General features: G+C 71.3%; 100 protein-coding genes, 2 pseudogenes and 1 riboswitch (2 of these 103 running past the window's edge). Of the genes and pseudogenes, 50 read left to right on the forward strand and 52 right to left on the reverse strand.

Annotated elements, in window-relative coordinates; genetic code table 11:
• The 8 genes and pseudogenes from OO67_RS29580 to OO67_RS29610 form a co-directional block, all read left to right on the forward strand.
• On the forward strand, positions 1–915 hold the 3' portion of the coding sequence (locus OO67_RS29580) for an MFS transporter (protein WP_051709995.1). The gene continues 423 nt to the left of window position 1, outside the view; only the last 915 of its 1,338 coding nucleotides appear in the window; its start codon lies off the left edge, out of view; it ends in the stop codon at positions 913–915.
• A gap of 111 nt (positions 916–1,026) precedes the next feature.
• Positions 1,027–1,290, forward strand: a complete 264-nt coding sequence (locus tag OO67_RS29585) for a type B 50S ribosomal protein L31 (protein ID WP_033304820.1) — start codon at positions 1,027–1,029, stop codon at positions 1,288–1,290.
• A gap of 112 nt (positions 1,291–1,402) precedes the next feature.
• A pseudogene (locus OO67_RS29590) lies at positions 1,403–2,357 on the forward strand (carbohydrate kinase family protein).
• 46 nt (positions 2,358–2,403) lie between these two features.
• A complete protein-coding gene (locus OO67_RS29595) occupies positions 2,404–4,254 on the forward strand; it encodes an acyl-CoA dehydrogenase family protein (RefSeq protein WP_033305014.1) in 1,851 nt (616 codons plus the stop codon).
• Positions 4,251–4,421 (forward strand): hypothetical protein, encoded by a 171-nt coding sequence (locus tag OO67_RS40695; protein ID WP_167748682.1) that lies wholly within the window; start codon positions 4,251–4,253, stop codon positions 4,419–4,421. Before OO67_RS29595 ends, OO67_RS40695 begins: the two co-directional genes overlap by 4 nt.
• Positions 4,422–4,504: 83 nt before the next feature.
• A riboswitch (cobalamin riboswitch) is annotated at positions 4,505–4,691 on the forward strand.
• Positions 4,692–4,722: 31 nt separating this feature from the next.
• Positions 4,723–5,796: an ABC transporter substrate-binding protein gene (locus OO67_RS29600; protein ID WP_382056295.1), complete on the forward strand. Its 1,074-nt coding sequence runs from the start codon at positions 4,723–4,725 to the stop codon at positions 5,794–5,796.
• Positions 5,797–5,825: 29 nt separating this feature from the next.
• On the forward strand, positions 5,826–6,878 hold the full coding sequence (locus tag OO67_RS29605; protein ID WP_051710032.1) for a FecCD family ABC transporter permease: 1,053 nt from the start codon (positions 5,826–5,828) through the stop codon (positions 6,876–6,878).
• Positions 6,875–7,684 (forward strand): ABC transporter ATP-binding protein, encoded by an 810-nt coding sequence (locus OO67_RS29610; protein WP_033304823.1) that lies wholly within the window; start codon positions 6,875–6,877, stop codon positions 7,682–7,684. The genes OO67_RS29605 and OO67_RS29610 overlap by 4 nt, the downstream gene beginning before the upstream one ends.
• Before the next feature lie 81 nt (positions 7,685–7,765).
• Here OO67_RS29610 and OO67_RS29615 read toward each other — a convergent pair whose 3' ends face one another.
• The gene (locus OO67_RS29615) at positions 7,766–8,740 is read right to left on the reverse strand and encodes a PRC and DUF2382 domain-containing protein (RefSeq protein WP_033304824.1); all 975 of its coding nucleotides are present in this window, start codon (positions 8,738–8,740) and stop codon (positions 7,766–7,768) included.
• 243 nt (positions 8,741–8,983) lie between these two features.
• Between OO67_RS29615 and OO67_RS29620 the strand changes: the two genes are divergently transcribed.
• Together OO67_RS29620 and OO67_RS29625 are read left to right on the forward strand one after the other, a co-directional pair.
• On the forward strand, positions 8,984–9,706 hold the full coding sequence (locus OO67_RS29620; protein WP_033304825.1) for an adenosylcobinamide amidohydrolase: 723 nt from the start codon (positions 8,984–8,986) through the stop codon (positions 9,704–9,706).
• A gap of 46 nt (positions 9,707–9,752) precedes the next feature.
• The gene (locus tag OO67_RS29625; RefSeq protein WP_033304826.1) at positions 9,753–10,640 is read left to right on the forward strand and encodes an NAD(P)-dependent oxidoreductase; all 888 of its coding nucleotides are present in this window, start codon (positions 9,753–9,755) and stop codon (positions 10,638–10,640) included.
• Between the two features lie 4 nt (positions 10,641–10,644).
• On the opposite strand, the gene OO67_RS29630 is transcribed toward OO67_RS29625, so the two are convergent.
• The 4 genes from OO67_RS29630 to OO67_RS29645 form a co-directional block, all read right to left on the reverse strand.
• Complete coding sequence (locus tag OO67_RS29630) at positions 10,645–11,904, reverse strand: sulfite oxidase (RefSeq protein ID WP_033304827.1); 1,260 nt, start codon at positions 11,902–11,904, stop codon at positions 10,645–10,647.
• Between the two features lie 43 nt (positions 11,905–11,947).
• Positions 11,948–13,108 carry a homoserine O-acetyltransferase MetX gene (gene metX, locus OO67_RS29635; protein ID WP_033304828.1) on the reverse strand — a complete coding sequence of 387 codons (1,161 nt, stop codon included), beginning with the start codon at positions 13,106–13,108 and terminating at the stop codon, positions 11,948–11,950.
• Positions 13,105–14,466, reverse strand: a complete 1,362-nt coding sequence (locus OO67_RS29640; protein ID WP_078598353.1) for a bifunctional o-acetylhomoserine/o-acetylserine sulfhydrylase — start codon at positions 14,464–14,466, stop codon at positions 13,105–13,107. Before OO67_RS29640 ends, metX begins: the two co-directional genes overlap by 4 nt.
• Positions 14,467–14,668: 202 nt before the next feature.
• Complete coding sequence (locus tag OO67_RS29645; protein WP_033304829.1) at positions 14,669–15,541, reverse strand: RNA polymerase sigma factor SigF; 873 nt, start codon at positions 15,539–15,541, stop codon at positions 14,669–14,671.
• A 504-nt stretch (positions 15,542–16,045) separates the two neighbouring features.
• On the opposite strand from OO67_RS29645, the gene OO67_RS29650 reads away from it, so the two are divergent.
• From OO67_RS29650 to abc-f, 4 genes are all read left to right on the forward strand, one after another.
• Complete coding sequence (locus tag OO67_RS29650; RefSeq protein WP_078598355.1) at positions 16,046–16,888, forward strand: GNAT family N-acetyltransferase; 843 nt, start codon at positions 16,046–16,048, stop codon at positions 16,886–16,888.
• Positions 16,889–16,912: 24 nt separating this feature from the next.
• The gene (locus OO67_RS29655; protein WP_051709997.1) at positions 16,913–18,118 is read left to right on the forward strand and encodes a PP2C family protein-serine/threonine phosphatase; all 1,206 of its coding nucleotides are present in this window, start codon (positions 16,913–16,915) and stop codon (positions 18,116–18,118) included.
• A 415-nt stretch (positions 18,119–18,533) separates the two neighbouring features.
• Positions 18,534–18,815 carry a cytochrome P450 family protein gene (locus OO67_RS35840; RefSeq protein ID WP_051709999.1) on the forward strand — a complete coding sequence of 94 codons (282 nt, stop codon included), beginning with the start codon at positions 18,534–18,536 and terminating at the stop codon, positions 18,813–18,815.
• A 310-nt stretch (positions 18,816–19,125) separates the two neighbouring features.
• Positions 19,126–20,826 (forward strand): ribosomal protection-like ABC-F family protein, encoded by a 1,701-nt coding sequence (gene abc-f, locus OO67_RS29665; RefSeq protein ID WP_033304830.1) that lies wholly within the window; start codon positions 19,126–19,128, stop codon positions 20,824–20,826.
• Here the strand turns inward: abc-f and OO67_RS29670 are convergent.
• A complete protein-coding gene (locus tag OO67_RS29670) occupies positions 20,790–21,296 on the reverse strand; it encodes an NUDIX domain-containing protein (RefSeq protein WP_033304831.1) in 507 nt (168 codons plus the stop codon). The two genes, abc-f and OO67_RS29670, sit on opposite strands and share 37 nt — an antisense overlap.
• A gap of 291 nt (positions 21,297–21,587) precedes the next feature.
• On the opposite strand from OO67_RS29670, the gene OO67_RS29675 reads away from it, so the two are divergent.
• Both OO67_RS29675 and OO67_RS40200 read left to right on the forward strand, forming a co-directional pair.
• Positions 21,588–25,016, forward strand: a complete 3,429-nt coding sequence (locus tag OO67_RS29675; RefSeq protein WP_078598364.1) for a phosphodiester glycosidase family protein — start codon at positions 21,588–21,590, stop codon at positions 25,014–25,016.
• Between the two features lie 67 nt (positions 25,017–25,083).
• Positions 25,084–25,200 (forward strand): cellulose-binding domain-containing protein, encoded by a 117-nt coding sequence (locus OO67_RS40200; protein ID WP_244300345.1) that lies wholly within the window; start codon positions 25,084–25,086, stop codon positions 25,198–25,200.
• 66 nt (positions 25,201–25,266) lie between these two features.
• On the opposite strand, the gene OO67_RS29680 is transcribed toward OO67_RS40200, so the two are convergent.
• The 6 genes from OO67_RS29680 to OO67_RS29705 all read right to left on the reverse strand — a co-directional run bounded on the left by OO67_RS29680 (position 25,267) and on the right by OO67_RS29705 (position 31,050).
• Positions 25,267–25,677 carry a PTS-dependent dihydroxyacetone kinase phosphotransferase subunit DhaM gene (locus OO67_RS29680; RefSeq protein ID WP_033304833.1) on the reverse strand — a complete coding sequence of 137 codons (411 nt, stop codon included), beginning with the start codon at positions 25,675–25,677 and terminating at the stop codon, positions 25,267–25,269.
• Positions 25,674–26,291, reverse strand: a complete 618-nt coding sequence (gene dhaL, locus OO67_RS29685; RefSeq protein ID WP_033304834.1) for a dihydroxyacetone kinase subunit DhaL — start codon at positions 26,289–26,291, stop codon at positions 25,674–25,676. Before dhaL ends, OO67_RS29680 begins: the two co-directional genes overlap by 4 nt.
• Positions 26,292–26,327: 36 nt before the next feature.
• The gene (gene dhaK / locus OO67_RS29690; RefSeq protein WP_033304835.1) at positions 26,328–27,320 is read right to left on the reverse strand and encodes a dihydroxyacetone kinase subunit DhaK; all 993 of its coding nucleotides are present in this window, start codon (positions 27,318–27,320) and stop codon (positions 26,328–26,330) included.
• Between the two features lie 255 nt (positions 27,321–27,575).
• Entirely contained in the window at positions 27,576–28,328 is a 753-nt protein-coding gene (locus OO67_RS29695; RefSeq protein ID WP_033304836.1) for an SDR family oxidoreductase, read from the reverse strand.
• A gap of 126 nt (positions 28,329–28,454) precedes the next feature.
• Positions 28,455–29,651, reverse strand: a complete 1,197-nt coding sequence (locus tag OO67_RS29700) for a glycoside hydrolase family 26 protein (RefSeq protein ID WP_033304837.1) — start codon at positions 29,649–29,651, stop codon at positions 28,455–28,457.
• A 109-nt stretch (positions 29,652–29,760) separates the two neighbouring features.
• Positions 29,761–31,050, reverse strand: a complete 1,290-nt coding sequence (locus OO67_RS29705) for a cytochrome P450 (protein WP_033304838.1) — start codon at positions 31,048–31,050, stop codon at positions 29,761–29,763.
• A gap of 191 nt (positions 31,051–31,241) precedes the next feature.
• On the opposite strand from OO67_RS29705, the gene OO67_RS29710 reads away from it, so the two are divergent.
• Positions 31,242–31,715, forward strand: coding sequence for a tyrosinase family oxidase copper chaperone (locus OO67_RS29710; RefSeq protein WP_033304839.1), 474 nt, complete (start codon positions 31,242–31,244; stop codon positions 31,713–31,715).
• Between the two features lie 20 nt (positions 31,716–31,735).
• The gene (locus tag OO67_RS29715; protein ID WP_033304840.1) at positions 31,736–32,596 is read left to right on the forward strand and encodes a tyrosinase family protein; all 861 of its coding nucleotides are present in this window, start codon (positions 31,736–31,738) and stop codon (positions 32,594–32,596) included.
• Positions 32,597–32,702: 106 nt separating this feature from the next.
• On the opposite strand, the gene OO67_RS29720 is transcribed toward OO67_RS29715, so the two are convergent.
• From OO67_RS29720 to OO67_RS29760, 9 genes are all read right to left on the reverse strand, one after another.
• A complete protein-coding gene (locus OO67_RS29720; protein ID WP_033304841.1) occupies positions 32,703–32,984 on the reverse strand; it encodes a chaplin in 282 nt (93 codons plus the stop codon).
• A gap of 111 nt (positions 32,985–33,095) precedes the next feature.
• Positions 33,096–34,262, reverse strand: coding sequence for a GNAT family N-acetyltransferase (locus tag OO67_RS29725; RefSeq protein WP_033304842.1), 1,167 nt, complete (start codon positions 34,260–34,262; stop codon positions 33,096–33,098).
• Complete coding sequence (locus tag OO67_RS29730) at positions 34,259–34,927, reverse strand: YveK family protein (protein WP_033304843.1); 669 nt, start codon at positions 34,925–34,927, stop codon at positions 34,259–34,261. The genes OO67_RS29725 and OO67_RS29730 overlap by 4 nt, the downstream gene beginning before the upstream one ends.
• Complete coding sequence (locus tag OO67_RS29735) at positions 34,924–36,075, reverse strand: glycosyltransferase (RefSeq protein WP_033304844.1); 1,152 nt, start codon at positions 36,073–36,075, stop codon at positions 34,924–34,926. Before OO67_RS29735 ends, OO67_RS29730 begins: the two co-directional genes overlap by 4 nt.
• On the reverse strand, positions 36,072–36,842 hold the full coding sequence (locus tag OO67_RS29740; RefSeq protein WP_033304845.1) for a polysaccharide deacetylase family protein: 771 nt from the start codon (positions 36,840–36,842) through the stop codon (positions 36,072–36,074). Before OO67_RS29740 ends, OO67_RS29735 begins: the two co-directional genes overlap by 4 nt.
• Positions 36,832–38,421 carry a lipid II flippase MurJ gene (locus OO67_RS29745; protein WP_033305018.1) on the reverse strand — a complete coding sequence of 530 codons (1,590 nt, stop codon included), beginning with the start codon at positions 38,419–38,421 and terminating at the stop codon, positions 36,832–36,834. Before OO67_RS29745 ends, OO67_RS29740 begins: the two co-directional genes overlap by 11 nt.
• A 50-nt stretch (positions 38,422–38,471) precedes the next feature.
• Positions 38,472–39,785: an O-antigen ligase family protein gene (locus OO67_RS29750; protein WP_051710037.1), complete on the reverse strand. Its 1,314-nt coding sequence runs from the start codon at positions 39,783–39,785 to the stop codon at positions 38,472–38,474.
• A gap of 87 nt (positions 39,786–39,872) precedes the next feature.
• Positions 39,873–41,360: a sugar transferase gene (locus OO67_RS29755; RefSeq protein WP_033304846.1), complete on the reverse strand. Its 1,488-nt coding sequence runs from the start codon at positions 41,358–41,360 to the stop codon at positions 39,873–39,875.
• On the reverse strand, positions 41,357–42,532 hold the full coding sequence (locus OO67_RS29760; protein WP_033304847.1) for a glycosyltransferase family 4 protein: 1,176 nt from the start codon (positions 42,530–42,532) through the stop codon (positions 41,357–41,359). The genes OO67_RS29755 and OO67_RS29760 overlap by 4 nt, the downstream gene beginning before the upstream one ends.
• Positions 42,533–43,115: 583 nt before the next feature.
• Between OO67_RS29760 and pgm the strand changes: the two genes are divergently transcribed.
• On the forward strand, positions 43,116–44,762 hold the full coding sequence (gene pgm, locus OO67_RS29765; RefSeq protein ID WP_033304848.1) for a phosphoglucomutase (alpha-D-glucose-1,6-bisphosphate-dependent): 1,647 nt from the start codon (positions 43,116–43,118) through the stop codon (positions 44,760–44,762).
• A 221-nt stretch (positions 44,763–44,983) separates the two neighbouring features.
• On the opposite strand, the gene meaB is transcribed toward pgm, so the two are convergent.
• From meaB to OO67_RS29795, 6 genes are all read right to left on the reverse strand, one after another.
• A complete protein-coding gene (meaB, locus tag OO67_RS29770; protein ID WP_033304849.1) occupies positions 44,984–45,973 on the reverse strand; it encodes a methylmalonyl Co-A mutase-associated GTPase MeaB in 990 nt (329 codons plus the stop codon).
• A 10-nt stretch (positions 45,974–45,983) separates the two neighbouring features.
• Entirely contained in the window at positions 45,984–48,209 is a 2,226-nt protein-coding gene (gene scpA, locus OO67_RS29775) for a methylmalonyl-CoA mutase (RefSeq protein ID WP_033304850.1), read from the reverse strand.
• Positions 48,209–50,065, reverse strand: coding sequence for a methylmalonyl-CoA mutase small subunit (gene mutA, locus OO67_RS29780; protein WP_033304851.1), 1,857 nt, complete (start codon positions 50,063–50,065; stop codon positions 48,209–48,211). The genes scpA and mutA overlap by 1 nt, the downstream gene beginning before the upstream one ends.
• A 164-nt stretch (positions 50,066–50,229) precedes the next feature.
• A complete protein-coding gene (locus tag OO67_RS29785) occupies positions 50,230–52,620 on the reverse strand; it encodes an ATP-binding cassette domain-containing protein (protein ID WP_033304852.1) in 2,391 nt (796 codons plus the stop codon).
• A gap of 114 nt (positions 52,621–52,734) precedes the next feature.
• Positions 52,735–53,148 (reverse strand): VOC family protein, encoded by a 414-nt coding sequence (locus tag OO67_RS29790; protein ID WP_033304853.1) that lies wholly within the window; start codon positions 53,146–53,148, stop codon positions 52,735–52,737.
• Between the two features lie 10 nt (positions 53,149–53,158).
• The gene (locus OO67_RS29795) at positions 53,159–53,578 is read right to left on the reverse strand and encodes a helix-turn-helix transcriptional regulator (protein ID WP_033304854.1); all 420 of its coding nucleotides are present in this window, start codon (positions 53,576–53,578) and stop codon (positions 53,159–53,161) included.
• Positions 53,579–53,735: 157 nt separating this feature from the next.
• Here OO67_RS29795 and OO67_RS29800 point away from each other — a divergent pair, with 157 nt between their 5' ends.
• Both OO67_RS29800 and OO67_RS29805 read left to right on the forward strand, forming a co-directional pair.
• Positions 53,736–54,230 (forward strand): SHOCT domain-containing protein, encoded by a 495-nt coding sequence (locus OO67_RS29800; protein ID WP_033304855.1) that lies wholly within the window; start codon positions 53,736–53,738, stop codon positions 54,228–54,230.
• A gap of 107 nt (positions 54,231–54,337) precedes the next feature.
• Positions 54,338–55,132, forward strand: a complete 795-nt coding sequence (locus tag OO67_RS29805; RefSeq protein ID WP_033305020.1) for a tyrosine-protein phosphatase — start codon at positions 54,338–54,340, stop codon at positions 55,130–55,132.
• A 102-nt stretch (positions 55,133–55,234) separates the two neighbouring features.
• On the opposite strand, the gene OO67_RS29810 is transcribed toward OO67_RS29805, so the two are convergent.
• Both OO67_RS29810 and OO67_RS29815 read right to left on the reverse strand, forming a co-directional pair.
• Positions 55,235–55,795 (reverse strand): hypothetical protein, encoded by a 561-nt coding sequence (locus tag OO67_RS29810; RefSeq protein WP_033304856.1) that lies wholly within the window; start codon positions 55,793–55,795, stop codon positions 55,235–55,237.
• Positions 55,792–56,367, reverse strand: a complete 576-nt coding sequence (locus tag OO67_RS29815; RefSeq protein ID WP_033304857.1) for a hypothetical protein — start codon at positions 56,365–56,367, stop codon at positions 55,792–55,794. The genes OO67_RS29810 and OO67_RS29815 overlap by 4 nt, the downstream gene beginning before the upstream one ends.
• Before the next feature lie 229 nt (positions 56,368–56,596).
• Between OO67_RS29815 and OO67_RS29820 the strand changes: the two genes are divergently transcribed.
• Both OO67_RS29820 and OO67_RS29825 read left to right on the forward strand, forming a co-directional pair.
• The gene (locus OO67_RS29820; RefSeq protein WP_033304858.1) at positions 56,597–57,001 is read left to right on the forward strand and encodes a DnaJ family domain-containing protein; all 405 of its coding nucleotides are present in this window, start codon (positions 56,597–56,599) and stop codon (positions 56,999–57,001) included.
• A 46-nt stretch (positions 57,002–57,047) separates the two neighbouring features.
• Complete coding sequence (locus OO67_RS29825; RefSeq protein WP_033304859.1) at positions 57,048–57,530, forward strand: GNAT family N-acetyltransferase; 483 nt, start codon at positions 57,048–57,050, stop codon at positions 57,528–57,530.
• A 66-nt stretch (positions 57,531–57,596) separates the two neighbouring features.
• On the opposite strand, the gene OO67_RS29830 is transcribed toward OO67_RS29825, so the two are convergent.
• Positions 57,597–57,983: a VOC family protein gene (locus tag OO67_RS29830; protein ID WP_033304860.1), complete on the reverse strand. Its 387-nt coding sequence runs from the start codon at positions 57,981–57,983 to the stop codon at positions 57,597–57,599.
• Between the two features lie 308 nt (positions 57,984–58,291).
• Between OO67_RS29830 and OO67_RS29835 the strand changes: the two genes are divergently transcribed.
• Positions 58,292–58,873 carry a DUF6328 family protein gene (locus OO67_RS29835; protein ID WP_033304861.1) on the forward strand — a complete coding sequence of 194 codons (582 nt, stop codon included), beginning with the start codon at positions 58,292–58,294 and terminating at the stop codon, positions 58,871–58,873.
• A 4-nt stretch (positions 58,874–58,877) separates the two neighbouring features.
• On the opposite strand, the gene OO67_RS29840 is transcribed toward OO67_RS29835, so the two are convergent.
• From OO67_RS29840 to OO67_RS29850, 3 genes are all read right to left on the reverse strand, one after another.
• The gene (locus OO67_RS29840) at positions 58,878–59,705 is read right to left on the reverse strand and encodes a VOC family protein (RefSeq protein WP_033304862.1); all 828 of its coding nucleotides are present in this window, start codon (positions 59,703–59,705) and stop codon (positions 58,878–58,880) included.
• Positions 59,706–59,809: 104 nt separating this feature from the next.
• Entirely contained in the window at positions 59,810–60,724 is a 915-nt protein-coding gene (locus OO67_RS29845; protein WP_033304863.1) for a cation diffusion facilitator family transporter, read from the reverse strand.
• A gap of 136 nt (positions 60,725–60,860) precedes the next feature.
• Positions 60,861–61,199: a DUF6479 family protein gene (locus OO67_RS29850; RefSeq protein WP_033304864.1), complete on the reverse strand. Its 339-nt coding sequence runs from the start codon at positions 61,197–61,199 to the stop codon at positions 60,861–60,863.
• An 88-nt stretch (positions 61,200–61,287) separates the two neighbouring features.
• Here OO67_RS29850 and OO67_RS29855 point away from each other — a divergent pair, with 88 nt between their 5' ends.
• The 11 genes from OO67_RS29855 to OO67_RS29905 all read left to right on the forward strand — a co-directional run bounded on the left by OO67_RS29855 (position 61,288) and on the right by OO67_RS29905 (position 76,223).
• Positions 61,288–62,253 carry an LLM class F420-dependent oxidoreductase gene (locus tag OO67_RS29855; protein WP_033304865.1) on the forward strand — a complete coding sequence of 322 codons (966 nt, stop codon included), beginning with the start codon at positions 61,288–61,290 and terminating at the stop codon, positions 62,251–62,253.
• 147 nt (positions 62,254–62,400) lie between these two features.
• Positions 62,401–65,673: a formate dehydrogenase gene (fdh, locus tag OO67_RS29860; protein WP_033304866.1), complete on the forward strand. Its 3,273-nt coding sequence runs from the start codon at positions 62,401–62,403 to the stop codon at positions 65,671–65,673.
• Positions 65,670–66,581: a 4Fe-4S dicluster domain-containing protein gene (locus OO67_RS29865; RefSeq protein WP_033304867.1), complete on the forward strand. Its 912-nt coding sequence runs from the start codon at positions 65,670–65,672 to the stop codon at positions 66,579–66,581. The genes fdh and OO67_RS29865 overlap by 4 nt, the downstream gene beginning before the upstream one ends.
• Entirely contained in the window at positions 66,578–67,510 is a 933-nt protein-coding gene (gene nrfD / locus OO67_RS29870) for an NrfD/PsrC family molybdoenzyme membrane anchor subunit (protein WP_033304868.1), read from the forward strand. Before OO67_RS29865 ends, nrfD begins: the two co-directional genes overlap by 4 nt.
• A gap of 71 nt (positions 67,511–67,581) precedes the next feature.
• A complete protein-coding gene (locus OO67_RS29875) occupies positions 67,582–67,917 on the forward strand; it encodes a hypothetical protein (protein WP_244300353.1) in 336 nt (111 codons plus the stop codon).
• A 41-nt stretch (positions 67,918–67,958) separates the two neighbouring features.
• Positions 67,959–68,531 (forward strand): 2Fe-2S iron-sulfur cluster-binding protein, encoded by a 573-nt coding sequence (locus OO67_RS29880; RefSeq protein WP_033304870.1) that lies wholly within the window; start codon positions 67,959–67,961, stop codon positions 68,529–68,531.
• Entirely contained in the window at positions 68,528–69,517 is a 990-nt protein-coding gene (locus OO67_RS29885) for an FAD binding domain-containing protein (RefSeq protein ID WP_033304871.1), read from the forward strand. The genes OO67_RS29880 and OO67_RS29885 overlap by 4 nt, the downstream gene beginning before the upstream one ends.
• A gap of 32 nt (positions 69,518–69,549) precedes the next feature.
• Positions 69,550–71,643, forward strand: coding sequence for a xanthine dehydrogenase family protein molybdopterin-binding subunit (locus OO67_RS29890; protein WP_033304872.1), 2,094 nt, complete (start codon positions 69,550–69,552; stop codon positions 71,641–71,643).
• Positions 71,644–71,796: 153 nt separating this feature from the next.
• Positions 71,797–72,258: an ATP-binding protein gene (locus OO67_RS29895; RefSeq protein WP_033304873.1), complete on the forward strand. Its 462-nt coding sequence runs from the start codon at positions 71,797–71,799 to the stop codon at positions 72,256–72,258.
• Between the two features lie 148 nt (positions 72,259–72,406).
• Entirely contained in the window at positions 72,407–73,813 is a 1,407-nt protein-coding gene (locus tag OO67_RS29900) for an NADP-dependent succinic semialdehyde dehydrogenase (RefSeq protein WP_033304874.1), read from the forward strand.
• A gap of 22 nt (positions 73,814–73,835) precedes the next feature.
• Positions 73,836–76,223, forward strand: a complete 2,388-nt coding sequence (locus OO67_RS29905; protein ID WP_033304875.1) for a phosphoketolase family protein — start codon at positions 73,836–73,838, stop codon at positions 76,221–76,223.
• A gap of 63 nt (positions 76,224–76,286) precedes the next feature.
• Here OO67_RS29905 and OO67_RS29910 read toward each other — a convergent pair whose 3' ends face one another.
• Positions 76,287–76,715, reverse strand: a complete 429-nt coding sequence (locus OO67_RS29910) for a hypothetical protein (RefSeq protein ID WP_033304876.1) — start codon at positions 76,713–76,715, stop codon at positions 76,287–76,289.
• A 111-nt stretch (positions 76,716–76,826) separates the two neighbouring features.
• A complete protein-coding gene (locus OO67_RS29915; protein WP_033304877.1) occupies positions 76,827–77,942 on the reverse strand; it encodes a baeRF3 domain-containing protein in 1,116 nt (371 codons plus the stop codon).
• 138 nt (positions 77,943–78,080) lie between these two features.
• Here OO67_RS29915 and OO67_RS29920 point away from each other — a divergent pair, with 138 nt between their 5' ends.
• Positions 78,081–78,575 carry a DUF1269 domain-containing protein gene (locus OO67_RS29920; protein ID WP_033304878.1) on the forward strand — a complete coding sequence of 165 codons (495 nt, stop codon included), beginning with the start codon at positions 78,081–78,083 and terminating at the stop codon, positions 78,573–78,575.
• Positions 78,576–78,639: 64 nt separating this feature from the next.
• Positions 78,640–79,992, forward strand: a complete 1,353-nt coding sequence (gene glsA / locus OO67_RS29925) for a glutaminase A (protein WP_033304879.1) — start codon at positions 78,640–78,642, stop codon at positions 79,990–79,992.
• A gap of 5 nt (positions 79,993–79,997) precedes the next feature.
• Here the strand turns inward: glsA and OO67_RS29930 are convergent, their stop codons facing one another.
• Positions 79,998–80,807: an endonuclease I family protein gene (locus OO67_RS29930; protein WP_033304880.1), complete on the reverse strand. Its 810-nt coding sequence runs from the start codon at positions 80,805–80,807 to the stop codon at positions 79,998–80,000.
• Between the two features lie 212 nt (positions 80,808–81,019).
• Here OO67_RS29930 and OO67_RS29935 point away from each other — a divergent pair, with 212 nt between their 5' ends.
• The 4 genes and pseudogenes from OO67_RS29935 to OO67_RS29950 all read left to right on the forward strand — a co-directional run bounded on the left by OO67_RS29935 (position 81,020) and on the right by OO67_RS29950 (position 85,269).
• Positions 81,020–81,232 (forward strand): hypothetical protein, encoded by a 213-nt coding sequence (locus OO67_RS29935; protein ID WP_033304881.1) that lies wholly within the window; start codon positions 81,020–81,022, stop codon positions 81,230–81,232.
• 70 nt (positions 81,233–81,302) lie between these two features.
• A complete protein-coding gene (locus tag OO67_RS29940; RefSeq protein ID WP_033304882.1) occupies positions 81,303–82,460 on the forward strand; it encodes a methyltransferase in 1,158 nt (385 codons plus the stop codon).
• Between the two features lie 153 nt (positions 82,461–82,613).
• Positions 82,614–82,991 (forward strand): annotated as a pseudogene (locus OO67_RS29945) (oxygenase MpaB family protein); the annotation flags it as partial.
• 31 nt (positions 82,992–83,022) lie between these two features.
• Positions 83,023–85,269, forward strand: a complete 2,247-nt coding sequence (locus OO67_RS29950; protein ID WP_033304883.1) for a serine/threonine-protein kinase — start codon at positions 83,023–83,025, stop codon at positions 85,267–85,269.
• 3 nt (positions 85,270–85,272) lie between these two features.
• Here the strand turns inward: OO67_RS29950 and OO67_RS29955 are convergent, their stop codons facing one another.
• Positions 85,273–85,899, reverse strand: a complete 627-nt coding sequence (locus tag OO67_RS29955) for a DinB family protein (RefSeq protein ID WP_033304884.1) — start codon at positions 85,897–85,899, stop codon at positions 85,273–85,275.
• A 204-nt stretch (positions 85,900–86,103) separates the two neighbouring features.
• On the opposite strand from OO67_RS29955, the gene OO67_RS29960 reads away from it, so the two are divergent.
• Positions 86,104–87,678, forward strand: coding sequence for a phytoene desaturase family protein (locus tag OO67_RS29960; RefSeq protein WP_033304885.1), 1,575 nt, complete (start codon positions 86,104–86,106; stop codon positions 87,676–87,678).
• Positions 87,679–87,934: 256 nt separating this feature from the next.
• Here the strand turns inward: OO67_RS29960 and OO67_RS29965 are convergent, their stop codons facing one another.
• The gene (locus OO67_RS29965; RefSeq protein ID WP_033304886.1) at positions 87,935–89,314 is read right to left on the reverse strand and encodes a glycoside hydrolase family 10 protein; all 1,380 of its coding nucleotides are present in this window, start codon (positions 89,312–89,314) and stop codon (positions 87,935–87,937) included.
• An 889-nt stretch (positions 89,315–90,203) separates the two neighbouring features.
• Complete coding sequence (locus tag OO67_RS29970; RefSeq protein ID WP_033305021.1) at positions 90,204–92,048, reverse strand: serine hydrolase domain-containing protein; 1,845 nt, start codon at positions 92,046–92,048, stop codon at positions 90,204–90,206.
• Positions 92,049–92,357: 309 nt separating this feature from the next.
• Between OO67_RS29970 and OO67_RS29975 the strand changes: the two genes are divergently transcribed.
• From OO67_RS29975 to OO67_RS29985, 3 genes are all read left to right on the forward strand, one after another.
• Complete coding sequence (locus OO67_RS29975; protein WP_033304887.1) at positions 92,358–93,902, forward strand: fatty acyl-CoA synthetase; 1,545 nt, start codon at positions 92,358–92,360, stop codon at positions 93,900–93,902.
• A gap of 586 nt (positions 93,903–94,488) precedes the next feature.
• Positions 94,489–94,989, forward strand: a complete 501-nt coding sequence (locus tag OO67_RS29980) for a hypothetical protein (protein WP_033304888.1) — start codon at positions 94,489–94,491, stop codon at positions 94,987–94,989.
• Between the two features lie 92 nt (positions 94,990–95,081).
• Entirely contained in the window at positions 95,082–95,834 is a 753-nt protein-coding gene (locus OO67_RS29985; RefSeq protein ID WP_033304889.1) for a class F sortase, read from the forward strand.
• A gap of 54 nt (positions 95,835–95,888) precedes the next feature.
• On the opposite strand, the gene paaK is transcribed toward OO67_RS29985, so the two are convergent.
• Entirely contained in the window at positions 95,889–97,178 is a 1,290-nt protein-coding gene (gene paaK, locus OO67_RS29990) for a phenylacetate--CoA ligase PaaK (RefSeq protein WP_033304890.1), read from the reverse strand.
• 592 nt (positions 97,179–97,770) lie between these two features.
• On the opposite strand from paaK, the gene OO67_RS30000 reads away from it, so the two are divergent.
• Positions 97,771–98,883, forward strand: a complete 1,113-nt coding sequence (locus OO67_RS30000; RefSeq protein WP_033305023.1) for an alkene reductase — start codon at positions 97,771–97,773, stop codon at positions 98,881–98,883.
• 519 nt (positions 98,884–99,402) lie between these two features.
• On the opposite strand, the gene OO67_RS30005 is transcribed toward OO67_RS30000, so the two are convergent.
• From OO67_RS30005 to OO67_RS38780, 3 genes are all read right to left on the reverse strand, one after another.
• On the reverse strand, positions 99,403–100,047 hold the full coding sequence (locus OO67_RS30005; protein ID WP_033304891.1) for a dihydrofolate reductase family protein: 645 nt from the start codon (positions 100,045–100,047) through the stop codon (positions 99,403–99,405).
• Positions 100,048–100,296: 249 nt separating this feature from the next.
• Positions 100,297–101,466, reverse strand: coding sequence for a HEAT repeat domain-containing protein (locus OO67_RS30010; RefSeq protein WP_033305024.1), 1,170 nt, complete (start codon positions 101,464–101,466; stop codon positions 100,297–100,299).
• Between the two features lie 310 nt (positions 101,467–101,776).
• Entirely contained in the window at positions 101,777–102,175 is a 399-nt protein-coding gene (locus OO67_RS38780) for a hypothetical protein (protein WP_157841746.1), read from the reverse strand.
• Between the two features lie 767 nt (positions 102,176–102,942).
• Between OO67_RS38780 and OO67_RS30020 the strand changes: the two genes are divergently transcribed.
• The gene (locus OO67_RS30020; protein ID WP_033304893.1) at positions 102,943–103,182 is read left to right on the forward strand and encodes a hypothetical protein; all 240 of its coding nucleotides are present in this window, start codon (positions 102,943–102,945) and stop codon (positions 103,180–103,182) included.
• Positions 103,182–103,559, forward strand: a complete 378-nt coding sequence (locus tag OO67_RS30025; RefSeq protein ID WP_033304894.1) for a hypothetical protein — start codon at positions 103,182–103,184, stop codon at positions 103,557–103,559. Before OO67_RS30020 ends, OO67_RS30025 begins: the two co-directional genes overlap by 1 nt.
• 195 nt (positions 103,560–103,754) lie before the next feature.
• Here OO67_RS30025 and OO67_RS30030 read toward each other — a convergent pair whose 3' ends face one another.
• Positions 103,755–105,017 carry a DUF6357 family protein gene (locus tag OO67_RS30030; RefSeq protein WP_033304895.1) on the reverse strand — a complete coding sequence of 421 codons (1,263 nt, stop codon included), beginning with the start codon at positions 105,015–105,017 and terminating at the stop codon, positions 103,755–103,757.
• Between the two features lie 1,144 nt (positions 105,018–106,161).
• Here OO67_RS30030 and OO67_RS30035 point away from each other — a divergent pair.
• Entirely contained in the window at positions 106,162–106,989 is an 828-nt protein-coding gene (locus OO67_RS30035) for a hypothetical protein (RefSeq protein ID WP_157841747.1), read from the forward strand.
• Positions 106,990–107,330: 341 nt separating this feature from the next.
• Here OO67_RS30035 and OO67_RS30040 read toward each other — a convergent pair whose 3' ends face one another.
• Entirely contained in the window at positions 107,331–107,528 is a 198-nt protein-coding gene (locus tag OO67_RS30040) for a hypothetical protein (RefSeq protein WP_033304897.1), read from the reverse strand.
• Between the two features lie 64 nt (positions 107,529–107,592).
• Positions 107,593–108,210 (reverse strand): TetR/AcrR family transcriptional regulator, encoded by a 618-nt coding sequence (locus tag OO67_RS30045; protein ID WP_033305025.1) that lies wholly within the window; start codon positions 108,208–108,210, stop codon positions 107,593–107,595.
• A gap of 81 nt (positions 108,211–108,291) precedes the next feature.
• Here OO67_RS30045 and OO67_RS30050 point away from each other — a divergent pair, with 81 nt between their 5' ends.
• On the forward strand, positions 108,292–109,038 hold the full coding sequence (locus tag OO67_RS30050) for an SDR family NAD(P)-dependent oxidoreductase (protein WP_033304898.1): 747 nt from the start codon (positions 108,292–108,294) through the stop codon (positions 109,036–109,038).
• Positions 109,039–109,340: 302 nt separating this feature from the next.
• Here OO67_RS30050 and OO67_RS30055 read toward each other — a convergent pair whose 3' ends face one another.
• The 6 genes in view from OO67_RS30055 to OO67_RS30080 are tightly spaced (at most 39 nt apart) and all read right to left on the reverse strand, a layout consistent with a single transcriptional unit that may run on beyond the window.
• Entirely contained in the window at positions 109,341–110,105 is a 765-nt protein-coding gene (locus OO67_RS30055; protein ID WP_033304899.1) for an ABC transporter ATP-binding protein, read from the reverse strand.
• Positions 110,102–110,902, reverse strand: a complete 801-nt coding sequence (locus tag OO67_RS30060; protein ID WP_033304900.1) for an ATP-binding cassette domain-containing protein — start codon at positions 110,900–110,902, stop codon at positions 110,102–110,104. The genes OO67_RS30055 and OO67_RS30060 overlap by 4 nt, the downstream gene beginning before the upstream one ends.
• Positions 110,899–111,777, reverse strand: coding sequence for an ABC transporter permease (locus tag OO67_RS30065; protein WP_033304901.1), 879 nt, complete (start codon positions 111,775–111,777; stop codon positions 110,899–110,901). Before OO67_RS30065 ends, OO67_RS30060 begins: the two co-directional genes overlap by 4 nt.
• Entirely contained in the window at positions 111,774–112,739 is a 966-nt protein-coding gene (locus OO67_RS30070; RefSeq protein WP_033304902.1) for an ABC transporter permease, read from the reverse strand. Before OO67_RS30070 ends, OO67_RS30065 begins: the two co-directional genes overlap by 4 nt.
• Positions 112,739–114,256: an ABC transporter substrate-binding protein gene (locus tag OO67_RS30075; RefSeq protein ID WP_033304903.1), complete on the reverse strand. Its 1,518-nt coding sequence runs from the start codon at positions 114,254–114,256 to the stop codon at positions 112,739–112,741. The genes OO67_RS30070 and OO67_RS30075 overlap by 1 nt, the downstream gene beginning before the upstream one ends.
• A 39-nt stretch (positions 114,257–114,295) precedes the next feature.
• Positions 114,296–115,008, reverse strand: the 3' portion of a protein-coding gene (locus OO67_RS30080; RefSeq protein ID WP_033304904.1) for a DUF1684 domain-containing protein. It continues 28 nt past the right edge of the window; only the last 713 of its 741 coding nucleotides appear in the window; the start codon falls outside the window, past its right edge — the gene reads right to left on this strand; its stop codon occupies positions 114,296–114,298.

The raw sequence follows: 115,008 nt of genomic DNA on the forward strand, positions 1-115,008 counted from the left end.
GCCGACCTCCGTACGGGACTGGCGCGCGGCGGCGCCGCCTCGTCCGGCGCGCTCGCGCTCGGGGTGCTGCTCGGTGGCGTGCTGCCCTGGCTGCTCGGCCTCGGCCCGGACCCGGGGGCCCGGGTCCGGGCGTTCACCTCGGATCTCGTCGTGCCGCTGTCCGTCCCCGTGCTGCTGGGCGTGGCCGTCGAGATCGCCTTCGTCCTCTACGTCCTGACCGCCCTGACCGAGCCTCCCCGCCCGGCGGCCACCCTGCGCGGTGTCCTGCGGGGCGTGCCCGGTGCCGTCGCCGCCGGGCTGCGGCTCGGCGCCAAGGACATGCTGATCCGCCGCATCCTGCTGACCGCTGGCGCCGCCGGCACCGCGCTCGCGGCCCTCGAACTGCTCACGCCGGGCCGCGCCGCGGCACTGACCGGGACGGCGGAGTCCGGTGCCGTGCTCTTCGCCGGTCTGGCCGCCGCCGGGTTCGTCTGCTCGGCGCTGGGCAGTCAGCTGGCGCCGCTCGTCGCCCGGCTCGCCGGAGGCGGCGAACGCGCGGTCCTGGCAGCGCTCGCCGCGAGCACGGCCGGCCTCCTGGCGCTCGGCGCCACCGTGTCCGCCACCGGCGTACCCGCACTGACCGTGGCCCTCGCCGGATACGGACTGGTCTACCTGGGCCTGGGAGCCGCAGGGCCCAGCGAGAACGACCTCCTGCACCGACGCGTCGACGCCTCCGGAAGGGCGACCGCCCTCTCCGTCCAGTCCCTCGCCATGCAACTGGTCGGGGCCGCGGGCGGCGTGGTCGTCGGCGTACTGCCCGCAGGACCGCTGCCCTGGCTGCTCGGTGCCGCCGTGCTGCTGGCCGGGACACTGCTGTGGGCCAGGCGCGACGCCGTCGTCGCACCACAGGCCGGGCCCGCCCCCGTCGCCGAGTAGGGGCGGTGCCGACCAGCTGCCCCGTACGGACGCCCCGGATCGCGTCCGCCCCCGCCGTTCGGGAGGCTGGCCCGAAGCGGGACGCGAGATCCCCGACCTCCAGGAGCCGGCATGCAGCAGGACAAGCACCCGTCGTACCGTCCCGTGGTCTTCCGTGACCGCTCGGCCGGGTACGCCTTCCTCACCCGGTCGACGGCGTCGAGCGAACAGACCATCGACTGGGACGACGGCAACAGTTACCCGGTCGTCGATGTGGAGATCTCCGCCGAGAGCCACCCGTTCTTCACCGGCAGGGCAAGGGTGGTCGACACGGAGGGCCAGGTCGCGAAGTTCGAGCGGCGTTACGGGGACGAAGGCGGCAAGGACGCCCCCTGAACCCCGGATTCCCGGTGCTCCTGCGCACCGGGCAGAATCGGCGGCAGTGTGCCCGTGGCAGCAGTGCTCCGCCGGTCACCCCTGCCCGTGTTCCCCAGGAGACCCGCTCCCCATGCCCGACAGCCCCGCCCTGCTGGTCATCGGCGAATGTGTCGCCGACATCGTCCGGCTGCCGGAAGCGCCGGACCGGATCCATCCGGGCGGCAGCCCGGCGAACGTCGCGTACGGGCTGGCCAGACTGGGCCTGGGAACCACCTTGATCACCCAGCTCGGACCGGACTCCAACGGGCGGCTGATCGGGGAGCACCTCGCCTCGGCAGGGGTCCGCGTCCTGACCGACGGCAGCGGTGCGCCCACGCCGGCTGCCACGGTCGACCTCGACGAGGCGGGCCGGGCGGCGTACACCTTCGAGATCACCTGGACGCTGGGCGCGGTGCAACTCCCGGGGGAACCGCCCCGGCACGTCCACACGGGATCCGTCGCCACCGCCCTGGAGCCCGGTGCGGCGAGCGTCCTGGACCTCGTCCGGTCCTTCCGGCCGGCGGCGACCGTCAGCTACGACCCCAACGTGCGGCCCGGCCTGATGGGCGACCACGCCCGTGCAGTGCACCGGGCCGAGCGCTGCGTCGCGCTCAGCGACGTCGTCAAGGCCAGCGACGAGGACCTGCGATGGCTGTATCCCGACGAGGCCCCGGAGAAGGCCGCCGTCCGATGGCTGCACTCCGGACCCGCGGTCGTCCTGGTCACCCGGGGTGCCGGAGGGGCAGTGGCGTTCCTGCCCGGCGGTGCGACGGTGAGCATCGGGGCGCCCCCTGTAAGGGTCGCGGACACGGTGGGGGCAGGGGATGCCTTCATGTCCGGCACGCTGCACGCCCTGGCCTCGTACGGACTGCTCGGAGCGCAGGGCCGTGCGCGGCTGCGCTCCATGGACCCCGCCGTTCTGCGTGACGTGCTGCGACGCGCCGTGGCGTCGGCCGCCGTGACCGTCGCGCGGGCGGGCGGCCCTGCCTCCCGACGAGGCGGAGCTCGAACGGGCGCTGACCAGTGCGCCCGCCCCGGAGCGGTGAGCTCCTCCAGGGTGTCCTCGCCCGTACCCCGGTCGTTGATTTCGTTATGACCGTGACCCTTACCGACACCCTCCCACCGTCCACCACCGAACAGCTGACCGGCGTACTCCTCGGTCCGGACTTCCGTCGCGAGCACGGATTCTGGCAGCGGCTGATCAGCACAGAACCGTTCCGCCGCCCCGCCGGCGGAACACCCGAGGAACGACTGGCTCTCGCCTACGACCGGTTGCGGATCCTCAACCGGTCCCTCGACAGCGGAGCGCGCCTCGCAGCCGACCCGCGCGCGCTGGCCGCCCTGCACGCCTGGCTCGGCCCGGTGGACCCCGCGCTCACCACCGTCGCGGGCATTCACTACAACCTCTTCCTCGGCAGCATCCTCGACCACGGCTGTGCCGGTCGCCGCGACCTGTCGGACTACCTGACGATGCGGCGCATCGGCACCTTTCTCTGCACCGAGGTGGCGCACGGCAACAACGCGGCGGCCATGGAGACCACCGCGACCTACGACCGTGAACGCGACGGCTTCGTCCTGCACACTCCGAACGCAGGCGCGCAGAAGTTCATGCCCAACACCAGTCCGGCGGGCGGAGCCAAGTCCGGACTGGTCGCCGCACGCCTGGTGGCGGACGGTTCCGACCACGGGGTGTGCCTCTTCCTGGTGCCGCTCACCGACGACGTGCGGGCGCTGCCGGGTGTCCGGGTGCGACGGCTTCCCGCACGTATGGGCAGCCCGGTCGACCACTGCCTGACATCGTTCGACCGGCTCTTCGTGGGACGGGACGCCCTGCTGGGGTCCGGAGAAGAGGGCGACGGTCCGGGGGAGTTCAGGACAGGGCCCGGAGACAGGCGCCGGCGCTTCCTGACCTCGATCGGGCGGGTCACCCCCGGCCGGATCTCCATGAGCGCCTGCGCGGCGGGCTCGGCCCGCGCGACCCTGGCGGTCGCCGTGCGCTACGGCGGCCACCGGCTGATCTCCGGGAGCCGCGGCAAGCCGCCGGTCCCCGTCAACGCCCACCGGTCCCACCACGGACCGCTCGCCTCGGCCATGGCCACGGTGTTCGCCATGAGCCTGCTGTACCGCAGGGCGCAGGAGCGCTGGGAAGCATGCACGGACGAGGACGGCCGGACGGACGCGGGCAGACTCGTCGACGTCGCCAAGGCATGGATCACCTGGCGGGCCCGGGACGTCATCGTCGAGAGCCGTGAACGCTGCGGCGCGCAGGCGCTGCTGGAGAACAACGGCATGACGGAACTCGTCACGGGCGTGGAGGGAGCCATCACGGCGGAGGGCGACAACATCGCCCTCTACGCCAAGGCGGCGGCCGACATGCTCTTCGCCGCGGACCCCGGCCGTGAGGACGTCCCGGACCGGACCCCGCACCCCGGCGACCTGACCGATCCGTGTTTCCTGGGCCGGCTCCTCGCCTCCGTCCAGGACATCTGGTTCGCCAGGGCCAGGGCCCGGGCGCTGCGGGCGCCCGACGCCGACGCCCTCGGGCGGTGGAACGCGGCCTCGGGCCCCGCCCTGCGCGGGGTCGAGGCCTATGCGTACAGGCAGGCCGCCGAGGCGTACGCCGAAGCCCGGGCGGCCTTGCCCGAGGGAGAGGCGAAGGAGCGGCTCGGCGAGCTGGAGCGGTTGTTCGCCGTCGAGTGGGTGGCCCGCAACAGCGGTGATCTGCTGGCTGCGGGGCTCCTGAGCGGCGATCAGGTCGACACCCTCCCGGAGACCGCCGAGGATCTGGTCGCGGCCGTCGCCGCGCACGCCCCGCAACTGGCCGAGTCCTTCGCCCTGCCCGAGGAACTGCTCGCCGACTGGCCGATCGCCGGACCCGGTTACGCGGATGCCTACGACGATCCCCGCGGGCCCTGGAACACCGGAACGGCGGACGCCCGATGAGCGCAGGACGCAGGGGGCGGCCTGCGTGCGGCCGACTGGGCGAGCGCCTGGAGATCCTGGGCCTGCGCGTTGTCCTGCTGGCCTACTGGGGCACGACCTCCGCGCTCGCCCGCCGGAGCGGCAAGCCGCACAGGGACGGAGGCGAATCGGTTCACCCCAAGCGCTGACCCGCCCGACGGCCTGCCGGTACGGAGGGGGCGACCCCCTCGCCGTACCGGCCGACGGCACCCGCGGGCGCCGACACGCCGCGTGATAGCTTGCAGGCGCCAGTCACACTCCACGTGGAGTCAGGGAATCCGGTGCGAATCCGGAGCTGACGCGCAGCGGTGAGGGGGACGGGCGGGGCCACGGCCACTGGAACACCCTCGGGTGCTCCGGGAAGGCGCTCCGTCCGGACGAACCCGAGTCCGAAGACCTGCTGGCACCCGCTTCCATACCGGGGGCGGAACACCGTAACGGGCTTCGCGCATGAGCCCAGAGACGCCGAGGGACTCCGTGCCGCCCATAGCCAGCACCGTACGCCGAACAGCCCTGCTCATCGCGGGACTCGTCCTCCTGACCGCCTGCGGCGGAGGCGGGAGTGCCTCCGGTGGCGAGGCACGGGAAAGCGCCGCCGACGGCTTCCCCGTGACGCTGGAGAACTGCGGTCGTACGGTGACCGTCGACGCGGCACCGCGTCACGCCGTCTCCCTCAACCAGGGGTCGACGGAGATCCTGCTCTCCCTGGGCCTCGCCGACCGGCTCGCCGGTACGGCGACCTGGACGGACCCGGTGATGAAGGGGCTGGAGAAGGAGGAAGCCGGCGTGCCCCGGATCGCCGAGAACCAGCCCTCCTCCGAGAAGGTCCTCGCCGAGGAACCCGACTTCGTCAGCGCCTCGTTCGAGTCCACCCTCGGCAAGGGCGGTGTGGCGTCCCGCGACCAGTTCCAGGAGCTGGGCGTACCGACGTACCTCGCACCGTCCGACTGCACGGGCAAGGACAACACGGGCAGCAGCGACGGCTCCCGCACCGTGCCTCTGACCATGGACCCCGTCTACACCGAAGTGCGCGACCTGGCCAGGGTGTTCGGGGTCCCCGAGCGGGGCGAGAAGCTTGTCACGGCTCTCCGCGGACGCGTCGACAAGGCGACCGCGGACATCGACGCGTCCGACGCCACCCTGCTCTACTGGTTCGCCAACGCGGAGGCCCCCTACCTCGCGGGCTGCTGCGGAGCCCCCGGCATCATCACGGAGGAACTCGGCGCGAAGAACGTCTTCGACGACACGCACGAGGAATGGCCGCAGATCAACTGGGAGACGGTCGCCGACCGGAACCCCGACGTGCTGGTCATCGGCGATCTGACCCGTAGGTCCCAGACGGCCGAAAGCGCCGAGAAGAAGATCGAGTTCCTGGAGTCCAACCCCGCCACGAAGAACCTCGACGCTGTCCGTCACAAGCGGTACGTCCTGCTCAGCGGCCAGGCCATGAATCCGACCATCCGGACCGTGGAGGGCCTCGAGCGCGTCGCGGCGGGGCTGCGTTCGTTCGGACTCGCGGGGTGACGAAGACCGGACAGGTCCCGGGCGTGCGCGTGGTGCGGCCGCCCGCGGACCGGACGGCCGCCGGAGCGCGGCTCCTGCGCGACGGTCTCCTGTGGAGCGCCGGAGTCGCCCTGCTGCTCCTGTCCGTCGCGGTCGCCGTCACGATCGGGCCCGCCCGCATCTCCGTCCCGGACGTCTGGTCCGCGGTGGCCTCGCACCTCGGCCTCGGCGACGGACGGCTGACCCCGATCCGGGACGGCATCATCTGGAACCTGCGCATGCCCCGCACCCTGCTCGCTGCCGTCTGCGGGGCAGGGCTCGCGGTGTGCGGCACCGTGATGCAGTCGCTGTTGCGCAACCCGCTCGCCGACCCGTTCGTGCTCGGCGTCTCCTCGGGGGCGTCCACCGGTGCGGTCGTGGTCGTGGTCCTGGGCGTCGGCGGGGGAGCGGTGTCGGTCTCGGGCGGTGCCTTCGTCGGGGCCCTGTGCTCCTTCGCCCTCGTCCTGATGCTCAGTCACACACTCGGCGGATCCACCGACCGGGTCGTCCTCTCCGGGGTCGCGGCCATGCAGCTCTTCTCCGCGCTCACCTCCTTCGTCGTGATGACCGCCGCCGACGCCGAGCAGACCCGGGGCGTCCTCTTCTGGCTGCTCGGGTCGCTGAGCGGGGTCGGCTGGGGCGATGTCTGGATGTGCTCCGCCGTCCTGGCCGTGACTCTGCTGATCTGTCTCGGTCACGCACGTACGCTCGACGCCTTCGCCTTCGGCCAGGACGCCGCTGCGGCCCTCGGGGTACACGTGGCCCGCACCCGGATCGTGCTGCTCTGCACGACCGCACTGCTGACCGCGGCCCTCGTCAGCTCGGCGGGTGCCATCGGTTTCGTCGGACTCGTCCTGCCGCACGCCGCCCGGGCACTGACGGGATCGGGGCACCGGAGACTCCTGCCGGTGACCGCGCTCGCCGGAGCCGTGTTCCTGGTCTGGGCGGACACCCTCGCCAGAACCGTCCTCGACCCGCAGGAGGTGCCGGTCGGTGTGGTCACGTCCCTCATCGGGGTGCCCGCCTTCGTCCTGGTCCTCTATCGCACGAGGAGGAACGCGTGACCCGGGTGGGCGCCCCCGGCGACGGTTTGCGGGCCGCACGGGTCAGCAGGGAGGCCGGCGGACGGATCGTCCTCGACGACGTGAGCATCGCGCCACCGCCCGGGACCACCGTCGGACTCCTGGGACCGAACGGCTCCGGCAAGACCACGCTCCTGCGGGTGATGGCCGGCGTACTCGGCCCTGGAGCGGGTGTCGTCACCCTCGACGGCCGCACGCTCGCGGAGACCGGCCGGCGAGGGGTGGCCCGCCGCGTGGCCGTCGTCGACCAGCACGCGGTCACCCAGGTCGACCTGAGCGTGCTGGACGTCGTACGCCTCGGCCGCATCCCGCACCGGCGCGCCTGGTCGGCGCCCGGCTCCGAGGACGAAGCAGCCGTACGGGAGGCTCTGGCCCGCACCGGGCTCGCCGACCGCGCCGGGCAGTCCTGGCACACCCTTTCCGGCGGTGAGCGCCAGCGCGTCCAGATCGCACGTGCTCTGGCTCAGCAGCCGCGCGAACTCCTGCTGGACGAACCCACGAACCACCTGGACATCCAGCACCAGCTGGAACTCCTGTCCCTGGTCGCCGCGCTGCCCGTCACCGCCGTGGTCGCGCTGCACGACCTCAACCTGGCCGCGATGTTCTGCGACCGGGTCACGGTCATGAAGGAGGGCCGTGTGGTGGCCGGCGGAACGCCCTCGGAGGTGATCACCGAGGAACTCATCGCCGATGTCTACCGTGTACGCGCGGTGGTGACGCCTGAAGGGCCTGAGGGACGTCCCTCGGTGCGGTTCCTGCCGGGAGCAGCCGCCCACGGGCGGCCGTAGTACGACGAGTGGGCGGGCCCGTGAACTGCCCGGGTCCGCCCCTCGCTGCTGTCGTGCGGCCTTTCGCCGCTGTGTGAGGGGTCAGCGACGACGTCCCTGGCCGAACTCGCCGCCCATGTCCTTGCCGCTGCCCGTGTCCTTGCCGTCCGCGTAGTCGATCTTCTCCTTGCGGAGCTCGGCGGAGACTTCCTTCTGTTCGGTGACCCTGCTGGTTTCGAGGTGGACCCGCTCCACGGGGACCGCCTCCTTGCGGACGGTTGCTCGTTCGGCGTGCAGGGTGACCTCGACGTCCTGCTCGCCGAGCTCGCTCCGCCCCGTCATGCCCGCTCCCTTCTCGCCCGGCTGCACGGGTTCGCGCACCACGCGCACCTCCTCGTGCGACACCGGCACCGTCCGGGTGACGTTCTCGGTCACGACGTACTTGTGCAGGCGTGCCTTTCCGCTCTCGTACTCCTCCGTGCCGACCTGGAGCTGCTCCTCGGACCGGATCATCTCCTCCCGGCCGCCGGTGCCCGCGGCGGACCGCTCGGCTCCGGCCCCGGCGAGCGGGCGCGACGTGGAGGAGGTGTCCATGTCGCGGTGCCTGCCCGCACCGGCTCCGGTCCCGGTGGTCTTCGCCTGGCCGGCCGAGGCCGTGCGGGCGGTGCCTGCCGCACCGGCCGCACCCATGGCTCCCGTTCCGGTGCCGGACGTCGTGCGCGCGTTGCCGCCCGATCCGGCGGGACCGGTGCCCTTCCTGGTCATCCCGTAGTGCCGGTAGAGCTCCTCCTCCTCCGACACGGACAGGTGTGCGTCCGCGTCCACCCGGGGGGCGTCCTTGACGCGGTCCTTCGGGTGTGAGACGTGCAGGTCGGAGCCCACACGGCGGGCTCCGGCAAGCGGTACGAAGCTCTCCTTCATGCCGAACATGCCGGTCTTGACCGTGATCCAGTCAGGCTTGCCGGTGTCGTCGTCGACGTACACCCGCCCCACTGTGCCGACCTTCTCTCCGTCGCTGTCGTAGACGGTCAGACCGTCGAGTTCTCCGGAATCCGTGAAACCCTCAGCGGCTCCCATGGCCGATTCCTCCTCGCCCGGGCGCGTCCTGCGGATGGGTCCAGCAGGGGAGGCGCGTCCGGATTCCATCGCGCCTCACCCGCTTGGACGCTGCAACCTCCCGGTCCGGGAGGCGAGCGGCCCAGGCGACCGGGGAGGGGCGGTGGCCCCGTTCCGGGCGGATATCGGCCCGCCACACGCATTACGCCATTCGGGTGAGCACTCTCCCGGGTGCGCCTGGAGTACGGGCCCCGCCCCGCCCGTATGATCGACGCGCCGCTGCCGACCGCCGGCAGGCCTGTCACGGGGGTGTGCACCATCGGATCCGTAGGCATCAGCCTGCCCCGGCAGCGCGGCGAGCTGCTGGCCCGGCAGGAAAGCGGCCTAGCGCTGCACCATCTGGTCTGGCGGCTGGGACCCGGCTGGCGGGTGTGCAGCAGTGCCGTGCTCGGCGGCGGGATCGGCCCGCGTTCCTGGATCCTGAACGCCCAGGTGCCCGGCGGCTATCCCCGGCTGGACCCCGACTGGCACCTCGCGGAGATCGCGGCGGCCGAGGCGCTGGACGGCCCGGGAGCCGGGCTGATGACCGCCGCCGATGTCACCACGTACACCGTCGCGGACGACGGAGGCGTGATCGCGACCGTCACCAGCGGCCTCGGCGTACGGGGATGGGCCGCAGCCCCGGAAGAGGGCGCCGACGGCGCGCTGCCACCGGGCACCGTCAACATCGTCGTCACCCTCCCCGTGGCCCTCTCCGACGCCGCCCTGGTCAACGCGGTGGCCACCGCCACCGAGGCGAAGGTCCAGGCGCTCGTGGAGGCCGGGCTCGACTGTTCCGGGACGCCGACGGACGCGGTGTGCGTCGCCGCACCCGATCCGGGACGGCGGCCCGGGGAACCCTTCGCAGGACCACGTTCGCGCTGGGGCGCGCGACTCGCCAGAGCCGTGCACCGCGCCGTTCTGGAGAGCGCGCTGCGGCAGTCTTGAGAGCCACGGGTCTCGAGACCGTCCGCACCGACGAAGGGAACGCCCCATGACCACCGCACCCCCCGCCCCCGGCACGCCGACGGTAGCGGTCCTCGGTACCGGCATCATGGGATCCGGGATGGCCCGCAGCCTCCTCAGGGACCGGCTTCCCGTCCGGGTCTGGAACCGCACGAGGTCCAGGGCCGAGCCGCTGTCCGCCCACGGCGCCACCGTGACGGACACGGCCGAGGAAGCGGTGCGCGGAGCCGACGTCGTCCTCACCGCGCTGAACGACGGCCGGTCGGTGGCGGAGACCCTCACCGCCGCGGCGCCCGGTCTGCGCCCGGGGCAGGTCTGGCTGCAGAGTTCCACCGTCGGTCTCGACGCCACGACCGACCTCGTCCACCGGGCCGCCGGACTGGGACTGGTCTACCTCGACGCCCCGGTCTCCGGAACGAAGCAGCCGGCGGAGCAGGGCACACTCACCGTCTTCGTCTCCGGCCCGTCCGGTGCCCGTGCGACGGCGCTGCCGGTCCTGGAGGCGATCGGGCAGCGCACGGTATGGGTCGGTGAGGAACCGGGGGCCGCGACCCGGCTCAAGCTCGTCACCAACACCTGGGTGATCAACATGGTCAACAGCGTGGCGGAATGCCTCAACCTCGCCGAGGGCCTCGGGCTCGACCCGCAGCTCTTCCTGGACGCGATGAAGGGCGGCCCGCTGGACACGCCGTACCTCCACGGCAAGTCCGCGGCGGTGCTCTCCGGCGATCTCACCCCGAGTTTCACGCTCTCCACCGCGCTCAAGGACTCCCGCCTCATCCTCGACGCGGCCGAGGCGTCCGGAGTGAAGCTCGACCTCGTCGCCGCCTCCGCCGAGCGGTTCACCCGCGCGGAGACGGCCGGACACGGCGGCCAGGACATGATCGCCACGTACTACGCGGGCCGTCCCGAATAGCAGGTCAGACGACGGTCACCGGATGCCGCACCACCGCGTCGAACAGATAGCCCTGCGTGTTGTGGGCGGTCGTCGTCGGCTGGGTACGGCCCGAGCGGTCCGTCGCCCGCGCGAGCAGGACGCCCGGGCCCGTCTCCTCGGGAACCCAGTCGGCGGTCCAGCGGACCCAGCTCCCGGCCCTGGGCTCGTCCCGCAGCCGCGCGGGGCGCCACCGGGCGCCGCCGTCCGTGCTGACCTCGACCGAGCGCACCGGGGCGCCGCCCGACCAGGACCGGCCGGTGAGCAGATGCCTGCGGCGGGCGGCGAACGAGGCGCCGGGCGCCAGCTCGAACGCGCTCTTGAGCGTCTGACGGGTCAGCGGCGCGCTGCCCTCGGGCGGGTACCCGGGGCCGAAGAGCCGGTACAGGCCCGTGTTCCACGGGCTCAGCAGAGGCTCCGCGCTCACCTCGATGTCACCCACCCACTTGATGTTCGCGATGCCCACCCAGGACGGCACGACCAGCCGGACGGGAGCGCCGTGGTCGGGGGGCAGCGGCTCGCCGTTCATCTCGTACGCGAGAAGCACGTCGTCCAGGGCCTTCGCCACCGGAAGGGGTCTGCGCACCCGTCCGAGATTCGTTCCGTCGCTGATGACCTCCGCGTCCAGACCGCGCGGCAGGACATCGACCGCGTTCCGGCCGATTCCGGCCCGGCGCAGCACCTCTGCGAGCCGTACCCCGCGCCAGCGAGCCGTCCCGATAGCGCCGAGGGTCCAGGCGGTACCGCTGACCTGCTGGCCCTGCTGCGAGGCGAAGAAGCTCCGGCCGTTGCCCGCGCACTCGATGAACGCGGTACGGCTGACGGACGGCAGGGCGCGCAGTGCCTCGTACGAGAAGTCCACGGGTCCGCCGGTGAGTCCGCTGCCCCAGACCGTCAGCTTCCAGTCCGCCGTGTCGATGACCGGGGTCGAGGTGTGGTTGCGGACGAAGAAGCGGTCGGCGGGGGTGAGCAGCCCGGTGTCCCTCAGTGCCGCGAAATTCGTCTCGGCGTTGGTGCCGCGCACCGTGAACAGTTCCGGCGGCAAGGGCTTCACCACCCCGGCGAGCGACTGCGCCGCGTGGGCGGGGGACGCGGCGGCCGGGATCAGCGGGGCCGCGACCGAGGCCGCGGCGATCAGTCTCAGCAGATCACGACGGTCGATCCCTGCCATTCTCGCACGGCCGCGGGTCCACTGGCGAAGCCGCCTCCGGTCGTACGCGGCTTCGGACGGGAGTACGGAATTCATGGGCGCTCCAGAGGGAGAGGTCTGCGTTTCGGGTGGGTCCGGGTCAGCGTGCAGGGGGCAGCAACTCCCTCACAAGAGCGCCCACCTGGCCGGTCTCGATGAGGAACCCGTCGTGTCCGTACGGGGATTCGATGATGCGGAGGCGGTCGGCGCCGGGCAGCAGCGCCGCCGGCTCGGCCTGCTGCGCGGGCGGGTACAGCCGGTCCGAATCGATGCCGGCGATCAGAGCCGGCATGTCCGCCCGGCGCAGGGCCCGCGCGACACCACCGCGGCCCCGGCCCACGTCGTGCGCGTTCATCGCCTCGGTGAGCACCACATAACTGCCCGCGTCGAAACGACGCACCAGCTTGGCAGCGTGATGGTCGAGATACGACTCCACCTGGTAGCGCCCGCCCTGCGAGGGCAGCTCACCGGGCTGCGCCCGACGGCCGAACCGCGCCCCCAGCTCGGCCTCGCTGCGATACGTGACATGGGCGATCCGCCGGGCCAGACCGAGCCCCTGGTGCGGGCCCGAACCGGGCGGTGCGTCGTGGTAGCAGCCCCCTCGCCAGCCCGGGTCGCTCCGGATCGCCGCGATCTGCGTGCTTCCCCATGCGATCTGTCCGGCCGAGGACGCGGCGGGAGCGGCGAGCACCAGCAGCGCCCCCGTACGGCCGGGAAGGCCAACCGCCCATTCGAGCGCCCGCATCCCGCCCATCGAACCGCCGATCACCGCCGCCCAACGGCTGATCCCCAGGGCATCCGCGAGCAGTGCCTCCGCCGCCACCTGGTCACGCACCGTCAGGAACGGGAACGCCGAGCCCCAGGGGGTGCCGTCGGGCCGCCGGGAGGACGGGCCGGTACTGCCCTGGCAGCCGCCCAGAACGTTCGGCGCGACGACGAACCAGCGGTCGGTGTCCAGTGCCCGGCCCGGTCCGATCAGCGCGTCCCACCAGCCGGCCGACGGATGCCCGGGGCCGACGGGCCCCGCCGCGTGGCTGTCACCGGTCAGCGCGTGCAGGACCAGCACCGCGTTGGCGCCGTCCGGCGCGAGCCGGCCCCACGTCTCGTACGCCAGACGCACATCCGGCAGCGTGGCACCGGATTCGAGCCCCAGCGGACCGTCGAGCGCCACCCACGAACGGCGGCCGGGCGGATCCCCCTCCCGCCAGCCTCCGGCTGCCGGCGGAAGAGGGAGCGCGCGGGGCGGGGCGGCCCCGTTCAGGACGCCGCCTTCGCGGCGCGGAACCCTGCCTCCAGATCCGCCTTGAGGTCGTCCACGTTCTCCAGGCCGACGGAGAGCCGCACCAGCCCCGTGGTGGCGCCCGTGGCGGCGAGCTGTTCCTCGGTCAGCTGGCTGTGTGTCGTGGACGCCGGGTGGATGATCAGGCTCCGCACGTCACCGATGTTGGCGAGGTGGCTGAACAGTTCGACCGCGTCCACGAACCGTTTGCCGGCCTCCACCCCGTCCCTGAGCTCGAAGGCGAGCACGGCACCCGCGCCGCGCGGAAGGTAGCGCTGTCCGGCCTCGTACCAAGGACTCGACTCGAGCCCGGCGTAGTGCACCGCCGACACCTCGTCCCGGCCCTCCAGCCAGCGGGCGAGCGCGAGGGCGTTGGAGGTGTGCCGCTCCAGGCGCAGGCTCAGTGTTTCCACGCCCTGGAGGAGCAGGAAGGCGGAGTGCGGGGCGAGCGCGGGTCCGAGGTCGCGCAGCAGCTGGACCCGCAGTTTCACGGCGAAGGCGCCGTGCCCGAGGTCCGGCCAGTACCGCAGGCCGTGGTAGCTGGGGTCGGGGGTGTGGAAGTCCGGGAAGCGTTCGGTGTGTGCCCCGAAGTCGAAGGTGCCGCCGTCCACGACGACACCGCCGATCGTGGTGCCGTGCCCCCCGAGGAACTTCGTCGCGGAGTGGATCACGATGTCCGCGCCGTGCTCCAGCGGCCGCAGCAGGTAGGGCGTGGGCACGGTGTTGTCGACGATCAGCGGAACCCCCGAGGCGTGCGCCACGTCCGCCACGCCCCGGATGTCGAGCACGTCACCGCGTGGATTGCCCAGGGTCTCCGCGAACAGGGCCTTGGTTCCGGGCCGGATCGCCGCCCGCCACGCCTCGGTGTCATCGGGGTTCTCCACGAACGACACCTCGATGCCGAACCGGGGGAGTGTGTGCCGGAACAGGTTGTACGTACCGCCGTAGAGCGAGGCGGAGGCGACGATGTGGTCCCCGGCGCCCGCCAGCGTCAGCAACGCGAGCGTCTCGGCCGCCTGGCCGGAGGCGACCGCGACCGCTGCGACTCCTCCCTCGAGCGCGGCGATCCGCTGTTCCAGGACCTCCTGGGTGGGGTTGTGGATCCGGGTGTAGATGTTGCCGGGCTCCGCCAGTGAGAAGAGGTCGGCCGCGTGCTTGGTGTCCTTGAACACGAAGGACGTCGACTGGTAGATCGGCACCGCCCGGGCCCCGGTCGCGGGGTCGGGGACCGCGCCGGAGTGGATCTGCTTCGTCTCGAAGGACCAGGCGGTCACGGCGTCCTGCCGGTCGTGGTCCTCGGGGGTGTGTCCTGCGGTGACGGAGTCGACGGGCTGGCTCATGTCATACCTCGCACGGTCGTTCGGGGGATGACCGCGCGAGCACGGTGGCGGCGCGGCGGCGTACTGGTTACGGACCGTAGAGGCCGTCCGCGCCGGGACGGAAGCGGGTGGCGCACGTGGCCACGAAGCTGCAATGCCGCCGCAACAGACGCGAAAGGACCGGCCCCGCATCCCACGGAGCCGGCCCGGCGTCGGTCGCGCGTCAGTCCTGGGTCAGCATCCCGCTGCGCAGCTTGCGGAGAATGCGGCTGAGCAGCCGGGAGACGTGCATCTGCGAGATGCCGAGCTCCTCACCGATCTGAGCCTGCGTCATCTCCTGGCCGAAGCGCATGTCGATGATGCGGCGCTCACGTGCGTCGAGCTCGCCCAGCAGCGGGGCGAGCGTATGGAGATTCTCCACCGCCTCCATCGCGGGGTCGGGCTCGCCCAGCACGTCGGCGTAGGAGCGCACGCCCTTCGCGCGGCCCGCCGGTGCGGTCGCGTCGGCCGGCATGTCGAGCGAACCCGCCGTGTAGCCGTTGGCCGCGAGGATGCCCTCGGTGATCTCCTCCTCCTCGAGACCGAGGTGCTCGGCGAGCTCCCGCACCGTCGGATCCCGGTCGAGACCCGCCGCCAGGGTCTCCTTCGCCTTCGCCAGGTCCACCCGCAACTCCTGCAGCCTGCGCGGCACATGCACGGACCACGTGGTGTCCCGGAAGAAGCGCTTGATCTCACCGACGATGTACGGCACGGCGAACGAGGTGAACTCCACCTCACGGGAGAGGTCGAAGCGGTCGATGGCCTTGATCAGACCGATGGTGCCGACCTGGACGATGTCCTCCATGTCGCCGCTGCCCCGGTTACGGAAGCGTCCTGCGGAGAACCGCACGAGCGACAGATTCATCTCGATGAGGGTGTTCCGGGCGTACTGGTACTCGGGGGTGCCCTCCTCCAGCGCCTGCAGGCGGTCGAAGAAGAGCTTCGACAGCTTCCGCGCGTCCTGCGGGGCGATCTGAGCGGCATCCTCGATCCAGGGAAGCCCGTCCGGGGCACCTGCTCGTTCCGCACCGGCGGTCTGTGCAGTGTGCACGGTCATCCCGTCACGCTCCTCAGGTTGTGGGCCATGAGGTGTAGGCGCCTGCCCGAAGGGCTGCAACTCATGCACGGCGCGGCGTTTTTGAGCCACACGAGTGCCGGTATCGGCCGGGAACGTTCGTGACCGTCCTCGGCGCCGGACTTCCGTGTGTGCGCACGCACAGAACCGCCCCACCGGTACGGGGGAGCCTGGTGGGGCGGCGTATCCAGAGTGCCACAGGCGGACGCCGGTTGTGGTCGTATCCCGTCCAGAGGTGCGCGATTCGCGGGACGGACCCGAGCGGTCGTCCCGCGCACCGTGGCAGGCCCGCCCGCGTCGTGGCGATCTGCGGGCGAGCCGGAGGACGCCGGCACGGGCGGTGGGCGCGCGACGGCGGTGCCGTGTCCTGGTGAGCGCTTTGATTGCGCCTTCGTGAACAGACCGACGGCCTGGGAATAGGTGTACGGCGGATCTGTCTTTACCCCCTGTCGTCGGTCGCCGATACCAACCGGAGTGAGAGCGTCCATGCCCGAGGTCACACCCCTGTCCGTCCCCCTGCCCACGCATCAGCCCACGTCACGGGCCGGCCACCCGTCCCCTCCGCGGGTGCCCGGCCCCACGGAGGCCCATCCGCTGGACAACCCCGCCCGCGCGTCGCTGACCGGTCCGCACACCCGCTTCGCCCAGCGCCGCGGCCGCATCCTGCGCTATCACCCCGACGTCACGCCCTGGATCGCTCTGCCGGACGCACCCGATGCCCAGGACTGGGCCGATGTGGCCGCGCTCGCCGGCTCCGGGGCATCCGTCACCCTCACCGCCTTCCGCGAGCCTCCGCCGGCCGACTGGGAGATCGTCTTCCAGGCCGACGGCGTGCAACTGGTGGACCACACGGTGGACGCCGCCCCCGACCCCGAAGCCGTGCTCCTGGGCCCGGCCGACGTGCCGGAGATGCTCGACCTGGTCGAGCGCACCCGCCCCGGCCCGTTCCTGCCGCGCACGGTGGAGCTCGGCACCTACCTCGGCATCCGCCGCGCCGGTGCCCTGGTCGCGATGGCGGGGGAGCGTCTGCACCCGCCGGGCTGGACCGAGATCAGTGGCGTCTGCACCGACGGGTCCGTACGGGGACAAGGCCTCGCCTCGCGCCTCGTCAAAGCGGTCGCCCACGGCATCAGGGAACGCGGCGAGACACCCTTCCTGCATGCCGCCGCATCGAACACCTCCGCCATCCGGCTCTACGAATCCCTCGGCTTCACCCTGCGCCGCAGGACGTCCTTCCTCTCGGCGATCGTCCCTGCGGACACGGTGCCGTGCACCGACGTCAGGACCCCGGACCAGGGGACGGGTAGTTTGGAAGACGTGGGGCGTTAGGGACGGACAGGCGGGAGGCGTGCCGTGGTCATGGGGCTCCGGCGCCCGTCGGCGGCGCGCAGGCCACCGCTCCCCGGTGCGGACCCGGGGGAGACGGCTGCGGGCGCCGCCAGGATCGGGAACTGGGCGCTCGCGCTGTGGATCGTCCTCCTGACCGTGGCGGTCGTCCTGCTCGACGCCCTCTCCGGTAACGACCTCCCTCTCATCCCGCTCACGGTCGTGCTGCCCGCGCTGGCCTCGGTCTTCTGCACGGTCCGCCAGACGGCCGCCGTGGCGGTGTGGGTCACCCTGGTCGTCGTCGGATCGCGGATCGCCTCGACCGGCCCCTTCTGGGACGTCGTCTCCCTCATCGGCTTCACCGCCCTCGCCAGCGCTCTGGGTGTCGTCGCCTGTGCCGCACGCATCCGGCACGCCGTCCAGGTGGCGAGGCTGCGCTCGGCCGTCGTCGCGCTTCAGCGACAGATCCTGCGCCCCCTCCCCGTCACCACGCGGCAGGTCCGCGCCCACGGCCTCTACGAGCCGATGGAGGAGGACCGCTTCGTCGGCGGCGACATCTACGAGGTCGTGCAGTCGCCCCATGGAACCCGCGTGATCATCGGCGACGTGCAGGGCAAGGGGCTGCCCGCGATCGGGGCCGGATTCGCCGCGCTCGGCGCGTTCAGGGAAGCGGCCGTGCGGGAGCCCGAGCTCACCGCGGTGGCCGACTCCGTCGAGGACGCGGTCGTACGGCACAACGCCTTCTCGGCCGAGACCGGTGAGACCGAGCGCTTCGTCACCGCCCTGCTGCTGGGCTTCGACGGTGGCGACCGGGTGCAGGCCGTGAACTGCGGCCATCTGCCGCCGCGGCTGCTGCACGAGGGTGCGGCGTCCGTCGTCACCCTGCACCGGACGTCCGTGCCGCTGGGCATGGCGGACCTCAGCGCCGAGGCGCGCGCCGCCGAGTGGCTCCGCTTTCCGCCGGGCGCCGCACTGCTCGTCTACACCGACGGGGTGACCGAGGCGCGCGACGCCACAGGTGTCTTCTACCCGTTCGACGAGCGGCTCGGCCGGTGGGTGGGGGACGAGCCGGACCAGGTCCTGGACGCGCTTCAGAGGGACCTGCAGCAGTTCTCCGGCGGGGTACGCCGCGACGACGTCGCCGTGCTCGTCCTGAGCAGGCCGCCGGACGGCGAGACCGCGACCGCGTCGCTCGGGAACGCGGCGACGAACGACACCCACACCACGAAGTGACACCCGCACCGCTCCTGACGTGAACAGGGCCTTCCGTATCGCAGGCGGGACCCCACCCCCGGTGCGCAGCTGGTTTCCGCCCGCCGGGCGCGGGCGACGCCTCGTCGGAACGCCTGGATGATGAACGCCCGCGCCCCTACGCTCGTCCCATCCCGGCCGCCACACGCAGGAGTTACCCGTGGGACAGCGCCCCTTCGCGATCGACCCCGCAGGTCGCGACATCCACGGAGAGGCCGACGCACTACGTTCCCGAGGCTCGGTCGCGGCGGTCGACCGGCGGCATCACGGTCTGGGCACCGACCGGACACCACGTCCCCAAGCAACCGCTCGCCGACGACCGGGTGTCCAAGGAGCCCTACGAGCACCGGCCGGCCTGGATCGAGGGGGAGTTCCGGGATTCTGGATCAACTCGTGGGTGGGCGTGACCAACATGATCACCGCCTACGGACCCGACCACCGGCGTCTGCGCAAACTCATCTCCCCTGCCTTCACCAAGCGGCGCACCGACGCACGCGGCCGCCGTGTCGGGGAGATGGCGGAACGTCTCCTCGACGAGATGGCCGGGCCCGCCGCCGACGAACCCCTGGATTTCCGCGCCGCCTACGCGCATCCCGAGCTCTTCGGCGTTCCCGCGGACCACGGGGCCGACACAGCGAGGCTCGTCGGCGAGGTCATGGACACCACCGCGACACCTTGAACAGGTCCTCGCCAGTGGTGACGTGCACCACTTCGACCCCCACCAGGCTCGACAAGGACCATGCCCTGCCCGTACGCCTGGGCTGCCCGCCGGCATGGTTAGAATGGGTGCCATGGGTTCGTACTACTTCTTTCTCTGATTCACGGCCAGGACGCCGCCCCGCGACGCCGACCGTCGCCGCGTGACCTTCCGGGCCACGCGATGTGCCGCAGTCCTCTCCGTCGTCCGACACCCCTGTCCCGCAGCGTGCTTCCGTCCTTGACGTCGATGTGCGCGCCGCTGAGGGCATGTCACTTCAGGGAAAGCACCCATGTCTCTTCAGTACCCCCGCGCCCAACTGGCGATGAACGACGTCTCCAAGGCGTACGGCGACCGGTCCGTCCTCGACGAGGTGTCCCTCACCGTCCGCCCCGGAGAGAAGGCCGGCGTCATCGGCGAGAACGGGTCCGGGAAGTCCACCCTGCTCCGGCTCATGGCCGGGGCGGAGACCCCGGACAGCGGTGACGTCACCGTCAGCTTCCCGGGCGGCACCGGATACCTCGCCCAGACCCTCACCCTCGACCCCCGCAGCACGGTCCAGGACGCCGTCGACGCGGCTCTCGCCGAACTCCGCGCCCTGGAGCGTTCGATCCGTGCGGAGGAGGAGGCGATGTCCCACGAGGACCTGGACGACGCGAGGCTCGCCGCGTACGGAGACCTGGTGACGGCGTACGAGGAGCGCGGCGGCTACCAGGCGGATGCCAGGACCGACGCCGCACTGCACGGTCTCAGGCTCGGTCATCTCACCCGCGACCGCGAGCTCGGCACCCTCTCCGGAGGCGAGCAGTCCAGGCTGGCCCTGGCCTGCGTACTCGCCGCCGCCCCGGAACTCCTGCTCCTCGACGAGCCCACCAACCACCTCGACGCGAACGCCGTCACCTGGCTGGAGGAACATCTGCGCGCCCACCGCGGCACCGTGGTCGCCGTCACCCACGACCGGGCGTTCCTGGAGCGGATCACCACCGTGATCCTGGAGGTCGACCGCGATCTGCGAAGCGTCTCCCGGTACGGCGACGGCTGGGACGGCTACCGTGCGGCGAAGGCCGCCGCGCACCGCCGCTGGGCCCAGGAACACCAGGAGTGGCTGGCCGAACTGGCCCGCACGGAAGAACTGGTGAGCGCCGCCGGCCAGCGCCTCGCGGGCACCGGCAAGGACCCCGGGCAGGGCTTCGGCAAGCACCGCAGATCGCATGAGGCCAAGCTGTCGGGCCAGGTCAGGGCCGCCAGGACCCGCCTGGAGACGCTGCGCCGCTCACCCGTGCCCGCGCCTCCCCGGCCGCTGCGCTTCACCGCCGACCTCATCCTCGCCCGCCCGGAGGACCGCCCGGCGGACGGAGACGCCGGCGGTTCGACCTTCGTGGCCGAGCTGGACTCCGTCCTCGTCGGCGAACGGCTGGACCTGCCCTCCCTGCGCGTCGAACCGGGCCGACGGCTTCTGGTCACCGGGCCCAACGGGGCGGGGAAGACCACTCTCCTGCGCGTCCTGGCCGGTGACCTCGCGCCCGACTCGGGCACGGTCCGGCGACGGGGCGGAATCGGCTACCTCCCTCAGGAACTCCCCGTCAGGCCCACCCGCCGCACACTGCTGTCCACGTTCGCGGCGGGGCGGCCGGGATTCCCCGACGAGTACGAGGACGAGTTGCTGGCTCTCGGCCTGTTCCGTCGGGAGGACCTGACCGTGCCGGTGGCGGCCCTCTCCATCGGGCAGCAGCGCAGACTCGCCCTGGCGCGCCTGGTGACCCGTCCGGCGGATCTGCTGATCCTGGACGAGCCGACGAACCACATCGCGCTCGGACTGGTCGAGGAGCTGGAAGCCGCGCTCGACCGCTATCCGGGGGCAGTCGTCGTCGTCTCGCACGACCGGAGCTTCCGCGGCCGCTTCACCGGCGAGCGCCTCGAGCTCCGGGCGGGCCGTGCCGTGGCGGGCTCCGGCGTCTACGCCTCCGAGGGGGCGCGTCCCTCCCGTACGTAGGCTCGCAACCGCTCGACGAAGACCCGCTGGCCCGCCACCAGCCGTTCGAGGGCGTCGTCCGGTGTGCACCAGGCGAACCGGTCCATCTCCGGGAACTCCCGCAGCACACCGGACCCCCTCGGCCACTCCATGGTGAAGGTGCCCGGGACCGCCCTCGCGGGGTCCAGCCGGCCTTCCACGGCCCATACGGTGACGGTCTTGCCGCCGGACTGGCGTGTCTCACCCAGTGGGATCCAGGTACCGGCCGGTACGGGCAGCCCGAGTTCCTCCTCGAACTCCCGGCGCGCGGCGGCGGCAGCCTCCTCCGGGGGTTCGTACTCGCCCTTGGGGACCGACCAGGCCGCCGCGTCACGGCGGGCCCAGAACGGTCCGCCCATATGGCCGATCAGTACCTCGGCGTCCGGCAGGCCGTCCTCGCCCGCGACGACCCGGAAGAGCAGGAGACCCGCGCTGCGCCTGACTGTCGACATGTCGTCAAGTGTGAGGGCCGGGAGTACGGAAGGCCACCGGCGCGGGAGCTGCGAAGCCTGACGGCCGGGGCCGCATGGCCACGGACCCGGGCCGTCGGGGGTCACTCCTTCGCCGCGTGTTGTTCCTCCTGATGTCCTCGTTGTCCTCTGGTGCGCCCCGACGAGCCCGGCCATGCTGTCGGCCGACAGCGCATTCCGCGCGCAATCCGCTCTGCACCAGGAGGATTTGTGGGCCCTGGCACATTCCGCAGCGCCGTGCGGCCACTCGTGCTGCTCGCGACCGCGGGCGCGATGGCGGTCGGAGCCATCGCACCCGCAGCCGCCGACCAGACTCCGGACCCCCGCCCGCACACCACCGCCGAGGTCCTCAGACCGGTCGCCCCGCCCGCGGCGAGCGGCCCGTCCGGCCTCCCGGGATCTGTCGTGGACGGCGACGGCATCGAGACCGCCCGTGCCTCCCGTCCCATCGCCCCCGGCGTCCGGCTGAGCTCGTACGACCGCCTCGAGTCCGACAAATGGCTGCGGGTCGACACCCTCTCCGTCGACCTGGACGGCAGGGGAGTACGCGCCGACTACCTCTCCTCCGGCAAGGTCGCGGACCGGCGTACGGTCTCCGAGCTCGCCGCCGGGCACGACCCGGGGAAGGGCCGCCGCACCGTCGCCGCGATCAACGCGGACTTCTTCGACATCAACCAGACCGGAGCGCCCCAGGGCCCTGGCGTCAAGGACGGCCGGACGGTCCACTCCCCGGCCCCGGGCGTCAACCGTGCGGTGGGCATCGGACCGGAGAACGCGGGCCGAGTCCTGGAGCTCTACTTCGAAGGCACGCTTTCCCTTCCATCCGGAGCCCACCCGCTGGCCGCGTACAACGCGGCGAACGTACCGGCTCAGGGCGTGGGGGCCTACACCTCGTCCTGGGGCAGCGCCGACCGCGCCCTGACCGTCGACGACGCACAGCCCGTCGCCGAAGTGGCCGTGCGCGACGGCAAGGTCGCCTCGGTGTCCGGCACCCCGGGATCAGGGCCCGTGCCCGAGGACACCGTGGTGCTCGTCGGGCGTGAGGCCGGGGCCGGACTGCTGGCCGCCCTGGAACCGGGCGACCCGGTCGGCATCGAGTACCGGGCACGCACCGACAGCGGAGCCGTGCCACGCACCGCCGTCGGCGGCCGGGAGCTGCTCGTCGTCGACGGGACCGCGCAGAACCACGACGGCGAGGGCAACAACACCGCGGCGCCCCGTACGGCTGTCGGGTTCTCGAAGGACGGCCGGACCATGCAGGTCCTCACCGTCGACGGACGCCAGACGGACAGCGGCGGCGTCACCCTGACCGAGCTGGGCGAGATGATGCGCGAGGCAGGCTCGTACAGTGCTCTGAACCTGGACGGGGGAGGCTCGTCGACCCTCGTCGCCCGTGAACCGGGCAGCGATGCGCTCCGGATCGAGAACAGCCCGTCCGACGGCAGTGAGCGCACCGTCCCCAACGGTCTGGCCCTGACCGCGCCCGACGGCAGCGGGCGCCTGGAAGGGTTCTGGGTCGAGACCCGCACGCCGGCCGGGGCCGCCCCCGGCGACGGCCCGGTCGGCGGCGGCCACCCCGAGCGGGTCTTCCCCGGCCTGACCCGGCAGCTCACCGCCGCCGGGTACGACGAGACGTACGGCCCCGCCGCAGGCGCCCCCCGCTGGCGTGCCGTCAGTCCGGCGGTCGGCGGTGTCGACGCCGGAGGGACGTTCACCGCCCGCCGCAGCGGCACGACCGACGTCCGGGCGGAGCGCGCCGGCGCGCACGGCGTGACCCGGCTCACCGTCCTCGACCGGCTGGCCCGTATCCGGCCCACCACCGCGCGCGTCGGCCTGGCGGGCAAGGAGGCCGCCGGCCGTTTCGGCATCGTCGGACTCGACGCCCACGGTACGAGTGCTCCCGTCGAGCCGGGAGACCTCGACCTCGACTACGACCGCACACTCTTCGCCGTCGCCGACGACGGCAGGGGATCCTTCACCGTCAGGTCCCTCACCGGCTCGGGAGCGGGACGGATCACGGCCACCGTGGCAGGCGTCAGCACGACCCTCGCGGTGAGCGTCGGCCTCACCGAGCAGACCGTGGCGGACTTCGAGGACGCCGGATCCTGGAAGTTCAGCCAGGCTCGTGCGGACGGTTCACTGGCCGCGACGCCTGACGGGCACACCGGCACCGGGCTCCGGCTCGATTACGACTTCACCCGGTCGACGGCGACCCGCGCCGCCTACGCGTCCCCGCCCCGCCCCGTCGTCGTGCCGGGTCAGCCGCAGGCGTACACCCTCTGGATCAAGGGAGACGGCAACGGCGCCTGGCCGACCCTGCACCTCAAGGACGCCGCCGGCTCCGACCAGCTGCTGCGGGGGCCGTACCTCACCTGGACCGGCTGGCGGCAGGTCACCTTCGCCGTGCCACCGGGCGCGGCGATGCCGCTGTCGGTGCACCGCTTCTACCTCGCCGAGACGGCAGCGGCCCGGCAGTACACGGGTGAGATCGTCATCGACGGCCTGACCGCCCAGGTGCCGCCCACGGTCGATGTTCCCGAACAGGCCGAGCTCACCGACCCGTTGATCGACACCGCAGCGGTCACAGAGGGCCGGGACTGGCAGTTCGCGGTGATGTCGGACGCCCAGTTCGTCGCACGCGACCCGGACAGTGCCATCGTCCAGCAGGCCCGCCGCACCCTGCGGGAGATCAAGGCGGCGCACCCCGACTTCCTCGTCGTCAACGGGGACCTCGTCGACGAGGGATCACCCGCCGACCTCGCCTTCGCCCGCCAGGTCCTGGACGAGGAGCTGGGCGACGCACTGCCCTGGTATTACGTACCGGGCAACCACGAGGTGATGGGCGGGAAGATCGACAACTTCATCACACACTTCGGACCGGCTCAGCGGACGTTCGACCACAAGGGCACCCGGGTCATCACCCTGGACACGTCGAGTCTCAGCCTGCGAGGCGGCGGCTTCCCCCAGATCAAGGAAGTGCGCGCCCAGCTCGACGCGGCGGCGGAGGACCGGTCCGTCGGCTCCGTGATGCTGATCGAGCACGTGCCCCCGCGCGATCCGACGGTGCAGAAGGGAAGTCAGCTGAGCGACCGGAAGGAGGCCGCCCTCGTCGAACAGTGGCTCGCCGATTTCCGCCGTACGACGGGTAAGGGCGCCGGGTTCATCGGCAGCCACGTCGGGGTCTTCCACGCCTCGCACGTGGACGGAGTCCCGTATCTGATCAACGGCAACTCCGGCAAGGCTCCGGCAGGCCCGGCGGACGAGGGAGGCTTCACCGGCTGGTCCCTGATCGGAGCCGACCGCGTCTCGCCCGGCGAACAGGCCGCGGCACGCCGGCAGCCGTGGCGGGGAGGGCCGGACTGGGTCTCCGCACAGATCCGCGCGCACGTCGACGCACTGGCCCTGGAGGCCCCCTCCGCGCTCGTCGCGGGGGAGCGCACGGTAGTCGGCGCACACCTCACCCAGGGCACGCGGACCGTGCCGGCGGCCTTCCCGCTCAGCGTCGACTGGACCGGCTCCCCGAACGTCCACATCGGGGACCCCGGCGATGCCCACCGACGCCACTCCGTGACGCTCGACCCGGCCACGGGCACGCTCACCGCGCTCCGGCCGGGCACCGTCATGCTCGCGGTCACCGTCAACGGCGTCAGCCGGCAGGTACGGATCCGGATCGCGGCCGGGGCGGTGGCGCCCGCCGCCTGACACCACCTCGCGTGCCGCACCACCGCACGGCTCAGGACGTGAGCCGGGAGCCGTGCGGTGTGCACGTGTGGGGCAAAGGCGCGCGGTCGCGGCAGGCGGCAGCCAGTCCCTCGGCTTCCAGGGCACCTACTCCGGCACCCACGCCGAGGCCGCACCGTTCACGCTCGACCTGCCTGCACGGTGATCTGAGTCCGCACGCGCCCACCTCGCGCCGGCCGGCCCTCCCTACAGGGGCGCCGGCGTATCCCCGTCACGCCTTCCGGTAGCCGTACGCGTCCGTGGCCGCCGCCTCCACGGTCTCCAGATCGCCCCCGGCCGACGCCGTCACCAGCGCCGCGACCGCGCCCTCCACGAACGGAGCGTCCACCAGCCGTGCCCCGTCCGGCAGTTCACCGCCCTCCGCAAGCATGGACTTGACCGTGAGCACCGCGCTCCCGAGGTCCACGAGCAGTGCGATCCCGACGCCCCTGTCGACCGTTCTGGCCGCCTCGGCGATCAGCTCCGTACTCGTCCCCAGCCCGCCGGCCGAGGTGCCACCGGCCGCCGCCACCGGTGCCGTCGCGCCACCGGCCGCCAGCCCTCGTGCCAGCTCGGCGACGGCTTCCGCCACCGGCCCGCTGTGGGAGACCAGCACGATCCCGACCTGTTTCTCCTCGCTCACGCGCTGCCCCCGGCGCCCGGTTCCGTGGCCTCTGTGAGGGCCCCGACCAGCAGCGCGGCCGAGGCGGCACCCGGATCCTGGTGCCCGATGCTGCGTTCGCCCAGATAACTGGCCCTGCCCTTGCGAGCCCGCAGCGGCACGGTCGCCAAGGCGCCGGCCAGCGCCGCGTCCCGGGCCTCCTCGAACGAGTTGCCCAGCACTTCGACCGCCGGAAGCAGCGCGTCGAGCATCGTCTTGTCCCCCGCCTGCGCCCCGCCGAGCTGAGCCACCGCGGAGACGCCCGCCCCGAGGGCCTCGGCCAGCTGTTCCCCGGTCACCTCCGGCGCGTCGCCCAGTGCTTTTCCCGTGCGGCGCAGCAGAGTTCCGTACAGCGGCCCGGACGCCCCACCCACCGTCGAGATCAGATGCCGGCCCGCCAGCGTCAGCACGGCCCCCGGCGTCGCGGGTGGCTCCTTCTCGAGTACGTCGTTCACCGCGGCGAAGCCGCGGCGCATGTTGCTCCCGTGATCGGCGTCCCCGATCGCGGCGTCGAGCTCGGTCAGCCGGTCCGCCTCACGGGCGACGACAGCCGCGGTGGCAGCCATCCAGCGACGGAAGAAATCGGTGTCGAGCACAAGATCTCCTGTTCCTCACACGGTGGGAGGGCCCGTTCACCGGCCCCAGCGGAGTGCGGGCGTCTGTACCGGTGCGTCCCAGAGCCGCACCATCTCCTCGTCCACCTGGCAGAGCGTCACCGAGCAGCCTGCCATGTCCAGCGACGTCACGTAGTTGCCCACCAGCGTACGAGCCACCGAAACGCCCCGCTCCGACAGCACCCGCTGCACCTCGGCATTGAACCCGTACAGCTCCAGCAGCGGAGTCGCGCCCATCCCGTTGACCAGCACCAGCACGGGACCGCTGGGCCGCAGATCCTCCAGCACCGCGTGGACCGCGGCGTCGGCGATCTCGCCGGACGTCATCATCGGGCGGCGCTCCCGGCCGGGCTCGCCGTGGATGCCGATGCCCAGTTCGAGTTCGCCGGAGGGCAGATCGAACGTGGGAGTGCCCTTCGCCGGAGTGGTGACGGAGCTGAGCGCAACCCCGAAGCTCCGCGAGGACTCGTTCACCCGCCGGGCCAAGGACTCCACCCGCTCCAGTGGCGCCCCCTCGTCGGCCAGCGCCCCGGCGATCTTCTCGACGAACAGTGTCGCCCCGGTGCCGCGCCGGCCCGCCGTGAACGTGCTGTCGGCCACCGCCACGTCGTCGTCGACCAGAACCCGGGCGACCTGGATGCCCTCGTCCTCGGCGAGTTCGGCGGCCATGTCGAAGTTCAGCACGTCCCCGGTGTAGTTCTTCACGACGAACAGCACCCCGGCACCGCTGTCGACCGCGGCGGCCGCCCGCACCATCTGATCGGGTACCGGCGAGGTGAAGATCTCGCCGGGACACGCCGCGGACAGCATTCCGGGCCCGACGAAGCCCGCGTGCAGCGGCTCGTGCCCGGACCCGCCGCCGGACACGAGGCCCACCTTCCCGGCCACCGGGGCGTCACGCCGGACCACGAGCCGCTTCTCGGTGTCCACGACGAGCTCGGGGTGGGCGGCGGCCATTCCGCGGAGCCCGTCCGCGACGACGGTCTCCGGCACGTTGATGAGCATGCGCAACGGTTCCTCCTGGGGAAGAGCATGGCGGCCGGCCGAACGAGGTGACCGGCCGCGGGCGTGGATCCGGTCCTTCTGTCTCAGGTGCGTACGGCACCAGTATCGAAGAGACCCGGGTGATCGGGAAGCGACGCGTCGGAGGGAACCGTCCCGAGCCGCCGGCGAAGGGTGACTTCCCCGGCACAGCCCGTCAGGCCCGGCCTCAGCGCGACGTTCGAGCCGCGTCGTCCTCCTTACGTCGCTGAGCTGATGCCATGGTCATCCTCGCCGCGCCACAGTGCGGGCGAGCCACTCGTCGAAGGTCTCCGTCCCCCGGGGCCCCGGCCCGGCCGGCAGCTGACCGTTGCCGGCCATGGCGGCTCCCGCGGCGCCGGGCAGTCTCACCGGCACCACCGGCCTGCGCTCGCCGCGGGCCCGGAGCAGCCGCCGCACCAGGTCCACGAGCTGCTCCTCCCGCGGCCCGGCGAGTTCCGGTGCCATGCCCTGGGCCGGAGCGAGTGCCAGATCCACCAGGTGGCGGGCCACCTCCCGGGCCGCCACGGGCTGCGTGCGCATCCGGGGCACCACGGCGAGCGGCTTCGGCATCTGATCCAGGGTCTGGGGCACGAACTCGTGGAACTGTGCGGCCCGGAGCACGGTCCACGGCACCTGTCCGCCCCTCACGACCTCCTCCTGCCGCAGCTTGCCCTGGTAGTAGCCGTGACCGACCCGGTCGACGCCGATGACCGAGAGCGCCACGTGGTGGCGTACCCCGGCGCGTGAACCCGCGTCCAGCAGATTGCGGCTGACCGAGCCGAAGAAGGAGACCGCCTTGTCGCGACCGAGAGTCGTCCTGTTGCTCACGTCGATGACCGTCTCCACGCCCACCAGGGCGGCTTCGAGTCCCGCACCGGAGACGAGGTCCACACCGCGCGACCGCGCCAGCGTCACCGGTTCGTGCCCCGCCGCGGTGAGTTCCTCGACGACGAGCCGGCCGACCGCCCCGGTGCCGCCTGCCACTGCTACCCGCATGTCCTGCTCCTTCGATCCCGTTCGGTCCTGCGACGGCGCGGCCCGGCATCGGCGTGCCCGAACCGCGCCTCCTGTCTCCAGGACGGAGCGGGCCGGCGCGGATGTGACATCGCCGGAGCGCGGCCCTCAGTCGCGCACACAGAGTTCGCGGTCGCTCAGCCACTGGCCGAACCAGTCGCTGAGCGGAAGGGTGACGCACCACCCGGGCTCGTTCACGTCCGGAGCAGGCACCGTCGGCGTGGGTTTGTCGGGCTTGGGCGCCGTCGGTGTCCCGCTCGGGTCGGCATCGGGCGCCGGGGGCGTGGTGGCATCCGGCAGCCCGCTCAGCATCTCGCGGAACACCTGGGAGGAGTGGGGATTGTCGGCGCACTGCCACACCCCGTGGGGGCAGTAGTCCGTGATCGTCTGGTACACCGGCTTGTGCCGCTCGATCCACTCCAGCATGCGGCGCATGTACTCGGGGTTGTCGCCGTTGCGGAACAGCCCCCACTCGGGGAACGAGATCGGCTTGCCGTGCTCGGCCGCGAAGTCGACCTGCTTCTGCAGTCCGTACGGCTCGTTCACCTGTTCGTCGAAGGTCCGCGCCGGAGGCTGGTCGTAGGAGTCCATGCCGATGATGTCCACGACGTCGTCGCCCGGATAGCATTCCGTCCAGGGCACGGCGTCCCGCCCCCTGCTCGGCGCGAAGTCGAAGCGGAACTCCTGGCCCGGCACGGAGCGCATCGCGGTGACGATGCGATTCCAGTACGCCTTCCACGCGACGGGATCGGGGCCGCACCGGTGGGTGTACGTCGTCCCGTTCATCTCCCAGCCGAGGACGATCACCGTGTCGGGAACGCCCAGCAGGACCAGACGCTCGGCCAGTCTGCGGAAGTGCTCGTCGAACTGCCCGTAGGCACCGGCCCTCAGCAGACCGCGCACCTCGTCGTCGGAGACACGCTCCTCGTTCCGCTCCAGCATCGGCGTGTTGAGTACGAACATCCGGTCCTCGTCGGCTTTCCGCCACGCCGCCCACGCGGCGAGGAAGCCGGGACGGCCCTCGATGTTCTCCCACAGGTCGCCCGGCAGATAGCTGTGCCCGACACGAAGCTCCGTACCGCCGAGCCAGCGCGACAGTTCCGCCATCCGCTGCACGCCCTGGGGGCCGTAGTCCAGGTAGGCGCCGATGGCGGTCGTCCTGTCCTGTTCCGGTGCCCTCTGGGTGGCGCCCTTGCCGGCCTGGGTGTCCGTGGTGTCGTGATCGGCGAGGACCGCGCCGCCGACGAGGAGGCAGAGCGCGGTCGCCCCGATGCCGAAATTGATGAAACGGCGCTGTACGGGCACGGCTCCTCCTTGGATTGCGGCCTGTCCGGCCTTGTCGACCCTAAGGAGAAAGATTCAACGACGGGCTCCGGGAACGGCCGTGAATAGACCATTCGCGACACGTCCAGGCTCAGAGCGGACCATTCGGGTGACGCACGTCGAAGGTGAAAGGCAGGGCACGCACCCGGTTGTCGAAATTCGAATCGATCAGACCGGGATCACCCGAAGCACGGACCCCGTCCAGCCGCGTGAGCATCTCGCGGAAGAGAGCCTTCATCTCCAGCTTCGCCAGGTGCGCCCCCAGACAGTGATGGGGACCTCCGCCGCCGTATCCGAGGTGCGGATTCGGGGACCGGGTGATGTCGAACGCGTCCGGGTCGTCGAAGACGGACGCGTCCCGGTTCGCCGACGCATAGAGGAGTACGACCTTTTCCCCCGGCAGAAAAGTGTGGCCGCCGAGTGCGCATTCGGAAGCAACCGTCCTTCGGAACTGGATGATCGGCGTCGAGTGCCGGACGATCTCGTCGACCGCTCCGTCGGCGTAGCGGTCGAAGTCGGACTCCAGGAGGGCCCTCTGATCGGGATGTGCGGTCAGCAGGACCATCCCGTGGGCGATGGCGTTCCGGGTGGTCTCCACACCGGCCACGAGCAGCAGCGAGAAGAAGGCGCCGAGCTGGCGCGAGGACAGGGCCTGTCCGCCGACGTCAGCGCGGACGAGCGCCGAGATGACGTCGTCCGCCGGGACGCGGCGCCGCTCTCGGGCGATGCCCGCCATCTCCAGCTGCATGCGGGCCAGGGAGCGCAGTCCGCGCCCCGGGATCCGCAGCCGCGCGCGGCCACGCCTCCGTACTCCGACGTACTCCGACGCGTGGTCGATCCGTGCGGCGATCCCGGGCCGATGGCGTGCGGGAATGCCCATCAGGTCGCAGATGACCTCGAACGGCATACGGGAGGGCGCCGAGCGCATGAAGTCGCCCGGGCCCTCCTTGACCACCTCGTCGACCAGCCGCCGGGCGACGGCACCGATGTTCTCCTCCGCCTCGGCGAGCAGCCTCGGCGTGAAGGCACGGGAGATGGTCCTGCGCAGCCCGGCGTGTTCGGCGCCGTCCATGTTGACCATGGAGTTGCCGAACACCGCCTTCGCCCAGGGCGCCGGTTCGGGCACGGTCACCCCGGGTGCGCTCGTGAAGACCTGCGGCTGCCGGCTGGCCGCCCTTACGTCAGCGTGCTTCACCAACGCGCGGAACGGAGTCCGCGGCCCCGTCCGAGGAGTGAAGCGGACCGGTGCGTCGAGCTCTCTCAGCCGGGCGAACGCGGCCAGCCGCTCGGACCGTGGCAGCCGCCAGAAGGCCGGGTCGGCCAGGTCGGCACCGGCCGCCCCTCGCACGCGGTCCGCGGTCACCAGTGTCGGCGCTTCCATGCTCAGCCTCCGGGAGTCAGGAGGACCATGCTCGCCCGGCGGAAGGCACTCGGCGGCCGACACGGCCGGACGGGCCGGACAATTCCCACGGTCGCGTGATGTCCTGCGGATGAGAACCGTTCGCCCCCGGTCTCGTTGCCCAGTCGAGCGGGACACCTCGCAGAAGCGGACGAGAGGGAGGTACACCCACCATGAACCCGACCGACGGCACGCGCGGGGGTCCGGGCGGCGCCCCGCGGCCGGCCCGCCGGGCGGTCCTGCGCACCGTCTTCACCGCGGCTGTGGTCGCCGGCACCGGCGGCGCACTCGCCCCGGTCCTCCTCGAGAGCCCGGACCCCGGAGGCCGCACCCAGGAGCGCGACGCAGTGGGCCCCGAGCGGTTCTCCGAGTTCTACAAGGGCCGGGAGATCCGGGGGACGGCCACGCCCGTGGTGCCGGCCGGCGCACAGTCGCACGCCGGTGAGGCCGGGGCCGTCGCCATGACCCCCGGCATCGACGTCAGTGTCGACGGACGTGCCTTGCATGTGATGAGGCGCGCCGACGGGAGCTATATCAGCACCGTCAACCACTACGAGTCGTTCCCGACCCTCGTCGAGACGGCCCGCGCGGCGGTCGACGAACTCGGCACCGCCCAGTTGTCAGCCGTCTCCCCGCACACCATCTGAGCCCTGAGGACGGAGCACGGGTGCACAGCCGCAAGAATCAACGCGACCTCACGCGGACCGAGAAGAAACGCCTGGTCGACGCGATCCTCGAGCTCAAACGCTCGGGACGCTACGACGACTTCGTCACCCTGCACAGGCAGTACTACGTCACCGACACGGAGCGAAGGCCTCGGCCCGCCCACATGACCCCGTCCTTCTTCCCCTGGCACCGCAGATATCTGCTGGAGTTCGAGAAGGCACTGAGGGCCGTCGATCCCCGGGTGACGCTTCCGTACTGGGACTGGACGCGGGACGACACGGCGAGCGCCTCCCTCTGGGCGGAGGACTTCCTCGGCGGAAACGGCCGGCCGGGCGACCGGCAGGTCATGACCGGGCCGTTCGCCTACCGGCGGGGGAACTGGCGTATCCGCGCCGGAGTCACCGACGACCCCTTCCTGCGGCGCGACTTCGGCCGGCCCTCCGCGCCCGTCACCCTGCCCGGGGCGGCGGACGTGGACCGCGCGCTGAAGGATCCGGTGTACGACGCCGAGCCCTGGAACAGCGTCAGCACCACCGGCTTCCGCAACAGGATCGAGGGCTGGGGCATCAGGGGCGCCCGCGGGGTGGCCAACCACAACCGGGTGCACCGCTGGATCGGCGGTTCGATGGCGGGCGCGGCCTCACCCGACGACCCGGTCTTCTGGCTGCACCACGCCTTCATCGACCTGCTCTGGACCCGTTGGCAGAAGGCGCATCCGCGCTCCCCCTACCTGCCGGCCCGCGCACTCCCCGCCCACGACCCGCAGCGGGACCGGATCTTCGCGTCCGACCAGCCGATGCCGCCCTGGGACGTGGCGCCCTCGCAGCTCATGGACCACACCCGGTTCTACCGGTACGTCTGAGGGGCGCCGGCCGTCCCCGGAACAGCTCCTGGCCTCGCCGGAACGGGAACGGGCCTCCCCCTCCGCCTGGAAGCAGAGGGGGAGGCCCGGTGGTGCCTCGGCGGGATCAGTGGCCGTAGCCGTACTCACCCTTGTTCTCGTGACTGTCCGACACGTTCGCGCAGGTGTTGCCGAACGCCGGGTTCAGGAGGGCGATCACGTTCACCGTGTTGCCGCACACGTTGACCGGGATGTGGACGGGCACCTGGACGGCGTTGCCCGAAAGGACACCGGGGGAGTGCGCGGCGACGGCCTCCGCACCGGCGTCGGCGGCGGCCATGCCGGCACCGCCGGCGATGAGGGCACCGGTGCCTGCCATGACGGCGGCCACCTTCGAGATACGCGACATGAGTTCTCCTTGAGGGGGTCGGAACCGGCTGCGGAGCGTGCGGCCGGTATGCCCTGACAACGCGAAAATCGACAGACGGTAACGGATCGGCCCAAAACTCATCATCCTGACTCAACTCCGGCCCAGGGCCGCGAGCCCGGCAGCCGGAAGCTCGCTCAGCCGGCCCCGCCAGTCCCGCGCTCCGGGAAAGCGGGACTTCACCGTTTCCGCGGCCCGGTCCCGCACGGTCAGCTGCGTCTCGCGCAGCCGCAACAGCGGCTCCAGTGCGGAACGGGCCAGCAGCAGACGCTGATTGACGACGGGCACCGGGCCCCAGTGGTTCTTGTACTGTTCCGAGCCACGCAGCAGACTCAGCACACCGCCATCCGAGCCCACCGTCTCCCGCGCGATCTCGCGCAGCAGCATCGAGGAGACGTCCACCTTCCTCTCCCTGAGCAGGGGATCGGCACCGTAGAGGTAACCCCCGGTCAGCTGCGCGGACCGGAACGACAGGTCGGCGGCCACCACCTCCCCGTCGAGCAGGAACTCCCTCACCGAGGCCTCGCCGTCGCGCACCATCCGGCGAGCGGACCGCACGAGGTGCGCACAGAAGCGGGGCCGCAGGTGCTCCGGGTTGACCCCTCTGCCGAGCCACTGGAGTTCGTGCAGCCGCAGCAGGGTGCCGACCGCGCCCGCCACCCGGTGAACGGGCGCCGTCCGGCACTCGATGCCCAACGCGTCGATCCTGCGCAGCTTGGCCCGGGCCCGCTGGGCACGCGAACCGGTCATCCGTCCGATGAGGGCGTCGATCGGCCCGGCGGGCAATTCCATGCAGGTCGAGTCCGAGCGGCTGCTCCGGGCGCCGGGCCATTGCTCGAACAGCAGGTGTGCCGAGGCTTCGGGCCGTACCTCCCGCAAGTCCACGACCGCGTGTGCGGCTGCCCGGTGGAGTCCGTGCCCCAGCGCGTCGACCGCTGCCCGGGTGTCCTCGCCGTCCGCCAGGATGTCGAAGAAGTCGGAGATCGCGCCGCCCATCGGCACCAGCAGAGGCATCGGGCGGTGCACGAGCATCAGGGGTGCCGCGCCGATCAGGCGTCCGCCCCGGCGCGCCAGCAGGACCCGGAGCCGGCCCGGGGTTCCGTAGGAGAGCCACCACGAGTGGAGCCACGCGTGACTCTGGAAGGGCGTGGCAGAGGTGCAGCGGCGGTGCAGCGCGTCCCACTCGGGGGCGAGATCCGCGAAGTCCGGCAGATCCCTGCAGAGGGTGACGGTGAGCCTCCCGCGAAGGCCGGTGTTCATCGCACGAGCTCCCGTTCGTCGGACGCGCCGCCCTGGGCGGGGGCGGGTACCTGAGCGGTGACACCCCGGCGGCCGGGGCGGGGGCGGACCAGAAGGACCAGTCCGCCGACCAGCCCGCCCACGGAGGCGCCCACGGCCGTGCCGAGCGGCGCGGAGGGGGACACCGGATCGACCGGCGTCACGGCGTGCGAGAACTTGATCAGCTTCACGCCGGTGTCCTTCGCGACGTGTCCGCTGCTGACGACCACGGCCTCGGTCACCGCGTTGGCGATGTCCGCGGCGCGGTCCCGGTCCGCCGACGTACCGGTGACCGCGATCATGGGCGAGTCGGGGGAGGTCTCGGACCGCACGTGCCCGCGGAGCTCACGGACGGGTTCCCCGGCGGCCCCCTTGGCGTAGGTGAGGGTGGCGTCGCTGGTGGCCAGGCGGCCGTACGACTGCGCGTAGCCCAGCGCGGCGGCAGGATCGATGTCCTTGCCGGCGGTGACCATGGCATAGCTGGTGGCCGCGTACTCGGGCCGGGCGAGCATTCCGTACGAGAATCCGCAGGCGGCTCCCAGAAGGACGCAGGCGGGCAGTGGCCACCAGGCGGGCCGTACGAATGCGGGGCGCAGCCTGCGGAAGCGTCCGATGACGGACGGCTGCTGCTCGGGCGAGTCGGTCATGGGTGAACTCTCTCGGTCGGGGGGAGGGGGGCGGTGGCGACGGCCTGTGCGTAGACGTCCAGGAGGCGCCGGCTGCTGGACCTGATGTCGTAGGCGTCCACGACGGGAGGCGGCGGCAGCCTCCGGGTGCCGCTCTCCACGTGGTGCCGCAGCGCGGCTGTCAGCTCCTCCTCCGGACCGGTCGTGCCGGAGGAGGAGCCGATACGGGTGGTGCCCGGCACCCGGCCCGCCGGGAGGTCCTCGATCGCGGGGCAGGCCGCGTGCACCACGGGCAGTCCGGCGGCCAGGGCCTCGACGACGGCAAGGCCGAAGGACTCCTCGCGTGACGCCGAGACGAAGATGTCGACGGCACTGAGCACCGCGGGAATCGTGGGAGCGGCGCCCGCGGTGCCGCACTCGCCGAGGAACCTGACACGGCCTGCCACACCGAGCCGGGCGGCGAGAGCACGCAGCGGCACGGCTTCCGGTCCGTCACCGGCCAGTACGAGCCAGGCACCGGGGAGGGCGGCGACGGCGCCGATCAGCAGATCGAAGCGCTTTCCGGGCACCAGCCTGCCCACGCCCCCGACCACGTAGGCCGCGTCGGGGAGTCCCAGCAGGGACCGTGTGAAGCGCCGTTGCGCGCTGTCGAAGCGGAATGCCGCCGCATCGATACCGTTGGGCACCGTATGGATCCGGGCGGCCGGCACACCCCAGTCGCGCAGCCTGCCCGCGACGGTGTCGGACACGGCGACGGTCGCCGCTCCGAGCCGCTCGGTGCGCAGATAGAGCTCCCGGGTGCCCCGGGTGAGCGGTCGTCCCTCGATCTCCGCGTGCCCCAGTGAATGCTCCGTCGCCACCACCGTGGCCCCGGCGAGGCGCGCCGCGATCCGGCCGTAGACACAGGCCCGGTAGAGATGCGTGTGCACGAGGTCGTACGAACCGCGGCGGATGAGCCGGGCCAGGCGGGGCACGGCGCCGAGGTCCCGGTTGCTCCTCATCCCCAGGTCCCGCACCCGGACGCCGTCCGCCCGCATCCCTTCCGCGACCGCTCCCGGGTTGGTGAGCGTCACGACGTCGCAGCGCACCGGCAGGTGGCGCAGCAGCAGCCGCAGTTGCTGCTCGGCCCCGCCGACTCCGAGGCCGGTGATGATGTGCAGCGCCTTCACCTCGCGTCACCCTGCGCCGCCGTGCCGGCGGAGCGGTGCAGCAGCCTGTGCCGTACTTCCTTGGCCCGCAGACGGGCGCCTCGGTCGGCGTGGCTGACATGCGTGCGGGGAAGGGCGAACGGGCCGGAGAGCGCGCCGGGGGCGAGGGCGCAGCCGTAGGCGTATCCCGCTGCCCGTACGGACTCGACCACCCTCCGGTCGACCGTGCCGTACGGGTAGCAGAAGCCTGACGGCGTCTGCCGGACGATGCGGGTGAGCGCGTCCCTGCTGCCCTGTGTCTCCCTGCGCAGTTCGTCGTCGGGCAGTGCCGTCAGGTTCCGATGGAGCATCCCGTGGGAGCCGACCTCCATGCCCGCCGCCGCGACGGTACGGATGCCCTCCTCGGTGAGCAGCGGTCTGCGCGGGCCGAGCGGATCCCAGGCGTTGGAGCCCCCGGGACGGCCGGGCAGGACGAACACCGTCGCGGTGCAGCCGTGAGCGAGCAGCACCGGGAGCGCCTCGTCGAGGAAGTCGGCGTACCCGTCGTCGAAGGTGAGCCCGACCAGCCCCCGGCTCCCGGCGGTCCGCGCGCCCAGAAGCGTCGCGATGGCCACGCCGGTCAGCCCTCGGCGCCGCAGCCAGGTCAGCTGCTCGTCGAGGCGGTCTGCGGAGACGGTGATCCCGTACGGATCGTCCGCGGGATCACTCACCGAGTGATAGGTCAGGATCCACGCCTCGGACCGGAACCGGAGCGTACGGGCGGGGCGCGGCGAAGTGTCAACGGCCATGCGGGAACCTCTGTCGGATGAGTGCCAGCAGATGAACGGCCTCGGGGGCTCGGAGCGCGAGCCCGGTGAGAAGGAACGCCGTGGGTACGAGGAGGCAGCCGGCCGCCAGGCCCGCCACCGGTCCGGCCACCAGGTCCGTGGCCAGCCGGCCGGCGGCTGCCGCGACCGCCGCCGCCGCCACCGGCCGGGCGAGGGAGAGCGCGACGGTCCCGGTCCGCACCGCGACCGCCCGCGAGCCCAGCCCGAGCAGCATCAGCACGGCGGCCGTACTGATGCCGAGGGCGTTGGCGGCCGCGATGCCGTTGACGCCGAACGGGCGGGTCAGGAGCAGCCCGGCCGCTGTGGTGACCAGGAGCCCCGCCCCCATCGCGCAGAGCGGGTACCAGGTGGGCCTGCCTGCCGAGAAGAAGGGCCGGCACAGAGCGCCGACCAGCGTGTGGCCGAGCAGCCCGAGGGCGTAGACCCGCATGGCACCGGCCGTGGCGGCGGTGTCCGTGGCGTCGAAGGCGCCCCGCTGGAAAAGGACTTCGACGATCAGGGGCGCACAGCCGAACACCGTCGCCGTGCCCAGCAGCACCACGGTCCCGGCGAGGGCGAGATCACGTTCGACCCGTCGCCGGGCACCGTCCCGGTCCCCGGCGGCCATGGCCCGCGCGACGACGGGGAAGGTCACCGTGCAGATCATCATGGACAGGACCATCGGCAGCTGCGCGACCTTCTGCGCGTAGTTGAGATGGGAGATGGCACCGTCCGGCAGGGACGAGGCGAGGAACCGCTCCACGAACACCTGCGACTGACGGCTCACCACGAACAGGACGACCGGCGCCAGGACCGCCGCGCCGAGGAGAGCGGGGCCCCGCTTCCGCGCCGCCCGCTCACCGCCCCGGCCCGGCATCAGCCGTAGGAAGGTGGGCAGCAGGGTGAGGATCATCAGCAGGCTGCCCACGGCGACCCCCGCGGCCGCGGCGCGCACCCCCCACACGGTGTGAAGCGCCAGAGTCATGCCGATGATGCCGATGTTGTACGCGATGTAGACACCGGCCGGTGCCAGGAACCGGCCGTGCGCCCGCAGCGCGGCACTGAAGTACCCCGTGATGCCGAAGGTGAGCACCGTGACGGCCGTCAGACGTGTGCATTCCACCGCGAGCCGGGGGTCGTCCAGACCGGGCGCGAGGATACCGACGGCCCAGGGAGCGCCCCAGACCAGCAGCCCGCCCGCACAGGCCAGCGCGGCGAACAGCCTCGGAAGGGTGCCGGCCACGAGGGCGCGGACCGGGTCCCGGGCGTGGCCACCGCCGGCACGCCGCGTCAGGGCCAGGCTGAACGCCGGTACGAGGAGCAGCGCCATGCCGTCCTCGATCAGCAGCGTGGCCGCCATCTCCGGCACCGTCCAGGCGATCAGAAAGGCGTCGCTGGCATGGCTGGCGCCGAAGAGCCGGGCGATGGCCTGGTCCCGGACGAGCCCCAGCAGGGCGGCGACCACGGTCAGACCCGCCGCACCGCCCGCCGCCCGCGCGAGGAAGCGTCCGGGCCGGACCGGAGCATCTGGCGTGGACGGCGCGGTGACCGTAGCCTCCACGGCCTCACCGGTGACCGTAGCCTCCACGGCCTCACCCGTGGCGGTCCCGCTCACGCGGCGGTCGCCCTCTCCGGCTCGGAGAGTGCCCACCACGCGGCAAGACCGAGCACGATCCCGGTCAGGACGGTGGAGGGACCACCGATGTCCGCGTAGAGGAAGTCGACCGTCTGCCAGGTCATCAGCCCGACGGCGGCGAGACCGCAGTCGACGGCCGCGGCTCCCCGTGCCCGTGCGAGCACCAGCCTGCGTACCCCGCCCACCAGCAGGGCCGCCCAGGAGCCCGCCAACGCCGTGAAGCCGATGAGCCCCTGCTCGCTGAGCACCAGCAGATACATGTTGTGGGGGGAGAGCAGCGGCTGCTTGCGGAACTCCTGCCCGGCACCCGCCGTGTCGCTGCCGGCGGAGAGCCCGATCGAGGCGTGGGCGTCCCGGTGCGCCGGGAAGCCCTTGAGACCGACGCCGGTCGCGGGGTGCTCGCGCCACATGCCCGTCGCGGCGGCCCACATGGTGTAGCGGTCGTTGACCGACCGGTCGGGCGTACTGGTCACCTCGGTGATGCTGGTGAGGCGCTGCGAGATCATCTCGGACCCGACGCCGAATCCGCCCACCAGGACGACTCCGGCCGCGCCCAGCACAGCCAGCGCGCGGACGGCCTGCCGGAGTCCGGTCAGCGCGATCACCGCGAGGGCCCCCGCGGCCGTCGCGATCCACGCCCCCCGGCTGAAGGACAGCGCGAGTGGGACGACCAGAAGCGCGGCGGCCGCGAGGGCCCACGCCCTCAGCGGACGAGGCGCGCCGGCGGGGGCGCGGAGCGCGTACGCGGTGGCCGCGACCAGACCGTAGCCGACGACCGTGGCCATCCCCATCACGTCACCGGGGCCGAACGTGCCGACCGCGCGGACGTCCTCGCCCATGTAGGAGGCGCCGGAGCCGGTGAGGTACTGGTGGACACCCGTCGCGCCCTGGACGGCCGCCAGCAGGACGACCGCGCCCGCGACGGCCCGGAACCCCCGGGCATCCCTGACCAGGAGAAGGACGGCGGCCGGCACCAGGACGAAGATCTGCAGGTACCGCACGAACCCCGGCAGTGCCGCCACCGGGTCCGCGGCGGTGACCGTGGCCAGGGCGATGCCCACCGCCGGCAGTCCCAGCACCACCGCCGCGGCCGTCGTGAGCGGACGCCGCCGCAGGAACAGCAGGCGGCCCGCGCAGACGAGCACGGCCACACCCGAGAGCAGATCGGCCGCCCGTACGCCGGACACGCTCCCGGTCTCCGTGCCGTCTGCCGGGAGGGCCACGAGCAGGACCGTCGCGAGCAGCGGCAGCAGCGGCAGCAGCGGCAGCAGCGGCAGCAGCGGCAGCAGCGGCCAGCGGTCGCGCCGCTCGCGGGGCAGCGCCTTCTCGCGGGCGGTCTGTGCGGCCGGTGCCGTGGTCAGGGTGAGTGTCACGGGTCAGCTGCCTCCGAGCCGGAACACCGAGCCGGCCGTGCGCGCCAGCACGCACACGTCCTGCCACAGCGACCACGTCTCGATGTAACGGTTGTCGAAGCGGGCCCGGTCCTCGATCGACGTGTCGCCGCGCAGGCCGTGCACCTGGGCCAGTCCCGTGATGCCCACCGGCATCCGGTGCCGGGTCCGGTAACCGGGGTGCTTCCGGCTGAACTGCGCGACGAAGTAGGGCCGTTCGGGGCGCGGCCCGACCAGGCTCATGTCTCCGCGCACGACGTTCCACAGCTGCGGCAGCTCATCGAGCGACGTCCTGCGCAGCGTCCTGCCCACGCCGCTCATGCGCCGGTCGGCCGACACGTTCCACCGGGTGGCCGACTCGTGGGCGTCGGCCGGGCGCAAGGTGCGGAACTTCAGCAGGACGAACGGCCGCCCGTACCTGCCGATCCGCTCCTGACGGAAGATGACGCCGGGGCCGTCGCAGACCCGTACGGCGAGTGCGCAGGCGGCCATCACCGGGGACGCCACCACCAGTGCCACCGTGGCCAGGACGGCGTCCATGGCCCGCTTCACCCGGTGAGCCACCGGACGGCGCGGTCCGGGGTACAGCGAGTGCGCCGCGAATCCCCACACATGGTCCGGCCGGGGCGCGGTCCTGCAGTGGCCGACCGTCCCCTGATCGGTGATCAGCCACACCCGGCAGCCGTGCCGCACGAAGAGCGCGAAGAGCTCCGCCCCGTCGGGCGCGGCCTCGGGCGGGACCGTGAAGACGGCATGCCGTACGGAGTTCTGCACCACGGCCCGGCCGGCGTCCCGCACCGACGCGAGAACGGGTAGCGGCGCTTGGCCGGCCGGTGCGTCCGCGTCCGTACCGGAGCCCACCGAGCCCACCACCCGGCCGACCGGCCGCATCCCGTACCGCGCGTGCTCCTGCAGCACGGCGACGACCCGGTCGGCGACCGGACCGTCGCCGATCACCAGCGCCGACTGCGGAGCGCGTGCGGCCGACCAGAGCCGGGACCGGTGTACGACGGCACGGGCCCCGCAGCTCACCAGGGTCTGGAGGCCGGCCGCACAGCCGAGCGTCACCCACCCGACGGTGTGGCGCGGGTCGTACGCGGACACCGCCTCTGCGACGACGTACCACTGCACCGCGGCCAGCCCGGCCAGCGCGGGGAGCTCCGCCAGAGCGGACGGGGAGAGCCCGGTCCGGTAGAGGCCCCGGTAGGCGTTCAGGAGCAGCTGTACGGCAGCCTGCACGAGGACGGCGACCGGTGGCCACGGGCCGGGTGCGACCAGCGCCACGGTCAGGCCGAGGGAGAGTGCGTCGGAGGCCATGAGCGCCGTCGGCGCCCGCCGTCGCGCGGCACCTCCGGCGGCCTGTGGGGCCGGAGCCCCGTCCCTGCCGCTGCGCGGCGGGCGGATCGTGGCAGCCGCACGCCGTACGGCAGTTGCCTGGGCGGCTCCGGGGGCAGGTGCACTATCCGTCGTCATCGCTCGGTGCGCTTCCTCGTCGTGGGGCGGGACTGGCCGACAAGTTCCTGGTAGAGGCGCAGGACCGCACCGGCGGTCTCCGTCACGTCGAAGAGCGACCGGGTGCGGCTCTGTGCCGTGCGGCCAAGCTCCACGCGCAGCGCCGGATCGCTCAGCAGAGTGGTCAGCGCCGCCGCGAGTGCTGCGGGGTCCTCCGGCGGCACGAGGCAATGGGGCAGGTGACCGGGCGGCAGGCTTTCCCTGGCCCCGTCGACGTCGGTCAGCAGGACGGGCGTGCCGCAGGCCATGGCTTCGAGGGGGGCCAGCGCCATCCCCTCCCACCGCGAGGGGAGAACCAGGAGATCCGCCGCCTGGATCCAGGGCCGCACATCCGGGCTGGCCCCCGTGAACAGCACTCCGGGGGGCGCGGAGCGCCGCAGCTCCTCCCCGTACGGCCCGTCCCCGACCAGGACCAGCCGGGCACCGCCCACCGTTGCCCTCCGCCAGGCGTGCAGCAGCAGGTCCTGGCCCTTCTGCCGGCTCAGGCGGCCGACGCACACGACGAGCGGCACGCCGACGGGGATCTCCTCGGGCAAGGGGAGCGAGGCGCGGACGGAGGCGGCGGAGCCCTCATGGGCAGGCCGGAATCGGCCCAGGTCGATGCCGTTGTGGATCACCGACCAGCGTGCCGTGACGCCCGCGCGCTGCCCGGCCCGGAGCTCGGACTCGCTGACGCAGAGGATGCGGTCGCTCCACCGTGCCCCGAAGCGCTCCCACGCCACGGCCAGTTCCGCGGCCCTTCCCTCCAGGGCCTCGAACGACCAGGCGTGCGGCTGGAACACCGTCGGAATCCGGCCGCGCACGGCGAGACGCCCGGCCAGCCCCGCCTTGGCACTGTGGGCATGGATCACATCGGGAGCGGATCCCCGGATCAGCCGGCCGGCCGTGATGACCTCCCGGCCGAGCCGGGGGCCGGGGGCACGCTCCGCCGGCCAGGCGCACACCCGGGCCCCGGCGGAGGAGGCACCGGCCGCCAGTGGCCCCTGGGGCGGGCAGGCCACGACGGTCCGCAGCCCTGCCCGGACCTGCGCCGCCACGAGATCGGTCACGACCCGTGCGACTCCCCCTTCCACCGGCTGGACCAGGTGAAGGACTGTCAGTCGATTCTCGTCTGGGCAACTCTTCTGCAGCACGTACGGCTCTCTTTCACATGCCCCCGAAGAGCCGGTTCGGGTAAACACCGGCGGCAAGGAATATGGCGGCGGAGATCAAGTGGGTAAAACCGAAACGCACTGTGGCAGAGCGTGCGTGGGAAACGCGCATGACTCGCGCACGTGTCCATAAAAATCACCTCCGAACAGGCCGGCGTCCGCAGTGCCCCGAATATTGCGGCGTGTCAGACGGCTATGTCCGCCTTGGTCCGTCGCCGTGCCGCATGATGGCCGTGCCGCACCTCTCCGTTCGTATACCGGAGGCCCCGGATACGCTGACGGTAATACGCCGCAATTCATGTCGGGTTGCGTGCTCGAATTCTGGCGGCTGGTGTTCCGGCCGTCCCGGGCCGGTATTCTCCGGCCCCGCTGTCGCTCGTCGCGCTTTCCGCGTGAACCGGCCAACCACCGTGGAACGGCCCTCCGATCCACCGTGCGCCGGATGTACTGCTGGCCGGGCCGCGTACCCAGGGGCGCGGCCGAAGAGGCAGTATCGGATACGACTCGTGGTGATCGTCCGCCCCGTGGCGGTCCACGAACGGCCGATGAGGACAGAGGAGAATCGATGGTTCACGAACGGGCCGGGCAGCCGGCGCAGCCCGGAGACCTGGTGGACGTGGCACGGCTGGTGACGGCCTATTACACGGTCCGTCCCGACCCGGCCGAGCCCGGACAGCGTGTGGCCTTCGGGACGTCGGGCCACCGCGGATCGGCGTTCGCGGCGGCGTTCAACGACGACCACATCGCCGCCACCACCCAGGCCATCTGCGACTACCGGGACCGACAGGGCACGGACGGGCCACTGTTCCTCGGCGCCGACACCCACGCGCTGTCCGAACCCGCGCGCATCACGGCGGTGGAGGTGCTGGCGGCCAACGGCGCCACCGTCCTGATCGACAGCGACGACGGCTACACCCCCACGCCGGCCGTCTCGCACGCGATCCTGACGTACAACCGGGACCGCACCGCCGGCCTCGCGGACGGCATCGTCGTCACGCCGTCGCACAACCCGCCGGCCGACGGCGGGTTCAAGTACAACCCCCCGCACGGTGGTCCGGCCGGCTCGGACGCCACGTCCTGGATCCAGGACCGTGCCAACGCCCTGATCGAGGGCGGCCTCAAGGAGGTCCGGCGGATCCCCTACGCCCGGGCGCTCGCCGCCGCCACCACCGGGCGGCACGACTTCCTGACCGCCTACGTCGACGACCTCCCGGCGGTCCTCGACCTGGACGCCGTACGTGACGCGGGGATCCGGATCGGCGCCGACCCCCTCGGCGGCGCCTCGGTCGCGTACTGGGGGAGGATCGCCGAACGCCACCGGCTCGACCTCACGGTGGTCAATCCGCTCGCCGACCCCACCTGGCGTTTCATGACGCTGGACTGGGACGGCAAGATCCGGATGGACTGCTCCTCGCCGTACGCCATGGCATCCCTGATCGAGCGACGCGACGCCTACACCATCGCCACCGGCAACGACGCCGACGCCGACCGGCACGGCATCGTCACGCCCGACGGCGGTCTGATGAACCCCAACCACTACCTGGCCGTCGCGATCCGCTATCTCTACTCCCACCGTGAGGGCTGGCCGGCCGGTACCGGCATCGGCAAGACCCTGGTCTCCTCCTCCATGATCGACCGGGTCGCCGCGGACCTCGGACGGCGACTCGTGGAGGTCCCGGTGGGCTTCAAGTGGTTCGTCGACGGCCTGTTCGGCGGCACCCTGGGATTCGGCGGGGAGGAGTCCGCAGGAGCCTCCTTCCTGCGCCGCGACGGCCGGGTGTGGACCACGGACAAGGACGGCATCCTGCTCGCGCTGCTGGCCTCGGAGATCACGGCGGTCACCGGCTCCACCCCCTCCCAGCACTACGGCGAACTCACCGCCCGGTTCGGCGACCCGGCCTACGCCCGGGTCGACGCCCCGGCGACGCGCGAGCAGAAGGCCGTGCTGGCCAAGCTCTCCCCGGAGCAGGTCACCGCGGACACGCTGGCCGGTGAGCCGATCACCGCGGTGCTCACCGAGGCGCCGGGCAACGGTGCCGCCGTCGGCGGGCTCAAGGTCTGCACCGACAGCGCGTGGTTCGCGGCCCGTCCCTCCGGCACGGAGGACGTCTACAAGGTGTACGCGGAGAGCTTCCAGGGGGCCGCGCACCTGGCCGAGGTCCAGGACGAGGCCCGCGCCCTGGTCTCCGACGCGCTGGGCGCCCGGGGCTGACCGGCCGGGCGGGCGTGGCCGCTCCCGGTCGCGCCCGCCCTCCGCCCTTCCGGCATCCACGGGGCGAGGCCTGGGACGGTGTCCTGCCCGCCCGCACCCCGGACGCCACGGCCGTTCCGGAACCGGGGGGGCAAGGCCGTGACGGCTCCGGAGCGGGCGCCCTGGGCGTCCGGCCTCCCCGCCTGCCGAGGACGGCGCGCCGGCCGGGGTCCCGATCCGGATCAGGCTTCCCCTCGGAACGCCTGAAGGATCCGCCCGGCGGCCAGCGTGGCGGTCAACTCGCCGTCACGGACGCGCTGTTCGAGCTCGGGAGCCAGCGTACGCACCGCCGGGTGGCTGCGCAGGCTGTCCAGCAGTTCGTCACGGACCATCGTCCAGGTCCAGCCGACCTGCTGCTCCCGGCGCTTGGCCGACAGCCGCCCGGTGGCCTCCAGGAGCGTACGGTGCTGCTCCAGCCGCTCCCACAGCGCGTCCAGGCCGGTCGATTCCCTGGCACTGCACGTCAGCACCGGGGGAGTCCATTCCGCGTCCACCGGGTGCATCAGCCGCAGGGCGCCCGCCAGCTCACGTGCCGCGGAGCGGGCGTCGCGTTCGTGCGGGCCGTCGGCCTTGTTGACCGCGATGGCGTCGGCCAGCTCCAGGACTCCCTTCTTGATGCCCTGGAGCTGATCGCCGGTACGGGCCAGGGTGAGCAGCAGGAAGGTGTCGACCATGTCGGCGACCGCCGTCTCCGACTGTCCGACCCCGACCGTCTCCACCAGCACCACGTCGTAGCCGGCCGCCTCCATCACCACGATGGACTCTCGGGTCGCCTTGGCCACTCCGCCGAGGGTTCCCGCGGTGGGGGAGGGGCGTACGAACGCGCGCGCGTCCACCGCCAGCCGCTCCATCCGGGTCTTGTCACCCAGGATGGAGCCGCCGGTGCGGCTGGAGGACGGGTCCACGGCGAGCACCGCGACCCGGTGCCCGAGGCCCGTCAGCAGGGTGCCGAACGCGTCGATGAACGTGGACTTGCCCACGCCGGGCACCCCGCTGATACCGATGCGCCGGGCCTGCCCGGCGTGGGGCAGGAGCTCGCTCAGCAACTGCTGCGCCAGTACCCGGTGGTCGGGCCGCGCCGACTCCACGAGCGTGATCGCGCGCGCGACGAACGCCCTCTTCCCGTCGAGCACACCCTTGACGTAGGCGTCGACGTCGATGTTCGCGGCCACCGTCAGCGGCTCACAGCTCGTGGCCGAGCGAGGCGGCGAGCCGCGCGACCAGGTCGTGCGCTGCGTCCGGGATCACCGTGCCGGGCGGGAACACCGCGGTGGCACCCGCCTCGTGCAGCGCGTCGATGTCCTGCGGCGGAATCACCCCGCCCACCACGATCATGATGTCCTCGCGGCCCTCGGCGGCGAGCTCCTCGCGCAGCGCGGGCACGAGCGTGAGGTGGCCGGCGGCGAGCGACGAGACGCCGACGATGTGCACGTCCGCCTCGACCGCCTGCCGGGCGACCTCGCCCGGCGTCTGGAACAGCGGGCCGACGTCGACGTCGAAACCGAGGTCGGCGAAGGCCGTCGCGATCACCTTCTGGCCGCGGTCGTGGCCGTCCTGTCCCATCTTGGCGACGAGGATGCGCGGACGCCGTCCCTCCGCCTCCTCGAAGTCATCGACCAGTGTGCGGGTGCGGTCCACCGACGGTGACTCTCCTGCCTCTTTGCGGTACACGCCGGAGATCGTACGGATCTGGCCGGCGTGCCTCCCGTACACCTTCTCCAGCGCGTCGGAGATCTCCCCGACCGTGGCCATGGCCCGGGCGGCGTCGACGGCCAGCGCCAGCAGGTTGCCCTCGAGTCCTGGCCCGGGGTCCCGCTCGGCCGCGGCCGTCAGAGCGCGCAGCGCGGCCTGGCAGGCCGCCTCGTCACGCTCCTCACGCAGTCGGCGGAGCTTCTCGACCTGCTGGGCGCGCACGGAGGAGTTGTCGACCTTGAGTACGTCGATCTTCTCGTCGGTCTCCACCCGGTACTTGTTGACCCCGATGACCGGCTGGCGGCCGGCGTCGATGCGTGCCTGGGTGCGGGCGGCGGCTTCCTCGATCCGGAGCTTGGGGATGCCCGCGTCGATGGCCTTGGCCATGCCGCCGGCCGCCTCGACCTCCTGGATGTGCTGCCAGGCCCGCTGCGCCAGGTCGTGTGTGAGCCTTTCGACGTACGCGCTGCCGCCCCAGGGGTCGATGACCCGGCAGGTGCCGGACTCCTGCTGGAGCAGCAGCTGCGTGTTGCGGGCGATCCGTGCGGAGAAGTCCGTCGGGAGGGCGAGTGCCTCGTCGAGGGCGTTGGTGTGCAGCGACTGGGTGTGCCCCTGGGTCGCGGCCATCGCCTCGACGCAGGTGCGCGTGACGTTGTTGAACACGTCCTGCGCGGTCAGGGACCAGCCGGACGTCTGTGAATGGGTGCGCAGCGACAGCGACTTGGCGTTCTTCGGCCCGAACTCCTTGACCAGCTTCGCCCACAGCAGGCGGGCCGCGCGCAGTTTGGCGATCTCCATGAAGAAGTTCATGCCGATCGCCCAGAAGAAGGAGAGGCGTGGTGCGAACGCGTCGACGTCCAGGCCCGCCGCCTGTCCGGCCCGCAGGTACTCCACCCCGTCGGCCAGGGTGTAGGCGAGCTCCAGGTCGGCCGTCGCGCCGGCTTCCTGGATGTGGTAGCCGGAGATGGAGATGGAGTTGTAGCGCGGCATCTTCTGCGAGGTGAACGCGAAGATGTCGGAGATGATCCGCATCGAGGGGCCGGGCGGGTAGATGTAGGTGTTGCGGACCATGAACTCCTTGAGGATGTCGTTCTGGATGGTCCCGGCCAGCTTCTCGGGCGGCACGCCCTGTTCTTCCGCGGCGACGATGTACAGGGCGAGTACGGGAAGTACGGCGCCGTTCATCGTCATCGACACCGACATCCTGTCGAGCGGGATGCCGTCGAAGAGCTGGCGCATGTCGTAGATGGAGTCGATGGCGACGCCGGCCATGCCGACGTCGCCGGTGACCCGGGGGTGGTCGCTGTCGTAACCGCGGTGGGTGGGCAGGTCGAACGCGACCGAGAGTCCCTTCTGGCCGGCTGCCAGGTTGCGCCGGTAGAAGGCGTTGGACTCCTCGGCCGTGGAGAAACCGGCGTACTGGCGGATGGTCCAGGGCTGGTTGACGTACATCGTCGGGTACGGGCCGCGCAGATACGGAGCGATGCCGGGGTACGTGCCGAGGAAGTCCAGCCCCTCCAGATCCCGCCCCGTGTACAGCGGCTTGACGTCGATGCCCTCCGGGGTCTCCCAGAGCAGCTCGTCCTCGGACCGGCCCGCCGACTCCTTCACCGCGGCCTTCCACTGGTCCTCGGGGACCACGGTGGCGGGCTCGCCGGCCAGCGGGACGTCGGAGAAGTCCGGCACGGTCGTCCCGGTGGTCTCGGGGGTCTGCATCACGCCACTCCCATGCGGTCGAGTTCGGAGGAGAGGACGGCGACCACGTCGCAGCCGGCGAACACGTGGACGTCGGCCCCTGTGTACTCGCCCGGTCTGCCCGCCAGGAAGATCTGTTCGGCGCCCGCGGCCCTGAGGGCCGACGCGACGGCTTCGGCCTGTTCGCCGTAGAGCGTGTCCGTCGAGCACAGGCAGGCGATCGTCGCTCCGCTGGCCGTGAAGGCCGCGGCAGCGGTCGACGCGTCCACGGACGCCGGTTCGTGGACGGGCTCGATGCCGCCGGACAGGAAGAGGTTCGCCGCGAAGGAGGCCCGCCCGGTGTGCACCGAGGCGGGCCCCAGTGCGGCGATGAACACCTTGGGGCGGCTGCCCGTGGCCGCCAGGTGAGCGTCGGACCTGGCCCGCAGCGTCTCGAAGGCCTCATCGCGCCGTACCTCGGGCAGTCCGCCGCCCGACGGCGCGGCGGGCACGGCCTCGCGCTCCACCGGCCGTTCGTCGAGAGCCGGGAACTCGCTGACTCCGGTCACCGGCTCCTTGCGCCGTGCCAGGTCCTTGCTCCGCGCCGCCCAGGTGGCGGCGAGCCGTTCCCGGACCATGCCGGAGCGAAGGGCGGCTGCCTGGCCGCCGGTCCGCTCCACCTCCTGGAAGAACGACCAGGCGGCGGCGGCGAGTTCATCGGTCAACCGCTCGACGTACCAGGAACCGCCCGCCGGGTCGATGACCCGGGCCAGGTGCGACTCCTCCATCAGGATCGTCGAGGTGTTGCGGGCGATGCGCCGGGCGAACGCGTCCGGGAGCCCCAGCGCATGATCGAACGGCAGCACGGTGACGGATTCCGCTCCGCCCACGCCCGCGCCCAGACAGGCCAGCGTCGTCCGCAGCATGTTCACCCAGGGATCACGGCGCGTCATCATCACCGACGAGGTCACGGCGTGCTGGCGCTGTGCCCCCGCGCCCGGGGCCCCGCAGACCTCGGCGACACGGGCCCACAGCCTCCGGGCGGCGCGCAGCTTCGCGATGGTCAGGAACTGGTCGGCCGTCGCCGCGTACCGGAACTCCAGCTGCGCGCACGCCTCCTGGACGCTGAGCCCCGACGTCGTCAGCTCACGGAGGTAGGCGACACCGGTGGCCAGCGAGAGCCCCAGCTCCTCGGCGGCGGAGCCGCCCGCCTCGTGGTAGGGCAGCGCGTCCACGGTCAGGGAGCGGAGTCCGGGGTACTCGCGGGAGCACAGCCGCGCCCAGTGGGCGGCAGGGCCCAGCTCCGGCTCGGCGCCCGTACGCGCGGCCTGCCCGAGCGGATCCACCCCGAGACTGCCGCGCACAGCCTCCTTCGCGATTCCACGGGCCTCGTAGAGCCCGAGCAGTTCGCGGACGGCGGGCCCGGGATCGGCGCCGGCGTCGAGCGCGACGGGCGCCAGGTCGAGATGGACGCCCTCGAGCGCGCGGCCGAGGCCGGAGACCGGCACCCCGCCCGGTCCGCCCACGGACAGCCAGAGCGACGTGACACCGTTCTCGAGATCGCCGAGCACGGCCTCGTTCAGGCGCACGGGATCGGCCAGCGCGTGGCGCTGGCGCACGTCCCAGCCGCCCGTGGTGCTGCCCGTGGCCGTGCTGCCGCGGGTGAAGGGCGCGAAGCCAGGCAGACCAGGGTCCGCCGACGCGTCGGCCGAGGTGTACAGGGGGCGGGCTGTGAGCCCGTCCTCGAGTGCGGTGGACAGTGCTTCCTCGGCGGCCGTGCCCGTGACTTCCTTGCCTGACCTGCGCAGTACGCCTTCGACAAGGCTCTGCCACTGGTCGTGGGAAGGGTCGGGGAACTCGGCGGCCAGAGAAAGCCCGTCAGCAGGCAGGACCGTCATGCTCAGATGCTAGGTCAGCACTCCGACGAGCAGCAGGGCTACCGACTGTGACCTTGCACTCTCCGAAATGCGAGAATTTCCACGGCTGGAGAGGCCTTGTCCCCGGGGCGGGACCCGAGGCGAGCCCGACGCCCGGCGGAAGAGCCGGCGTCGGGCAGCCACGGTCAGGGGCCGACGTAGGCCGCTAGGTGCTCGCCGGTGAGGGTGGTGCGGTCGGCGACGAGGTCGGCCGGTGTGCCCTGGAAGACGATCCGGCCTCCGTCGTGACCGGCTCCGGGCCCGAGATCGATGATCCAGTCGGCGTGCGCCATGACCGCCTGGTGGTGCTCGACGACGATGACCGACTTGCCGGAGTCGACGAGGCGGTCGAGCAGGCCGAGCAACTGCTGGACATCGGCGAGGTGGAGGCCGGCGGTCGGCTCGTCGAGGACGTAGACGCCGCCCTTCTCGGCCATGTGGGTGGCCAGCTTGAGTCGTTGCCGCTCGCCGCCGGACAGCGTGGTGAGCGGCTGTCCGAGGCTGAGGTAGCCGAGCCCCACGTCCGCGAGCCGGCCGAGGACGCGGTGCGCGGCCGGCGTAGCCGCCTCACCGGCGCCGAAGAACTCCCCGGCCTCGGCCACCGACATCGCGAGGACTTCGCTGATGTCGCGGCCGGCCAGGTGGTATTCGAGGACCGACGCGTCGAACCGCTTCCCTTCGCAGTCCTCGCACGTCGTCGAGGCACCGGCCATCATGCCCAGGTCCGTGTAGATCACGCCCGCGCCGTTGCACGTGGGGCAGGCTCCCTCGGAATTGGCGCTGAACAGCGCCGGCTTCACACCGTTGGCCTTGGCGAACGCCTTGCGGATCGGATCGAGCAGTCCGGTGTAGGTGGCCGGGTTGCTGCGCCGCGAGCCCTTGATCGGGCTCTGGTCGACCGACACGACGTTCTCGCCGGAGGGGATCGACCCGTGCACGAGCGAGCTCTTGCCGGAACCGGCGACACCGGTGACGACGGTCAGCACCCCGAGCGGGATGTCGACGTCGACGTCCCGCAGGTTGTGCGCCGACGCCCCGCGGATCTCCAGTGCGCCGGTGGGCTTGCGTACCGACTCCTTGACGGCGGCCCGGTCGTCGAAATGGCGGCCGGTGACGGTGTCGCCTGCCCGCAGTCCGTCGACGGTGCCCTCGAAGCAGACGGTCCCGCCCGCGCTGCCCGCCCCGGGGCCGAGGTCGACGACGTGGTCGGCGATCGCGATCGTCTCCGGCTTGTGCTCCACCACGAGAACCGTGTTGCCCTTGTCCCTGAGCCGCAGCAGCAGGTCGTTCATCCGCTGGATGTCGTGGGGGTGCAGGCCGATGGTGGGTTCGTCGAAGACATAGGTCACGTCGGTGAGCGAGGAGCCGAGGTGGCGGATCATCTTGACGCGCTGCGCCTCGCCGCCCGAGAGAGTGCCCGCCGGCCGGTCGAGCGAGAGATAGCCGAGGCCGATCTCCGTGAACGAGTCGAGGGTGCGCTGCAGCGCCGCGAGCAGCGGCGCCACCGACGGCTCATCGAGACCGCGCACCCACTCGGCCAGGTTGCGGATCTCCATCGCGCAGGCGTCGGCGATGCTGAGGCGCTCGATCCTGGAGGAGCGGGCTCCCTCGCTGAGCCTGGTTCCCTCGCACTCGGGGCAGGTGGTGAAGGTGACCGCACGCTCCACGAACGCCCGGATGTGCGGCTGCATCGCCTCCTTGTCCTTGGACAGGAACGACTTCTGGATCTTGGGGATCAGCCCCTCGTAGGTGAGGTTGACGCCGTTGACCTTGACCTTGACGGGCTCCCCGTAGAGAAAGGCCTGCAGTTCCTTCTTGGTGTACTTGCGGATCGGCTTGTCCGGGTCGACGAAACCTGACTGCGCGTAGACCTGCACCGTCCACTGACTGTCCGACTTCCAGCCCGGGATGGTGAAGGCGCCCTCGGCGAGCGACTTCGAGTCGTCGTAGAGCTGGGTGAGGTCGATGTCGGATACCGATCCCCGGCCCTCGCAGCGCGTACACATCCCGCCGGTGCGGTTGAAGGTCGCCTTGACGGTTCTGGTCCTGTCCGCACCGCGTTCGACGGTGATCCCGCCGCTCGCCCGGACCGAGGCCGTGTTGAAGGAGTACGCGCTGGGCGGGCCGATGTGCGGCTCGCCGAGCCGGCTGAAGAGGATGCGCAGCATGGCGTTGGCGTCGGTGGCGGTGCCGACCGTGGAGCGGGGGTCGGCGCCCATCCGCTGCTGGTCGACGGTGATCGCGGTCGTCAGCCCGTCGAGGACGTCGACGTCGGGCCGCGCCAGCGTGGGCATGAAGCCCTGGACGAAGGTGCTGTACGTCTCGTTGATCATCCGCTGCGACTCGGCGGCGATCGTACTGAACACCAGTGAGCTCTTGCCCGAGCCTGAGACGCCGGTGAACACCGTCAGCCGGCGCTTCGGGATCTCGACGCTGACGTCCTTGAGGTTGTTCACGCGCGCGCCGTGCACGCGGATCAGATCGTGGCTGTCGGAAACATGCGGCGCGGGCGACCGCGTGTTCTTCCTCGTTGCCATGCTTGTCGGTTCTCCATCTGTCACGCGTGCCGCCTGCGCGGTCGCCTCGGCGTCGCCGGTGCGTCGCGGCGACGGTCGTTGTCTATCAGGACGGGGGCGCCGTCCGGGGTGGAATCACCCGCGGGGCTGGTTGAAGCGCAGCATGTTTCCGGAGGGGTCGCGGAAGGCGCAGTCACGGACGCCGTACGGCTGGTCGACCGGCTCCTGGAGGACCTCACCGCCCGCCGCACGGATGCGCTCGAAGGTGGCGTCGCAGTCATCCGTGGTGAAGATGACACCGCGCAGCAGGCCCTTCGCCAGCAATTCCGCCATGGTCGCCCTGTCGGCGGGGGCGGCGTTCGGGTCCGCGAGCGGCGGCTCGAGGACGATCTCCACACCTGGCTGCGACGGCGCTGCGACGGTGATCCAGCGCATGCCCTCGAACCCGACGTCGTTGCGCACCTCCAGGCCGAGGACGTCACGGTAGAAGGCCAGCGCCTTGTCGTGGTCGTCGACGGCTATGAAGCACTGCGAAAGCTTGATGTCCATGCGAATCACGCTACGGGCGGCGGGAGGCTTTCGCTTCTCCGTTCCTGACCGGTCGCGTGCGGACCTTGGCGACGCAGGCGGGGATGGCGGCGCCCGCGTCATGGGGCCGGGCCCGGTACGAACTCGGGCTCTCGCCGACCAGCTCCGTGAACCGCGAACTGAACGACCCCAGCGAGGTGCAGCCGACCGCGAAGCAGACCTCCGTCACCGTCATGTCGCCCCGCCGCAGGAGGGCCTTCGCCCGCTCGATCCGTCGCGTCATCAGGTAGCTGTACGGCGTCTCCCCGTAGGCGGCGCGGAAGGTCCGGGAGAAGTGCCCCGGCGACATGAGAGCGGTGCGCGCCAACGCCGGAACGTCGAGCGGCTCCGCGTAGTCACGGTCCATCCGGTCACGGGCCCGGCGCAGCCGGACGAGGTCTTCCAGCGTCACCGGACCATTTTCCCACGCCCTGGACGGGCGTCGACGGCCGCACCGTACGGCTGTGGAGGCCGGCCCAGGTCACTTCTGTCATGGATTTTCACAGTGCGTAGCGTATTGCCCGCAGTTATGCTGCTGTCGATCCAGAACCGCAGGGGAAGGACGCATCGTGGCCGTGGGACCCGTGGAGTACCTCGTCGTCACCTTTCCCGGCGGACGCTTCGCCGACGCGATCGCTCCCGCGCTGGCCGACGCCGTCGGGTCCGAGGCGGTACGCATCCTCGATCTGGCCTTTGCCCGCCGCGCTGAGGGCGGCGCACTCGAGCGTGTCGAACTGCGGGAGATGGACCCCCAGGGGCTGGTGCCGTTCGATCCACCGGACGATCCGCCGGCAGGGCTCCCGCAGATCCTGGGTCTCGAGGCGCTCGGACGTCTCCCGGAGGGGAGCTCCGCGGCGCTGATCGTGTGGGAGGACCTCTGGTCGGTGCCCCTCACCCGGGTGGTCCAGGAGGCGGGTGGCCGGCTCCTGGCGCACGAGCGGGTCCCGGCGGACGGCGGGGACGATGTCATCACGCTGCTCGAGAGGCTCGCCGACCTCAGGCAGCGGGGGGTGCTCACCGACGCGGAGTTCGCGGAACAGAAGACGAGGATCCTCGCCGACTGAACCCCCACCGCCCGGTGTCCCGGTACCTCACGTTCCCTTTGTCGATCCACGCACGCCGTGCGACGTTGATTCCGACCTGCAGTCTGTCGGGAAAGAGGCAGTTCATCGTGCAGACCGCCCGGGCCGTCCCCGCCTCAACCGTTGTCAACCTGCGCGATCTCGGTGGTATCGCCCTGGGGCGTCACCGCCGCCTGCGGCAGGGAATCCTTCTGCGCTCGGGCCAGCTCAGCGCTTTCGAGCCGCACGACATGGCGGTGGCCGCACTCGGCATCCGCACGGTCGTCGACCTGCGTACCGCCGACGAGCGCCGGTGGGCCCCCGACCGGCTGCCGACGGGCGCAAGGCTCTTCGTCGCCGACGTCCTCGGCGACGACCCGGGCATGGCGCCGGCCCGGCTCAGGTCGCTGCTCGGTGACCCGGACGGAGCCGCGGTCCTGCTCGGCGGCGGGCGGGCCGAGGAACTGTTCGCACAGACCTACCGCAGGATGGTCCTGTCTCCGGGGGCGGCGGCCGCCTACCGCGCCTTCCTGGACACCGTCGCGGATCCGGGGGCGAGACCGCTGCTCTTCCACTGCGCGAGCGGTAAGGGCCGGACGGGCTGGGCCACCGCTCTCCTGCTGATGATGGCGGGGGCGTCGCGTGATGTCGTGCGCGCGGAGTTCCTCGCGGTGAACCGAGCGGTGCGAGCCGCCTTCGGGCCTGCGGTGCGGCGCTTTCTCGACGACGGAGGGGATCCGGACATCGCGTCCGCGGTCATCGAGGCCCGGCCCCGGTATCTCGAGGCGGCTCTGGACGCGATGGACGAGCGCTGGGGAGGGCTCGAGGGCTATCTGAGCAAGGCGCTGCGCCTTCCCCCGGCGGTCGCCGAGCGGCTGCGCGCCGACCTGGCCGTTCCGGCCTGAGGACCGGTCCGAGGATGGGAACCGGCCCGGGGCCGCGTCGGGGGACGTGGCACCGGGCCGGCGTGCGGCGGCTGCGCCGCCTGGGGCCTCCAACGAAAGACCCTAGATCTTCAACAGCTGTTCGCTGATGTCGCGGTAGCGCTGAAGCGCTACGCGCAGCTCCTCGGTCTGGGCATCGGTGTCCTGCTCCTGCCAGCTCGCGCGCAGGACGTGCCTGCGTTCCGCGAGGGCCTCGGTCAGGGCCGAGACGATCTGGTCGAACGTGCTGTCGGCCGACTCGACCGCCCGGTGAGGGCTCTCGACGAAGTCGGTGACCGCCTGCTGCATACGAAGCGACAACGCGTCCCGGTCGTCCCGCGAGATCAGGGGCCGGCTGCTGCCGGAGGCCTCGTGGTGGCCGGTCCGCTCGGCGGCCGGCACGGCGGGAGCCGTCCGCGGTGCGGGCGGGGCGCTGAGATCGCCGGGGCCTCCGCTCTTCGGCCCGAGGCCCTTGCTGTCGCCGGGCGCCGGCCCGGGTGCGGCAGCCGGGGTCATGCCGGGCGCCGTTCCGGGTGCGGCAGCCGGGGTCCTGCCCTGCGCCGTCCCGGCTGCGGGCCCTTGGGCGCCGTCGTGCCGGGGCTGTGTGAATACGGGCTCTGTCGTGTGCTCGGTGCGGTTGGTCATGCTGCTGCACTGCCCTTCGTCTCGTGCCGGTCCGTCCTGGCCGGCTCATCGGGTGCGTCCGCGAGAAGCACGTCGAAGAGCGCCCTCGACTCGATCAGGGCCTTCCGCATCTCCTCCGTGCCGCCCTGGCCGCGCACGGCTGTGTGCACCCTGCGGTAGCCGTCGACCTGCTCGGCGTGATGGACCGAGAGAGCGTCCGTCTGCTCCTGGAAGCTGTGGCCGTCCGGGAAGCCCCGGTCACGGGCCAGCTGCGCCAGAAGTGCGTCGGCTTCGACGATCGCGTCCCTGGGGGAGTCGATGAACTGCTCCTGCACCTCGGCCCAGCGGCGGGCGTACGCCTCGCGGGCCTCCGGCCGCAGGGGCCGCTCCGACAGGGAGCCGTGGAGCCTCACCCGCTCGGAGAGCTCGTGCTCGGCCGCTTTGGTGTCGCCGTCATGACGGGCGACCGTCCGGTCGTACTCGGGTCCGAAGCGCCGCTGGAGTCCCCGCCCGCCGGTCCTACGGCCGCGGATGAGGAAGAAGGCGAGCGCCGCCACGAGGACGACGGCAACGATGATCACCACGGTCGTCATGCCCGACGCTCCCGTCGCCTCGCGCTCGGTGCCTCGTGCTGGTCCACTCTCGTCAACCCCTTCCGTTTCGGGCCCGGCTCGGTGTAAGCGGCCGGGCGGTGCGCATCAGCCGTGTTACCCACTGGACACCGTTCATGCGTCGATGCTCCCGGTAACCTGGGACGCGTCGACCCGGACGTGCCCGGCCGATCGCGGCGTCGTCCGAAACGAGTCGCGAGAGGAGCACGCGGTGACCGAGCGCAAACCGGCAGGGGTCAGCTTCGAGACATGGGTGGACCGGCAGATCCGCGAGGCCGAGGAACGAGGCGCGTTCGCCGACCTGCCGGGCGCCGGCAAGCCGATTCCCGGGCTCGGGAGGCCCTACGACGCGATGTGGTGGATCAAGGCGAAGATGGAGCGTGAGGGTCTGTCGGCGCTCCCGCCCTCACTGATGCTGCGGAAAGCGGCCGAGGACGCCCGGCAGGAGGCGTCCCGCGCACGGTCGGAGGCCGAGGTCCGGCGCATTCTCACCGAGATGAACGAGAGCATCCGCCAGGCGCTCGCCAGGCCGCCGGAGGGCCCGCCGCTGAACCTCGAGCCGTTCGACATCGACGCGGTCGTGTGGGAGTGGCACGCCGAGCGGCGCGGTGGCTGAGGGAGCAGGCGCGCACGGCGTACCCGGAGTGCGTGATACTCGCCCCATGAGATCGAGCGGTACGGACCGGGTCGGCGAGGTCCGGATCAGGCGGGCCGTCGCGCGCGACGCCAAGCGGCTCACCCGTCTGGTGACCGCGTCACGCGCCTACGAGGGCCCCTACGCACCCATGGTCGCGGGGTACAAGATCGGCCCGGACTACATCGAGGCGCACGGCGTCCACGTGGCCGTGGACGCCGAAGGCCGGGTGCTCGGCTTCTACGCGTTGCTGCTGTCCCCGCCGGAGCTCGACCTGATGTTCGTGGCCGACCACGCCCAGGGGCGGGGCATCGGCCGGCTCCTCATCGGTCACCTTCGGGAGGAGGCGCGCCGGGCAGGCCTGGCCCACGTGCGTGTGGTCGCGCACCCGCCGGCCGAGGGCTTCTACCGCAGCATGGGCGCCGAACGCACCGGCACCGTGGTGGCCCGCCCGCCCGCGGTGATGTGGGACCGGCCCGATCTGGTGCTCGGCGTCGACGTCGGTCCCTGAGCCGGACGGCCCGGCCGGATCCCTGATCGCGGCCGGGCCGCCCGTACGTGCCCGGGACGGAGACCGCTACGCCCAGCCGCCGTAAGGACGGGTGATGAGTTCCATCCCGTGACCGCTGGGATCGGGGAAGTACACCCCGCGTCCGCCGTCGTTGCGATTGATCTCGCCGGGATGCTTCCGGTGGGGATCGGCGTAGTACGTGATCCCCTGCGCCTTGATGCGGTCGAAGGCCGTGTCGAACTCCGCCTCGGAGATGAGGAACGCGTAGTGCTGCACGGTGATCGATTCCGCGGGAATCGCCGCGAAGTCCAGCGTGACGCCGTTCGCGAGAACCACCGGGATGAACGGTCCCCACTCGGTTCCGACGGTGAGGCCCAGGATGTTCGCCAGGAACTCGGCCGATTCGCGGTTGTCCCGGCTGTGAACGATGGTGTGATTCAACTCGACTGACACTGTGGAATGCCTCCAACAGGCATCTCACGGGCTACCTCCACGCCTCACCCGGACGGTGACCGACGCGCGATGCCGTACGACGATCCTAAGTGAGTTGTCACGGTGCGTCGAGGTCCTGGCCCCGAGCGGGCGTCGGTTCGCGGCCTCCCGCGGTCGGTGTGGTGGATCGGCCGGTGGCTGCCACCATGGAAGGCGTGGCAGGCACGCTCTCTCCCGTGGCTGTCCGGCCGGCCGGGAACGCGTGATGCAGGATTCACAACGGCTTCGCGGGGCACCAGAACCACCTCTACGAGGTGGGGGAGGCATCCATGGCACAGGTACCGGCGGGCAGTGGTGAGAACGGGAGAGACAAGGCGGGGAGGAACACGCGCAGCGGACGGCAGGAGACCGAGGAGGAGCGGGCGGACCGGCAGTGGGGCGAGCTGCTCCAAGAACTCCGGGTGGCCCAGACCGGCGTCCAGATCCTGTTCGGCTTCCTGCTCGCGGTGGTCTTCCAGCCCCGGTTCACCGATCTCTCCACGGTCGACCGGAACATCTACGTCGTGACCGTCATGCTGGGATCGGCGACCGCGGCCGCCCTGATAGGGCCTGTCTCGTACCACCGGCTGCTCACCGGCCGCCGGCTGAAGCCTCAGACGGTCATCTGGGCCTCACGCGTGACGAAGATGGGACTCGGCCTGCTCTTCTGCACGATGTGCAGCACGCTGCTGCTCATACTGCGGGTGGCGCTGCACAACGTGGTGGCCCTGTGGCTGGTGGGCGGGATGGCCCTGTGGTTCCTCGTCTGCTGGTTCGTGTTCCCCCTGTGGGCCATCGCCCGGGACAACGGCCGGCGGCCGGCCGACGGGGGAGAGTCCCCGGACGCCGGGGACTCCGGGCCGCGTTCCTGACCCGTCAGTCGTCGTCCACGTCCGCCGGGCTGCGTACGTCCGTCACGGTGAAGAGCCCGCCGTCCAGGTCCCGCAGCGTCGCCTCGCTGCCGTGCTGGACGGCGCGCCGCTCCATGAGGGTCCCTCCGTTCCGCTCGGCGGCGAGGACCGTCGTACCCACATCGGCCACCGGGAACTGCACCTGCCAGTGAGGGCGCACCTGCGGGTCGGGAGCCGACTCCACGGCACCGGAGCTGATCCGGGCCAGCGGGCGTCCGTTGCAGCGTACGAGCACCTCTTCCTTCACGTACGCCACGTCGCAGCCGCCGGGCTCCCCGCTCTCCCAGCCGAGGACCTCGCCGTAGAAGATCGCGGCGTCGAAGGCGTCCCTGGTGCGCAGCCGCAGCCAGGCGTGTGCGCGGTTCCCGGACGGGGCGAGGGTGGCCGCACGCCCCGTCCACTCCCAGAGGCCGAAGGACGCGCCGTCCCGGTCGGCGGCCAGGACCGCGCGCCCCTGCCCCACGGTCAGCGGGCCCACGGCCACGGTGCCGCTGCGTTCCCGGATGCGGCCCGAGACGACACCGGCGTCGCGGACCGAGAAGTAGGGCATCCAGGCCACACCCACGTGGTAGGCCGACGCGACCGCGCCGATGCCCGCCACCGGCTCACCGTCGGAGCGCGCCATGAGGAAGTCCTTGCCGAGCGGCCCGGGGCGGAACGTCCAGCCGAGTACGGCGCCGTAGAAGCGCTTGGCGTCCTCCAGGTCGCGGGTCACCAGGTGGACCCAGCACGGGGCACTCGCGCCGCTCAGGACTGCCGGTTCCGGCGCGGTCCGCGGGTCGCTAGGAGTCATGGTCCCACTGCCTTATCGGTTCTGCGGCATGACTTCTTCGGTGCCGCGGGGCCAGGACCAGCCTCATGTGCTTCGGCGACTCCCGCAACACGCGGCGGCAGCGATCACACCCCGCCCCGGGGCGGCGCGTTCGTGATGTCGAGGAAGACGTGCTCGGCCTCCGGCCAGGTCCGGGCGATCGACCGCTTGATGCGGACCGCGACCCGCTCGACGTCCTCGCTGTCGATACCGGGGGCCAGATCGACCCTGGCCGCCACCAGCACCGAGTCGAGACCGAGGCCCATGGTGAACAGGGCGGCGACGTTGTCGATCTCGGCCTGGGACGTGAGGTAGTCCTCGACGCCCCGGCGCAGCCCGAGGTCGGCGGACTCCCCGATCAGCCGGTCGCGGGCGTCCCTGCCCAGCCGGAAGGCGACGTAGACCAGGAGCAGGCCGATGCCCAGAGAGGCGGACGCCTCCCACACGACGTCCCCGGTGACGAGGTGCAGCACCATCCCCGCCATGGCCAGCAGCACACCCAGCACGGCCGTGCTGTCCTCGGCGATCACGGTCCTCAGCGCCGGGTCGCGGGCGGCGCCCTCCTCCCCGCGGAGCTGGATCAGTGCGCGGACGAGCGAGCCGCCCTCCGCGATCAGGGCGACCGCGAGGACGATCAGGCCCACCGTGTATCCGTCGGGTGACTCCTGCTCGTCGCGGCCCAGCGCCTCGACGCCTTGGTAGAACGAGAAGCAGCCCCCCACGACGAAGATCCCGACGGCCGCGAGCAGCGACCAGAAGTAGCGCTCCTTGCCGTACCCGAAAGGGTGACGGGCATCGGGAGGGCGGCGGCTGCGCTTGAGCGCGGCCAGCAGGAAGACCTCGTTCACGCTGTCCGCCACGGAGTGCGCGGCCTCGGACAGAAGGGCCGGGGAGCCCGAGAGGAGTCCCCCCACCCCCTTGGCCGCTGCGATGACGAGGTTGGCGGCGAGCGCGACCAGGACGGTGACGCGGGTCTTGCGGTCCGACTCCGGCTGGTTCATATGCCCCCCGGTTTCATGTTCCTGTTCCTCCGATCGACGGTGAAGTGCGACGGTCCCAGGCAGAGACGTCCGGGCCCGCTCCGTGGCGGGCCCGGACGTCTGCGCCCCGCCGGCCGGTGGCCGGCGCGCTCGTGTGTCAGTCACGCCGGTGCTCGTCCTCCGGCGGCGGGATCACCTCGTTACCGCGGTCGCTGAGCTCGTACGGGGTGAGGGCGTGGCCGTTCTCGGGGAAGCGGTCCGCGCCGTGCTGCCCGCTCTCCTGGATCTCCGTCCGGTGATCCGGACGCCGCGGCTGCTCGTCGGGACGCGGGGGCCGTGACTCCTTGTCGCGGCGCCTCATCCCGAACCAGAAGCCCCCGATCAGCAGAAGCACCACGAACAGGCCGACGATGCCGATGATCACGCCTACTGCTCCCGGCCCGTCGGCGCCGCCGGTGCTGGCGAGCGATTCCCATGCTCCGTTCGTTACGTCCATGCTTGGCGCATACCCCGGGGAATCGATCACAGACAGCCATTGACATGAATTCATGTTTTATGGCGATGTCACGGTAAATGTGTTTCATATGGTTCAAATCGGCTACACGATGATGACTGAGCAGGCAGGCCCCCTCGCCCTCGTCGAGGACGTGGTCGCGGCGGAACAGGCCGGCTTCGACTTCTCCGTCATCTCCGATCACTACTTCCCCTGGTTGGCTTCCCAGGGACACGCGCCGTATGCGTGGTCGGTTCTGGGAGCCGCCGCGCAGGCCACGTCCAGGATCCCGCTGATGACCTACGTGACCTGCCCGACCACCCGCTACCACCCGGCAGTCGTCGCGCAGAAGGCGGCGACGCTCCAACTGCTCGCCGAGGGCCGTTTCAGGCTGGGCCTCGGCTCCGGCGAGAACCTCAACGAGCACGTCGTGGGTGCGGGCTGGCCTTCGGCCCATGTCCGCCTCGAGATGCTCGAGGAGGCCGTACACATCATCCGGGCCCTCTTCGACGGGGGCTACGTCAACCACCACGGCACCCACTTCGACGTGGAGAACGCCAAGCTGTGGGACCTGCCCGACCGGCGCGTCCCCATCGGCATCGCCGTCTCGGGGAAGCGGTCCTGCGAACTCGCCGGCACGCTGGGCGACCTGGTCATCGCCACCGAACCCAAGAGCGAACTGCTGAGCGAGTTCGACCGGCACGGCGGGGCCGGGAAGCCCCGCGTGGGACAGGTCCCCGTCTGCTACGACACCGACCGGGACGCCGCGATCGCCCGCGCCCACGACCAGTTCCGCTGGTCGCTCGGCGGCTGGAAGGTCAACTCGGAGCTGCCGGGCCCCTCCGCGTTCGACCAGGGGACGCAGTTCGTCCGCACGGACGACATCGCCGGATCGATTCCCTGCGGCTCGGACGTCGAGGCCTTCGTCGAGGCCGTCCGGCCCTACGCCGAAGCGGGCTTCACCGAGGTCGCGCTCGTCCAGATCGGCGGGGCCCGGCAGCGGCCCTTCATCGACTGGGCGCGGAGCACGCTGCTGCCGGCGCTGCGCGAACTGTAGGCGGTCTTCGGAGACAGCACGTTTCCCCGCCTCACACCGGGTACGAGATCTTTCGCGGCCCCGCACCTCCGGGCCGTCGCTCGTGTCGCCGACACGGTGCCGTGGGGTGAGCCTGGAGTGAGTCCCCGGACGGCTGGAGGAAACGCGATGGGAGCAGGCAATCCGCTCGGCCGCTGGCCCGTGTACCGGCAGCTGACCGACGGTGATCCACTGGGCAGAGGGCGGGCCGTGGTGTCGCGGACGACGGAAGCGTCGCGGCCCCGGACGTCCACGGCTGACCGCGTGGTCAAGTCCGTCTGCCCGTACTGCGCGGTCGGCTGCGGCCAGGAGGTCTACGTCAAGGACGACCGGGTCGTCCAGATCGAGGGCGACCCGGACTCGCCGGTCAGCCGCGGCAGGCTGTGCCCCAAGGGTTCCGCGACACTCCAGCTCACCACCGGACCCGCCCGCCGTCACCAGGTGCTGTACAGGCGCCCGTACGGCACCGACTGGGAGCCGCTGGACCTGGAGACGGCGATGGACATGGTCGCGGACCGCGTCGTCGAGACCCGGCGCAGAACCTGGCAGTGGGAGCACCAAGGGCTCCGTACGGCACGCACCCTGGGCATCGCCAGCCTCGGCGGCGCCACCCTGGACAACGAAGAGAACTATCTGATCAAGAAGCTCTTCACGGGCCTCGGCATCGTGCAGGTGGAGAACCAGGCGCGGGTCTGCCACAGCTCGACCGTCGCCGGCCTCGGCACCTCGTTCGGCCGGGGCGGGGCCACCACCTTCATGCAGGACCTCCAGCACTCGGACTGCATCGTCATCCAGGGGTCGAACTTCGCCGAGGCCCACCCGGTCGGCTTCCAGTGGGTGATGGAGGCGAAGGCGCGTGGCGCCCGGATCATCCATGTGGACCCGCGCTTCACCCGCACGAGCGCACTGTCCGATCTTTTCGTGCCCATCCGCGCCGGGAGCGACATCGCGTTCCTCGGCGGCGTCATCAACCACGTACTCACCGAGGAGAAGGACTTCCGGGAGTACGTCCTCAACTACACCAACGCGGCCACCCTGGTCGGCGACGACTTCCGGGACACCGAGGACCTCGACGGGGTGTTCTCCGGCCTGGACGAGGAGCGCCGCCACTACGACGCCGAGACCTGGCAGTACCGCGGCACCGACGTCCAGGCCCCTTCGGGGGACGTCGACGAGCGGTACGAGCGCAGGACCGGGGACGCCGAGGACCACAGGCGCGTCCACGAGGCAGCCGAGTCCGAGGCCCACGGGTCCGGCGGCCCCCAGGCGGCGCCGTGGCCCCCGCGCGACGAGACACTGCGGGACCCCCGGTGCGTCTACCAGATCCTCAGGCGGCACTACGCCCGCTACACCCCCGAGATGGTCGAGAGGATCTGCGGGATCGGGCGCGAGGCGTTCCTGGAGGTCTGCGACGCCCTGACCTCCAACTCCGGGCCCGACCGCACGAGTGCCTTCGCCTACGCGGTGGGGTGGACCCAGCACTCCACCGGTTCCCAGTGCATCCGTGCCGCGAGCGTCCTCCAGTTGCTCCTGGGCAACATCGGGCGGCCCGGCGGCGGCATCCAGGCACTGCGTGGTCACGCCTCCATCCAGGGCTCCAGCGACATCCCGACCCTCTTCAACCTGCTGCCCGGCTACCTCCCGATGCCGCACGCCCACGCCCACGAGGACCTGGACGCCTTCATCCGGGCGAGCCGTACGGAGAAGGGCTTCTGGGGCAACATGCGTGCCTACGTCGTCAGCCTGCTGAAGGCCTACTACGGAACCGCGGCGACGGCCGAGAACGACTTCTGCTTCGACCACCTGCCCCGCCTCACCGGTTCGCACGGCACCTACGAGACGGTCATGGCCCAGCTCGACGGTGAGTGCGAGGGCTACTTCCTCATGGGGGAGAACCCGGCCGTCGGCTCCGCCAACGCTCGGCTGCAGCGGCTCGGCATGGCGCGACTCCAATGGCTGGTGGTCCGCGACTTCTCGCTCATCGAGTCCGCGACCTGGTGGAAGGACGGCCCGGAGACCGAAACCGGCGAAATGAGGACGGAGGAGATCGGTACCGAGGTCTTCTTCTTCCCGGCCGCGTCGCACACAGAGAAATCCGGATCCTTCACCAACACCAACCGCTGGCTGCAGTGGCACCACGCGGCGGTCGAACCCGACGGGGACGCGCGCAGCGACCTCTGGTTCACCTACCACCTCGGCCGCCGCATCAAGGAGCGTCTCGCGGCCTCCGGCGACCCGATGGACCGGGCCCCGCAGGACCTCACCTGGGACTACCCCGTGGAAGGGCCGCTGAGGGAGCCCGTCGCGGCCTCGGTCCTGTCGGAGATCAACGGTCACGGCCCCGACGGCGCGCCGCTGGCCGCCTACACCGAGCTCAAGGATGACGGCTCGACCCGGTGCGGGTGCTGGATCTACTGCGGTGTGTACGCGGACGGCGTCAACCAGGCCGCCCGCCGCAAGCCGCACACCGAGCAGGACTGGGTCGCCGCCGAGTGGGGCTGGGCCTGGCCCGCCAACCGCCGCATCCTCTACAACCGTGCCTCCGCAGCCCCCGACGGAACACCCTGGAGCACCCGGAAGGCGTACGTCTGGTGGGACGCGGCGGAGCGGAGGTGGACGGGCCACGACGTCCCGGACTTCGTACCCGACCGTGCGCCCGATTACGAGCCACCGCCCGGTGCCACCGGGCCCGACGCGCTGCGCGGGGACGACCCGTTCATCATGCAGGCCGACGGCAAGGGCTGGCTGTACGCCCCGGCAGGCCTCGAGGACGGCCCGCTGCCCACGCACTACGAGCCGCAGGACTCGCCGTTCAGGAACGCGCTGTACCCCTCACGCTCCCGCTCGCCGGTGCGGCTGCTCCACCGGCGTGAGGGCAACCGCTACCACCCGAGCGGCGACGAGCCGGGCGCGGACGTCTACCCGTACATCGTCACCACCCACCGCCTCACCGAGCACTTCACGGCGGGCGGGATGAGCCGCTGGTCGCCGTATCTGTCGGAACTGCAGCCCGAGTTCTTCTGCGAGGTGTCGCCGCAGCTCGCCGCCGAGCGCGGACTGGAACACGGCGGCTGGGCCACGATCGTCACGGCCCGCAACGCCGTGGAGGCCAGAGTGATGGTGACCGGCCGGATCACCCCGCTCACCGTGCACGGCCGGACCGTGCACCAGATCGGGCTGCCCTTCCACTGGGGACCCAACGGCATCGCCACCGGCGACGCCGCCAACGAACTGGTCGCGATCGTGCTCGATCCCAACGGCCTGATCCAGGAGGACAAGGCGCTCACCGCCGACATCCGGCCCGGACGCCGGCCCAGGGGCCCCGCCCTGCCCGCGATGGTCGCGGAGTACCGCAGCCGGGCGGGGATCACGGAGACGACAGGGACGCGGGAGACGACGTGACGGACAACCTGTTCAGTGGACCCGAGCACGACCCGGCACGGGACGCGGGTCACGAGAACGCCCCGCCGCGTGTCGGGTTCTTCACCGACACCTCCGTCTGCATCGGCTGCAAGGCCTGCGAGGTCGCCTGCAAGGAGTGGAACGCCATCCCCGAGGACGGACTGACGCTCACCGGCATGTCGTACGACAACACCGGCGGACTCGGCGCCTCCACGTGGCGGCACGTCGCCTTCGTCGAACAGCCGGTGCCGTCCGGGCGCACCACGCTGCCGCTCGTCGAGCCGGACGCCGCCGGGGCGGGGAGCCGGGCGGAAGCACCGGGCATGCGCTGGCTGATGTCGTCCGACGTGTGCAAGCACTGCACCCACGCCGCCTGCCTCGACGTCTGCCCCACCGGATCGCTCTTCCGCACGGAGTTCGGAACGGTCGTCGTCCAGGAGGACATCTGCAACGGCTGCGGCGTCTGCGTTCCCGCCTGTCCGTACGGGGTGATCGAGCAACGCCCCACGGACGGGCGCGCGTTCAAGTGCACCATGTGCTACGACCGTCTCGGCGCCGGGCAGGAACCCGCATGCGCCAAGGCATGTCCCACCGAGTCCATCCAGTTCGGTCCGCTCGACGAACTGCGGGAGCGCGCCGCGCTGCGGGTGGAGCAACTGCACGAGGCCGGAGTCACCGACGCACGGCTCTACGGCCACGAGCCGGACAACGGGGTGGGCGGCGACGGCGCGTTCTTCCTCCTCCTCGACGAACCCGAGGTGTACGGGCTGCCTCCGGACCCGGTCGTCACCACCCGGGACCTGCCCGCCATGTGGCGCCACGCGGGGACGGCCGCGCTGTCGCTGGCCGGTACCGCGGCACTGTCCTTCGCGCTTCCCGCACTCGCCCGACGGAAGGGCCGCCGATGACCTCGCACACGTCCAGCACACCGGCGGCCGTCGCCCGGTCCGACTCCTACTACGGCCGCCCGGTCATCAAGGCGCCCTCCTGGTCGGCCCGGGACATCGCCGGCTACTTCTTCCTCGGCGGGCTGGCCGGCGCCGGGTCCGTCCTCGCGGCCGGCGCGCACCTCACCGGACGCACCGCCACCGCGACGGCGCTGAAGGTGTCCTCACTGACGGCAGTCGGACTGTCCGCCGCAGCCCTCGTCCACGACCTGGGCAGACCGTCGCGCTTCCCCAACATGCTGCGCGTCTTCAAACCGACCTCGCCGATGAGCATGGGCTCCTGGCTGCTCTCCGCCTACGGCCCCGCCGCAGGAGCGGCGGCGCTCACCGCCGTCACCGGCCGGCTGCCGAAGGCCGGCGCGGCGGCGACGGCGGCCGCAGCGCTGCTCGGCCCGGTGCTGGCGACCTACACCGCGGTCCTGGCCGCCGACACGGCCGTACCCGCGTGGCACGGCGCGCACCGCGAACTCCCCTACCTCTTCGGGGCGTCCGCCACCGGCGCCGCAGCAGGAATGGCATTGGTGGCAGGCCCTGTGCACGAGAACGCCCCCGCCCGGTACGCCGCCGCGCTGGCGGCCGTCGCGGACGGTGCCGCACTCAGGGCCGCCGAAAGGCGCCTGGGCACCGTCGCGGTCACCTATCGGGAGGGCCGGGCCGGAAGGCTGATGCGTGCCGCCCGCGCACTCACCGCGGCCGGGACGGTGGGCGCCCTCCTCCTCGGGCACCGCAGCCGCATCGCGGCGGCAGGCGCGGGGCTCGCCCTGTTGGCGGGCTCCGCCTGTACCCGCTTCGGGGTCTTCGCCGCAGGGATCGCCTCGGCCCAGGACCCCGCCCACACCGTCGGCCCGCAGCGCGAGGCCGTGGAACGACGCACCACACGCTCCCAGTGAAAGGAAGCACAGTGAACAACCCGGACGTACGGACGCAGGACCACCAGGAGAGCGGCGACGTCGTCGTCGAGATGACCGGATGCCCGGCTCAGGACGCTCGGACCGTCTTCGACGTACTGCGCCGTTCCTTCGTCTCCGACCGTTCGGCGGGTGACGACCCCGAGGAGACCTCGACGACCCGCCCGATCGTGTGGACGGCGACGGTCGACGTCTCCGAGATCCGCGACGGAGCGGAACCGGCACAGCTCTCCGGGCCGGTGACCGTCGAGGCTCAGGGCGGTTACTGGGCGGTCGACCGGCTCCGCCGGCGCCTGGAGGACAGCTTCGCGGTCAAGATCGTGGGCACGGCCTCCGGGGACCAGGAACAGGAGGTCCGGTTGCGGCTGGAGAGCCGCGACGCCGCCTGAGCACCCCCGCGTGAACCGAGTTCCGGAAGGCGTACGCGTACATGGACACCACCCCCGCGAAGGACGAGAGGGACGCCGGCCGGCTGACGCCCGCCGACGACCGCTCGACCTTCACCCTCCACATCAACGGAACCGCGCAGACCCTGACCCTCGACCACCGGACCACCGTGCTGGACGCCCTTCGGGAACACCTCGGGCTCACCGGCGCCAAGAAGGGCTGCGACCACGGCCAGTGCGGCGCGTGCACGGTGCTCGTCGACGGCCGCCGCGCGAACAGCTGCCTGCTCCTGGCCGTCGCGCAGCAGGGCAGCCGCATCACCACGGTCGAAGGGCTCGCCGAGGGCGACCGCCTGCACCCGCTCCAGGAGGCCTTCCTGGAGCGGGACGCCCTCCAGTGCGGCTACTGCACCCCGGGACAGATCTGCTCCGCCGTCGGAATGATCGCCGAGTCCGCAGACGGCTTTCCCTCCCATGCCACCCCGCAGGAAGCCCTGGCCGACGACGGACCGGTGGCGCTCGGCCCGGACGAGATCCGCGAACGCATGAGCGGCAACCTCTGCCGGTGCGGCGCCTACCCCCGCATTGTCGAAGCGATCGAGGACGTGGCCCCGTGAAGCCCTTCGCCTATCAGCGCCCCGACTCCGTGGCCGAAGCGGTCCGTATGAACGCGGAACGCCCGGACGCCAGGTTCCTCGGCGGCGGCACCAACCTCGTCGACCTGATGAAGCTCGGCGTGGAATCGCCCGGCCTGCTCATCGACGTCAGCGGACTCCCGCTGGACCAGGTCACCGCGACGGACGAGGGCGGTCTCCGGATCGGTGCCACCGTGCGCAACAGCGACCTCGCCGCCCACCGGGCCGTGCGCGACCGTTACCCCGTCCTGTCGCAGGCACTGCTCGCCGGCGCCTCCGGGCAGCTCCGCAACGCCGCGACCACCGGCGGGAACCTTCTCCAGCGGACCCGGTGTCCCTACTTCCAGGACACCTCCAAGCCCTGCAACAAGCGGACCCCCGGCACCGGATGCCCGGCGCGCGAGGGCGTTCACCGCGACCTGGCGGTCCTCGGCCACTCCGAGGACTGCGTCGCCACCCATCCGTCGGACATGGCCGTCGCCCTCGCGGCACTCGACGCCACCGTTCATCTGCACGGGCCCGAGGGCGAACGGGCCGTGCCGGTCACCGAGTTGCACAGACTGCCTGGCGACGACCCCGGCCGGGACACCGTCCTCCGGCCGGGCGAGCTGATCACGGAGGTGGTCCTGCCACCGGCCCCCGGGGGCTCCGCGTCCCTCTACCGGAAGGCCCGCGACCGTGCCTCGTACGCCTTCGCGCTGGCGTCCGTCGCCGCCGTCCTGACCGTGCGTGACGGCCGTGTCCAGCAGGCCTCGCTCGCCTTCGGGGGGCTCGCGCACCGTCCCTGGCGGGCCCGCGCCGCAGAGGACGTGCTGCGCGGAGCGCCCGCGACCGAGGAAACCTTCGCACGTGCGGCGGACGCGGAACTCGCCGCGGCCCGGCCCCTGCGCGACAACGGCTTCAAGGTGACCCTCGCCCGCAGGCTGACCGTGGGCGCCCTGAAAGAGCTGACCGCCCGGGCCGGCTGAACCGTCCGCCCCCTAGAACCGAGGACTTCGCCATGAGCCACGCCCCCCAGCCGCTGGGCGCGCCCGTCGTCCGCCGCGAGGGCCGGGAGAAGGTCACCGGCACCGCGCGCTACGCCGCTGAACACAACGCACCCGACCGCCTGTACGGCTGGATCGTGCCCGCCACCGTGACGAGCGGGCGTGTCACCGCGATCCGCACCGCCGACGCGCTCGCCGTGCCGGACGTGCACACCGTGCTGACCCATGAGAACGCACCGAGCCTGGGGGAGACGGACGACCCGATTCTGGCCGTACTCCAGAACGCCCGGATCCCGCACCGGGGATGGCCCGTGGCCCTGGTCGTCGCCGAAACCCTGGAAGCCGCCCGAGCCGGTGCCGAGGCCCTCCACGTCGACTACGAGACCGCCGATCACGACGTCGTCCTCACCGCGGACCACCCGCGCCTCTACACCCCCGAGGAGGCGAACGGTGGCTTCCCCGCCGTCAGGGAACGCGGTGACGCGGAGGCGGCTCTCGCCGCCGCGCCCGTCACCATCGACGCCACGTACACCATGGGCGGGCTGCACAACCACCCGATGGAACCGCACGCGTCCACCGCCCGGTGGACGGAAGGGCACCTGACCGTCCACGACTCCAGCCAGGGGTCCACGACCGTGCGCGACACCCTTTCGAAGGCCTTCGGGCTCGACGGGAGCCAGATCACCGTCCTCTCGCGGCACGTGGGCGGCGGCTTCGGCTCGAAGGGCACACCGCGCCCCCAGGTGGTGCTCGCCGCCATGGCCTCCCGCCACACCGGGCGCCCGGTCCAGGTCGTGGTGCACCGCCGGCACATGGCCGCCCTTGTGGGGCACCGCGCCCCCACCGTGCAGCGGGTCCGTCTCGGCGCCGACCGCAACGGGGTGCTCCGGGCCGTCTCCCACGAAGTCGCCACGCACACCTCCCGGGTCAAGGAGTTCGTCGAGCAGGCAGCCGTGCCCGCCCGGGTCATGTACGCCTCTCCGCACAGCCGCACCGCTCACCGGGTGGCGGCGCTGGACGTCCCCAGCCCCTCCTGGATGCGCGCACCGGGGGAGGCCTCGGGCATGTACGCCCTGGAGTCGGCCATGGACGAACTGGCGTGCGCCCTGGGTGTCGATCCGGTCGAGCTGCGGCTTCGCAACGAACCGTCGGCCGAACCCGACAGCGGGCGTCCGTTCAGCAGCCGGAACCTCGCGGCCTGTCTGACCGAGGGAGCCCGGCGCTTCGGCTGGCACGGCCGCGACCCGCAGCCCGCCGCCCGGGAGGAGGGGCCCTGGCTGCTGGGCACGGGGGTCGCCTCGGCGACCTACCCGGTCCTGCTCTCGCCCTCGGCAGCGTCCGCGCACGCCGCGCAGGACGGCTCTTACACCGTCCGGGTGAACGCCACGGACATCGGTACCGGCGCGCGCACCGTACTGGCCCAGATCGCCGCCGCGGCGCTGGGCACGGCGCAGGAGAACGTCACGATCGACATCGGCAGCAGCGACCTGCCCGCCGGTTCCGTCGCCGGCGGGTCCTCCGGCACGGCGTCCTGGGGGACGGCGGTGCACAAGGCCGCCACCGCCCTGGTACGCCGGCTCGGCGAAGGCGGCACCGTGCCGCCGGAGGGCATCACCGTCACCGCCGACACCGAAGAGGAGGCGGCGGAGGAGTCCCCGTACGCACGGCACGCCTTCGGCGCCCACTTCGCCGAGGTGGCGGTCGACTCGCTCACCGGCGAGGTGCGAGTGCGCAGGCTGCTCGGCGTGTACGCGGCCGGCCGCATCCTCAACTCCCGTACGGCGCGGTCGCAGTTCATCGGAGGCATGGTCATGGGCCTCGGCATGGCGCTCACCGAGGGCAGCACCATGGACCCGGCGTTCGGCGACTTCACCGAGAGCGACCTCGCCTCCTACCACGTGCCGTCATGTGCGGACGTCCTGGACATCCAGGCACACTGGATCGACGAGGACGACCCGCACCTCAACCCCATGGGCAGCAAGGGCATCGGGGAGATCGGGATCGTCGGAACCGCAGCCGCGATCGGGAACGCCGTCAGGCATGCCACCGGTGCCCGGCTGCGCGAACTCCCCCTCACCCCGGACAAGCTCCTGCCCTACCTGCCGTGACCTCCGGTGCCCAGCCTCTTCGGTTGCGCAACCGGCCCCCTCGGGTCACTCTGATGAGTGACCCAGAAGTGATTACTGCTCACGCTTCGTGTTCGGGGGTCGTTGGTTCGAACGGGGTGAAGCACGTGAGCCTCGCGATGAGGAGCCTCGACGATGACCGTTCCACTCGACCGGCACTGTCTGGTCGAACTGCAGGTGTCGGCAGAGCGCGTTTCCCAGCTGCGGCGCATAGTCGCCGCACACCTTCGTCACTGGAGTCTCGACCTGCACGTCCGGCCGGTGTGCCGGGCCGCGGAGGAGCTCCTGACGAACGTCCGGCGACACGTCGGCGACGACGCCCGGTGTGTCGTGGAGCTCCGCTGGACCGGCCGGCACCTGACGGTGTCCGTGGCCGACGACGATTCCCGGATGCCCCGGCTGCTCGACGGCGGTGGCGGCGGCCTCAGCCGCGTCATGGCGCTGAGCGACAGCTGGGGCACCTGCCGGACCGCCGGCGGCAAGGTCGTGTGGTTCACGCGCTACGCGGAGACGCCGTGCACCGTCGGACTGCTTCCGGGTACGCCCCGCCCCGGCGGCCGTACGTCCCTGGGCAGCCCGGTGTCCGAACTCGTGTGACGAACAGCCCGGTGCCGGCCCGGCCGGCGCGGACGGTGTGCCCGGAGCACGCATGATCCGCGCCGGCCGGGTACGTGTGCGTGAGGACCGCGTTGCGCGCTGCGGCGTGGCGCGGCACGGTCGGAGAACAACGCAAGGAGGCACTGCCATGCCCATCGCGACGGTCAATCCCGCGAACGGCGAGACGCTCAGGACATTCGACGCACTGGACGACCAGGAGACCGAGCGCAGGCTCGCCGCCGCCCACCGCGCGTTCCGCAGCCACCGCACCACGGACTTCGCGGAGCGCGCCCGCCTGCTGAACCGGGCGGCCGATCTCCTCGACGAGGATCAGCAGGACATCGCCCGCACCATGACCACCGAGATGGGCAAGCCGGTCAAGGCCGCCCGTGCCGAGGCCGCCAAATGCGCCAAGGCGATGCGCTGGTACGCGGCCAACGCCGAACGCCTGCTCGCCGACGAACACCCCGATGACGCGGACGTCAAGGACTCCGGTGCCTCCCGCGCCCGGGTGCACTACCGGCCGCTGGGCGTCGTGCTCGCCGTGATGCCGTGGAACTTCCCCCTCTGGCAGGTCATGCGCTTCGCCGCACCCGCGCTCATGGCGGGCAACACCGGTCTGCTCAAGCACGCCTCGAACGTGCCGCAGACCGCCCTGTACATCGAGGACCTCTTCACCAGGGCCGGCTTTCCCGCGGGCTGCTTCCAGACGCTTCTCATCGGCTCGGGAGCCGTCGAGGCGATCCTGCGTGACCCGAGGGTCGCCGCGGCGACGCTCACCGGCAGCGAACCGGCCGGCCGCGCGGTCGCCTCCGTCGCGGGCGACGAGGTGAAGAAGACCGTACTGGAGCTCGGCGGCAGCGACCCCTACCTCGTCCTGCCGTCCGCGGACGTCCAGAAGGCCGCCGAGACCGCGGTGACCGCCCGCGTCCAGAACAACGGCCAGTCCTGCATCGCCGCCAAGCGCTTCATCGTCCACACGGACGTGTACGAGGAGTTCGCCGAGCGGTTCACCACGGGGATGCGGGCCCTGACCGTCGGCGATCCGCTCGAGGAGTCCACGGACGTGGGTCCGCTCTCCAGCGAACAGGGCCGCACCGACCTGGAGGAGCTCGTCGAGGACGCACTGGGCAAGGGCGCCACGGCGCTGTGCGGCGGAGGGCGGCCGGAGGGTCTGGACCGTGGCTGGTTCTACGAGCCGACCGTGCTCACCGGGATCGGCCCGGGCATGCGCATCCACCGCGAGGAGACCTTCGGCCCGGTGGCGACGCTCTACCGGGTGGCGGACCTGGACGAGGCGGTGGAACTGGCCAACGACACCCCCTTCGGACTCAGCTCCAACGTCTGGACGCGCGATCAGGGAGAGATGAGCCGCTGTGCGCGCGACCTGGAGGCCGGCGGAGTCTTCTTCAACGGCATGACGGCCTCCCATCCCGCGCTGCCGTTCGGCGGGGTGAAGCGCTCCGGCTACGGACGGGAGCTGGCAGGACACGGCATCCGCGAGTTCTGCAACGCCACCACCGTCTGGTACGGCCCCGAGTCGGACGCCCACTAGCCGTTCCCCTGGGAGACGCTTCATGACCGACGCCCGAACACCGTCCGGGGCATCCGCCCTGTCCGACACCGAGGTCGCCGCGCTCGACGCGCACTGGCGTGCCGCCAACTACCTTGCGGTAGGCCAGATCTACCTGATGGACAACCCCCTCCTGGAGGAGCCGCTGGCGTCCGAGCACATCAAACCGCGGCTGCTCGGCCACTGGGGCACCTCACCCGGCCTGAATCTGGTCCACACCCACCTCAACCGCGTCGTCAAGGCGCGGAACAGGCAGACCCTCTGCGTCTGGGGACCGGGTCATGGCGGCCCCGCGGTCCTCGCCAACTCCTGGCTGGAGGGCAGCTATTCGGAGACCTACCCCGACGTCGGCCGCGATCGCGCCGGCATGGGAGCCCTGTTCAAGCAGTTCTCCTTCCCCGGCGGTGTGCCCAGCCACATCGCCCCGGAGACCCCCGGCTCCATCCACGAGGGCGGTGAGCTGGGGTACGCGCTCACCCATGCCTACGGCGCGGCCTTCGACCACCCCGATCTCCTGGTCGCCTGCGTCGTCGGGGACGGGGAGGCGGAGACGGGGCCGCTGGCCGCGTCCTGGCACTCCAACAAGTTCCTCGACCCCGTGCACGACGGAGCCGTCCTGCCGATCCTCCATCTCAACGGATACAAGATCGCGAACCCGACGGTGCTCGCCCGGCTGCCGGAGGACGAACTCGACGCGCTCCTGCGTGGCTACGGCCACGATCCCGTGTACGTCGAGGGGGACGAACCCGCCGCGGTGCACCGCGCACTGGCCGCCGCCATGGACCTCGCCGTGGACCGTATCGAGGAGTACCAGCGGAAGGCCCGCGCCGAGGGCGCATCCGCGCGTCCCCGCTGGCCGATGATCGTGCTGCGCACGCCCAAGGGCTGGACCGGGCCGGAGGAAGTGGACGGACTGCCGGTCGAGAACACCTGGCGAGCCCACCAGGTCCCGCTGCCCGGGGTCCGGGACGACCCGGGCCATCTGCGCCAGCTCGAGGAGTGGATGCGCTCCTACCGGCCCCAGGAGCTCTTCGACTCCGAGGGCAGGCCCACCGCTCAGGTCCTGGACTGTGTCCCCGAGGGCACCGCCCGGCTCGGCTCGACGCCGTACGCCAACGGCGGTCTGCTGCTGCGGGATCTGCCGCTCCCTCCTCTGGAGGACCACGCGGTGCGGGTCGACAAGCCGGGGACCGTCATGCACGAGCCCACCCGGGTCCTGGGCGGGCTGCTCCAGGACGTCATGGCGGCCACGGCCGGCCGCAGGGACTTCCGGGTGGTGGGTCCCGACGAGACCGAGTCCAACCGACTGGGCGCGCTCTACGGCGCCACCGGCAAAGCCTGGCAGGCGGAGATCCTGCCGACCGACGAGCACCTTGCCCGCGACGGCCGGGTCATGGAGGTCCTGTCGGAACACCTGTGCCAGGGCTGGCTGGAGGGGTACCTCCTCACCGGGCGGCACGGCTTGTTCTCCTCGTACGAGGCCTTCGCCCATATCGTCGACTCGATGGTCAACCAGCACATCAAGTGGCTGCGCACCTCGCGACGGCTGCACTGGCGGGCGCCCGTCGCCTCGCTGAACTACCTGCTCACCTCCCATGTCTGGCGTCAGGACCACAACGGTTTCTCGCACCAGGATCCCGGATTCGTCGACCACATCCTCAACAAGAGTCCCGAGGTGGTCCGGGTCTATCTGCCGCCGGACGCGAACACACTGCTGTCCACCGCCGACCACGTGCTGCGAAGCCGCGACTACGTCAACGTGATCGTCGCCGGCAAGCAGCCCGGCTTCGACTGGCTCACCCTCGACGAGGCCCGCGCGCACTGTGCCCGCGGTGCCGGGGTGTGGGAATGGGCCGGTACGGAGGACGGCAGCCGCGAGCCCGACGTCGTGCTGGCCTGCGCCGGGGACGTACCCACACTGGAGACGATGGCCGCGGCCGGGCTGCTGCGGAGGCACCTTCCGGAGCTCGCCGTGCGCGTGGTGAACGTGGTCGACATGACCCGGCTGCTCCCGCACGAGGAGCACCCGCACGGGATGCCGGACGCCGAGTACGACTCCCTCTTCACCCGGGACAAACCGGTGATCTTCGCCTACCACGGCTATCCGTGGCTGGTGCACCGTCTCGCGTACCGGCGCGCGGGCCACGCTCAGCTGCACGTCCGGGGCTACAAGGAGGAGGGGACCACCACCACACCGTTCGACATGGTGGTCCGCAACGACCTGGACCGCTACCGGCTGGTCATGGACGTGGTCGACCGGGTACCCGGTCTGGGCGTCCGCGCCGTCGCCGTCCGGCAGGCGATGGCGGATGTCCGCACCCGTCACCACGACTGGATCAGGAAACACGGCACGGACCTGCCCGAGGTGGCCGACTGGACCTGGGAGGGCTGAAGGGCGACGCACTCCGGCCGGCCTGCGACGGAGCAGGCCGGCCGGAGTGCGTGCGGTGAAGGATCAGCCCACGACGGTGCGCAGGACCGGCGAGACGGCACCGCCGCCGGCGATCCGGAGGGCGTTGTCGCCCCGCATGCCCAGCTTGACCCGCAGGCTGTACTCGCCGGAGTCGGCGGTCCTCATCGTGGCGGGCAGGGTCACCCAGCGCTCGCCCTGCTTCTGCTGCAGGGTGACAGGGGTGCCGGAACCGACGTTGCGGGCAGAGCCGTGGATGTTGCGGGCAGAGCCGTGGATACGGAACTCCTCCCAGGCCGCGACGTCGCGCGCGGTCGCGTGCGCGGAGAGGGCCGGCCGAGTGGCCGGGTCCTGCGCGCGCTCCCCGGACGGCGGTGCGGGGACACCGGACGACGCCACGGCCCCGCCCACCGCGCCGGCCAGCACCGCCGCCGTCAACAGGGCTGCTGCCGACGCGCGCCTGAATCGGTCCATGAACGGCTCTCCTTCGTGCGCGACGTGATCCGTGGGATCAAACCGGCGTGATGGACTTCGGAGCGCCGAACCTAGACAATCTTCATATCATTCTCGCGCAGTGACACACCGTCAGAAACGCAGAACCGCAGCGAGCCTCCCGTGGTCCGCGAGGGAGTCGTCGGCGACGAACGCCACCTCGCAGCCGTTGTCCAGCGCCGCCTCGACGAGCTCGTCGACGATGTCTTCACGGACCTGTGGGTCCCCGGCCGGTGTGGCGTCCGCGCCCACCGGCTCCAGGTGTCCCTCCGTGACCCTGACCGTCTGCTCGAAGTGCTCCTCGACGGCGACCAGGCCTGCCCGGCCCTCCCGTACGGCCAGCCACACCTCGTCGAGCCCGCCGGCGAAGGAGCGGCCGCTGTGTGCCTGGTCGAGCCGGTCCTGGATCCGGGCCGCAGCCTGCTTCCGCCAGTCCCGGAGGGCCGGCTCCAGCTCCTTGGCCAGCTCGGGCGCGGTCGTGCCCGCGGTCGTCCCCTTCGCGACCCTGCCGACGGCCGGCTTGGCGCTCTCGCCCACCTCGTCCAGCAACGAGAGTGCGGGTGCGAGGCCGACCAGGAACAGTGGACGCGGGTCCGCGGCCAGGACCCCGCGCAGCTTCTCGTCGACCGCGCGCATGAAGTTGCGCGCGTCCTCGCTGCTGTAGGTGCTCGGGGTGTCGCCGATCCGCTCCTCGCGCTGCGGGTTGGGCTCCTCGTGCGGGGCGGTGGCCGGGAATCCGTCCCTCGGCTCGGGACGCAGGCCGTCGTTCGTACCCGAGAACAGTGTGGCGTGCTCCGCGGACAGGCTCAGGACCCAGAAGAGCTGCGCCCCGGCCTTCGCCGCGACCAGGTTGCGGGTGAGGTAGCTGTCGCTCAGCACCACCCGTTCGGGTGCGGTGCGCGGCAGTTGCCAGATCTGGTACTCGTCGGTGTCGGCGAGGATGACGAGGGACTCCAGGGCGCGGCGCTGGTCCACCTCGGCCACCGCGCGGTCGAGTTGGGCCTTCACCGCGGTCCGGGCCTCGTGGGTGACCCGGGGGTCGGCGTCGAGCCGGTTGCCGGCCTCGGCCACGAGGTTCCGCAGCCGTACGGCGTCCTGGGCGTTGTCCGGTGCCCGGCGGTGGGTCGGCATCGTCAGGGACAGGGCCGGATAGGGCCTGGTCGCGCGAAGTTCCTGCAACAGGCCGGGCGTCAGGGCGTCCGTATCCATCGTTCCCTCCCGGAGGGTTCGGGGTCCGCGGTGCTGGAGCCGCCCCTGAGAGGGGGACGGATCGTTCGACGAGTCAATTCATACCTTTTCATCCTAATATGGGCGAATTATTCCCCTGCTTTCCCGGAGGTACATGAGATGTCCACGCTCACTGTGTGGAAGTTCCGGACGGCCGAGGGCGCGGAGAACGTGGAGACCGCCCTGAAGGCCCTCCAGAAGGAGGGGCTGGTCAAGATCCTGGACGCCGCCGTCGTGACCTGGCCGGCCGAGCGCTCCAAGCCGAAGACCAAGCAACTGATCAACCTGGTCGGCGCGGGTGCGCTCAGCGGCACCTTCTGGGGAATGCTCTTCGGCCTCATCTTCCTGATGCCGCTGCTGGGCGCTGCGATCGGGGCCGCGGCCGGGGCGCTGGGCGGAAGGCTCGCGGACGTGGGCATCGACGACGACTTCATCGCCGAGGTCAAGCAGAAGGTGACGCCCGGGACATCGGCGCTCTTCCTGCTCACCCTCGACGAGGTGCCCAGCCGCATCGGCGAGTCGCTGCCCGGCGGCGGCGCCGAGCTGCTCCACAGCAACCTCGACCCGGAGCGTGAGGCCAAGCTCCGCGAGATCTTCGGCGACGAAGCGGAATGACGGGGGAGGGGTCGCACTCCGCGGGCGGGACGGGCGCTTCCGTGCGGCATTCCGGCGGTGCCCGGTGAGTGCCGCGGAGGCCGTCACGGACGCTCTGCGCGATCTGCACGGGCGCTTCGCCGGTGTACGCGAAGGCCGGCGGGCCGACTACATCCCGGAGCTGACCCGCTCCGACCCCGACGACTTCGGTCTCGCCCTCGTCAGCATGGACGGACACTCCTACAGCGCGGGCGCGGCGGACACCCCCTTCAGTCTGCAGTCGGTCTCCAAACCCTTCGTCTACGCCCTGGCGCTGGCCTCGCTCGGCCTGGAGGAGGTGAGCCGCTGGGTGGGTGCCGAACCCAGCGGTGAGGCCTTCAACGCCATCAGCCTGGAGGCCGGGACCGGGCGGCCCGCCAACGCGATGGTCAACGCCGGAGCCATCGTCACCACCGCCCTGGTCCCCGACAGCCGCGAGGCTCCCGCGTTCCACCGCATCCTGACCTGCCTGAGCCGGTTCGCCGGACGGAAACTGGATGTCGACGAGGACGTGTACGCCTCCGAGTCCGCGACCGGGGACCGAAACCGGGCGCTCGCCTACCTGATCCGCAGTGCGAGGGCCCTTCCCGTGGATCCGGTGGCCGCGGTGGACACCTACTTCCGGCAGTGCGCGGTGCGGGCCACCGCCGTCGATCTCGCCGTGATGGCCGCCACCCTGGCGCACGGAGGGGTCAATCCGGTCACCGGGGAGAGGGTCGTCCCACCTGAGGTCGCGGCGCAGGTTCTCGCGGTCATGGCGACCTGCGGGATGTACGACGCTTCCGGCGACTGGCTGCTGAGGGTCGGACTGCCGGCCAAGAGCGGTGTGTCGGGCGGCCTGATCGCCGCCGGGCCGGCCCGCTTCGGCCTGGCCGCCTACAGCCCGCTGCTGGACGCGGCAGGCACCTCGGTACGCGGTTACGCCGCGCTCGGCGCACTCTCGGAGCGTCTCGGGCTCCACCTCATGAAGAACCCGGCGCTGCCCGGCTCGACCGTCACGCTGGTCACCACCGCCGATGTGCTGCCCTCGGCGCCGTCCGGGCGGCGGGAGCGTGCGCTGCGAGGGCGTGTGGGGGTCGTCGCCGCCCAGGGCGCCCTCGACTTCACCGCGGCCGAGCGGGTGCTGTACGCCCTGGACGAGTCGGGCCCGGAGCGGGCGGGTTCAGTGGTTCTCGATCTGCGCGAGGTGACCGGCGCCGACTCGGTCGCCCTCGAGTTGCTGCACGCCGGTCTGTCCCGGCTCGCCCGGGAAGGCCGGCGCGCAGCCGTCGTCGATCCGGGCGACCGGCTGGGCCCGCCGGATCTGGTCCGGGAGCGCACCGGCCAGGACCTGCCGCGCTTCGGCTCCCGCGAGGAGGCCGCCGAGCACTGCGCGCAGGCCTTGGCCGCGCCGGGCTGAGCCCTCTACCAGATGGCTTCGACCCACTCGGGGTGGTCTATGAACGGGTTCCGGTTGTGCTGGTAGCGGTCGAATATGACCTCGTTGCGGTTCTGCTCGAAGCTGTCCGGCGGGTCTTCCTGGTTCCACTGCTTGAGGACGGAGAGGCGCCCGATGTACGGGGCGGACCCGTTGCTCACGCGGTCGTTCGGCTCCAGGTCGGCGAAGGCGTCGTTCCCTTCGTACCGCACCGCCATGTAGAGGATCATCCGGGCGACGTCACCCTTGACCGCGTCACGCGGTTCGAAGGAGTCGCTGTCGGTGTAGTTGCCGGGGGCTCCCGAAACGGTGCCGCCACCGTTGTCGAAGTCCTTGTTGCCGCGGGTGGAGTTGACCTGGACGTCCTCCGGACGCAGGTGGTGGATGTCGGTACCCGGGCCGGTGGAGGTGCCGAAGTCACCATGGGACTTGGCCCAGACGTGCTCCCGGTTCCAGTCGCCGGTATTGCCCCCGTTCTCCGTCTTGGACTGGGAGCGGCCGGTGTACAGGAGGATCACGTTGGAGGAGTTGGCCGGGTCCTCGTCGGTCGCCTTGAGCGCGTCCCAGACCTGGCTGTAGGAGAGCGTGGTCTGGTCGCTGATGATCGTGTGCAGCGAGCTCTTGAGCGCTGCACCCGTCTTGCCCAGGGCGCCCTGGTAGTAGGTGTCGTCGACGGCGGCGGCCGGGGGTGTCGTGGGGGTGGCGGCGGGCGCGGTGGTCGCGACGCCGGTGAGAACGGCGATCGAGGCGGCTGTCGCGAATAGTGGACGCGCGTAGAAGCGGCGACGACTGGACATGGGGGGTGTCCTCTCCGGGGTGGCGGAACGGTGTCGTGAGGGCCGTGCGTTGTCTGCTCGGTCGAGAGGCTTCCACACGCACGGTGCCGGTCGTGTGAACGTTGCGTATTCATCATGTGCAAGTCAAGTGACAGCTCGGGCCTGGCCTACGGGGCATCGGATGCGCGGATGCCGCCCCGGCGCGAGAATTGCCGCAAGGACGAGGAGGCGGTATGAGCGAAGAGTCCGAATCCGTATCCGTATCCGTGCCGGAAGTCCGGGGAGTGACTCCGGACCGTCTGCTGCACACCGGCGGCAACGATCAGCCCACCGCGGAGGATCTGGTGCTCGCCTCCGGGCGGGACCTGACCCCCGAGAGCCTGAAGTGGGCAGAGCGCCGGCTTTCCGAGGAGGGCCGTTCGGCCATGGACAAGCGGCTCCCGTAGGACCTGCGGGACACCCCTGGGCGGGGAGCGTGTGGGGCGCTCCCCGCCACTCGGTTAGCCTGAACGGAATATGAACCGTTTGACGACGTCGCAGGGCGAATTCGACCTCGCCCGCTTTCCCGAGAACCCGCGTGATCCGTTCCGTGCGTGGGACGCCGCCGACGAGTACCTGCTGCGGCGGCTGGAGGGAGCGGAAGGGAGCGAGCCGGTCCCTCCGGCCGGCACCGTGGCCGTGGTCGGCGACCGCTGGGGTGCCCTCGCCACCGTGCTGGCCGCGCACGGCCCTGTCCAGATCACCGATTCGTATCTCGCCCGACGGGCCACCGAGGCCAACCTGGCGCGCAACGGTGCAGCCCCGGATTCCGTGCGCATGCTGTCGGTACGCGACACCCCGCCGGAGCGTGTGGACCTGCTGCTCGTGCGGGTGCCCAAGAGCCTCGCGCTCCTGGAGGACCAACTGCACCGACTGGCGCCCGCCGTCCACGCCGGGACCGTCGTCATCGGAACCGGCATGGTGAAGGAGATCCACACCTCCACGCTCAAGCTCTTCGAACGGATCATCGGGCCCACCCGGACGTCCCTCGCTGTGAAGAAGGCGCGGCTCATCTTCTGCACCCCGGATCCGGCCCTGCCCAGGGCCCCCAGCCCCTGGCCGCTCCGCTACGAGCTACCCGACGACGTCGGTGCGGTCTCCGGCCGGACCGTCACCAATCACGCCGGGATCTTCTGCGCGGAACGCCTGGACATCGGCACCCGCTTCTTCCTGAAGCACCTCCCGGAGCGGACGGGGCCCGACCGCGTCGTCGACCTCGGCTGCGGGAACGGCGTCGTGGGTACGGCGGCGGCACTCGCCAACCCCGCCGCCGCCGTCACCTTCATCGACGAGTCGTACCAGGCCGTGGCTTCCGCCGAAGCGACCTTCCACGAGAACGCCGGGCCGGACGCCGAGGCCGACTTCCTGGTCGGCGACGGGATGGCGGACGTACCCCGGGAGGGCGTGGACCTCGTCCTCTGCAACCCGCCGTTCCACTCGCACCAGGCGGTCACCGACGCCACGGCGCGGAACATGTTCCACGGCGCACGAGCCGCGCTGCGCCAGGGTGGGGAGCTGTGGGTCGTCGGCAACCGGCACCTCGGCTACCACACCCAGCTGCGCCGGATCTTCGGCAACTGCGTCACCGTCGCCGGTGACCCGAAGTTCGTGGTCCTGCGGGCCGTCAAGCGCTGATCCGTCTCAGGGGAGGTCGTCCCGGCCGGCCCGGGACGGCACCTCGGGCACCTGCGCGTCCCGGCCGTGCGTGGGGCCGGGTGCCGGGGCGAAACGCTCTGCCCGGAGCCGGAGCGCTGCGCGCGCCTCCTCGCGCGTCCCCTCGAACAGGCGCGGCCCCTGCTCGCCGTCGGCGCCGAGGCGTCGGACGTCGACGACTTCCTGCGCAGCCCGCCGGTCCCCGCCCTGCTCAAGCCGGCCCGTGCCCTGATCTGGCGGCGCGTGGCCGCACTCGCCTACGACTCCCTGCCGGCATACGCCCATGAGCTGTACGGCAGAGCCGCACCGCCCCCGGCATCGGTCGACCGCCGTCTGCGCACCATGGGAACCACCCTGCGCTGCATCCCCGCCCGCCTCCGCTGGCGCCTGCCGCCCGGGCATATCGTGAAGGCGATGGCACGGCTCGGCCCCGGCAGCCGACCCGCCCCGTACAAACTCCGCGGTCAGGCAGCCATACTGGACGGGCCGGGGAGGGCGCAGCAGGAGCAGTGAGCAGCCGAGCAGACGGGGGCGACAACAGGCGATGGCGGACACCAGGCTGATCCAGAGCCGGTACCGGCTGCTCGATCTGATCGGGCGCGGAGGCATGGGCGAGGTGTGGCGTGCGCGCGACGAGTCGCTGGGCCGGCAGGTGGCCGTCAAATGTCTGAAACCGATGGGGCCGCAGCACGATCAGGCCTTCACCCGCATACTGCGCGAGCGCTTCCGCCGAGAAGCACGGGTGGCTGCGGCGCTCCAGCACCGAGGCGTGACCGTCGTCCACGACTTCGGTGAGTCGGACGGCGTCCTGTACCTCGTCATGGAACTCCTGGAGGGGCGCAACCTCAGCCAGCTCCTGGAGGACAACAAGCAGCACCCGCTCCCGGTGGCCGACGTCGTCGACATCGCGGAACAGGTCGCCGACGCCCTCGGCTACACCCACAAGCAGGGCATCGTCCACCGTGACCTGAAGCCCGCGAACATCATGCGTCTCGACGACGGTGCCGTGAAGATCTGCGACTTCGGCATCGCCAGGCTCGGCCACGACATCGGATTCACCTCCCGCCTCACCGGCACCGGCATCGCCATGGGCACCCCGCACTACATGTCGCCCGAGCAGATCAGCGGCGGGGAGGTCGACCACCGCAGCGATCTCTACTCCCTGGGCTGTGTCCTGTACGAGATCGCCACGGGTGTACCGCCTTTCGACATGGACGACGCGTGGGCCGTGCTCGTCGGACACCGCGACACCGTCCCCGAGCCGCCGCGCACCCACCGGGCCGAACTCCCGAGCTTCTTCGACGAGGTCGTCCTGGACCTGCTGGCCAAGACGCCGGGCGAGCGCCCGGCCGACGCGGGCGACCTGCGGCAGCGCATCTCACTCGGGCGCACCGGCGAGCAGCCCGAGGCCGGAGGGCTCCGGCTCGCCCCGCCCGTGCCGGTCCGGCACCCCGGTGGCAGGGCAGCGCGGCTCCCTTCCTGGACCCGCAACATGACCACCGGTCACAAGGCGACCGGTGCGGCGTATCCAGGGACGGCCGCCATCGACCACGCGGCGCTGCTGACCGGCGCGTGGACCACCGGGACCGGTCAGGTCCTCACCGGCGGTTTCCCGTCCGCGGGGCCGGCCCGCCCGACTCCGTCCGCCGAACTGCTCGCCACCCTGGCGGGCCGGCACAGCGCCGGGCTCAACCTGGGGCGCCTGGGCCACTGGGAGGAGGCGGGCGACGTGCACCGCGCGGTAGCGGCCGATCGCGCACTCGCGCTCGGCCCCGACCACCCCGACACCCTCGCCAGCAGGTACGAGGTCGGATTCACCCTCAGCCGCACCGGACGCGCGGCCGACGCGCTGCGCGAGTTCGGCCAGGTCGCGGAGGGCCGCGAACGCGCCCTGGGCCCCGACCACCCCGAGACCCTCGCGGCCCGGCAGGAGACGGCGTACGTGCTCGGCCAGCTCGGCCGGCACTTCGAAGCCCACCAGGTCTACGCAGCGGTCCTCGCCTCCCGGGAGCGCTCCATGGGTCCGGACCACCCCGACACCCTGCGATGCCGCCACAACCTCGCGTTCAACCTCAGCAGGCTGGGCCGCCTGGAGGACTCGTACCGCATGGCCCGTGAGGTGGCCGACGCCCGCGGCCGCCTGCTCGGCGAGACGCATCCGGACACCCTGGTCACGCTGTACGAAGTGGCGTACACACTCGGCCGGCTGGACCGCTGGAACGAGGCCCTCATGACCTACCGCGAAGTGGCGCAGGCCCGCGCCGCCGTGCTCGGCGCGGACCACCCCGACACGCTCTCGGCGCGCTACGAGGTGGGAATCAGCCTCGGCCGTCTGGGTCGCAGCGCCGAGGCCCTCGAGCTCTACAGCGCCCTGGTCGAGGACCGCACACGGGTCGGCGGCCGCGCCGACCCCGAGACGCTGCGCGCCAGGCACGGCCTCGGCGTCAACCTGGGGCGGATGGCGCGCTGGGAGGAGGCGCTCGCCGAAGCGCGCGAGGTCTGCGCGCTCCGGGAACAGACCTTGGGGCCCGACCACCCCGACACCCTCGTCAGCCGCCGGGAGGTGGCCGTCGGGCTGGGCTGGCTCGGCCGTTGGGCCGATGCACTCACCGACTACCGTACGGTCGCCGAGATCCGCGAACGGGTCCTGGGCGCCGACCATCCCGACACCCTCGCGAGCCGCAACGACGAGGCGCACTGCCTGGAACAGCTCGGCCGCGGCACGGAGGCGGTGGACCTCTACCGGCGGGTCGCAGACCTGCGCCGTCAGCGTGCGATGCCACCGCACTGACCGTCAGGCGCCGTGACCCCGTGCGCGGTAGAGGTCGCGCAGCAGCGCGATCTCCGCACCGTGGTGGAGCAACTCCTGGTTGACCCACCAGACGACGTCGACGAAGGGATCCTCCGGGTCGCTGCCGTACGGATAGGAGCTGTACCCGACCGTGTCGAGCGCGGTGTCGTCGGCGCCGAGCAGCGCCGCACGCCACGCGGCCGCCGAGGCCTCGAAGTCCGCGAGCGCCCCCGCCGCGTCCCCTGCCACGCGATGGTCGGCGCGGGTCAGGCTGTGGTTCCCCGCCGTGTGGTCGGCGCGCAGCGCCAACAGCTCGCTGAGATGGCTCAGACGCCACGCGAGAGTGGTGAAGGGGGGCGGCGAAGGGTGCGGGAACGGCGCCGTGTCACGTCCCCAGTCACCCGCGCCCGTCAGGAGGGTCGCGCCGGGCCCCGGCCCCGCGCTGTGGAGGCGGACCGACCAGCTGTCCGGCACCGGCTCCCACCGGTACTCCTCGTCGGTCAACGAGGGGACCGCCACCTCCGTGCCGTTGCCACTGTCCACGAAGGGGCCCGTGAGCCGGTCGGTGAGCCGCTCGCGTGCCTGGTCGAACTGTTTCAGCAACGGGACCAAGCGGGCCGGTGTGTTCATGGATCCTCCTGTGACAGGCGCGTGAGGACGCGTTTCCGGTGACGTGCGTGTGAGGACGCCTTCCGGGTCCGCACCTTGCCACAGCGCCGCCGGACGACCCACCGCTTTCCGCGTCCGCGTCCGGCGGGCAAACGCGTCCGCGTCCGCGCCCGTCCGCCGGGCCGCCCCCTGTCCAGAGGCGATCATCCCGTGTTACGAAGGGGCATGCCCGCAGACGAGACGTCCTCACCCGGCGCACCCACGCATGCCGCCTACGACGCGGTGATCGTCGGCGGCGGTCACAACGGCCTGGTCGCCGCCGCCTACCTCGCCCGCGCGGGACAGTCCGTACTCGTCCTGGAACGGCTCGGCGGCACCGGGGGAGCGGCCGTGTCGACCCGGCCGTTCCACGGGATCGACGCCCGGCTCTCCCGTTACTCCTACCTCGTCTCGCTCCTCCCGCAGAAGATCGTCCGGGAACTCGGCATCGACTTCGCCGTGCGCAAGCGCACTGTCTCCTCGTACACCCCGGCGCTGCGCGGCGGCCGGCCCACCGGACTGCTCGTCGGCGGTGACGGCACCAGGGACTCCTTCGCCGCACTCACAGGCGACGGCCGGGAGTACGAGGCCTGGGAGCGTTTCTACCGGATGACGGGCCGCGTTGCCGAGCGGGTGTTCCCGACGCTCACCGAACCCCTGCCGGCCCGTGAGGAGCTGCGAGCTCGCGTGGCGGACGCGCACGCCTGGAGCATGCTCTTCGAGGAGCCGATCGGCGTCGCCGTCGAAGAGACCTTCGCGGATGACCTCGTACGCGGAGTCGTGCTCACCGACGCGCTCATCGGCACCTTCGCCGATGCCCACGACCCTTCCCTGCTCCAGAACCGCTGCTTCCTCTATCACGTGATCGGTAACTCCACGGGGGACTGGGACGTCCCGGTCGGCGGTATGGGGGCGCTCACCGACGCCCTGGCCGACGCGGCCCGGGCCGCGGGCGCCGAGATCCGCGTGCTGCACGAGGCGACCCGCATCGAGACCGACGGCACCCGTGCCGAGGTCACGGTCCGCTCACCCGGCGGGGAGCACACCGTCGGCGCACGCCGGGTCCTGGTCAACGCGTCGCCGCAGGCGCTGGCCGCGCTGCTCGGCCAGGAGCCTCCCGCACCGGCCGAGGGCGCCCAGCTGAAGGTGAACATGCTGCTCACCCGGCTGCCGAGGCTGCGTGACCGTTCCGTCGACCCGCACCAGGCGTTCGCCGGAACCTTCCACATCGCCGAGGGTTACGAGCAACTGGCCACCGCCTACCGTGAGGCGGCGGCGGGCCACCTGCCCGGCGCCCCGCCCTCCGAGATCTACTGCCATTCCCTGACCGATCCGTCGATCCTCGGCCCCGGCCTCGCGGCCCGCGGTTACCAGACGCTCACCCTGTTCGGCCTGCACACCCCCGCCCGGCTCTTCACGGCGGACAACGAGGCGGCACGCACAGCCCTGCTCGATGCCACCCTGGCCGAACTCGACGCCCATCTCGATGAGCCGGTCGCCGACTGCCTGGCCCTCGACGCCGAGGGCCGACCGTGCATCGAGGCGAAGACCCCCCTCGACCTCGAGCGGGACCTGATGCTTCCAGGCGGCCACATCTTCCACAGAGACCTCTCCTTCCCGTACGCCACCGAGGAGACGGGCCGCTGGGGAGTGGAGACCGCACATGCCAACGTCCTGCTGTGCGGGGCGGGCGCCGTGCGCGGCGGCGGGGTCAGCGGGGTGCCCGGCCACAACGCCGCCATGGCGGCGTTGGGCCGGTGACGCACCTCGAGCACCCCCGTGAGAGCCTCGCGCATGCCTCGCCGGCCGAGTGACACCGTCGTGGCGACCGGTCTCCCGGCGACGGGGACACTCCGCCCCGCCCGGTCGGAGCACCGGGCGGGGCGGAGTGCTTCGGAGGGGCGGGCCGCCGGTCGCGTCCCGTTCCGCCCGGCCGGGCGGACGAAGAGGCGTGCGGGCCCCGTCGCGCTCCGTGCCGGCCGGGAGCCTTCCTGGTGACGGGGACGGTACGGCTCGTTCAGGAGGCCGTGCAGGCGCCGACGGCGGGTGCCGACGTACCGCCGTTCGTCGTGACGGTGAACCCGAAGGTCGTCGAGGAACCGGCCGCCAGTGATCCGTTCCAGGTGGGCCTGACCGTCATCACGTCGCCTGACGTGGAGGGCGTACCGTTCCAGACGGCAGAGACCTTCTGAGGTGACGGGACGGTCACCGGAACCGTCCAGTTGGTGATCGCCGAACCGCCGGCCTTGACGGTCACCTGGCCGTTGTACCCGCCGTTCCACGTCGACGTCTGGGTGTACGTCGCCGTGCAGGCCCCGGTGCCGCCGCCGTCCCCACCGCCTCCGCTCGACCCGCCGAGTGCCGCGAGCACCGCGTCGTAGGCGGGCTTCTTGTTGTAGTCACCGTCGAAGAGCAGCGGCGTGCCACTGCTGCGCCACGAGTACTTGTCCGTGACACCCCAGACGGTGATGCCGGTGCACCGTGTGACGGCCAGACAGGCGTTCACCACCTTCGTGTAGTTCGCGGCCTGGGCCGACCCGGATCCCTCGATGTCCAGTTCGGTGATCTGCACATCGACACCGAGATCGGCGAAGCGCTGCAGATTGGCCTGGAAATCGGAGGGAACCGGCGAGTTGCTGTTGAAGTGCGACTGGAAGCCCACACAGTCGATCGGGACTCCGCGCTGTTTGAAGTCCTTGACCATGTCGTACACGGCGTTGCTCTTCGCGTTCCGACCGTCGGTGTTGTAGTCGTTGTAGCAGAGCTTGGCGTCGGCATCGACCGTCCGCGCGGTGCGGAACGCCTCCTCGATGAAGCCGTTGCCGAGCTTGTCCTGGAACGGCGAACTGCGCCGCGCGCCACTGCTCCCGTCCTGGTACGCCTCGTTCACCACGTCCCACGAGTGGATCTCGCCCTTGTAGTGGGTCATCACCTGGGTGATGTGGTTGTTCATCGCCGAGCGGAGATCGGTGGCGCCCAGGCCGCCCACCCAGCCGGGAAGCTGCGAGTGCCACACGAGGGTGTGGCCCCTGACCTTCATCCCCTTGCTCTGAGCGTGACCGACGATCCGGTCGGCTGCCGCGAAGCTGAACGAGTCGCGCGTGCTCTCGAGGGCGTCCCATTTCATCTCGTTCTCGGGCGTGACCGAGTCGAACTGGGCGTTCAACGTGGACGCGTACGCCGCTTCGCCGAGGTGATTGGCAGCCACCGCCGTACCGAAGTAGCGGCCCTTCGCGGCCGCCGCGTCGCCGAGAGCGCCGACGGCCTGGGCGTTGCCGGCGAGTGCGACGACGCCGGCAGCGGCGAGGACACCCGCCGTGAGGAGCGACAGTGCCCGTCTCGCGCGCGCCGACGGGTGGGTGCGGGCGGGGATGCTGCCCGGGGGGATCTGGGCCATCACGTTTCCAGCCTCTTCTTCCGGTTGCCGGGCGGGCCGAACTGGGTGCCCGGACAGGGGATTCGGACCGTTCGAGGTGCTGTGCAGCCGTTGACGGACGCTCCAGAAGGGCGTACCGGCCGACGGGAGGGCGAGCCGCGCTACAAGGGGAGCGAGGGAGAGTATGCGCTTCACGAGAAGTCACGTCAACGTATTGTTTCCGAAACATTTCCGAGCGAACTCCCGCTCGTTTGATGGCAGTTGGCCTTTCATTCTGCGGGGGTACCCGCTCTGTACGAGGTCCTGCTGTTCCGCACTGCGTGGCGACTGCCGTGACCGGGTTGGGTATCGCGAGGGTTGTTGTCGGCGAGGAGCGAAACTTTCGACATGGATCAGGGTGGGCGCGACCTCACCTGCACAACGGGTGTCGCGGCCCCTTCGCCGCCGGTGAGGTGTTCGTTGGCGTCGTCGGGTACGCGGAGCAGAGCCCCGGCCCGGACGCGAGGTCGTCAACGAGCGGCACGAGCCGCTCGGGGGCCCGAAGTGCACGCTCGGAGCCGACACGGCCGGGCGTGAGGACCGCGGCCCGGGTGGCCGGCCGTGAGACCGCGGCCCGGGTATGCAGGGACGCATGGGCCGGCAGTCCACGGCCGTACGCCTCGCGGTCCCGCCTTCACAGGGCCCGGGAGGGCTGACCCGCGATGCCTTGACCACCGCAGCTATGAGACCGGCCCGCGTACGCCGAGCGGGCTGTCGGCGCGTCAGGGAGCTGATCTGCCTCGGGAGGCGTGGGCGGAGGGGCCGCACTCGTCGATGAGCTGCCGGAACCCGTCATCGCTCATGCCGGGCCCGGCGGTCGGGGCAGGGACGCCCACCCCGCCGGGGGCCGGTCGGTCAGTGGGCCGGCCGCTCAGTCGGAGGAAACGGCCCATCCCGTCGCCTCGATGCGTTCGGCGTCGCCGCGCCGGTTCCCGTCGAAAAGCGTACGGCTGCCGTCCTCGACCCGGATCTCGTCCACGTAGGCGCCGCGTCCGACGTACAGCTGGTCGGTCACATATCGCCAGCGGAGCCGCACGTCGGTGCCCCGCCAGGCTTTCAGGTCCGCCTCCAGACGGTGCCAGACGCGCCCCGACCAGCCGGAGACCGAGCCGTCCGGGTGGGGCCGGGAGTCCGCGGTGTGATCTCCCCGCACCGGGGCGGTGGTGAAGGGCACGGGCTGCCACGTCATCCCGGTGTCCGAAGACGCTTCCAGGCGGAGGACGTCCGAAGCCGGTTCGGTGTCCCACCAGAGGGCGCAGCTGAGCGACGCGCGGGAGGACACCGGGCGGAGCGCGGGGAGCGTGAGCGTCGTGGTGGACGCGCTCGCCATGCCGGAGTACCAGGCGGCGCGTCCCCGGGCCGGGCGGACGGGTACCGCGCGCGCCATCCGGTTGGCCGCCGCGACCCGCGGGGCGCTGCCCGAACGCCACGTGCGTACCGGGTGGACGGAGTTTCCCAGAACGATCAGGAAGGAGTCCGTCGTCGGATCGAGGACCAGACTCGTACCCGTGAAACCCGTGTGTCCCGCAGTGCGCGGAGTGGCCATCGCTCCCATGTACCAGTGCTGGTAGAGCTCGAAGCCCAGGCCGTGCTCATCGCCGGGGAAGGCGGTGTTGAAGTCGGTGAACAGCAACGCCACGGACTCCTCGGAAAGGATCCGGGACGCCCCGTAGGTCCCTCCGTTGAGCAGCGTGCGGGCCAGCACGGCCAGATCCCAGGCGCACGAGAAGACTCCCGCGTGGCCGGCCACCCCGCCCAGGCTGTACGCGTTCTCGTCGTGCACCTCGCCCCAGACCAGCCCGCGATCCAGCCCGGACCAGGGCAGCCGGGCGTCCTCGGTGGCGGCGATCTTCGGCTTCCAGGAGGCGGGCGGGTTGTACCGGGTGCGGTGCATCCCGAGCGGAGCGGTGATCTCCTCACGGAGCAGGACGTCCTGAGGACGGCCGGTGATCTTCTCCAGGATCAGCTGGAGCGAGATCAGATTGAGGTCGGAGTAGAGGTACTTCGTGCCGGGAGCCGAGGCCGGGATCTCGTCCCAGAGCAGCCGCAGCTTCCCCTCGCGGGTCGGCTCCTTGTAGAGCGGGATCCAGGCCCGGAAGCCCGATGTGTGGGTGAGTAACTGGCGGATCGTGATGTCCTGTTTCCCCCCGCCGGCGAAGTCGGGGAGATAGGAGGCGGCAGGCGCCTCGAGTTCCAGTGCGCCTCGCTCGATCTGCTGCACGGCGAGGATCGAGGTGAACAGTTTGGACACCGAGGCCAGGTCGAAGACGGTGTCCTCCGCCATGGCGATCTGCTGCTCCGCGGGGAACTCCACCCCGGTGTCGGTCTTCTCGTCATAGGCCGCGTAGCGCACCGCCTTGCCGATCGGCCGGTGCAGGGCCACGGTGCCGCCGCGCCCGGCCAGCAGCACGGCGCCCGCGTACCAGGGGTGTGCGGGCGAGGCGGCGAGGTACGCCTCCGCATCGGACACGAGGCGGTCCAGCGGCTCGTCCAGCAACCCGGCGCGTGCGGGGCTACCCCGGCGCAGCGTGGGTCTGCCCGCCCCCGGTCCCATAGCCGTCCCGTCACCCGCTCCCGTGTCCCGCCCGGCGCCGGCCGCCGTTCCCGCCGCTCCCACGAGGGGGATCGGTGCGAGGGCGAGCGCTCCACCAAGCGCCAGTATCCCGCCGCCCATCCTCCGACGGCTCATTCCCCGGTCCGACACGTCCCCGGCCATCCGGAACCCCTTCCCCTTCATGTCGAAAGCACCAGCGCGAAAGTAACTTTCGAATTCTCGTCCGATGATGAAACTTCCTGCCGAGGCAGATTACTGGCACTGCCGCCGCCCGTGGGGTCCCTCGCGGAACAAAGAAACTGATGCCATGTCAGGCGGTGGTGCCCCCGGACCGCATGCGGCGTTCATCAGCCGTGGCCGTACGGCGTCGGTCCGCCTCGACGGGTCCGGTCGCAGCTACGGGGACAAGGCGCCCCGACACAGGCACTCATGGCCCTTGACCCCCGGCGACGCGCCACCCAGGATCACGCCATGACAGGTGTACGCAGCAGCACAGTAGACGGCGTCGTGACGCGCAGCGCACGGCGTACCCCCGGGCGCACCGCCGTACGCTACGCAGAAAGGTCCTGGACCTACGCCGCCCTGGACGAGGCGGTCAGCACGGCGGCCGCCGTGCTGACCGCCGCACACGGACTGCGCCCCGGCGACCGGGTGGCTTCCTACGCCCACAATTCCGATGTGTACCTGATCGCCTACCTGGCCTGCGCCCGGGCGGGGCTGGTTCATGTGCCGGTCAATCAGAACCTCACCGGCGAGGACCTGGAGTACATCCTCCGCCAGTCCGGCAGCACACTCGTCCTCACCGACCCCGGCCTCGCCCCGCACGTCCCGGCCGGCCACACGACACGGCCGCTGCGCGATGCGCCGGACTCCCTCCTCGGTGAGCTCGACACCCCCCGCCCCTTCACCCCCGCACACGAGCCCGGCGCGGACGACCTGATCCAACTGCTCTACACCTCCGGCACGACTGCCCAGCCCAAGGGCGCGATGATGACGCACGGTGCACTGGTCCACGAGTACGTCAGCGCCGTCACCGCTCTCGACCTGTGCGCAGGCGACCGCCCCGTACACTCGCTGCCCCTCTACCACTCCGCACAGATGCATGTGTTCCTGCTGCCCTATCTGGCGGTGGGCGCCGAGAACACCATCCTCGACGCCCCGGATGCCGGCCGGATCTTCGATCTGGTGGAAGCGGGCCTGGCGGACAGCCTCTTCGCGCCGCCGACCGTCTGGATCGGACTCGCCAACCATCCGGAGTTCGTCACCAGGGAACTCGGAGCCCTGCGCAAGGCGTACTACGGAGCATCGATCATGCCCGTGCCCGTCCTGGAGCGTCTGCGGGAGAGGATGCCTGACCTGGCGTTCTACAACTGCTTCGGCCAGAGCGAGATCGGCCCCCTCGCCACCGTCCTCGGTCCCGAGGAGCACGAAGGGCGGATGGACTCGTGCGGAAGGCCCGTGCTCTTCGTCGACGCGAAGGTGGTCGACGAGCACGGCAAGGAGGTGCCCGACGGTACGGCGGGCGAAGTGGTCTACCGTTCCCCTCAGCTGTGCCAGGGCTACTGGGACAAGCCGGAGGAAAGCGCGGAGGCCTTCCGTGGCGGGTGGTTCCACTCCGGCGACCTCGCCGTACGCGACTCCGAGGGCTATTTCACGGTCGTCGACCGAGTGAAGGACGTCATCAACTCGGGAGGCGTTCTCGTCGCGTCCCGGCAGGTGGAGGACGCCCTCTACACCCATCCCGCCGTGGCGGAGGCAGCTGTGGTGGGACTGCCGGACGCGCGCTGGATCGAAGCCGTCACCGCGGTCGTGGTGCTCCGGAGCGCGGCATCGGAGTCCGAGCTCATCGAGCACGCCCGCGGAGAACTCGCCCACTTCAAGGCCCCGAAAAGGGTCATTGTCGTCAGTGAACTCCCACGCAATGCCAGTGGCAAGATCCTCAAGAGGGAGCTGCGGGACCGGTTTTCGGAATCCGGCACCGCAACTGCTCGGCCGCCTGCCGCACCGAGGCCTTGAACGGAGGCCGGGCCCCGCAGCGCCTGCGCCGGTCCGCCCGGCTCCGCACCCCGGTCGTCGCGCCCCCTTCCGCTCGCGCCCCCTTCCGCTCGCGAGCCCGGTCTCCGGTCAGATTCCGGCGAGGTTCCGTCCGTCGGCGCCGTGTCCGACCTGCTGCAGCGGAGGCGACCGCCGGCCACGCAGAGCCCTCCCGGCTGATGCTGAGTTCTGCCGTCCTCGGACGGCGGAACGGTTCCCCCGGGGCGCGGAACGGTTTCCCGGGCGCGCGGACCGGCTTTCCCGGGGCGCGCGGCGCGCCCGCGTGCGGCAACGCCGAGAGTGGCACGGCACGTCTGGTCACGCGAGAGCGGCCGGTGGACCGCTTAGCCCGTTCGCCGACCTCTGTGCGATCCCTCCCCAGTTCGCGCCCCGCATCGACTGACCTGCGTAAACGGTCCTCCGGTGGCCGCATCACAGGCCTGTGCGGGTGACGTGTGGAGCAGCGCCTCGTGTTGCGCGGCTGACGGCCTGTCGGTTGCCTCGGGATCGGAGCACAGCAGAGGTGCCGCGCACACCGGCCGGACCCTGCTCCCGATGGAGGATCCACATGCGTAACACGCGTATCTGCGCTGGTATCTGTCTGGCCGTTGGTTCTCTCGCACTCGCGGCCCCGGTGGCGGGTGCGGCGGCCGACCCCGCCGGCGAACAGACCATGCGCATCAGCCCGGCGAAGGCCTCGCCGGGCTCGCAGGTCACCGTCAGCACCAGAGCCTGCGGCAAGGAAACCTACGGCAAGGGCACGTCGGAGGCCGCAGGGGCCTTCCACCTCTTCGAAGGCGACCGGGAGGGCGTGCTCGTCGGCGTGTTCGTCATCCCCACGGGCACGCAGCCGGGGACGGACACGGTCACCGTGAAGTGCCCGCCACGAATCAAGATCACGGACACGTACCGGATCGCTCACCGCGTCCCCAAGGGCGGGATCGACGCCGGCGTGGGGGCGCCCTCCGGCCAGGGCACACAGCTCGCTGCGGGCGGTGTGCTGCTCGCCGCTGCGGTGGCCGGGGGAGTGGTCAGGATGCGCCGCCGAACCGCCGCGGCCCGTTCCTGACCGTACGGCTCACGTCCGCGGGCCTGGAAGTCCTGCCGGCCAGGCTCCGCGGGCGCCCCCACCCCACCCGCTGCGATCCAGAGGCTCACGTGATGGAGACCGGGCGCACGACAAGCACGCCACCCCCGTCGTTCCCGAAGGCCAAGCACCTCGTCTGGGCCGCGGTGGCGGGTGCGGCACTGATGATCGGCGGAATGAGTGACGACCGGCCGCCACGGCCACCGGTCACCGGCAGTGCGGCAGCCACCCCCGCGCTGCCCGCCGCCACGGCCGCGGCGGGCGCCACCGTCGACCCCGCGGGGCCCCCGCCGGCACCCGCCTACCTGGCACCGGAACCGCTCACACCCGGTCGCAGCGGCCCCGTCCCGCGCCCTGCCGTGCAGCCGCTGCCGCCCTCGACGCCGCTGCGGCTGCGGATCCCGGCCATCGAGGTGGACGCGCCGATGATGAAGCTCGCCCTGAACGCGGCGGGGGCCCTGGAACCTCCGCCCGACAACGATCCCGTGCCGGCCGGCTGGTACGCCGGCGGAACAGTGCCCGGCTCCGTGGGTACCGCCGTCACCACCGGGCATGTCGACACCCGCGTCGGGCCCGGCGTGTTCCAGAAGCTGGGGTCGGTACGGAAGGGCGCCACCGTCGAGGTCCTCCGTGCAGACCGGCGCACCGCCGTGTTCACGGTGTACGCCGTCGAGGTCTACGCCAAGAAGAACTTCCCGGACGAGAAGGTCTACGGTGGCTCCGCCCGGCCGGAACTGCGGGTGATCACCTGCGGGGGCGACTACGACAGGAGGTCGGGCTACCAGGACAACGTCGTGGTCTTCGCCACCATGACGGCCTCGCGTTGATCGCCTCGGCCGATACGGCGCTCCTAAGTTGCCACAGCGTCCTGGGAGACTCCGTCAGTCGGCCTTCCTCAGGTCGACGATCCGCTTGATCTTGCCGACCGACCGCTCCAGTGTCTCCGGATCGACGATCTCGACCCCGATGCTCACGCCGACCCCGTCCTTCACTGCCGAGGCGATCGACTGCGCGGCCGCCTCACGCTCGGTCGTGGTCGCACCTGCCCGTGCCTCCGCCCGCACGGTCAGCGCGTCCAGCCGCCCCTGCCGGGTCAGCCGCAGCTGGAAGTGCGGCGCAACCCCCGGGGTCCGCAGCACGATCTCCTCGATCTGCGTGGGAAAGAGGTTCACGCCGCGCAGGATCACCATGTCGTCACTGCGCCCGGTGACCTTCTCCATACGCCGGAAGGCACGTGCCGTGCCCGGGAGCAGCCGCGTCAGGTCCCGGGTCCGGTAGCGGATCACCGGCATGGCCTCTTTGGTGAGAGAGGTGAAGACCAGCTCGCCCTCCTCCCCTTCCGGGAGGACCTCCCCGGTGAACGGGTCGACGACCTCGGGGTAGAAGTGGTCCTCCCAGATATGCAGCCCGTCCTTGGTCTCGACGCACTCCTGGGCCACACCTGGGCCCATCACCTCCGACAGCCCGTATATGTCGACGGCGTCGATCGCGAACCGCTCCTCGATCTCGGTCCGCATCCGTTCGGTCCACGGCTCGGCTCCGAAGATGCCGGCCTTCAGTGAGGTGGAACGGGGGTCGACACCCTGGCGCTCGAACTCGTCCAGCAGGGTCAGCATGTACGACGGTGTGATCATGATGATCTCGGGCCGGAAGTCCTGGATCAGCTGGACCTGGCGTGCCGTCATGCCCCCGGACGCCGGAATGACGGTGCAGCCGAGGCGTTCCGCTCCGTAGTGTGCGCCGAGCCCTCCGGTGAACAGCCCGTATCCGTAAGCCACATGGACCTTGTGGCCAGGGCGCCCGCCCGCCGCCCTGATCGACCGGGCGACCACGTCCGCCCAGGTGTCCAGGTCACGCTCGGTGTATCCGACCACCGTGGGCCGGCCGGTCGTACCGCTCGACGCGTGGATCCGCCGCACCCGGTCCTCGGGGACGGCGAACATCCCGAACGGGTAGTTGTCGCGCAGGTCACCCTTGACGGTGAACGGAAAACGGGAGAGATCGGCGAGCGTACGGCAGTCCTCGGGGCGCAGCCCCGCCCTGTCGAAGGCCGCACGGTAGAAAGCGACGTTCTCGTAAGCGTGCCGGAGCGAGGTCCTCAGTCGCTCCAACTGCAGGACTTCGAGCTCCTCGCGGCCGAGCCTCTCGCCGGCGTCAAGCACCGCGCTCATACGGATCATTCCCTTCGCCGACCGGCGACCGACCATTCGGTCGCCTCCTGGGAGCAGTAATTCAGGGGGCGGGGGGTTCTGGCAAGAGGGGTGGTGGTGCCTGTGGACAACTCCAGGTCAGAAGCCCAGCTCGGTGAGTCCGGGGGGTCGTGGTCCGGGTGCCGTCAGAGTGTGCGCCGGTGTGCCCTGGTGAACCGCCCGGCGGTCTCCAAAGTGTGGCCAGTTACGCAGGGCGCCCGCCGGTCATCTCCTGGGTCATCGCGGTCGGCGCCGCCCGGGTCACGCCGGGGGCGTCTGCCGGACCTCCCCTACGGTTCTGCGGCGGCGGCGATGACGCTGTCGAGGAGGGAGCGGGAGCGCTGCAGGACGTTGATCATGCGATCGATTCGGGCTCGCTCCACCGTCAGCTCGTCCACCAGGAATGTATCCGCCGTCTCGGCGGGGCCGCTGCTGTCGGCCGGGCGAACCCCGGGCGGGCATCGGGAGCACGGCGAGACGACGGTTGCCCGGGTCCAGCGGATCGATTCGCATGATGCACATCACAACATTGCCGCTTGATCCTTACATCGGTGTCAAGTTCTACGGTAACGGCATGACCTTCGAAGCAACCACCTTCCCCCTCCTGGTCCCCGCCCGCCTCGGGGCTCACGCGCTTGCGAACCGCCTGGTCATGGCCCCCATGACCCGCAACCGCGCCGAGGCCGACGGTACTGCCACCCCGCTGATGGCCGAGTACTACGCCCAGCGTGCCTCGGCCGGACTGATCATCGCCGAAGCATCGACCCCGAACGCGGTCGGCCAGACCTACCCGAACATCACCGCTTTGCACACGGACGCCCACACCGCCGGGTGGCGCCAGGTCACCAAAGCCGTACAGGCGGCCGGCGGCGGCCCGATGTTCCTGCAGATCCAGCACGGCGGGCGCGTCGGACACCCCGACAACAGCGGCCTCACCCCGATCGCACCCTCGCCGATCCCGCTGCCCGAGACAATCCACACCCCCACCGGACGCCAGGCGGCCGTCACCCCGCGTGAAATGACCGCCGAGGACATCCGGAACACGGTCCGCGATTTCGCGGCAGCGGCCCGCCGCGCCGTCGACGCCGGTTTCGCCGGAGTCGAGGTCCACAGCGCCAACGGCTACCTGCTCCACCAGTTCCTCGCCCCCAACACCAACCACCGCATCGACGCCTACGGCGGCAGTATCGAGAACCGCATCCGCTTCACCACCGAGGTCATCGACGCCGTCATCGCCGAGATCGGCGCCCACCGCACCGGCCTGCGTATTTCGCCCGGCAACACCGTCAACGGCATCACCGACACCGACGCGAACCTTCTCTACCCCGCACTCCTCGAGGCCAACGGCGACAAAGACCTCGCCTACCTCCACCTCGCCTTCGCCACCCCCGCCCAGGCCCTCTTCAACCGCCTGCGCGACATCTGGCCCGGCACCCTCATCGCCAACCCGGTCCTGCCCGCCGACCAGATCCCCGCCGACGGCGGCAAGGACGCCGCCGAACGCCTCATGGCCGCCGGCGCCGACCTCATCGCCCTCGGTCGACCCTTCCTCGCCAACCCCGACCTCGTCCAACGACTGCGCACCGGCGCGCCCGTCAATCCCGTCCGGGCCAAGTACGCCATGTACACCGGCGGCCCCACCGGCTACACCGACTACCCAGTCCTCGCCGCCCACAACTGCCCCTGAACGGCGCATTCCAGGGGTCGTCCCGGCTCGCGGGCAGCCTGCGGCTCACCTGTTGATCGTTTTCGAGTGCGGTTCGAGTCATCTCATGCGGATGATGCTGCAGGCGAGTTGCAGCCGGCCTGGGCGGAGACCGACGCGTGCCTCATAGCGGCTACGGGGGGCGCAGGAACTGGGGGAGTCAGTGGGAACCGCCATGACGTCACCCAGCTCATGTCCCTGCTGGACGCGATCCACGCATTGCGGGCGTGCGGTAGGGCGCGCCCCCGCCCCGCCAGCACCGTCTGCTTGAGACGAGTGGCCGTGTCGTCGCGGGGCACTGGGCGGCACATCAGTCAAGCCACGACCGCGGCAGGAGCGCTCAAGCCACACCCAGGCCCCTGGGTATCCTGATCGTACGAAGGACCGGAACCCCGAGCTTGAACGGGTCCGTTCCGCTGCGGAACGGGCACGGGGATGCCGGCCACCCCAGATACCCACCCGGCCCTGGGCCGGAGAGGCCGCAGCACGGTGAGGGCGGCCTCAATCGTGGTCCCCGGCACCTCGGTCGGGCGCGCTCATGTCCCCCGTGGCGGGAGTGCCGTCGGCGAGCCCGTAGCGCAGGTAGACGGTGCCCTTCGGGCTGGCTACCGGAGGTGTGAGGAGCGTGACGTTGGTGGGCACCGCGCCATCGTCGAACACCTTCTTCCCGACGCCGAGCACGATCGGATGCAGCCAGAGGTCGAGACGGTCGAAGAGCTTCTCCCGCAGAAGGCTCTGGACGAGGTTCAGGCTCCCGACGACCTTCACGTGCTCGTGCCGGTCACGGATCCCGCGCACCGAGTCGGCGAGATCCGGGCCGAGCTGCTCGGACCCGGCCCACGAGAGATCTGGCCTGCCGCGAGAGGCCACGTACTTCGGGACGCTGTTGAAGAGTGTGGCGATCTCGTTGTCCTCACCGCCCTCCTGGTCCGGCCAGTAGGCGGCGAAGATGTCGTACGTCCGCCGGCCAAGCAGGAGGGCGTCCGTGCCCTCGTAAGCGGTACCGACCTGCGCCCCGGTGACCTCGTCCAACAGGGGCGCCTGCCAGCCGCCGAACGGGAACCCCACCGGGTCCTCGTCGGGTCCGCCGGGCGCCTGCCCGACAAGGTCGAGGGTCGCGAACAGCTCGATGTGGATAAGGCCCATGGCTCACTCCCGATGAGTCGGTTGTCCCCCTCAAGAGATAGACCAGTGGATGCCCGCAGGCTCATCGCCACGAGGGGCCCCGGGTTCACCCAGTCGAGCGGAATGACCATGAGGTCCTCGCCGGGGAACGATAAGAGGACGCAACCGCCTCGTTGCCGACATGTAGGCCCAGCCAGGCCGGTGCCGCTGACCGGCCCGCCGGGTGAAGCGCGGGCAGGCCGCGAAGCCGGCCACTCGAAGGCAGCCACGTCACAGCAACGCCTCGATGCCTTCCCGGTCCTCGGGCAGCCCGGCCGCGCGGAACCACAATCCGTTCCCGGCGATGCCGCCCGTCACCTCGTCGGTGTCCACGAAGGCCCGCAACAGGTCGCGTTGGGCTGGGGTCAGTGGGTGGGCCGGGTCATAGCCACCGTGGAAGGCCTTGAGCAGGATTGGCCCGCGTTCGTGGTCGGTGACCGACATGCCGCCGGCGGCCACGATGGCGACGGCCACCGGCGCCACCTCTTCGAACGATTCGGCCAGGGCGAGCGCGGACCGCAGCACGGTGAACCGGAACCACCCGTCGAGCCCGGGCAGCGGCTCGAGGAACCATCCGTCCGTCGTTCGCGGGTCCCGCAGCGCGTCGAGGAGGACGGCAAGAGCGCGTGGCCGATCACTACGGGCGGGACCGAGCGCGGCGCAGACCCGCACGGCCGGGTCGGAGTCGGCAAGCAGGTCGGAGGTGTCCATCCCCCACATGCCGAGCGCCCGCGCCACACCCGCTCGTTCCCGTCGCCCCGCCCCTGCGCCAAGGCGGGCCCGCAGCAGTGCGGCGGCCCGCGGTACCCGGTCGGCGAGCCCTGGGGCGGAGAGGAGCGGCACTGCGGCGCCGCGCGCGGCCTCACGGACGTGGGGATCGGGAGAGGAGAGGAACGGCTCGACGGCGTTGTAGAGGGCTGGGCGAACCTCCCGGCACGCGTGCAGTGCGGCGAGCTCTTCCGGGTCCTGCTCGCGTCGCGTCTCGTCGTGCCAGGGCGCCCACTGCCAGTCGGTTCGGTCGCGCACCAGATCCTCCCCGTAGGCGGCCGACTCGGCAACCTGCCCCAGCCAGACGAGCAGGGCGGCCCGCAAGCTGCGCGGCGGCCCACCGTCCCACGGAAAGTGCCCCTCGTGCTCGGCGAGACCCATGGGGTGGTCGAGGATCGCGGCGACGAACAGCGCCACGGGCGCGGTGACGGTGTACAGCGAGCCCTGGTGCAACACGCCCATGTCCAACGCGGCCAACGCCTCGGACCGGACCTCGGCATCTTCGTCCACGAGGGAGCACAGGGAGACCGGTATGTCCTCGGCGGAGCCGTAGGCGTGCTGGAGAGACTCCCAGTCCGTCCCCGACAGCAGTTCTCGGGCTGCCGCCGGCAACCCGCTCAAGATCCGCCTCATGCGGGCACTCTCGCCATCCGTCATGCCCGCACCCTGCCAGCAGCCACTGACAACGCCCCCTTCCGGGAAGAGGGACGAACGGCGAACACCCCGGCTCAGCCCACGCGAACGCCACCCTGCCGGCCATGCGGAGTGCTCAGGACGACAACTCCAGAACTCATCGAACAGAATCAGTGCTCAGTCACAGCAAGTGGGACTGAGCGCCGTAGTCGGTCAGCTGAGCGTCAGAGCGGCCGGCCCACCGTGTCCTTCTGACCGGGCGAACACCGGTCACCTACAGCTGTCTTGGCGATGCTTGCCGCTGGGACCGTCAAACAGAGCTTGCAGCCGGGCCGTGGTCGTCGTGGCGGGCTTTGTTCTCGCCGTAGAGGCCGTGCGCGGCGAACGCCCGCACCAGCCAGGGGCGGCGCAGGAACATCTCGCACAGGTCAGTGGCCACGCTGGTGGCCGTAGTGCGCCAGTCGGGCTCGGGATGGTGCCGACGAGCCGCAGTCGACACCCCGGCAAGGAAGCCGGCCGCTTCCTCGGCCATCAGACAGTTCTCGTCGCCGCCCGTGCCGGAGTTGAGGAAGCCGTGACCCGGTCCCGGATACCACGAGTAGACCCCTCTGCCTGCCGGCCTCCACTCGTCCCCACCGACCGGGCCGTCTGCGAGCAGTGGAGCGGGCCAGTACGGCGCCCACTTCGAGCGCGGCGGCTGCAGACTCAAGTGGCTGTGTTTCCGGGGTGATTGGGGGCAACCGTAGAGTGGGCCGGCCCACTCGGGGCCGGGTCTCAGGGCGATAGCTCGAAGGAGAGGCAGATGACCACGCAGTATGGCAACCGACCGACCGGGCAGCAGCCCCACGGTGCACCGCAGGGCACGGCTCGGCCTGGTCGGCGGCATGGTCCTCGGTGCTCTGCTGGCCTAGTGCATGAACTGAGCCGAAATCGGTGACACTTCGGCCGGTTGCTGTGCCGCACCGATCGGTGCGGCACAGCAACCGGCCGAAGTGTCACCGTCGGATTCCTGGCTGGTGGGCCTGTCTTGAGAGATCGAGTGTGGGCGACCGGTGTACCGGGTGGCAGAAGCCGGGACGATCATTCCTGGAGCAGGAATGAAGGGCGCGCCCGAAACCTGGGGAGGTCGAGGGGGCGTTCTCACGTCTGCCGGTCGGGTCTGTCGTTCGGCACCGCTTCGACGGACTGATATAGGTGCAGATCTCGACCGCCACGGGGACGAAGCAGCAGGCGGTAGACCTCGCGGGCCCGACCGTCCAACAGTGCCTTGCCGCAGGTGCTCAGATCATCGGGCCGGTCACCAGCGTCTTATGGCAGTCGCCAGACCGGGGAAGAGCATGTCCAGGTGGCGGGTCGGCAGCTGAGTCCTGGCGGCGCGGCCGCCACGTCTCGCAGGCGCCGACCGGGAGAGGGGCGGGCGGGTGGCGTTCGGCACGGCTACCCGAGCAATTCGGTAACAGCTGTTACCATGCGGGTATGGCGAAGACACAACTGGGCGCTCGCGTGGATGAGGACGTCGCGGAACTCGCGAGGAAGCGCGCCGCCGACCTGGGACTGAGTATCGGCGACTACCTCGCCCGCCTGGTGCAGGACGATGCCAGCGGTCTGCGCGCCCACGCGATGGACGCAGCTGCCCGCTTCCTGGCCGAACACCAGGCACTCTTCGACGAAGCAGAAGACGCGGGGCAACCTGCTGCGGGAGCGCGCGCGGCCTGATGGACCTGCACATCGACGTCCCCTGGATCTTGCAGGTCGCCGAGGCTGCCGGGGTCAACGATCCGGCCCCCGACGACTACGGCGTCCCGGTCTCGGCTGTGGCCCGCCACCGGGCTGAACTGTTCGAGCAGCCCATCTACGACGGCCCCTACGCCAAGGCCGCCGCCCTGGTACACACCCTCGGCCGCTGCCGCTGGCTGGAACGCTCCAACATGGCCGTCGCCGCCGCCACCGGCGTCATGTATCTCGAGGCCGCCGGGATTGCCGTCAAGCCCGCTCGCGCGGACGCTGTCGCCCTCAGGGACCTGCTCCTGGATCCGGCCTGCACCGCCGGGAAGATCGCCGCTCTGCTGCGGACCTGGCCCACCGCTACCTGATGGCCGCAGGCCCGGCGCTGCTCCTCGGGGCGTCGGAAGCCGTGCCACCCGTGCAGAGCGCAAGGAACTGCCGGGCGGCCACCGGGTCGAACGATGCGGCTGAGTCAGCGGCTGCGCCAGCCAGTGCGCGGACTTCTGTACCCGCTCTTTCCCAGCAGGTCCTTCCGACAGCGTGTGCGCGGGCTCCCGCTGGGGCTAATGGGCGTTGCGACGCCGGCGGGCGCGCTCGAACTCAGCGGCATCCGTCATCCAAGGGCCGTGCTGTTCGAGTGCGGCGCAGCCGCCGCGGACGAAGGCGCTCACGAGGTTTCGGTACCCGCCGATCCCGTCGACCAGGCTGTACTCGACCTGGTACTCCGGATCCGAGCCGCCTTCACCCTCGTGCACCGTCGTGATCCGGGCGATGGAGTCCGCGTAGAAGTGGAGCTGGATCCCTTCGCCCATCTCCTCGTCCTCGATGGTGAAGACTTCGTTGTCCGCGGCAGAGCGATCGCCGACGAACTCCCAGAACTCCGCGGTGGCAGTGCGGGGGTTGTCAGCGAACCACTTCCTCTCGACGCCCTTGTCGTCGGTGAACGACAGGATCGTCTTCCTCGCGCTCTCGCCGAAGTCGGCGCGGTCGCCGGCAGCCTCCTCGCCATCCTCCATGGGCGTGCTCCTGGAATGGTCCGCGGCCTCCGAGCACATCAGGAAGCTCACGGTACGCACCGCGTCATCGACGAGCTCAGGGTGTGCACGGCGCACGGCTGCGTCGACCGTCGTCGCCATCCGATCCCAGGCGAGCTTGTCCGTGGCGCGCTTTCCCCGTCGCGGATCGCGGCCGATCCGCATCCCGGCGCACGCCTGCTCCGCGGAGGCGATCACACGCATGACCTCGGGCAGCAGCGCGGGATCGACGGCATCGGGCATCCGCCTCGGGACCGTCGAGCCGTGCAGGTACTGGCCCGTGTACATCAGAAGGGCGGCGTCGAGTGGACCGAGTACTACTCCGCGCTCGGCGCGACGGCGGTCCGCGTGGTACTCCTGAGCTCGTCTCCCGTCGGAGGTCTCTGTAGCCGCGCGCATCGCCGCGCAGACCTGACCGCGCTCGAGCAGATCGATGTCAGCCCCATGCGCGATGAGCCGACCCCTGTCCCACCGGATGCGCTGGAAGAGCGCGTCGACGTCTGCGGGCGCGGATAGGAGGATCGGGTCCAGGAGCGCGACGGCAGCGCTTTCGTCGAGCCGGCCCTGGGTTCCGGCGGCGTCGCACAGCGGAAGGACAGCACTCCACAGCAGCAGGTGTCTGGCCAGGTCCTCCCGGATCACCGCAAGATGGGCTTCCCCGATCGAGAATGTGAACGTGCGAGGCGCATGGTTGGCGTCGGCCCCGGCACCGAGCATCAGCTTCAGCTCATCGTCCTCGCGGATCACGTTCGGGATCCAGCCGCTCCTACGTCTGAAAACGGTGTCTCTCATGGACGCAGTCTTCCGCATCGGACGAGGTAGCGAGTCCTGCCTGCACCGATCTGACCGGCCGCTTTCGTGTACACCCACGCCGTCCGGAGCGAGCAGGCCGGCCCCAGCAGTCGCTGTTGGAGCGCAGCGCACGGCCGCCGGTGCAGTCGGTGTATACGTCGGAGGCGTCAAGGAACGGATGCCTTGCGCGGCGAGGTTGGCCAGGGCACAGCGGCGCCCGAAGGTGTCATTGACGCGCATCGCGCCTGCCTGTCGGGGGGTGAGGGTGGGATGGCGGCGGCACCGCGCCTGGACGGAGTCCGTCTCGTCCGCGCTGATCGCGTACTCGTCATCGCCCGGCTGTTCGCCCTGCCAGGTTCGGGCGTACAGGCCCAGCACCCAGGCGGCCTTCAACCGGAAGCCGGGCCGGTGATGAAGATCCAGGCACGGTGCTGCCAGGACTTGAGCGCGTCCCGGGCCGGCGGCGGCGCACGGTCGACGCCGGCACGAACGGGGCGATGCCGCGCCGGGCGGCGCTCTCGGTCCGGTTCCGGGCACGAACACGACCAGCGTGACAGTGCTCAGCAGGCAACTGGCGGACCGACGCCTTGATCTCGGCGCCTTCAGTGGTGAACGAGGCGGGACGGCAGCAGCGTTGACAGCCTTTGAGCCGGGCAGGCCCGCCTGGGCGAACCGGCCACGCCAGCAGCAGCGCGGACCCATGGGGGACAGGCACTCCCCGACGACGGAGCGGGTGTCGAAGGCGGCCGTCGCCGTCGGTCGGGGTGCCAAGGAAGCAGGCCTGCACACGAAGCCGTCCAGGTAGCCTGCCGCTGCACGAGATTCGGCTGGAACAGCGGGCGAACGCCGGGTGACGGCCAAGCGGAACCCAGGTCTGTCTGCGTCCTTCTCGTGATCTCCTTCGAGATGTACGACCTGCCGCGGAGAGGGAGCCCCGAGGTTCACACGTATAGCAAACGCCAGACATGTTTTGCTGGCCGTCGCGCTGAGTGCCACCGCGGGGGTGGCCGTGCCGGTCACGACCGCGTCCGCCGCACCGGTGCCCCAGGCGGCTTCCTCGAACTGCCCGATGCAGATGTTGACCTCGCCGTCCTGGACTCAGCGCGCTGACGTCGTTGACTCCGACCCGACGGGTCGTCACCAGGTGGGACACGCCTATGACGCGACGTACACCACGCATCTCCTGCGGTGGACGAACGGTGTGCCGCAGGATCTCGGAACGGCGCACACCGGCGCATCGGGAGTCAACACCCAAGGGGACGTCGTCGGAACGATCACGACCGGTGACGATCCGGCGGGAACCGGGTGGCGTTACCACGGGGGAGAGTTCAGCCCTCTCCCCGGCTTGACTGCACAGGCCGAGAGCTACCCGAGCGCGATCAACGCCGACGGCGCTGTCGCGGGCGTCAGCAGCCTCGGCAGCATCACCGTTCCCGTCGTGTGGTCCACCGACGGCTCCGTACGCCGGCTCGCTCTGCTGCCTGGCGACACTTCGGGATGGGCGAATGACATCGACGACGACGGTACGCTGGTCGGCTTCAGCAGCGGCGCGAGCGGAGAGCACGCGGTGCGCTGGCTGCCCGACGGCACGGTGGAGCGGCTACAGGAGGTCAACCCCGCCCACAGCTCCACAGCTGTCGCCATCCGGAATGGAAGTGTGCTCGGCCAGGACATCCCGGGGATCGGAGTGACTTCGAGTCTGTTGTGGCGTGCGGGTGCCACAGACCCCGAGCAGCTCAGTAATGGGACACCGCAGGCGGTCAACGCTCGCGGAGCAGTGGTCGAGTTGACCGTGCCCGACGCCAAACTGTGGCTGACCGAGCCGGACGGAACGGTGCGCTCCCTGCCCACCGACACCACCCCGTACGCCACGGGCGGCGTCACGGCGCTCACTGACGACGGTGTGGCCTACGGTCACTGGAACAGCACACCGGTGAGCTGGGACTGCCGACCGCCGGTATCCGCGCCGTAAGACGGGCTGAGGCCGTGGGCCACCGTCGGCTCGGGCAGCGGTGTTCACCGCCACGGCCACGGTGGCCCAGGAAGCCGCGGACGAGGAGCTGGGCCAACAGGCCGACCATCAGATTCCGGCCTCTCCTGCGCAAGCTGCGGTGCAGCACACCCAGTTGGCCGGTCATGCGGTTGATGAGGTGCCGGAGGGCCTGCGCGTGCCAGTCCCCACGTCCGCGTCGGCGCCGGTAGTGGGCGTTGGCCCCACCGGAGGCGGCGAGTACCGAGAACGGCCACAAGCAGCCGGCGTCCTGTAGCCGGTTGTTCTCGATCCGGCGCGCCCGACGTAGAGCTGCCCCGCCTTCACCGCTCGGGTGCCGGCGAACCGGGCCGGGGCGTCGCCGAAGTCGCCAGGAGGCGGGCGTCGATCCGGACGCCCGTGCCGGGAAAGCTCAGCGTGACCTCGGCACACGGGTGCTGCCGGAACGCTTCCTCGCTCGCCTCGGTGAGGTCGTTACCAGTGCGGCAGGCAGCGTCGAGCTGCCGCAGCAGGCCGAACATGTGCCTGCAGATGTGCTCGCAAGGGTGGGTGCGTCGCCGCTGTACGGCACGATCCCCATGGTGGTCACGCGAAGGTCGCCGGGGGCCAGTTGAGCAGCATGGTGTCGGCCACCTGCTGGAGGTCGTCGCGGCCGATGCCGCTGGCGGCCTGGACGGAGATCCCGTAGGAGACGGACGTGAGGTAACGAGCGAGCCGGTCCGGGTCGGTGCCGGGTGGCAGATCGCCCTCGGCGACGGCGCGCCGGAACCGGTCGGCGACGCAGGACCCGCCGTAGTTGCGCCAGGCGGTCAGCACGTCGTGGGCCCGTCGCCCGGGGGCGCCGGTGGCCAGGGCGCCCTGGACGCCCAGGCAGCCCGTCGGGTAGCCGGGGCGAGTGGTGGCCCGGACCGCGCCGTTGAGGAGTGCGGCGGCCACAGCCCGGGCGGTCGGCTCCTCCAGGGCCCTGGCCACGTAGGCCCCCGGTCCCTCGGTGTAGCGGTCGACGGCCCTGCGGAACAGCTCCTCCTTGTTGCCGAAGGCCGCGTACATGCTGGTGCGGGTGATGCCCATGGCCTCTGTCAGGTCGGTGAGGGTGGCGCCCTCGTAGCCCTGCCGCCAGAAGACGATCAGCGCCTGTTCGAGGGCTTCCTCGGCGTCGAACCCTCTCGGCCGGCCCGCCCGCGCCTTCTTCCTGTTGTCCACGTCGACCAGCATACCTATTCCGTACCGATCGATACTCAAGTGGTACCGTACCGATCGGTACTGAACTGGGGAGGTGCTGTCATGGGACAGCTCGAAGGAAAGACCGCCGTTGTCACCGGCGGAAGCACCGGCATCGGTCTGGCGACCGCCGTACGGCTGGCGGGTGAGGGTGCGCACGTGTTCGTGACCGGCCGGCGCAAGGCCGAGCTGGACGCGGCTGTCGAGGTCATCGGCTCTGCGACCGGCGTTCAGGGCGACGTCGGGGACCCCGCCGACCTGGACCGGCTGTTCGCTGCGGTCCGTGACCGTGGGCAGGGGCTCGACGTGCTGTTCGCGAACGCCGCGATTGCCTCGTTCGCGACGCTGGAGCAGATCACCGAGGAGCACTTCGACCAGATCTTCGGCGTCAACGTCCGGGGAACGCTCTTCACCGTCCAGAAGGCGCTGCCGTTGCTCAACGACGGCGCCACGGTGGTGTTGACCGGCTCGAGCAACGGCGTCAGCGGCGGGGAGGCGTTCGGCGTCTACGCGGCGTCCAAGGCGGCCATCCGCTCCTTCGCCCGGACCTGGGCCAACGAGCTCAAGGGCCGGGGTATCCGGGTCAACACCGTCACCCCGGGCCCCATCGACACCCCCGGGCTCGCCGGCGTCGCCCCCGAGGAGATCGGGGCGGCCGGCTTCACGGCTCACCTCGCCGGCATGGTCCCGCTGGGCCGGCTGGGCCGCCCGGAGGAGGTCGCTGACGCGGTGCTCTTCCTCGCCTCGCCGCAGAGCAGCTTCATAACCGGCGCCGAGCTCGCCGTCGACGGAGGCCTCAACCAGGTCTGAGCCGGGGAACGGCCTGGAAACGGCGGACGACCGGGACCACCGCACTGATCCCGGTCGTTCCACAGGTACGGCGTCGTGTTGACGATCATGTGGAGAACTCGTCCAGGACGAAAGCGACACAGGTACAAGTCCGCACCAGCACGAACGCCCCCCAGCACACGGCCGACCGGGGTGCCTTCCGCAGCACGAGCACCGTCTACGAAGGCCTCGGCGCGGTCTCCGGCACCCCGGTCATGGACCTGAAGCCGAAGACGGACGATCACGGGACGCCTCGGTCGTCGGGGGTGCGGTGGCCCCGGGGGTCAGATGGGCAGCCGCGGCACGCTCTCGATCAGCCGGCGGGTGTAGGGGTGCGCGGGTTCGCCGAGCACCTGGGAGGTGGCTCCCTGCTCGACGACCCTGCCGCGTTCCAGCACGGCGGTGCGCTCGCACAAGGAGGCCACGACTGAGAGGTCGTGAGAGACCATCACCATCGTCAGCCCCCGCTCCTCCTTCAGCTCGGCCAACAGGTCGACGACCTTCACCCGGGTGGTGACGTCAAGCGCGCTGACCGGTTCGTCGGCCAGCAGGACGCGTGGGTCGCAGACCGTGGCCCGGGCGATGGCGATGCGCTGGCGCTGGCCGCCGGAGAACTCGTGCGGGTAGCGGTCGACGGCGTCCGCCTGGAGGCCGACGCGCTCCAGCGCCGCGGCCACCTCGGGCGCCGCCGTGGCACGGGTGGCGAGCCCGAGGGAGCGCAACGGTTCCGCGACGATCGCGCCGACCTTCCGGCTTGGGTCGAGGGAGGAGTACGGGTCCTGGAAGACGCACTGCACGCTGCGTCGGAAGCGGCGCATCTGTTCGCGGTCGCGCGGCTTCAGGTCCGCACCGTCGAAGCGGACCGTGCCGGCCGTGGGGCGGGCCAGGCCCAGCAGCAGGCGCAGCAGCGTGGTCTTGCCCGCGCCGGACTCGCCGACCAGCGCGAGGCTCTCGCCCGCCTCGACGGCGAGGGACACGTCCCGCACCACGTCGGCGGCGGCCCCCCGGTAGCGCACCGCCGCGTCCTTCAGCTCCAGCACCGGTGTCATCGAGGGCTCCTCAGGTCCAGGGCGGACTCCAGCTTCCGGGCACTGGCGACCAGGGCCCTGGTGTACTCCTCGCGTGGCGCGCGCACGATGTCGTGGACCGCGCCCTGCTCGACGGCCCGGCCGTCCTTCATGACCAGCACCCGGTCGGTGACCCTGGCCACGACGGCGAGGTCGTGGCTGACGAACAGCACGGCCATCTCCCGTTCCCGCACCAGGCCGTCGATCAGCTCCAGCATCTCCGCCTGCACGGACACATCCAGAGCGGTGGTGGGCTCGTCGGCGATGAGCAGCTTCGGTTCGCAGGCCAGAGCCATCGCGAGGGCGACGCGCTGACGCTGGCCGCCGGATATCTCGTGCGCGAAGGCGCGGGCGATGCGGTCGGGTTCGGGCAGCCGTACCTGTTCGAGGGCGTCGCGCACGGCCCCGCGGAGCTGCTTGCCCTTGAGGCCTGTGCGGCGGGCGATCGGCTCGGCGATCTGGCGGCCCAGCCGCATCAGCGGGTCCAGTGCGGTCAGCGGCTCCTGGAAGACCACGGCCGCGTCCCGCCCGCGTACGGCGGTGAGCCGTTTCTCGCCGGCCCCCACGGTCTGCGTCCCGGCCAGCTCCACGCTGCCGCTCGAGGTCATGCCGCCGGGCAGCAGCCCGAGCACGGCGAGCGTGGTCAGAGACTTGCCGGAGCCGGATTCGCCGATGAGACCGAGCCGTTCACCACCGGCCACCGCGAAGGACAGGTCGTCGACCAGGGTCCGCCCGTCGGGGGCGCGGACGGTCAGTCCGCGTACGTCGAGGAGAGTCACGTGCGCCTCCGCCGGGCGGCCGGGTCGAGGGTGTCACGCAGGCCGTCGGCGACGAGGTTCACACCGATGACGAGCAGTACGAGCAGGACGCCGGGCGCGAGCGCACCGGCCGGTGCCGTGGTGAAGGTGGCCTGGGCCTCCTGGAGCATGCGGCCCCAGGACGCGTTGGGCGGCGGTGCTCCGAGTCCCAGGTAGGAGAGCCCGGCCTCGGCGAGCACGGCGAGGCCGAACTGCAGGGCGAGGTTGACCACCAGTGTGGGCCAGATGTTGGGCAGGACGTGGGAGAGGACCGTACGCGGCCAGGAGGTGCCGGAGGTACGGGCGGCGGTGATGTAGTCCTGGGCCAGGACCCGCTTGACCAGGATGCGCACCAGCCGCGCCACGACCGCGCTCTGTGCCAGGCCGATCGCCAGGACCGCCGAGCCGAGCGTCGCCGACCGTGCGGCGACGATGAGCATCGCCAGCAGCAGCGTCGGGAAGGCGATGAGGATGTCGAGGAACGCCGAGAGCGTGTCGTCGATCCAGCCCTGTGCGAACGCCGCGAGCACGCCCAGGGTGACCCCGATGACGGCGGCGATCGTCACCGAGCCGAGCCCTGCCTCGACGGCGATGCGGGAGCCGGTCATCACCTGGGTGAACAGGTCGCGCCCGAGCTTGTCGGTACCGAGCAGGTGACCGTCGCCGGGCCCGGCGAGCCGTCCGCCGGAGGTGTCCTCGGCGTCGTAGGGCAGCCAGAAGAACGACACCACGGCCAGCAGGGCGATCAGACCGGCCAGTACGCACCCGACGGCGAGGGTGGCGGAGCACCGTGAGCGCCGCTTCGTGGAGGGCTTCATGGGTGGCTTCGTGGGGGTGAGCAGGTCCGTGCCGGTCATCGGGCACCTCCCGAAAGTCGGCCGCGCAGCCGCGGATCGATGATCCGCTGGACCAGGTCGGCCACGAAGCCGATCACCAGCACCGCGAGGGTGGACACGAACAGCACGCCCTGGATGACCGGGTAGTCGTGCTGCGCGATGCCGGTGGCGAGCAGGGAGCCGAGGCCCGGCAGCGCGTACACCGACTCCACGACGACGGCGCCGAGCAGCGTCGAGGCGAGTTCGATGCCGAGGACGGAGATTACAGGCACGGCGCCGTTGCGCAGTCCGTGCCGCCACAGGGCGCGGCCGAAGGACGAGCCGAGGGCGCGCGCCGTGCGCAGGTAGTCGCTGCCGAGGACGTCGAGGGTGGCGGAGCGGACGTAGCGGATCAGGGACGCGCTCATCACGAGGGCGATGGTCACGACCGGCAGGACGAGGGCGCGGAACGCCTCGGCCGGATCGGACCAGCCGTCCTGCGGGAAGCCGCCGGAGGGCAGCCAGCCCGCGTTCAGCGCGAACACCGCGATGAGGATCATGCCGAGCCAGAACACGGGTATCGCGATACCCAGTTGGGACACGCCGCTGAGCAGCGCGCCGTACCAGGTGTGCCGCTTGTACGCGGCGACGAACCCCGTGGGTACGGCGACCAGCACGGCGAGGACGAACGCGGCCAGGGTGAGTGGCACGGTGACGTCCAGCCGGGCGGTGACCTCGGGTCCCACGGGCAGTGAGCTGACGAACGAGGTGCCGAGGTCGCCGCTCGCGAGCTGCCCGAGCCAGTGGGTGAACTGTTCGGGCAGCGGGCGGTCGGAACCGATGGAGTGGCGGGCCGCGGCTATCTGCTCGGGGCCGGCGCCCACCGCGGTGAGCGCGTTGGCCGGGTCGCCGGGCAGCATGCGCAGCAGCACGAACAGCACCACGCTCGCCAGGGCCAGCGATACGGCGAGGAAGGCGAGCCGGCGCAGCAGATAGCGCGCCATCAGCCCGTCTTCTTGATGTCGTAGGCGAAGAACTGCGAGTTCAGGCCGTTGAGCGGGTAGCCGGAGAGCTTGTTGTTCGCGACGACGATCTGCGGGTAGAGGTACAGCCAGTCGCTGGCGGCGTCCTCAGCGGTCTGCCGGTTGACCTTCTTGAGCAGCTCGGTCTGCTCGGCGGTGCTGGAGGCTTCCTCGGCCTGCTCCACCCACTTGCTGACCTGCGGGTTGTCGTAGCCCCAGTAGAAGTCGGGGTTGCCGTACCAGACCAGGTCGCGGTCGTTGACGTGTTCCTGGAGCGTGGCCGCGAAGTCGTGGTTCTTGTAGACCTTCGTGTACCACTCGTCCGGAGTGATCGTGTTGATCTTGACCGTGATGCCGACCTTGGCGAGCTGGGACCTGATGAAGGTCGCCGCCGTCGGGTGCGGGTCGTAGTTGGGGGTGTCGAGGGTGAAGCTGAAGCCCTTGGCGTAACCGGCCTCGGCGAGCAGCTTCTTGGCCTTCGTCACGTCGTGGGCGTCGACGTCGGTGAGGTCCTCGTACCAGGGGTCGGTGGGCGGCACCATCGAGCCGATCTGCTTGCCGTAGCCGCCCCAGACGGACTCCAGGAGCTTCTTGTCGTCGATGGCGGCGGAAACGGCCTGGCGCACCTTGACGTCGGTGAAGGGCTTGGCCTTGTCGTTGAACGCCAGCAGCAGCTTGGTGGTGGAGTCGCCGTCGTTCACCTTGTAGTTGCCGTTGCTCTTGAACTGCTCCAGGGCGTCGGGCGACTGCTCGCTCGTGACCACGTCGACGGCGTTCGTCAGCAGCGCGTTGTTCAGCGCCGTGGCGTCCTTGTAGTAGTGGAAGACGACCTGCTTGTTGGCGGCGGCGTCGCCCCAGTAACCGGCGAAGCGGTTCAGGCTCAGCGCGGAGCCACGGGTCCACTTGTCCAGGGTGTACGGGCCGGTGCCGTCCTCGGTCGTCTTCAGGTCCTTCGCCTGGGAGTTGATGATCCAGACGTAGGAGAGGTTGTAGACGAAGGAGATCGACTTCTTGGACAGCGCGATCTTCACGGTCCGCGCGTCCGGGGTGGCGATGTCCTTGACGACCTCGAGATTGCTCTTGCGGGCGGACTGGGAGTCGTCCGCGAGCACCTTCTCCAGGCTGTACTTGACGTCCTGGCTGGTGAGTTCCTTGCCGCTGTGGAACTTCACACCGTCGCGGAGGGTGAAGGTGTAGGTGAGACCGTCGGCGCTGATCTCGTAGTCCTGGGCGAGGAGCTTGTCGATCTTGCCGTCGTCGGCGAGCCCGAACAGGCCCTCGTAGACGTTTCCGTTGAGGGCCTCGGTGACACCCTGGCCGCCACCCGCGGTGTTGTCGAGGTTCTGCGGCTCGTAGAGGGAGCCGATGTTGACGACCGCGTCCTTGTCCCAGGTGCCGCCCGAGGCGCTGGACCCGCCGGAGCCGCCGCAGGCGGTCAGGGTCAGGGCGAGAGCGGCGACGGAGGCGGTGCCGTACAGGACGTTCTTCTTGGTGCTCATGGGGCGAGGGCTCTTTCGGTGCGGGGAGCTGCGGGGTGATCAGTGCTGGGCGTCGAAGCCGTCACGGAAGACAGGGAGCTTCTCGCCGGCCTCGACGGGCAGGTGGAAGCGGTTCTGCCGCGGCGGCATCGGACAGTTGTACTGATCGGAGAATCCGCAGGGCGGCACGAAGGCCTGGTTGAAGTCGAGGACGACCCTGCCGGCGTCGTCCGTACGCCGCACGAAGAGGAACCGGCCGGCCCCGTAGGTGACGTCGCCGTTGGTCGGGTCGCCGAAGACGAGCAGCAGGGTGCCGTCGTCGTCGAAGGCGCTGAGCGTGTACGCGCGGCCGTCGACGGTGAGTGTGATGTCGCCGGGGACGACCAGGTCGCGGCTGCCGCCGTTGTCCCGGATGTGCTCGAAGGCGATGCGCCGGGCACCCGCGACGGGCGTGTACGAGGCTTCCAGGACCCAGGCGGGGTCGTAGGGGAAGGCGTCGACCCGGTCGAAGTGGCGGATGGCGGGCGCGTCGGCGTCCCAGAACCGCAGACCGTGCTCGTCCTCGCCGGTGACCCGGTCCGTCCGCCGCAGTGTGGTGACGGTCACGGTGTCCGGCAGACCCGCGCGCGCGTGGGCCACGTCCGGGACCTCGCCCGCCGGAGCCCAGCGGGTTTCGACCAGGGCGAGATTGCCTGTCGGGGACGTGAGCGCGCGGTGGCGCCCGGCACGCCAGGCGTCCCATTCCTCCGCTGGGTCGATGGATGCGCGGTCGG

Source organism: Streptomyces atroolivaceus, assembly GCF_000717025.1.
GTDB lineage: Bacteria > Actinomycetota > Actinomycetes > Streptomycetales > Streptomycetaceae > Streptomyces > Streptomyces atroolivaceus.

What these genes read in the sequence shown, in the direction of transcription:
- OO67_RS29585 (WP_033304820.1), top strand. Translation starts at nt 1,027, where the DNA reads ATGCAGCAGGACAAGCACCCGTCGTACCGTCCCGTGGTCTTCCGTGAC.
- OO67_RS29595 (WP_033305014.1), top strand. Translation starts at nt 2,404, where the DNA reads ATGACCGTGACCCTTACCGACACCCTCCCACCGTCCACCACCGAACAG.
- OO67_RS40695 (WP_167748682.1), top strand. Translation starts at nt 4,251, where the DNA reads ATGAGCGCAGGACGCAGGGGGCGGCCTGCGTGCGGCCGACTGGGCGAG.
- OO67_RS29600 (WP_382056295.1), top strand. Translation starts at nt 4,723, where the DNA reads ATGAGCCCAGAGACGCCGAGGGACTCCGTGCCGCCCATAGCCAGCACC.
- OO67_RS29615 (WP_033304824.1), bottom strand. Translation starts at nt 8,740, where the DNA reads ATGGGAGCCGCTGAGGGTTTCACGGATTCCGGAGAACTCGACGGTCTG.
- OO67_RS29620 (WP_033304825.1), top strand. Translation starts at nt 8,984, where the DNA reads ATGATCGACGCGCCGCTGCCGACCGCCGGCAGGCCTGTCACGGGGGTG.
- OO67_RS29625 (WP_033304826.1), top strand. Translation starts at nt 9,753, where the DNA reads ATGACCACCGCACCCCCCGCCCCCGGCACGCCGACGGTAGCGGTCCTC.
- OO67_RS29630 (WP_033304827.1), bottom strand. Translation starts at nt 11,904, where the DNA reads ATGAATTCCGTACTCCCGTCCGAAGCCGCGTACGACCGGAGGCGGCTT.
- OO67_RS29640 (WP_078598353.1), bottom strand. Translation starts at nt 14,466, where the DNA reads ATGAGCCAGCCCGTCGACTCCGTCACCGCAGGACACACCCCCGAGGAC.
- OO67_RS29645 (WP_033304829.1), bottom strand. Translation starts at nt 15,541, where the DNA reads ATGACCGTGCACACTGCACAGACCGCCGGTGCGGAACGAGCAGGTGCC.
- OO67_RS29650 (WP_078598355.1), top strand. Translation starts at nt 16,046, where the DNA reads ATGCCCGAGGTCACACCCCTGTCCGTCCCCCTGCCCACGCATCAGCCC.
- abc-f (WP_033304830.1), top strand. Translation starts at nt 19,126, where the DNA reads ATGTCTCTTCAGTACCCCCGCGCCCAACTGGCGATGAACGACGTCTCC.
- OO67_RS29670 (WP_033304831.1), bottom strand. Translation starts at nt 21,296, where the DNA reads ATGTCGACAGTCAGGCGCAGCGCGGGTCTCCTGCTCTTCCGGGTCGTC.
- OO67_RS29675 (WP_078598364.1), top strand. Translation starts at nt 21,588, where the DNA reads ATGGCGGTCGGAGCCATCGCACCCGCAGCCGCCGACCAGACTCCGGAC.
- OO67_RS29695 (WP_033304836.1), bottom strand. Translation starts at nt 28,328, where the DNA reads ATGCGGGTAGCAGTGGCAGGCGGCACCGGGGCGGTCGGCCGGCTCGTC.
- OO67_RS29705 (WP_033304838.1), bottom strand. Translation starts at nt 31,050, where the DNA reads ATGGAAGCGCCGACACTGGTGACCGCGGACCGCGTGCGAGGGGCGGCC.
- OO67_RS29710 (WP_033304839.1), top strand. Translation starts at nt 31,242, where the DNA reads ATGAACCCGACCGACGGCACGCGCGGGGGTCCGGGCGGCGCCCCGCGG.
- OO67_RS29720 (WP_033304841.1), bottom strand. Translation starts at nt 32,984, where the DNA reads ATGTCGCGTATCTCGAAGGTGGCCGCCGTCATGGCAGGCACCGGTGCC.
- OO67_RS29725 (WP_033304842.1), bottom strand. Translation starts at nt 34,262, where the DNA reads ATGAACACCGGCCTTCGCGGGAGGCTCACCGTCACCCTCTGCAGGGAT.
- OO67_RS29730 (WP_033304843.1), bottom strand. Translation starts at nt 34,927, where the DNA reads ATGACCGACTCGCCCGAGCAGCAGCCGTCCGTCATCGGACGCTTCCGC.
- OO67_RS29740 (WP_033304845.1), bottom strand. Translation starts at nt 36,842, where the DNA reads ATGGCCGTTGACACTTCGCCGCGCCCCGCCCGTACGCTCCGGTTCCGG.
- OO67_RS29755 (WP_033304846.1), bottom strand. Translation starts at nt 41,360, where the DNA reads ATGACGACGGATAGTGCACCTGCCCCCGGAGCCGCCCAGGCAACTGCC.
- pgm (WP_033304848.1), top strand. Translation starts at nt 43,116, where the DNA reads ATGGTTCACGAACGGGCCGGGCAGCCGGCGCAGCCCGGAGACCTGGTG.
- scpA (WP_033304850.1), bottom strand. Translation starts at nt 48,209, where the DNA reads ATGCAGACCCCCGAGACCACCGGGACGACCGTGCCGGACTTCTCCGAC.
- mutA (WP_033304851.1), bottom strand. Translation starts at nt 50,065, where the DNA reads ATGACGGTCCTGCCTGCTGACGGGCTTTCTCTGGCCGCCGAGTTCCCC.
- OO67_RS29785 (WP_033304852.1), bottom strand. Translation starts at nt 52,620, where the DNA reads ATGGCAACGAGGAAGAACACGCGGTCGCCCGCGCCGCATGTTTCCGAC.
- OO67_RS29790 (WP_033304853.1), bottom strand. Translation starts at nt 53,148, where the DNA reads ATGGACATCAAGCTTTCGCAGTGCTTCATAGCCGTCGACGACCACGAC.
- OO67_RS29810 (WP_033304856.1), bottom strand. Translation starts at nt 55,795, where the DNA reads ATGACCAACCGCACCGAGCACACGACAGAGCCCGTATTCACACAGCCC.
- OO67_RS29815 (WP_033304857.1), bottom strand. Translation starts at nt 56,367, where the DNA reads ATGACGACCGTGGTGATCATCGTTGCCGTCGTCCTCGTGGCGGCGCTC.
- OO67_RS29825 (WP_033304859.1), top strand. Translation starts at nt 57,048, where the DNA reads ATGAGATCGAGCGGTACGGACCGGGTCGGCGAGGTCCGGATCAGGCGG.
- OO67_RS29835 (WP_033304861.1), top strand. Translation starts at nt 58,292, where the DNA reads ATGGCACAGGTACCGGCGGGCAGTGGTGAGAACGGGAGAGACAAGGCG.
- OO67_RS29840 (WP_033304862.1), bottom strand. Translation starts at nt 59,705, where the DNA reads ATGACTCCTAGCGACCCGCGGACCGCGCCGGAACCGGCAGTCCTGAGC.
- OO67_RS29845 (WP_033304863.1), bottom strand. Translation starts at nt 60,724, where the DNA reads ATGAACCAGCCGGAGTCGGACCGCAAGACCCGCGTCACCGTCCTGGTC.
- OO67_RS29850 (WP_033304864.1), bottom strand. Translation starts at nt 61,199, where the DNA reads ATGGACGTAACGAACGGAGCATGGGAATCGCTCGCCAGCACCGGCGGC.
- OO67_RS29855 (WP_033304865.1), top strand. Translation starts at nt 61,288, where the DNA reads ATGGTTCAAATCGGCTACACGATGATGACTGAGCAGGCAGGCCCCCTC.
- fdh (WP_033304866.1), top strand. Translation starts at nt 62,401, where the DNA reads ATGGGAGCAGGCAATCCGCTCGGCCGCTGGCCCGTGTACCGGCAGCTG.
- nrfD (WP_033304868.1), top strand. Translation starts at nt 66,578, where the DNA reads ATGACCTCGCACACGTCCAGCACACCGGCGGCCGTCGCCCGGTCCGAC.
- OO67_RS29875 (WP_244300353.1), top strand. Translation starts at nt 67,582, where the DNA reads ATGACCGGATGCCCGGCTCAGGACGCTCGGACCGTCTTCGACGTACTG.
- OO67_RS29880 (WP_033304870.1), top strand. Translation starts at nt 67,959, where the DNA reads ATGGACACCACCCCCGCGAAGGACGAGAGGGACGCCGGCCGGCTGACG.
- OO67_RS29890 (WP_033304872.1), top strand. Translation starts at nt 69,550, where the DNA reads ATGAGCCACGCCCCCCAGCCGCTGGGCGCGCCCGTCGTCCGCCGCGAG.
- OO67_RS29895 (WP_033304873.1), top strand. Translation starts at nt 71,797, where the DNA reads ATGACCGTTCCACTCGACCGGCACTGTCTGGTCGAACTGCAGGTGTCG.
- OO67_RS29900 (WP_033304874.1), top strand. Translation starts at nt 72,407, where the DNA reads ATGCCCATCGCGACGGTCAATCCCGCGAACGGCGAGACGCTCAGGACA.
- OO67_RS29905 (WP_033304875.1), top strand. Translation starts at nt 73,836, where the DNA reads ATGACCGACGCCCGAACACCGTCCGGGGCATCCGCCCTGTCCGACACC.
- OO67_RS29910 (WP_033304876.1), bottom strand. Translation starts at nt 76,715, where the DNA reads ATGGACCGATTCAGGCGCGCGTCGGCAGCAGCCCTGTTGACGGCGGCG.
- OO67_RS29915 (WP_033304877.1), bottom strand. Translation starts at nt 77,942, where the DNA reads ATGGATACGGACGCCCTGACGCCCGGCCTGTTGCAGGAACTTCGCGCG.
- OO67_RS29920 (WP_033304878.1), top strand. Translation starts at nt 78,081, where the DNA reads ATGTCCACGCTCACTGTGTGGAAGTTCCGGACGGCCGAGGGCGCGGAG.
- OO67_RS29930 (WP_033304880.1), bottom strand. Translation starts at nt 80,807, where the DNA reads ATGTCCAGTCGTCGCCGCTTCTACGCGCGTCCACTATTCGCGACAGCC.
- OO67_RS29935 (WP_033304881.1), top strand. Translation starts at nt 81,020, where the DNA reads ATGAGCGAAGAGTCCGAATCCGTATCCGTATCCGTGCCGGAAGTCCGG.
- OO67_RS29940 (WP_033304882.1), top strand. Translation starts at nt 81,303, where the DNA reads ATGAACCGTTTGACGACGTCGCAGGGCGAATTCGACCTCGCCCGCTTT.
- OO67_RS29950 (WP_033304883.1), top strand. Translation starts at nt 83,023, where the DNA reads ATGGCGGACACCAGGCTGATCCAGAGCCGGTACCGGCTGCTCGATCTG.
- OO67_RS29955 (WP_033304884.1), bottom strand. Translation starts at nt 85,899, where the DNA reads ATGAACACACCGGCCCGCTTGGTCCCGTTGCTGAAACAGTTCGACCAG.
- OO67_RS29960 (WP_033304885.1), top strand. Translation starts at nt 86,104, where the DNA reads ATGCCCGCAGACGAGACGTCCTCACCCGGCGCACCCACGCATGCCGCC.
- OO67_RS29965 (WP_033304886.1), bottom strand. Translation starts at nt 89,314, where the DNA reads ATGGCCCAGATCCCCCCGGGCAGCATCCCCGCCCGCACCCACCCGTCG.
- OO67_RS29970 (WP_033305021.1), bottom strand. Translation starts at nt 92,048, where the DNA reads ATGGCCGGGGACGTGTCGGACCGGGGAATGAGCCGTCGGAGGATGGGC.
- OO67_RS29975 (WP_033304887.1), top strand. Translation starts at nt 92,358, where the DNA reads ATGACAGGTGTACGCAGCAGCACAGTAGACGGCGTCGTGACGCGCAGC.
- OO67_RS29980 (WP_033304888.1), top strand. Translation starts at nt 94,489, where the DNA reads ATGCGTAACACGCGTATCTGCGCTGGTATCTGTCTGGCCGTTGGTTCT.
- OO67_RS29985 (WP_033304889.1), top strand. Translation starts at nt 95,082, where the DNA reads ATGGAGACCGGGCGCACGACAAGCACGCCACCCCCGTCGTTCCCGAAG.
- paaK (WP_033304890.1), bottom strand. Translation starts at nt 97,178, where the DNA reads ATGAGCGCGGTGCTTGACGCCGGCGAGAGGCTCGGCCGCGAGGAGCTC.
- OO67_RS30000 (WP_033305023.1), top strand. Translation starts at nt 97,771, where the DNA reads ATGACCTTCGAAGCAACCACCTTCCCCCTCCTGGTCCCCGCCCGCCTC.
- OO67_RS30005 (WP_033304891.1), bottom strand. Translation starts at nt 100,047, where the DNA reads ATGGGCCTTATCCACATCGAGCTGTTCGCGACCCTCGACCTTGTCGGG.
- OO67_RS30010 (WP_033305024.1), bottom strand. Translation starts at nt 101,466, where the DNA reads ATGAGGCGGATCTTGAGCGGGTTGCCGGCGGCAGCCCGAGAACTGCTG.
- OO67_RS30020 (WP_033304893.1), top strand. Translation starts at nt 102,943, where the DNA reads ATGGCGAAGACACAACTGGGCGCTCGCGTGGATGAGGACGTCGCGGAA.
- OO67_RS30025 (WP_033304894.1), top strand. Translation starts at nt 103,182, where the DNA reads ATGGACCTGCACATCGACGTCCCCTGGATCTTGCAGGTCGCCGAGGCT.
- OO67_RS30030 (WP_033304895.1), bottom strand. Translation starts at nt 105,017, where the DNA reads ATGAGAGACACCGTTTTCAGACGTAGGAGCGGCTGGATCCCGAACGTG.
- OO67_RS30040 (WP_033304897.1), bottom strand. Translation starts at nt 107,528, where the DNA reads ATGTTCGGCCTGCTGCGGCAGCTCGACGCTGCCTGCCGCACTGGTAAC.
- OO67_RS30050 (WP_033304898.1), top strand. Translation starts at nt 108,292, where the DNA reads ATGGGACAGCTCGAAGGAAAGACCGCCGTTGTCACCGGCGGAAGCACC.
- OO67_RS30055 (WP_033304899.1), bottom strand. Translation starts at nt 110,105, where the DNA reads ATGACACCGGTGCTGGAGCTGAAGGACGCGGCGGTGCGCTACCGGGGG.
- OO67_RS30065 (WP_033304901.1), bottom strand. Translation starts at nt 111,777, where the DNA reads ATGACCGGCACGGACCTGCTCACCCCCACGAAGCCACCCATGAAGCCC.
- OO67_RS30070 (WP_033304902.1), bottom strand. Translation starts at nt 112,739, where the DNA reads ATGGCGCGCTATCTGCTGCGCCGGCTCGCCTTCCTCGCCGTATCGCTG.
- OO67_RS30075 (WP_033304903.1), bottom strand. Translation starts at nt 114,256, where the DNA reads ATGAGCACCAAGAAGAACGTCCTGTACGGCACCGCCTCCGTCGCCGCT.